Source organism: Pantoea sp. Cy-640 (assembly GCF_011752635.1).
Taxonomy (GTDB): Bacteria; Pseudomonadota; Gammaproteobacteria; order Enterobacterales; family Enterobacteriaceae; genus Pantoea; species Pantoea dispersa.
On record NZ_VWXB01000005.1, the window covers coordinates 171,432 to 282,658 of the forward strand.

General features: G+C 58.1%; 118 protein-coding genes, 1 tRNA gene, 1 other RNA gene and 1 other annotated feature (2 of these 121 cut by a window edge). Of the genes, 58 read left to right on the forward strand and 62 right to left on the reverse strand.

What is annotated here, in order from left to right; translation table 11 throughout:
- The 5 genes from lon to F3J36_RS14500 form a co-directional block, all read left to right on the forward strand.
- A protein-coding gene (gene lon / locus F3J36_RS14480; protein ID WP_059010556.1) for an endopeptidase La crosses the window boundary here: on the forward strand, nt 1-1,007 show its final stretch. The gene continues 1,348 nt to the left of window position 1, outside the view; only the last 1,007 of its 2,355 coding nucleotides appear in the window; its start codon lies beyond the left edge, outside the window; it ends in the stop codon at nt 1,005-1,007.
- Nucleotides 1,008-1,219: 212 nt separating this feature from the next.
- Entirely contained in the window at nt 1,220-1,492 is a 273-nt protein-coding gene (gene hupB, locus F3J36_RS14485) for a nucleoid-associated protein HU-beta (RefSeq protein WP_014606441.1), read from the forward strand.
- Between the two features lie 237 nt (nt 1,493-1,729).
- Entirely contained in the window at nt 1,730-3,598 is a 1,869-nt protein-coding gene (gene ppiD / locus F3J36_RS14490; protein WP_166719922.1) for a peptidylprolyl isomerase, read from the forward strand.
- Nucleotides 3,599-3,737: 139 nt separating this feature from the next.
- Complete coding sequence (locus F3J36_RS14495) at nt 3,738-4,061, forward strand: helix-hairpin-helix domain-containing protein (RefSeq protein WP_021507189.1); 324 nt, start codon at nt 3,738-3,740, stop codon at nt 4,059-4,061.
- 101 nt (nt 4,062-4,162) lie between these two features.
- Nucleotides 4,163-4,570 (forward strand): thioesterase family protein, encoded by a 408-nt coding sequence (locus F3J36_RS14500; protein ID WP_166719923.1) that lies wholly within the window; start codon nt 4,163-4,165, stop codon nt 4,568-4,570.
- 44 nt (nt 4,571-4,614) lie between these two features.
- Here the strand turns inward: F3J36_RS14500 and queC are convergent, their stop codons facing one another.
- Nucleotides 4,615-5,310, reverse strand: a complete 696-nt coding sequence (queC, locus tag F3J36_RS14505) for a 7-cyano-7-deazaguanine synthase QueC (RefSeq protein ID WP_166719924.1) — start codon at nt 5,308-5,310, stop codon at nt 4,615-4,617.
- A 26-nt stretch (nt 5,311-5,336) separates the two neighbouring features.
- Entirely contained in the window at nt 5,337-7,052 is a 1,716-nt protein-coding gene (locus F3J36_RS14510; RefSeq protein ID WP_166719925.1) for an SgrR family transcriptional regulator, read from the reverse strand.
- A gap of 93 nt (nt 7,053-7,145) precedes the next feature.
- Between F3J36_RS14510 and cof the strand changes: the two genes are divergently transcribed.
- Nucleotides 7,146-7,967, forward strand: coding sequence for an HMP-PP phosphatase (gene cof / locus F3J36_RS14515; RefSeq protein ID WP_058757954.1), 822 nt, complete (start codon nt 7,146-7,148; stop codon nt 7,965-7,967).
- A 34-nt stretch (nt 7,968-8,001) separates the two neighbouring features.
- Here the strand turns inward: cof and F3J36_RS14520 are convergent, their stop codons facing one another.
- Nucleotides 8,002-9,036 carry a PLP-dependent cysteine synthase family protein gene (locus F3J36_RS14520; RefSeq protein WP_021507195.1) on the reverse strand — a complete coding sequence of 345 codons (1,035 nt, stop codon included), beginning with the start codon at nt 9,034-9,036 and terminating at the stop codon, nt 8,002-8,004.
- 115 nt (nt 9,037-9,151) lie between these two features.
- Here F3J36_RS14520 and F3J36_RS14525 point away from each other — a divergent pair, with 115 nt between their 5' ends.
- The 5 genes from F3J36_RS14525 to amtB all read left to right on the forward strand — a co-directional run bounded on the left by F3J36_RS14525 (nt 9,152) and on the right by amtB (nt 15,096).
- Entirely contained in the window at nt 9,152-9,613 is a 462-nt protein-coding gene (locus tag F3J36_RS14525) for an Lrp/AsnC family transcriptional regulator (RefSeq protein ID WP_021507196.1), read from the forward strand.
- A 24-nt stretch (nt 9,614-9,637) separates the two neighbouring features.
- A complete protein-coding gene (locus tag F3J36_RS14530) occupies nt 9,638-11,407 on the forward strand; it encodes a SmdA family multidrug ABC transporter permease/ATP-binding protein (protein ID WP_166719926.1) in 1,770 nt (589 codons plus the stop codon).
- The gene (locus F3J36_RS14535) at nt 11,400-13,175 is read left to right on the forward strand and encodes a SmdB family multidrug efflux ABC transporter permease/ATP-binding protein (protein WP_166719927.1); all 1,776 of its coding nucleotides are present in this window, start codon (nt 11,400-11,402) and stop codon (nt 13,173-13,175) included. The genes F3J36_RS14530 and F3J36_RS14535 overlap by 8 nt, the downstream gene beginning before the upstream one ends.
- Before the next feature lie 259 nt (nt 13,176-13,434).
- Entirely contained in the window at nt 13,435-13,773 is a 339-nt protein-coding gene (gene glnK / locus F3J36_RS14540; protein ID WP_007886947.1) for a P-II family nitrogen regulator, read from the forward strand.
- Between the two features lie 33 nt (nt 13,774-13,806).
- Entirely contained in the window at nt 13,807-15,096 is a 1,290-nt protein-coding gene (amtB, locus tag F3J36_RS14545; RefSeq protein WP_058757951.1) for an ammonium transporter AmtB, read from the forward strand.
- A gap of 72 nt (nt 15,097-15,168) precedes the next feature.
- On the opposite strand, the gene tesB is transcribed toward amtB, so the two are convergent.
- Both tesB and F3J36_RS14555 read right to left on the reverse strand, forming a co-directional pair.
- A complete protein-coding gene (gene tesB, locus F3J36_RS14550) occupies nt 15,169-16,032 on the reverse strand; it encodes an acyl-CoA thioesterase II (protein ID WP_088516247.1) in 864 nt (287 codons plus the stop codon).
- A complete protein-coding gene (locus F3J36_RS14555; protein ID WP_125309056.1) occupies nt 16,029-16,220 on the reverse strand; it encodes a hypothetical protein in 192 nt (63 codons plus the stop codon). The genes tesB and F3J36_RS14555 overlap by 4 nt, the downstream gene beginning before the upstream one ends.
- A gap of 15 nt (nt 16,221-16,235) precedes the next feature.
- Here F3J36_RS14555 and F3J36_RS14560 point away from each other — a divergent pair, with 15 nt between their 5' ends.
- A complete protein-coding gene (locus tag F3J36_RS14560) occupies nt 16,236-16,793 on the forward strand; it encodes a YbaY family lipoprotein (protein ID WP_021507201.1) in 558 nt (185 codons plus the stop codon).
- 150 nt (nt 16,794-16,943) lie between these two features.
- Here F3J36_RS14560 and F3J36_RS14565 read toward each other — a convergent pair whose 3' ends face one another.
- Nucleotides 16,944-17,255 (reverse strand): MGMT family protein, encoded by a 312-nt coding sequence (locus F3J36_RS14565; protein ID WP_021507202.1) that lies wholly within the window; start codon nt 17,253-17,255, stop codon nt 16,944-16,946.
- 176 nt (nt 17,256-17,431) lie between these two features.
- Between F3J36_RS14565 and ffs the strand changes: the two genes are divergently transcribed.
- Nucleotides 17,432-17,528: signal recognition particle sRNA small type (gene ffs / locus F3J36_RS14570), an RNA gene on the forward strand.
- Between the two features lie 128 nt (nt 17,529-17,656).
- Here the strand turns inward: ffs and F3J36_RS14575 are convergent.
- From F3J36_RS14575 to F3J36_RS14585, 3 genes are all read right to left on the reverse strand, one after another.
- A complete protein-coding gene (locus F3J36_RS14575) occupies nt 17,657-17,875 on the reverse strand; it encodes an HHA domain-containing protein (RefSeq protein WP_021507203.1) in 219 nt (72 codons plus the stop codon).
- Between the two features lie 24 nt (nt 17,876-17,899).
- Nucleotides 17,900-18,277 carry an Hha toxicity modulator TomB gene (tomB, locus tag F3J36_RS14580; RefSeq protein WP_021313568.1) on the reverse strand — a complete coding sequence of 126 codons (378 nt, stop codon included), beginning with the start codon at nt 18,275-18,277 and terminating at the stop codon, nt 17,900-17,902.
- Nucleotides 18,278-18,422: 145 nt separating this feature from the next.
- Nucleotides 18,423-18,776 carry a hypothetical protein gene (locus F3J36_RS14585; protein ID WP_031279656.1) on the reverse strand — a complete coding sequence of 118 codons (354 nt, stop codon included), beginning with the start codon at nt 18,774-18,776 and terminating at the stop codon, nt 18,423-18,425.
- Nucleotides 18,777-19,103: 327 nt separating this feature from the next.
- Here F3J36_RS14585 and F3J36_RS14590 point away from each other — a divergent pair, with 327 nt between their 5' ends.
- From F3J36_RS14590 to F3J36_RS14600, 3 genes are read left to right on the forward strand one after another with little or no spacing between them, the layout of a single operon-like run.
- On the forward strand, nt 19,104-19,760 hold the full coding sequence (locus F3J36_RS14590; protein WP_021507205.1) for a metal ABC transporter ATP-binding protein: 657 nt from the start codon (nt 19,104-19,106) through the stop codon (nt 19,758-19,760).
- Nucleotides 19,757-20,596, forward strand: a complete 840-nt coding sequence (locus F3J36_RS14595; RefSeq protein WP_166719928.1) for a metal ABC transporter permease — start codon at nt 19,757-19,759, stop codon at nt 20,594-20,596. The genes F3J36_RS14590 and F3J36_RS14595 overlap by 4 nt, the downstream gene beginning before the upstream one ends.
- A gap of 21 nt (nt 20,597-20,617) precedes the next feature.
- A complete protein-coding gene (locus tag F3J36_RS14600) occupies nt 20,618-21,496 on the forward strand; it encodes a metal ABC transporter substrate-binding protein (protein ID WP_058769397.1) in 879 nt (292 codons plus the stop codon).
- Nucleotides 21,497-21,540: 44 nt separating this feature from the next.
- Here the strand turns inward: F3J36_RS14600 and ykgO are convergent, their stop codons facing one another.
- The 4 genes from ykgO to F3J36_RS14620 form a co-directional block, all read right to left on the reverse strand.
- The gene (gene ykgO / locus F3J36_RS14605) at nt 21,541-21,681 is read right to left on the reverse strand and encodes a type B 50S ribosomal protein L36 (RefSeq protein WP_010616859.1); all 141 of its coding nucleotides are present in this window, start codon (nt 21,679-21,681) and stop codon (nt 21,541-21,543) included.
- A gap of 15 nt (nt 21,682-21,696) precedes the next feature.
- On the reverse strand, nt 21,697-21,954 hold the full coding sequence (locus tag F3J36_RS14610; protein WP_021507208.1) for a type B 50S ribosomal protein L31: 258 nt from the start codon (nt 21,952-21,954) through the stop codon (nt 21,697-21,699).
- A 159-nt stretch (nt 21,955-22,113) separates the two neighbouring features.
- Nucleotides 22,114-25,263, reverse strand: a complete 3,150-nt coding sequence (locus tag F3J36_RS14615; protein WP_021507209.1) for a multidrug efflux RND transporter permease subunit AcrB — start codon at nt 25,261-25,263, stop codon at nt 22,114-22,116.
- A gap of 17 nt (nt 25,264-25,280) precedes the next feature.
- On the reverse strand, nt 25,281-26,471 hold the full coding sequence (locus tag F3J36_RS14620) for an efflux RND transporter periplasmic adaptor subunit (RefSeq protein ID WP_058757947.1): 1,191 nt from the start codon (nt 26,469-26,471) through the stop codon (nt 25,281-25,283).
- 142 nt (nt 26,472-26,613) lie between these two features.
- Between F3J36_RS14620 and acrR the strand changes: the two genes are divergently transcribed.
- The gene (gene acrR, locus F3J36_RS14625) at nt 26,614-27,252 is read left to right on the forward strand and encodes a multidrug efflux transporter transcriptional repressor AcrR (RefSeq protein ID WP_031279658.1); all 639 of its coding nucleotides are present in this window, start codon (nt 26,614-26,616) and stop codon (nt 27,250-27,252) included.
- Here acrR and rsmS read toward each other — a convergent pair.
- Genes rsmS through priC form a run of 3 tightly spaced genes read right to left on the reverse strand, consistent with a single transcriptional unit; the run spans nt 27,249 to nt 28,217 of the window.
- Entirely contained in the window at nt 27,249-27,404 is a 156-nt protein-coding gene (gene rsmS / locus F3J36_RS14630; protein WP_021507212.1) for a pleiotropic regulatory protein RsmS, read from the reverse strand. The two genes, acrR and rsmS, sit on opposite strands and share 4 nt — an antisense overlap.
- An 8-nt stretch (nt 27,405-27,412) precedes the next feature.
- The gene (locus F3J36_RS14635) at nt 27,413-27,658 is read right to left on the reverse strand and encodes a GlsB/YeaQ/YmgE family stress response membrane protein (protein ID WP_010616865.1); all 246 of its coding nucleotides are present in this window, start codon (nt 27,656-27,658) and stop codon (nt 27,413-27,415) included.
- Nucleotides 27,659-27,707: 49 nt separating this feature from the next.
- Nucleotides 27,708-28,217, reverse strand: a complete 510-nt coding sequence (gene priC / locus F3J36_RS14640; RefSeq protein WP_021507214.1) for a primosomal replication protein PriC — start codon at nt 28,215-28,217, stop codon at nt 27,708-27,710.
- 58 nt (nt 28,218-28,275) lie between these two features.
- Here priC and F3J36_RS14645 point away from each other — a divergent pair, with 58 nt between their 5' ends.
- The 6 genes from F3J36_RS14645 (at nt 28,276) to htpG (ending at nt 34,547) form a co-directional block, all read left to right on the forward strand.
- Nucleotides 28,276-28,659, forward strand: a complete 384-nt coding sequence (locus F3J36_RS14645; RefSeq protein WP_058775241.1) for a DUF454 family protein — start codon at nt 28,276-28,278, stop codon at nt 28,657-28,659.
- A 150-nt stretch (nt 28,660-28,809) separates the two neighbouring features.
- Nucleotides 28,810-29,361, forward strand: a complete 552-nt coding sequence (gene apt, locus F3J36_RS14650; protein WP_031279659.1) for an adenine phosphoribosyltransferase — start codon at nt 28,810-28,812, stop codon at nt 29,359-29,361.
- 247 nt (nt 29,362-29,608) lie between these two features.
- Entirely contained in the window at nt 29,609-31,588 is a 1,980-nt protein-coding gene (dnaX, locus tag F3J36_RS14655) for a DNA polymerase III subunit gamma/tau (RefSeq protein ID WP_166719929.1), read from the forward strand.
- Nucleotides 30,930-30,991, forward strand: a sequence feature (DnaX frameshifting element). Its footprint overlaps the gene before it by 62 nt.
- Nucleotides 31,589-31,637: 49 nt before the next feature.
- Nucleotides 31,638-31,967: a YbaB/EbfC family nucleoid-associated protein gene (locus F3J36_RS14660; protein ID WP_010616869.1), complete on the forward strand. Its 330-nt coding sequence runs from the start codon at nt 31,638-31,640 to the stop codon at nt 31,965-31,967.
- Complete coding sequence (gene recR, locus F3J36_RS14665; protein ID WP_031279660.1) at nt 31,967-32,572, forward strand: recombination mediator RecR; 606 nt, start codon at nt 31,967-31,969, stop codon at nt 32,570-32,572. Before F3J36_RS14660 ends, recR begins: the two co-directional genes overlap by 1 nt.
- A gap of 106 nt (nt 32,573-32,678) precedes the next feature.
- Nucleotides 32,679-34,547 (forward strand): molecular chaperone HtpG, encoded by a 1,869-nt coding sequence (gene htpG, locus F3J36_RS14670; protein ID WP_185749251.1) that lies wholly within the window; start codon nt 32,679-32,681, stop codon nt 34,545-34,547.
- Nucleotides 34,548-34,611: 64 nt separating this feature from the next.
- On the opposite strand, the gene F3J36_RS14675 is transcribed toward htpG, so the two are convergent.
- Nucleotides 34,612-35,481 (reverse strand): LysR substrate-binding domain-containing protein, encoded by an 870-nt coding sequence (locus F3J36_RS14675; RefSeq protein ID WP_058769402.1) that lies wholly within the window; start codon nt 35,479-35,481, stop codon nt 34,612-34,614.
- 189 nt (nt 35,482-35,670) lie between these two features.
- On the opposite strand from F3J36_RS14675, the gene F3J36_RS14680 reads away from it, so the two are divergent.
- The 4 genes from F3J36_RS14680 (at nt 35,671) to F3J36_RS14695 (ending at nt 39,729) form a co-directional block, all read left to right on the forward strand.
- The gene (locus F3J36_RS14680) at nt 35,671-36,498 is read left to right on the forward strand and encodes a DUF6024 family protein (protein ID WP_031279661.1); all 828 of its coding nucleotides are present in this window, start codon (nt 35,671-35,673) and stop codon (nt 36,496-36,498) included.
- A 151-nt stretch (nt 36,499-36,649) separates the two neighbouring features.
- A complete protein-coding gene (adk, locus tag F3J36_RS14685) occupies nt 36,650-37,294 on the forward strand; it encodes an adenylate kinase (RefSeq protein WP_021507222.1) in 645 nt (214 codons plus the stop codon).
- 115 nt (nt 37,295-37,409) lie between these two features.
- Nucleotides 37,410-38,369: a ferrochelatase gene (hemH, locus tag F3J36_RS14690; RefSeq protein ID WP_021507223.1), complete on the forward strand. Its 960-nt coding sequence runs from the start codon at nt 37,410-37,412 to the stop codon at nt 38,367-38,369.
- Nucleotides 38,370-38,427: 58 nt separating this feature from the next.
- A complete protein-coding gene (locus tag F3J36_RS14695; RefSeq protein WP_166719930.1) occupies nt 38,428-39,729 on the forward strand; it encodes an inosine/guanosine kinase in 1,302 nt (433 codons plus the stop codon).
- 98 nt (nt 39,730-39,827) lie between these two features.
- Here F3J36_RS14695 and ybaL read toward each other — a convergent pair whose 3' ends face one another.
- The gene (ybaL, locus tag F3J36_RS14700) at nt 39,828-41,516 is read right to left on the reverse strand and encodes a YbaL family putative K(+) efflux transporter (protein WP_021508650.1); all 1,689 of its coding nucleotides are present in this window, start codon (nt 41,514-41,516) and stop codon (nt 39,828-39,830) included.
- A 219-nt stretch (nt 41,517-41,735) separates the two neighbouring features.
- Nucleotides 41,736-42,935: an MFS transporter gene (locus tag F3J36_RS14705; protein ID WP_058769404.1), complete on the reverse strand. Its 1,200-nt coding sequence runs from the start codon at nt 42,933-42,935 to the stop codon at nt 41,736-41,738.
- 163 nt (nt 42,936-43,098) lie between these two features.
- Between F3J36_RS14705 and ushA the strand changes: the two genes are divergently transcribed.
- Nucleotides 43,099-44,850: a bifunctional UDP-sugar hydrolase/5'-nucleotidase UshA gene (gene ushA, locus F3J36_RS14710; protein ID WP_166719931.1), complete on the forward strand. Its 1,752-nt coding sequence runs from the start codon at nt 43,099-43,101 to the stop codon at nt 44,848-44,850.
- A gap of 34 nt (nt 44,851-44,884) precedes the next feature.
- Here the strand turns inward: ushA and F3J36_RS14715 are convergent, their stop codons facing one another.
- Entirely contained in the window at nt 44,885-45,316 is a 432-nt protein-coding gene (locus F3J36_RS14715; RefSeq protein WP_166719932.1) for a multidrug/biocide efflux PACE transporter, read from the reverse strand.
- Nucleotides 45,317-45,406: 90 nt separating this feature from the next.
- Here F3J36_RS14715 and F3J36_RS14720 point away from each other — a divergent pair, with 90 nt between their 5' ends.
- The gene (locus F3J36_RS14720; protein WP_166719933.1) at nt 45,407-46,276 is read left to right on the forward strand and encodes a LysR family transcriptional regulator; all 870 of its coding nucleotides are present in this window, start codon (nt 45,407-45,409) and stop codon (nt 46,274-46,276) included.
- Here F3J36_RS14720 and ybaK read toward each other — a convergent pair.
- The 3 genes from ybaK to copA all read right to left on the reverse strand — a co-directional run bounded on the left by ybaK (nt 46,273) and on the right by copA (nt 50,295).
- The gene (gene ybaK / locus F3J36_RS14725) at nt 46,273-46,752 is read right to left on the reverse strand and encodes a Cys-tRNA(Pro)/Cys-tRNA(Cys) deacylase YbaK (RefSeq protein WP_021508645.1); all 480 of its coding nucleotides are present in this window, start codon (nt 46,750-46,752) and stop codon (nt 46,273-46,275) included. The two genes, F3J36_RS14720 and ybaK, sit on opposite strands and share 4 nt — an antisense overlap.
- A 163-nt stretch (nt 46,753-46,915) precedes the next feature.
- Complete coding sequence (locus F3J36_RS14730) at nt 46,916-47,716, reverse strand: TraB/GumN family protein (protein ID WP_166719934.1); 801 nt, start codon at nt 47,714-47,716, stop codon at nt 46,916-46,918.
- Nucleotides 47,717-47,784: 68 nt separating this feature from the next.
- Nucleotides 47,785-50,295, reverse strand: coding sequence for a copper-exporting P-type ATPase CopA (gene copA, locus F3J36_RS14735; protein ID WP_166720001.1), 2,511 nt, complete (start codon nt 50,293-50,295; stop codon nt 47,785-47,787).
- A 95-nt stretch (nt 50,296-50,390) separates the two neighbouring features.
- On the opposite strand from copA, the gene cueR reads away from it, so the two are divergent.
- Entirely contained in the window at nt 50,391-50,807 is a 417-nt protein-coding gene (cueR, locus tag F3J36_RS14740; protein WP_021508642.1) for a Cu(I)-responsive transcriptional regulator, read from the forward strand.
- On the opposite strand, the gene F3J36_RS14745 is transcribed toward cueR, so the two are convergent.
- The 5 genes from F3J36_RS14745 to tesA form a co-directional block, all read right to left on the reverse strand.
- Nucleotides 50,783-51,241 carry an NfeD family protein gene (locus F3J36_RS14745; RefSeq protein WP_132466508.1) on the reverse strand — a complete coding sequence of 153 codons (459 nt, stop codon included), beginning with the start codon at nt 51,239-51,241 and terminating at the stop codon, nt 50,783-50,785. The two genes, cueR and F3J36_RS14745, sit on opposite strands and share 25 nt — an antisense overlap.
- On the reverse strand, nt 51,241-52,155 hold the full coding sequence (locus F3J36_RS14750; protein ID WP_021508640.1) for an SPFH domain-containing protein: 915 nt from the start codon (nt 52,153-52,155) through the stop codon (nt 51,241-51,243). Before F3J36_RS14750 ends, F3J36_RS14745 begins: the two co-directional genes overlap by 1 nt.
- A 64-nt stretch (nt 52,156-52,219) precedes the next feature.
- Entirely contained in the window at nt 52,220-53,074 is an 855-nt protein-coding gene (locus F3J36_RS14755; RefSeq protein WP_021508639.1) for a co-chaperone YbbN, read from the reverse strand.
- Between the two features lie 79 nt (nt 53,075-53,153).
- The gene (locus F3J36_RS14760) at nt 53,154-53,927 is read right to left on the reverse strand and encodes an SDR family oxidoreductase (RefSeq protein ID WP_021508638.1); all 774 of its coding nucleotides are present in this window, start codon (nt 53,925-53,927) and stop codon (nt 53,154-53,156) included.
- A 31-nt stretch (nt 53,928-53,958) separates the two neighbouring features.
- The gene (gene tesA / locus F3J36_RS14765) at nt 53,959-54,585 is read right to left on the reverse strand and encodes a multifunctional acyl-CoA thioesterase I/protease I/lysophospholipase L1 (RefSeq protein WP_021508637.1); all 627 of its coding nucleotides are present in this window, start codon (nt 54,583-54,585) and stop codon (nt 53,959-53,961) included.
- Here tesA and ybbA point away from each other — a divergent pair.
- Both ybbA and ybbP read left to right on the forward strand, forming a co-directional pair.
- Nucleotides 54,553-55,239: a putative ABC transporter ATP-binding protein YbbA gene (gene ybbA, locus F3J36_RS14770; protein WP_166719935.1), complete on the forward strand. Its 687-nt coding sequence runs from the start codon at nt 54,553-54,555 to the stop codon at nt 55,237-55,239. The genes tesA and ybbA overlap by 33 nt on opposite strands.
- The gene (gene ybbP / locus F3J36_RS14775; RefSeq protein WP_166719936.1) at nt 55,236-57,653 is read left to right on the forward strand and encodes a putative ABC transporter permease subunit YbbP; all 2,418 of its coding nucleotides are present in this window, start codon (nt 55,236-55,238) and stop codon (nt 57,651-57,653) included. The genes ybbA and ybbP overlap by 4 nt, the downstream gene beginning before the upstream one ends.
- Before the next feature lie 161 nt (nt 57,654-57,814).
- On the opposite strand, the gene purK is transcribed toward ybbP, so the two are convergent.
- The 4 genes from purK to ppiB form a co-directional block, all read right to left on the reverse strand.
- Nucleotides 57,815-58,879 carry a 5-(carboxyamino)imidazole ribonucleotide synthase gene (gene purK / locus F3J36_RS14780; RefSeq protein ID WP_166719937.1) on the reverse strand — a complete coding sequence of 355 codons (1,065 nt, stop codon included), beginning with the start codon at nt 58,877-58,879 and terminating at the stop codon, nt 57,815-57,817.
- Complete coding sequence (purE, locus tag F3J36_RS14785) at nt 58,876-59,385, reverse strand: 5-(carboxyamino)imidazole ribonucleotide mutase (RefSeq protein ID WP_021508633.1); 510 nt, start codon at nt 59,383-59,385, stop codon at nt 58,876-58,878. The genes purK and purE overlap by 4 nt, the downstream gene beginning before the upstream one ends.
- Nucleotides 59,386-59,518: 133 nt before the next feature.
- Nucleotides 59,519-60,235 (reverse strand): UDP-2,3-diacylglucosamine diphosphatase, encoded by a 717-nt coding sequence (locus F3J36_RS14790; RefSeq protein ID WP_166719938.1) that lies wholly within the window; start codon nt 60,233-60,235, stop codon nt 59,519-59,521.
- The gene (gene ppiB / locus F3J36_RS14795; RefSeq protein ID WP_021508631.1) at nt 60,235-60,729 is read right to left on the reverse strand and encodes a peptidylprolyl isomerase B; all 495 of its coding nucleotides are present in this window, start codon (nt 60,727-60,729) and stop codon (nt 60,235-60,237) included. The genes F3J36_RS14790 and ppiB overlap by 1 nt, the downstream gene beginning before the upstream one ends.
- Nucleotides 60,730-60,947: 218 nt before the next feature.
- Between ppiB and cysS the strand changes: the two genes are divergently transcribed.
- The gene (gene cysS, locus F3J36_RS14800; protein ID WP_166719939.1) at nt 60,948-62,333 is read left to right on the forward strand and encodes a cysteine--tRNA ligase; all 1,386 of its coding nucleotides are present in this window, start codon (nt 60,948-60,950) and stop codon (nt 62,331-62,333) included.
- A 148-nt stretch (nt 62,334-62,481) separates the two neighbouring features.
- Here cysS and ybcJ read toward each other — a convergent pair whose 3' ends face one another.
- Together ybcJ and folD are read right to left on the reverse strand one after the other, a co-directional pair.
- A complete protein-coding gene (gene ybcJ / locus F3J36_RS14805; RefSeq protein ID WP_166719940.1) occupies nt 62,482-62,694 on the reverse strand; it encodes a ribosome-associated protein YbcJ in 213 nt (70 codons plus the stop codon).
- A complete protein-coding gene (folD, locus tag F3J36_RS14810; protein ID WP_058757932.1) occupies nt 62,694-63,560 on the reverse strand; it encodes a bifunctional methylenetetrahydrofolate dehydrogenase/methenyltetrahydrofolate cyclohydrolase FolD in 867 nt (288 codons plus the stop codon). Before folD ends, ybcJ begins: the two co-directional genes overlap by 1 nt.
- A gap of 175 nt (nt 63,561-63,735) precedes the next feature.
- On the opposite strand from folD, the gene F3J36_RS14815 reads away from it, so the two are divergent.
- The 5 genes from F3J36_RS14815 (at nt 63,736) to F3J36_RS14835 (ending at nt 67,255) form a co-directional block, all read left to right on the forward strand.
- Nucleotides 63,736-64,239, forward strand: a complete 504-nt coding sequence (locus F3J36_RS14815) for a DUF1198 family protein (RefSeq protein WP_166719941.1) — start codon at nt 63,736-63,738, stop codon at nt 64,237-64,239.
- 95 nt (nt 64,240-64,334) lie between these two features.
- A tRNA-Arg gene (locus tag F3J36_RS14820) sits at nt 64,335-64,411 on the forward strand.
- A 455-nt stretch (nt 64,412-64,866) separates the two neighbouring features.
- Nucleotides 64,867-66,114 carry a PD-(D/E)XK nuclease family protein gene (locus F3J36_RS14825; RefSeq protein WP_166719942.1) on the forward strand — a complete coding sequence of 416 codons (1,248 nt, stop codon included), beginning with the start codon at nt 64,867-64,869 and terminating at the stop codon, nt 66,112-66,114.
- A 349-nt stretch (nt 66,115-66,463) separates the two neighbouring features.
- The gene (locus tag F3J36_RS14830) at nt 66,464-66,889 is read left to right on the forward strand and encodes a cell envelope integrity TolA C-terminal domain-containing protein (protein ID WP_247653186.1); all 426 of its coding nucleotides are present in this window, start codon (nt 66,464-66,466) and stop codon (nt 66,887-66,889) included.
- A 150-nt stretch (nt 66,890-67,039) separates the two neighbouring features.
- Nucleotides 67,040-67,255, forward strand: coding sequence for a hypothetical protein (locus F3J36_RS14835; protein WP_166719943.1), 216 nt, complete (start codon nt 67,040-67,042; stop codon nt 67,253-67,255).
- Between the two features lie 259 nt (nt 67,256-67,514).
- Here the strand turns inward: F3J36_RS14835 and F3J36_RS14840 are convergent, their stop codons facing one another.
- Together F3J36_RS14840 and F3J36_RS14845 are read right to left on the reverse strand one after the other, a co-directional pair.
- A complete protein-coding gene (locus F3J36_RS14840) occupies nt 67,515-70,748 on the reverse strand; it encodes an autotransporter domain-containing protein (protein WP_166719944.1) in 3,234 nt (1,077 codons plus the stop codon).
- Between the two features lie 390 nt (nt 70,749-71,138).
- Nucleotides 71,139-72,218, reverse strand: a complete 1,080-nt coding sequence (locus tag F3J36_RS14845; protein ID WP_166719945.1) for an NAD(P)/FAD-dependent oxidoreductase — start codon at nt 72,216-72,218, stop codon at nt 71,139-71,141.
- Between the two features lie 76 nt (nt 72,219-72,294).
- Between F3J36_RS14845 and F3J36_RS14850 the strand changes: the two genes are divergently transcribed.
- Together F3J36_RS14850 and F3J36_RS14855 are read left to right on the forward strand one after the other, a co-directional pair.
- A complete protein-coding gene (locus F3J36_RS14850; RefSeq protein WP_058757920.1) occupies nt 72,295-72,750 on the forward strand; it encodes a MarR family winged helix-turn-helix transcriptional regulator in 456 nt (151 codons plus the stop codon).
- A 239-nt stretch (nt 72,751-72,989) separates the two neighbouring features.
- The gene (locus F3J36_RS14855) at nt 72,990-73,730 is read left to right on the forward strand and encodes a BPL-N domain-containing protein (RefSeq protein WP_371742026.1); all 741 of its coding nucleotides are present in this window, start codon (nt 72,990-72,992) and stop codon (nt 73,728-73,730) included.
- Between the two features lie 23 nt (nt 73,731-73,753).
- Here the strand turns inward: F3J36_RS14855 and F3J36_RS14860 are convergent, their stop codons facing one another.
- Complete coding sequence (locus F3J36_RS14860) at nt 73,754-74,329, reverse strand: TetR/AcrR family transcriptional regulator (protein ID WP_166719946.1); 576 nt, start codon at nt 74,327-74,329, stop codon at nt 73,754-73,756.
- 342 nt (nt 74,330-74,671) lie between these two features.
- Between F3J36_RS14860 and F3J36_RS14865 the strand changes: the two genes are divergently transcribed.
- Both F3J36_RS14865 and F3J36_RS14870 read left to right on the forward strand, forming a co-directional pair.
- A complete protein-coding gene (locus F3J36_RS14865; protein ID WP_166719947.1) occupies nt 74,672-76,135 on the forward strand; it encodes a sugar porter family MFS transporter in 1,464 nt (487 codons plus the stop codon).
- A 198-nt stretch (nt 76,136-76,333) separates the two neighbouring features.
- Nucleotides 76,334-76,594, forward strand: a complete 261-nt coding sequence (locus tag F3J36_RS14870; protein ID WP_166720003.1) for a hypothetical protein — start codon at nt 76,334-76,336, stop codon at nt 76,592-76,594.
- A gap of 220 nt (nt 76,595-76,814) precedes the next feature.
- On the opposite strand, the gene F3J36_RS14875 is transcribed toward F3J36_RS14870, so the two are convergent.
- Complete coding sequence (locus F3J36_RS14875) at nt 76,815-77,054, reverse strand: biofilm development regulator YmgB/AriR family protein (RefSeq protein ID WP_058775260.1); 240 nt, start codon at nt 77,052-77,054, stop codon at nt 76,815-76,817.
- A 312-nt stretch (nt 77,055-77,366) separates the two neighbouring features.
- On the opposite strand from F3J36_RS14875, the gene ycgZ reads away from it, so the two are divergent.
- The 3 genes from ycgZ (at nt 77,367) to F3J36_RS14890 (ending at nt 78,379) form a co-directional block, all read left to right on the forward strand.
- The gene (gene ycgZ, locus F3J36_RS14880; RefSeq protein ID WP_021508613.1) at nt 77,367-77,609 is read left to right on the forward strand and encodes a regulatory protein YcgZ; all 243 of its coding nucleotides are present in this window, start codon (nt 77,367-77,369) and stop codon (nt 77,607-77,609) included.
- 99 nt (nt 77,610-77,708) lie between these two features.
- Complete coding sequence (locus F3J36_RS14885) at nt 77,709-77,978, forward strand: hypothetical protein (protein ID WP_058757918.1); 270 nt, start codon at nt 77,709-77,711, stop codon at nt 77,976-77,978.
- A 134-nt stretch (nt 77,979-78,112) separates the two neighbouring features.
- Nucleotides 78,113-78,379, forward strand: a complete 267-nt coding sequence (locus F3J36_RS14890; protein WP_058757917.1) for a biofilm development regulator YmgB/AriR family protein — start codon at nt 78,113-78,115, stop codon at nt 78,377-78,379.
- Between the two features lie 32 nt (nt 78,380-78,411).
- Here the strand turns inward: F3J36_RS14890 and F3J36_RS14895 are convergent, their stop codons facing one another.
- From F3J36_RS14895 to yhfZ, 11 genes are all read right to left on the reverse strand, one after another.
- Nucleotides 78,412-78,609 (reverse strand): hypothetical protein, encoded by a 198-nt coding sequence (locus F3J36_RS14895; RefSeq protein ID WP_021508610.1) that lies wholly within the window; start codon nt 78,607-78,609, stop codon nt 78,412-78,414.
- 80 nt (nt 78,610-78,689) lie between these two features.
- Nucleotides 78,690-78,950, reverse strand: a complete 261-nt coding sequence (locus F3J36_RS14900; RefSeq protein ID WP_021508609.1) for a hypothetical protein — start codon at nt 78,948-78,950, stop codon at nt 78,690-78,692.
- 180 nt (nt 78,951-79,130) lie between these two features.
- A complete protein-coding gene (locus tag F3J36_RS14905; RefSeq protein ID WP_021508608.1) occupies nt 79,131-79,412 on the reverse strand; it encodes a hypothetical protein in 282 nt (93 codons plus the stop codon).
- A 66-nt stretch (nt 79,413-79,478) separates the two neighbouring features.
- Nucleotides 79,479-80,639: a diguanylate phosphodiesterase gene (locus F3J36_RS14910; RefSeq protein WP_166719948.1), complete on the reverse strand. Its 1,161-nt coding sequence runs from the start codon at nt 80,637-80,639 to the stop codon at nt 79,479-79,481.
- A gap of 275 nt (nt 80,640-80,914) precedes the next feature.
- Nucleotides 80,915-82,018 carry an AI-2E family transporter gene (locus F3J36_RS14915; protein WP_166719949.1) on the reverse strand — a complete coding sequence of 368 codons (1,104 nt, stop codon included), beginning with the start codon at nt 82,016-82,018 and terminating at the stop codon, nt 80,915-80,917.
- Between the two features lie 116 nt (nt 82,019-82,134).
- The gene (locus F3J36_RS14920; protein WP_166719950.1) at nt 82,135-83,415 is read right to left on the reverse strand and encodes a YhfT family protein; all 1,281 of its coding nucleotides are present in this window, start codon (nt 83,413-83,415) and stop codon (nt 82,135-82,137) included.
- A gap of 66 nt (nt 83,416-83,481) precedes the next feature.
- On the reverse strand, nt 83,482-83,844 hold the full coding sequence (locus F3J36_RS14925; protein ID WP_166719951.1) for a DUF2620 domain-containing protein: 363 nt from the start codon (nt 83,842-83,844) through the stop codon (nt 83,482-83,484).
- 18 nt (nt 83,845-83,862) lie between these two features.
- A complete protein-coding gene (locus tag F3J36_RS14930; protein WP_166719952.1) occupies nt 83,863-85,110 on the reverse strand; it encodes a phosphopentomutase in 1,248 nt (415 codons plus the stop codon).
- Nucleotides 85,103-86,269, reverse strand: coding sequence for a YhfX family PLP-dependent enzyme (locus F3J36_RS14935; RefSeq protein ID WP_166719953.1), 1,167 nt, complete (start codon nt 86,267-86,269; stop codon nt 85,103-85,105). The genes F3J36_RS14930 and F3J36_RS14935 overlap by 8 nt, the downstream gene beginning before the upstream one ends.
- 51 nt (nt 86,270-86,320) lie before the next feature.
- The gene (locus F3J36_RS14940) at nt 86,321-86,686 is read right to left on the reverse strand and encodes a PRD domain-containing protein (protein WP_166719954.1); all 366 of its coding nucleotides are present in this window, start codon (nt 86,684-86,686) and stop codon (nt 86,321-86,323) included.
- 10 nt (nt 86,687-86,696) lie between these two features.
- Entirely contained in the window at nt 86,697-87,590 is an 894-nt protein-coding gene (gene yhfZ, locus F3J36_RS14945; protein ID WP_166719955.1) for a GntR family transcriptional regulator YhfZ, read from the reverse strand.
- A gap of 202 nt (nt 87,591-87,792) precedes the next feature.
- Between yhfZ and F3J36_RS14950 the strand changes: the two genes are divergently transcribed.
- The 3 genes from F3J36_RS14950 (at nt 87,793) to F3J36_RS14960 (ending at nt 90,210) form a co-directional block, all read left to right on the forward strand.
- Entirely contained in the window at nt 87,793-88,032 is a 240-nt protein-coding gene (locus F3J36_RS14950) for a DUF1272 domain-containing protein (protein WP_166719956.1), read from the forward strand.
- A gap of 779 nt (nt 88,033-88,811) precedes the next feature.
- Nucleotides 88,812-89,273, forward strand: a complete 462-nt coding sequence (locus F3J36_RS14955) for an RcnB family protein (RefSeq protein ID WP_021508605.1) — start codon at nt 88,812-88,814, stop codon at nt 89,271-89,273.
- Nucleotides 89,274-89,382: 109 nt separating this feature from the next.
- Complete coding sequence (locus F3J36_RS14960; RefSeq protein WP_136545641.1) at nt 89,383-90,210, forward strand: Cof-type HAD-IIB family hydrolase; 828 nt, start codon at nt 89,383-89,385, stop codon at nt 90,208-90,210.
- A 34-nt stretch (nt 90,211-90,244) separates the two neighbouring features.
- On the opposite strand, the gene F3J36_RS14965 is transcribed toward F3J36_RS14960, so the two are convergent.
- Complete coding sequence (locus F3J36_RS14965; protein ID WP_166719957.1) at nt 90,245-91,390, reverse strand: iron-containing alcohol dehydrogenase; 1,146 nt, start codon at nt 91,388-91,390, stop codon at nt 90,245-90,247.
- A 277-nt stretch (nt 91,391-91,667) separates the two neighbouring features.
- Here F3J36_RS14965 and gntT point away from each other — a divergent pair, with 277 nt between their 5' ends.
- Nucleotides 91,668-92,984: a gluconate transporter gene (gene gntT / locus F3J36_RS14970; RefSeq protein WP_021508602.1), complete on the forward strand. Its 1,317-nt coding sequence runs from the start codon at nt 91,668-91,670 to the stop codon at nt 92,982-92,984.
- Between the two features lie 33 nt (nt 92,985-93,017).
- Here the strand turns inward: gntT and F3J36_RS14975 are convergent, their stop codons facing one another.
- The 3 genes from F3J36_RS14975 to F3J36_RS14985 all read right to left on the reverse strand — a co-directional run bounded on the left by F3J36_RS14975 (nt 93,018) and on the right by F3J36_RS14985 (nt 95,008).
- Nucleotides 93,018-94,100: a malate/lactate/ureidoglycolate dehydrogenase gene (locus tag F3J36_RS14975; protein ID WP_211725137.1), complete on the reverse strand. Its 1,083-nt coding sequence runs from the start codon at nt 94,098-94,100 to the stop codon at nt 93,018-93,020.
- 102 nt (nt 94,101-94,202) lie between these two features.
- Complete coding sequence (locus F3J36_RS14980; RefSeq protein ID WP_021508600.1) at nt 94,203-94,448, reverse strand: hypothetical protein; 246 nt, start codon at nt 94,446-94,448, stop codon at nt 94,203-94,205.
- Nucleotides 94,449-94,822: 374 nt separating this feature from the next.
- Nucleotides 94,823-95,008, reverse strand: coding sequence for a hypothetical protein (locus F3J36_RS14985; RefSeq protein WP_058775268.1), 186 nt, complete (start codon nt 95,006-95,008; stop codon nt 94,823-94,825).
- A gap of 398 nt (nt 95,009-95,406) precedes the next feature.
- On the opposite strand from F3J36_RS14985, the gene pagP reads away from it, so the two are divergent.
- The 3 genes from pagP (at nt 95,407) to F3J36_RS15000 (ending at nt 97,123) form a co-directional block, all read left to right on the forward strand.
- Nucleotides 95,407-95,979 carry a lipid IV(A) palmitoyltransferase PagP gene (gene pagP, locus F3J36_RS14990; RefSeq protein ID WP_021508599.1) on the forward strand — a complete coding sequence of 191 codons (573 nt, stop codon included), beginning with the start codon at nt 95,407-95,409 and terminating at the stop codon, nt 95,977-95,979.
- A gap of 150 nt (nt 95,980-96,129) precedes the next feature.
- Complete coding sequence (gene cspE / locus F3J36_RS14995; RefSeq protein ID WP_010615627.1) at nt 96,130-96,339, forward strand: transcription antiterminator/RNA stability regulator CspE; 210 nt, start codon at nt 96,130-96,132, stop codon at nt 96,337-96,339.
- Nucleotides 96,340-96,697: 358 nt separating this feature from the next.
- Nucleotides 96,698-97,123, forward strand: a complete 426-nt coding sequence (locus F3J36_RS15000; protein WP_021508597.1) for a GNAT family N-acetyltransferase — start codon at nt 96,698-96,700, stop codon at nt 97,121-97,123.
- Here F3J36_RS15000 and F3J36_RS15005 read toward each other — a convergent pair.
- A complete protein-coding gene (locus F3J36_RS15005) occupies nt 97,107-98,462 on the reverse strand; it encodes an aminotransferase class I/II-fold pyridoxal phosphate-dependent enzyme (protein WP_166719959.1) in 1,356 nt (451 codons plus the stop codon). The genes F3J36_RS15000 and F3J36_RS15005 overlap by 17 nt on opposite strands.
- Nucleotides 98,463-98,598: 136 nt before the next feature.
- Here F3J36_RS15005 and F3J36_RS15010 point away from each other — a divergent pair, with 136 nt between their 5' ends.
- From F3J36_RS15010 to tatE, 6 genes are all read left to right on the forward strand, one after another.
- Nucleotides 98,599-99,558, forward strand: coding sequence for a nitrate ABC transporter substrate-binding protein (locus F3J36_RS15010; RefSeq protein WP_166719960.1), 960 nt, complete (start codon nt 98,599-98,601; stop codon nt 99,556-99,558).
- Nucleotides 99,559-99,560: 2 nt separating this feature from the next.
- Nucleotides 99,561-100,355 (forward strand): deaminated glutathione amidase, encoded by a 795-nt coding sequence (locus F3J36_RS15015; protein WP_059010522.1) that lies wholly within the window; start codon nt 99,561-99,563, stop codon nt 100,353-100,355.
- 22 nt (nt 100,356-100,377) lie between these two features.
- The gene (locus F3J36_RS15020) at nt 100,378-101,265 is read left to right on the forward strand and encodes an ABC transporter substrate-binding protein (RefSeq protein WP_058769431.1); all 888 of its coding nucleotides are present in this window, start codon (nt 100,378-100,380) and stop codon (nt 101,263-101,265) included.
- Nucleotides 101,262-102,221, forward strand: a complete 960-nt coding sequence (locus F3J36_RS15025; protein ID WP_166719961.1) for an amino acid ABC transporter permease — start codon at nt 101,262-101,264, stop codon at nt 102,219-102,221. The genes F3J36_RS15020 and F3J36_RS15025 overlap by 4 nt, the downstream gene beginning before the upstream one ends.
- Nucleotides 102,218-102,988 (forward strand): amino acid ABC transporter ATP-binding protein, encoded by a 771-nt coding sequence (locus F3J36_RS15030; RefSeq protein ID WP_058757904.1) that lies wholly within the window; start codon nt 102,218-102,220, stop codon nt 102,986-102,988. The genes F3J36_RS15025 and F3J36_RS15030 overlap by 4 nt, the downstream gene beginning before the upstream one ends.
- Before the next feature lie 98 nt (nt 102,989-103,086).
- A complete protein-coding gene (gene tatE / locus F3J36_RS15035) occupies nt 103,087-103,290 on the forward strand; it encodes a twin-arginine translocase subunit TatE (RefSeq protein WP_010618871.1) in 204 nt (67 codons plus the stop codon).
- Nucleotides 103,291-103,368: 78 nt separating this feature from the next.
- On the opposite strand, the gene F3J36_RS15040 is transcribed toward tatE, so the two are convergent.
- The 8 genes from F3J36_RS15040 to mrdA form a co-directional block, all read right to left on the reverse strand.
- Nucleotides 103,369-104,409 carry a hypothetical protein gene (locus tag F3J36_RS15040; protein ID WP_166719962.1) on the reverse strand — a complete coding sequence of 347 codons (1,041 nt, stop codon included), beginning with the start codon at nt 104,407-104,409 and terminating at the stop codon, nt 103,369-103,371.
- Nucleotides 104,410-104,567: 158 nt separating this feature from the next.
- Nucleotides 104,568-105,533, reverse strand: coding sequence for a lipoyl synthase (gene lipA / locus F3J36_RS15045; RefSeq protein ID WP_058757902.1), 966 nt, complete (start codon nt 105,531-105,533; stop codon nt 104,568-104,570).
- A gap of 176 nt (nt 105,534-105,709) precedes the next feature.
- A complete protein-coding gene (gene lipB / locus F3J36_RS15050; protein WP_166719963.1) occupies nt 105,710-106,360 on the reverse strand; it encodes a lipoyl(octanoyl) transferase LipB in 651 nt (216 codons plus the stop codon).
- A gap of 69 nt (nt 106,361-106,429) precedes the next feature.
- Entirely contained in the window at nt 106,430-106,693 is a 264-nt protein-coding gene (ybeD, locus tag F3J36_RS15055; RefSeq protein ID WP_010618866.1) for a DUF493 family protein YbeD, read from the reverse strand.
- Between the two features lie 93 nt (nt 106,694-106,786).
- The gene (gene dacA, locus F3J36_RS15060; protein WP_021508587.1) at nt 106,787-107,998 is read right to left on the reverse strand and encodes a D-alanyl-D-alanine carboxypeptidase DacA; all 1,212 of its coding nucleotides are present in this window, start codon (nt 107,996-107,998) and stop codon (nt 106,787-106,789) included.
- A gap of 118 nt (nt 107,999-108,116) precedes the next feature.
- Entirely contained in the window at nt 108,117-109,217 is a 1,101-nt protein-coding gene (rlpA, locus tag F3J36_RS15065) for an endolytic peptidoglycan transglycosylase RlpA (protein ID WP_059010530.1), read from the reverse strand.
- 10 nt (nt 109,218-109,227) lie between these two features.
- The gene (mrdB, locus tag F3J36_RS15070) at nt 109,228-110,340 is read right to left on the reverse strand and encodes a peptidoglycan glycosyltransferase MrdB (protein WP_031279886.1); all 1,113 of its coding nucleotides are present in this window, start codon (nt 110,338-110,340) and stop codon (nt 109,228-109,230) included.
- Nucleotides 110,341-110,348: 8 nt separating this feature from the next.
- A protein-coding gene (mrdA, locus tag F3J36_RS15075) for a peptidoglycan DD-transpeptidase MrdA (protein ID WP_021508584.1) crosses the window boundary here: on the reverse strand, nt 110,349-111,227 show its end. Its footprint extends 1,026 nt past the window's final position; only the last 879 of its 1,905 coding nucleotides appear in the window; the start codon falls outside the window, past its right edge; its stop codon occupies nt 110,349-110,351.

The window sequence follows — 111,227 nt, forward strand, 5'->3', positions numbered from 1 at the left end:
TTGCGTTCAACGATCACTATCTGGAAGTGGATTACGATCTGTCAGATGTGATGTTTGTGGCTACCTCTAACTCCATGAACATTCCGGCTCCGCTGCTGGATCGTATGGAAGTGATTCGTCTCTCCGGCTACACCGAAGATGAGAAGCTCAACATCGCTAAACAGCACCTGCTGCCGAAGCAGATCGAGCGTAATGCGCTGAAAGAGAAAGAGATCAGCGTTGACGATAGCGCCATTATCGGCATTATCCGCTATTACACCCGTGAAGCGGGCGTGCGTAGTCTGGAGCGCGAACTCTCCAAGCTGTGCCGTAAAGCGGTGAAAGCGCTGCTGATGGACAAAGCGAAAAAGAGCATCAAAATCACCGGCGAAAACCTTAAGGATTTCCTGGGTGTGCAGCGCTTTGATTACGGCCGTGCCGACAGCGAAAACCGTGTTGGTCAGGTCACCGGCCTGGCGTGGACCGAAGTGGGCGGCGATCTGCTCACCATCGAAACCGCCTGCGTGCCGGGCAAAGGCAAGCTGACCTACACCGGTTCACTCGGTGAGGTGATGCAGGAGTCAATCCAGGCGGCGCTGACGGTAGTCCGCGCCCGTGCGGAGAAACTCGGCATCAACGGCGACTTCTACGAGAAGCGTGACATCCACGTGCACGTACCGGAAGGGGCGACGCCGAAAGATGGTCCGAGCGCCGGTATCGCGATGTGTACCGCACTGGTCTCCTGTCTGACCGGTAACCCGGTGCGTTCGGACGTGGCGATGACCGGCGAGATCACGCTGCGCGGTCAGGTACTGCCGATTGGTGGCCTGAAAGAGAAACTGCTGGCGGCGCATCGCGGCGGCATCAAAACCGTGCTGATCCCGGACGAAAACAAGCGCGATCTGGAAGAGATTCCACAGAACGTGATTGCCGATCTGTCGATCCATCCGGTGAAGCGTATTGAAGAAGTGCTGAGCCTGGCGCTGGAAAATGCCCCGTACGGGATGCAGGTTGCCACGGCAAAATAGTGATTAGCGACAAAAAGCGCTAAAAAGCGAAGCTGGCAGGCCAAATCGGGCTTGCCAGCTTTTTTTTGTGCCGCTAATTTAGGGGGCTGCTGGATCAACGATTAAGATGAATACCGTTGTTTCAGCTCCACAGGCTTGATATAACTGGCTGCGCGTTCGCACCGGGCGGGAAGCGCGGGTGCGAGTGAATAATAAAAGAGGGGATGAAGAGAGTGAATAAGTCACAGTTGATCGACAAAATTGCTGCAGACGCTGACATTTCTAAAGCGGCAGCGGGACGTGTGTTAGATGCATTCATGGGCTCCGTTTCTGACGCGCTGAAAGGCGGTGACGAAGTGGCACTGGTCGGTTTCGGTACCTTCTCTGTACGCGAGCGTGCTGCCCGCACCGGCCGTAACCCACAAACCGGTAAAGAAATCACCATCCCGGCTGGTAAAGTACCGGGCTTCCGTGCAGGTAAAGCACTGAAAGACGCCGTCAATTAATGACCGCTGACCTGTCCATCGAAGCATTTTCTTCCATGGATTGAGGACGAAAAAGGCGTTCTCATGTAACATACGGGCACATCATTTTTGATGTGCCTTTTTTTATCTTGATGCGCGACTTTAGCCGCTGGCTTCAGTCTCCGCATGGTTGCCAGCTGCCAGCCTGAACCGCAGCTGCACGATGATGACATCGTGTCAGAGCTTTACATCCACACTACAGCGGAGTGTTGTCATACCATGATGGACAATTTACGCGCGGCGTCGAACCATGTCGTGCTCAAGATTATTCTGGGATTGATCATCCTGTCATTCGTACTGACCGGGGTGGGCAACTACCTGATTGGCGGTAATAGCGATTACGCTGCCAAAGTGAACGGCCATGAAATTAGCCGCGGTGAGCTGGAACAGGCGTTTAACAACGAGCGCAACCGTCAGCAGCAGATGCTGGGCGACCAGTTCTCGCAGCTGGCCAGCAACGACGGCTACATGCAGCAGATGCGCCAGCAGGCGCTGTCACAGCTGATCGATCAGGCGCTGCTCGATCAGTACATCAAAGATCTGCACATTGGCATCAGCGACGATCAGGTGAAGCAGGCTATTTTCAATCAGCAGGCTTTCCAGACCAACGGTAAGTTCGACAACGCAAAATACAACGGCCTGATCGCCAGCATGGGCTTCAGTGCCGATCAGTACGCCGAAGCGCTGCGCAAGCAGCTGGCGACGCAGCAGCTGATCAACGCCATCGCCAATACCGACTTCATGCTGAAGGGTGAAACCAGCAAGCTGGTGGATCTGGTCTCGCAGCAGCGCGCGATTCGTCAGGCGGTGATTAACGTTAATGCGCTGGCCGCGAAACAAACTGCCAGCGACGACGAAATCAATCAGTACTACCAGCAGCATCAGAGCAGCTTTATGGCACCTGAGCAGTTCCGCGTCAGCTATATCAAAATGGATGCGGCCAGCCTGCAGGAGAACGCCAGCGAAGCGGATATTCAGAGCTGGTACGATCAGCACAAAGCCGACTATTCACAGCCGCAGCGCAACCGTTACAGCATCATTCAGACCAAAACCGAAGCTGATGCCAACGCGGTGCTGGATGCGCTGAAAAAGGGCGAGGATTTCGCCACGCTGGCGAAGAGCAAATCCATCGACCCAATCTCTGCGCGTAAAGGCGGCGACATGGGCTGGCTGGAGCCGAACACCACGCCGGATGAACTGAAAAACGCCAACCTGACGCAGAAAGGTCAGCTGTCTGGCGTGATCAAGTCCTCAGTAGGTTTCCTGGTGGTGCGTCTGGACGATATCCAGCCAGAGCAGGTTAAACCGCTGGCGGAGGTGCACGATGCGGTGGCGGATAACGTGAAGCAGGAAAAAGCCGTCGACGCCTTCTATAAGATGCAGCAGAAGGTGAGCGAAGCCGCCAGCAACGACAACGAATCCCTGGCGGGCGCCGCACAGGCATCTGGCCTGAAAGTGGTGGAAACGGGCTGGATCACCCGCGATAACGTGCCGGCCGATCTCGATTTCGATGCGGTTAAACAGGCGATCTTCAACGGTGGCCTGACCGGTCAGAACGGCGCGCCGGGCAACAACTCCGACATCATCAGCGTCGATGGCGATCGGGCGTTTGTGTTGCGCATCAGCGAGCACAAACCGGAAGCGGTTAAACCGCTGGATCAGGTCAAAGCGCAGATTGCCGACAGCCTGAAGCATGACAAAGCGACGCAGCAGGCCAAAGCGCAGGCAGACAAACTGCTGACCGAGCTGAAAGCGGGCAAACAGGACGCGCTGCAGGCAGCTGGTCTGACGCTGAGCGCCAGCAAAACCGTCGATCGCAACGCGCAGGATCCGGTGGCTCAGGCCGCATTCAACCTGCCACAGCCAGCGGATAACAAGCCGTCTTGGGGTGTCAGCGAAGATATGCAGGGCAACGTGGTGCTGGTCGCGCTGGATAAGGTCAGCGCGGGCAACATGCCGCAGGCGCAGATCGATGAAATGGTAAAAGGCGTGACGCAAAACAACGCGCAGATTGCCTTTGAAGCGCTGCTGGAAAACCTGCGTAAAGAGGCGAAGATTAAGTACGGCGCCGCCGCACAAAACCAGTAAGCCTCACAAAAAAAGGTAAACTGCTGCAATACCGAAAGGCCGCTTCTGCGGCCTTTTCCATTTCTAATCATCGCCTTTTGAGTGCGTTTCTCGCTTGTGCCACCCTGCAGTGGCTGTCAAACACAAGGAGAAACACAGCATGGTTAAATCAACATTTCGTGCCTTTTGCATCACGCTGGCGCTGGGCGGCGCGCTCTGGACCAGCGGACTGGCGGCGGCGGAAAGCCCCAGTGAAACGCAGGCGACGCAGGTGTCCACGCCGCAGCCAGAACAGGTCAGCATCAATCAGGCCACGGCCGAGCAGCTGGCCGCCGCCATGAACGGTATTGGACTGAAAAAAGCGCAGGCGATTGTCAGCTATCGTGAGCAGTACGGGCCCTTCAGCGCCATCGAGCAGCTGAAAGAAGTGCCGGGTATTGGCAGTGCGCTGGTGGAGCGGAACAGCGCGCGGCTGAAATTGTGAAGCGGCTCGCGACTCTGAAGGATTGCTAAAGCGGCCCATCAGGCTGTGCTATGCTCAACAGGTCCAACCAGTTGTCATTCACAGCCTGAACAGGAGCAATCATGCAAACCACCATCAAAGTGCGCGGCTATCATCTTGACGTCTATCAGCATGTGAACAATGCGCGCTACCTGGAATTTCTGGAAGAGGCGCGCTGGCAGTGGCTGGAAGATGCCGATGCCTTTCACTGGCTGCTGGAGCAGCAGCTGGCATTTGTGGTGGTGAATATCAACATTAACTATCGTCGTCCGGCGGTGCTGGGCGACGTGCTGCACATTGAGAGCGAGGTCTCGCAGCTCAACGGCAAAAGCGGCATTATTTTACAGCGGGTGGTGCTGGCAGGAGACAACACGCTGGTGGCGGATGCGGCGCTGACTTTCGTCTGCATCGATTTGCGCACGCAAAAAACCGTGCCGCTGGAAGGGGAGTTACGTGAACGCCTGGCGGCATTGATGACCGCGACTTCCTGAGCTGGCATGCCCAGAAAGCACGCCAGCCCGCAGCGCGGCCGCAATCAGCGCAGGCCGCTTTTCTGTTTCATCGCCGCCATCACGCTGGCCGCATTGGCCTGGTAATCGGCCAGGCCGCGTGCGCGCAGGTGGCAGGCCGCACACTCACCACAGCCGTCGCCTTTGACGCCGTTGTAGCAGGTTAGCGTCTCAGAGCGGACCAGCGGCAGCTGCTGCCAGTAGTCCGCCAGCGCCCAGGTTTCTGCTTTATTCAGCCACATCAGCGGCGTTTCAAAACGCACGTCGCGCGCCATGCCCAGGCTGACAGCGTTGTTCAGCGCTTTGACAAACTCGTCACGGCAATCCGGGTAGCCGGAAAAATCGGTTTCACACACGCCGGTGATCACCGCTTCGGCTTCCACCTGATAGGCATAAATTGAGGCCAGCGTCAGAAACAGGATGTTACGCCCCGGTACGAAGGTGCTGGGCAGGCCGCTGGCCTGTGGATTGTAGGCCGGCACCGGAATGTTATCGCGCGTCAGGCTGCTGACCGCCAGTTCATTAAGCAGCGTTACGTCCAGCACTTTGTGCGCCCGCGCGCCCAGCTGGTGCGCCAGCTCTGCGGCGACGCTGATCTCTTCGCGATGGCGCTGACCATAATCAAAGGTCACGCAGTGCACTTCATCATACTGCTGCAGCGCCTGAATCAGACAGGTGGTGGAGTCTTGTCCGCCACTGAATACGACAACGGCTCGTTTCATGTTTTCTTCCCCATAAATCAGTGCGCCTATGGTACTGGCTCCGGCGCGGGCTGAACAGCACCGCCTGCGGCAGGCGGCGGGATCCAGGCGCGGGTGAAATCGAACCAGCCCATGCTGTTAAGCTGAATACCTTCGACGCCTGGTGGAGCAAACACCTGGTAGCGATAGTTGAACAGCGGCAGCAAATGGCCGTCGCGCATCAGCTGCTGAAACAGCTGATGAATCGCGGCGCTGCGCAGTGCCGGACTGGCCTGACGGGCGATAGCGTGCAGCGGTGCCTGCAGTACCGCCGGACGCAGCGGTTGCCAGACCGCATCATTTTCCAGCCAGTTCACCAGGGTAAACTGCGGCGCATCACCAATCAGACGGTCGCCCATGATGATGTCGGCGTCACTCAGATCGATGTCGTCGCGCCAGCTTTTGACGTCGTGAAATACGCAGGTGAGGGTACAGCCCTGTGCCGCCAGCAGCGGCACCAGCGCCTGCGCCATGACGTGCAGTTCGATGGGCAGGTGATAATGCAGCGTCAGCGTTGCGGGCAGTGCGCCATCCGGGCGGTGCGGGGCGGGCAGCGGCCAGCCGGGCAGCAACTCTGCGGTTGGCGTAATTAAGCCTTCATCCAGCGGCAGCTGCTTAATGACGCCGCTGTGCTGAATCAGCGCGAGCAGCGTTTTGGCCTGCGCCTGGCTGAAGCGAGCCGAGAAACGCGGCGCCAGATAACAGAAACCGAGACTGATGCTGCGATCCACCGGCCGCAGCGTGTCCAGCTCGTCGGGATCGCCAATGGCGATCTGCACCGGATGGCGACAGCTGGTGCCCAGCCCGCGATCGAACAGCTGCGGCGTAATCCAGTATTCCACCACCTGAATCAGCGGACGCTGATGGTGCCAGCGCGCATGGCTCTCCAGCCGCACCAGCTCGCGGGTAAAGTGCGTCAGGCGCCACGGTCCGCTGCCGATATCGGCATGTTCCGGATGCGGCAGCAGGCAAAACTGATGCGCCAGCCGCTGCGGCAGCCAGTAATCGCTGGTGCGCAGCCGGATACGCAGTGCCAGCGGATGTGGCGCATCGATGTGTTCCACCGCCGCCAGCAGGCGGCCGCCCTGCGGCGTCTGCATGATACGTTGCAGCTGCTGGACCAGCTGTGCCGCCTGCACCGGTTCGTCGTTGTGCCAGCTGAGCAGCGGCCGCAGCCAGAAATACCATTCGCGGCCCTGCGCATCGTGCTGCCAGTGATGTGCCAGATCGCCCTCGACATCATCCGCGTTAAAGCGCGTCAGGCCGGAAAAAATCTGGCGTACCAGATGCTGCTCGGCGCGTCCGGTGAGCTGCAGCGGATCCAGCGCCTCCATCGCGCGATAATAGGGAATGCGCAGCACCGGCGCCTGATTCTGCCACTGGCCGCCCATCAGTGGGCGCAGCATTTTCACCAGCCGTTCAGGCGCGACATCCAGTACCTGCAGCGCCTGTACCGCTTCACCGGCTGCCAGCTGCTGGCTGAGCAATTGCTGACGCAGCTGTTCGGGAGAGAGCAGAAAGCGCAGTTCGCCCTGTTTACCGCGTCCCGCCGCACCGTGCCACTGCAGCCAGCCCGCCTGCTGCCACTGCCGCAGCAGGGTACGCACGTGGCGCTCGCTGCAATAGCAGTGCTGCGCCATGGCCGCAACGCTGATGCGCTGCGCTTCGCCCTGGCTAAGCTGCCACAGGCGCTGAAACTGATTAACCCGATGAAGCTGTCGCATGATTAAACCCGGAACAGTTTTTTGAAAGTATTCACTATTAGTTCCGTAATTACCAGGCGATAGTAAACCCCTCATTCAGACCGGAGAGTTGCTATGGCCCGCCTCGCGGCATTTGATATGGACGGTACACTGCTGCTGCCTACCCACCGTTTAGGTGCGGAGACGCTGCAGAGCCTCAACGCCCTACACCAGCGTGGCGTTACACTGGCGTTTGCCACGGGGCGTCACCTGCTGGATATGCAGGCAGTACGCCAGCAGATCACCTTGCCCGCCTGGCTGATCACCGGTAACGGCACGCGCATTCACGATGTCGAGGGCAGGCAGCTGTACGGCTGTGATTTAGCGCCGTCGGTGGCGGAAGAGGTATTACACAGTCACTGGCAAACCCCCGCGTCGATCCACATCTTCAATGACGAAGGCTGGTTTACCGATAAACCGCTCCCGGGACTGCTGGAAGCGCACGCGATGAGCGGGTTTCACTATCAGCTGCGTGATTTACGCCGCATGCCGGCACATGAAGTCACCAAGATCTGTTTTATCGCGCCGTATGAGATGCTGCTGGCGCTGAAGATTGAACTGCAACAGGCGCTCGGCGATCGCGCCAGCCTGTGCTTCTCCGCCAGGGAGTGCCTGGAAGTTTTACCGGTGGATTGCCACAAAGGCGCCGCGCTGGCGCGGCTGTGCCAGCATCTGTCGCTGTCGCTGGCGGATTGCATGGCATTTGGCGATGCGATGAACGACCGCGAAATGCTGGAGCGCGTCGGGCGTGGTTTTATCATGGGCAACGCCATGCACCAGCTGAAAACCTCGCTGCCCCATTTACCGATTATTGGCCATTGCGAGACACAGGCGGTGTCTCACTACTTAAATCACTGGATGACCACACCACACCTCGATTATTCCCCCGAATGCTGAGGCTTACAGTGAACCGGACAGGATGTCCGGTTTTTTATTGCAGCTCGCGCTGCCACGCCTGAATATCGCCGATCTGCTCAGCGACCCACTGTGGATTGTAATAGGTATCCGGATAGCGCTCGCCGCTGTCACACAGCAGCGTGACCAGCGCGGCGGATTGCCCCTGCGCGCGCAGCCGTTTTGCCACCTGCAGCATGCCCCAGAAATTGGTGCCGGTAGAGGCACCCGGACGCCGGCCGAGAATCTGCTCCAGCCTTAACATGGCCGCCACGGTGGCGCCATCCGGCACTTTCATCATTTCGTCAATCACATCCGGTAAAAACGACGGCTCAACGCGCGGGCGACCAATCCCCTCAATCAGGCTGCCACGCTCGCTGCGCAGCGTACGATCGCGGCTGTGCCAGTAATCGAAAAACACCGAGTGCTGCGGATCGACCACCAGCAGGCGCGTGTCGTGGCCCTGATAGCGGATGTAGCGCCCCAGCGTAGCCGAGGTGCCGCCGGTGCCGGCGCTCATGATCAGGGTGTGTGGCACCGGGAAAGGTTCATGCGCCATCTGGCGGAAAATGCTTTCGGCAATATTGTTGTTGCCGCGCCAGTCGGTAGCGCGTTCGGCATAGGTAAACTGGTCCATAAAATGGCCGTTGAGTTCACGCGCCAGACGCTCGGATTCGCTGTACAGCTGGCACGGATCGGCGACGAAGTGGCACTCCCCGCCGTAAAAGCGGATCAGCTCGATTTTGCGCCGCGCAGTGCTGGCTGGCATCACGGCGATAAACGGCAGGCCGAGCAGACGGGCAAAATAGGCTTCCGACACCGCGGTGCTGCCGGAGGAGGCTTCGATGATCGGCGTGTTTTCTCCAATCCAGCCATTGGCCAGACCATAGAGAAACAGCGAACGCGCCAGGCGATGTTTCAGGCTGCCGCTTGGATGGGTGCTTTCATCCTTAAGATAAAAGCGAATGCCCGGGAAATCGTCCAGCGTAAAACGGATCAGGTGCGTATCAGCGGAGCGCTGAAAGTCGGCGTTAATTTCATTGATAGCGTGGCGAACCCAGGGCGTTTGCATGGTGCGATTCCTGCAGCGAGATTGCGCTCAGTGTAAGGCACTGGCAGGAAAAAGAGGTTGCTAAAAGTTGGTTATAATCGGCAAATAAGAGAAAATTTTTCTCCTGAGGTGGCGAATGCTAGATAAAACTGACCGCACACTGCTGGCGCTGCTGCAAAAAGACTGCACGCTGTCGCTGCAGGCGCTGGCCGATGCGGTGAATCTCACCACCACACCGTGCTGGAAACGCCTGAAAAAGCTGGAAGATGATGGCATTATTCGGGCGCGCGTCGCGTTGCTGGATGGTGAAAAGCTCGGCCTGTCGCTCACCGCCTTTATGCTGATCAAAACCCAGCAGCACAGCAGCGACTGGTTTCAGCAGTTTGTCGCGGTGGTACAGCAGATGCCGGAAGTGATGGCCTTTTACCGCATGGCGGGCGAGTACGACTACCTGCTGCGCATTCAGGTGGCCGATATGAAGAGCTACGACGCGTTTTACAAGCGTCTGGTTAACGGCGTGCCGGGGCTGATTGACGTCACCTCCAGCTTCGCTATGGAAGAGATTAAATACACCACCGCCTTGCCGGTAGCGCCCTGAACGGGCATCACAAGAGATTGTTTTGTGCGATTATTCAGCCAGTTAAGTTGGTATTTTTTGCGCGAGTGGCGGCGCTATCTGGGCGCCATCAGCTTGCTGATTATCATTGCGCTGCTGCAGCTGCTGCCTCCGCATCTGGTCGGCGTGATTGTCGACGGCGTGACCCAGCACAGCCTGACGCGCGGCGAAATTTTTCTGTGGATCGGCGTGATGCTGGTGACCGCAGTGATTGTCTATTTGCTGCGCTACGTCTGGCGCGTGCTACTGTTCGGCGCCTCTTACCAGCTGGCGGTGGAGCTGCGCGAAGATTTTTACCGTCAACTTAGCCGCCAGCATCCGGCGTTTTACCTGCGCCACCGTACCGGCGATCTGATTGCGCGCGCGACCAACGATGTCGATCGCGTGGTGTTTGCCGCGGGTGAAGGGGTGCTGACGCTGGTGGATTCGCTGGTGATGGGGCTGGTCGTGCTGGCGGTAATGAGCGTGCAGATCAGCTGGGAGCTGACGCTGCTGGCGCTGATTCCCATGCCGATTATGGCGCTGGTGATCCAGAAAGACGGCGCGCGCCTGCATCAGCGCTTCAAAGTGGCGCAGGCGGCGTTCTCCAGCCTGAACGATCAAACGCAGGAGAGTCTGACCAGCATCCGCATGATCAAAGCCTTTGGCCTGGAAGATCATCAGTCGAGCCAGTTTGCCGATATCGCCAGCGACACCGGCCGCAAAAATCTGCACGTGGCGCGCGTCGATGCGCGCTTCGATCCCATCATTTATATCGCCGTGGGCTTTTCGAATCTGCTGGCGATTGGCGGTGGCGGCTGGATGGTGTGGCACGGTTCACTGACGCTCGGGCAGCTCACCAGCTTCGTCATGTACTTAGGGCTGATGATTTGGCCGATGCTGGCGCTGGCGTGGATGATTAACATCGTCGAGCGCGGCAGCGCGGCGTGGAGCCGTATTGGTGCGCTGCTGGCGGAAGCGCCTGCGGTTGAGGATGGTCAGCAGCCACTGCCGGCGGAAGCGGGCGTGCTGCAGGTGGCGATCCGCGCCTTCCACTATCCGGCGAGCAGCGCGCCGGTGCTGAGCGACGTGCATTTCCAGTTACAGCCCGGGCAGATGCTTGGGCTGTGCGGGCCTACCGGCTGCGGCAAAAGCACGCTGCTGAGCCTGATTCAGCGCCATTTTGATATCGATCAGGGCGAGATTTGCTATCACGCCATTCCGCTGCCGCAGCTGCGGCTGGACAGCTGGCGCAGCCGGCTGGCGGTGGTCAGTCAGACGCCGTTCCTGTTTTCCGATACCGTTGCGAATAACCTGGCGCTGGGCCGCCCGGAGGCAACGCAGGAAGAGATCGAGCGCGTGGCGCAGATGGCCTGCGTGCACGATGACATTCTGCGTCTGCCGCAGGGTTACGCTACCGAAGTGGGCGAGCGCGGCGTCATGCTTTCTGGCGGGCAGAAACAGCGCATCGCCATTGCGCGTGCGCTGTTGCTCAACGCGGAGATTCTGATCCTCGACGATGCGCTGTCGGCGGTTGATGGCCGTACCGAACATGAAATCCTGCATAACCTGCGCCTGTGGGGCAAAGGGCGCACGCTGATCATTAGCGCGCATCGACTGTCGGCGCTGACCGAAGCCAGCGAGATTCTGGTATTGCAGCAGGGCGCAGTGGCACAGCGCGGCGATCACGATACGCTGGCGGCGCAGCCGGGCTGGTATCGCGATATGTATCGCTATCAGCAGCTGGAAGCCGCACTGGATGAGGACGAGGCAGAACAGGGAGCCGACCATGGCTAAATCGCAACGCTTATGGCCAACGCTGAAACGCCTGCTGGCCTACGGTAAACCGTGGCGCAAATCGCTGTGGCTGGCCGTCGGCATGCTGTGGATCGCTGCCGCTGCCGAAGTCACCGGTCCGGTGCTGGTGAGTTATTTTATCGATAACCTGGTGGCAAAACACCAGATGCCGTGGGGCATCGTGGCCGGGCTGCTGGTGGGCTTTGTGCTGCTGCAGCTGCTGGCAGCGGGCCTGCACTATTTCCAGGCGCTGCTGTTTAACCGCGCGGCGATTGGCGTTGTGCAGCAACTGCGCGTCGACGTGATGAATGCGGCGCTGCGCCAGCCGCTCAGTGCTTTCGACACTCAGCCGGTGGGGCAGATTATTTCGCGCGTCACCAACGACACCGAAGTGATCAAAGATCTTTACGTCACGGTGGTGGCCACTGTGCTGCGCAGCGCTGCGCTGATTGGCGCGATGCTGGTGGCGATGTTTGCACTCGACTGGCGTATGGCGCTGGTGGCGCTGGTGATTTTCCCGCTGGTGTTAACGGTGATGCTGATCTATCAGCGCTACAGCACGCCGATTGCGCGCCGCGTACGTAGCTATCTGGCCGAGATCAATAATGGCTTCAACGAAGTGATTAACGGCATGAGTGTGATCCAGCAGTTTCGCCAGCAGGCGCGCTTTGGCGAGCGCATGGGCGAAGCCAGCCGTTCACACTATCTGGCGCGGATGGAGACGCTGCGGCTGGACGGCTTCCTGCTGCGTCCGCTGCTCAGCCTGTTTTCTGCACTGATTTTGTGCGGTCTGCTAATGCTGTTCAGCTTTGCCACGCCGGGCGTGTTTGAGGTTGGCGTGCTTTACGCCTTTATCACTTACCTTGGCCGCCTTAACGAGCCACTGATCGAGCTCACCACGCAGCAGTCAATGCTGCAGCAGGCGGTGGTGTCGGGCGAGCGTATTTTTGAACTGATGGATGCGGCGCAGCAGGGCTACGGCAGTGACGCTCAGCCGCTGGCTTCCGGGCTTATCACCCTGCGCGATGTCAGCTTTGCCTACCGCGACAACCGCGACGTGCTCAGCCATATCGATCTCGAGGTGCCGGCGCGCGGCTTCGTGGCACTGGTCGGCCACACCGGCAGCGGCAAAAGCACCTTAGCCAATCTGCTGATGGGCTACTATCCGGTGACGCGCGGCAGCATAGAACTGGATGGCCGCCCGCTGCGCCAGTTGACGCACGATGCGCTGCGCGGCAGCGTGGCGATGGTGCAACAGGATCCGGTGGTACTGGCCGATACGCTATTGGCCAACGTGCGCCTTGGACGCGATATCAGCGAAGAGGACGTGTGGCGCGCGCTGGAGAAGGTGCAGCTGGCACCGCTGGCCCGCACGATGCGCGACGGCATTCATACCCGGCTCGGTGAGCAGGGGAACACGCTGTCGGTCGGGCAGAAGCAGCTGCTGGCGCTGGCGCGCGTGCTAGTGTCGCTTCCGCAGATTCTGATCCTCGATGAGGCCACTGCCAATATCGACTCAGGCACCGAGCAGGCGATTCAGCAGGCGCTGCGTACGTTGCGCCAGCACAGCACGCTGGTGGTGATTGCTCACCGTCTTTCCACCATCACCGAAGCGGATCAGATTCTGGTGCTGCACCGTGGTCAGGTAGTCGAACGCGGTACGCACACCGAACTGCTGGCGCAGCAGGGCCGTTACTGGCAGATGTACCAGCTGCAGCAGGCTGGCGATGAACTCGCGGCGGGCATACCCGCAACCGCAGAGGGGTGATTTGCACCTTTTTTGCGCAGATTTATCGGAATGTTCTGTATTGATGCACTCCTTTGAGGCCGCAAGCACCAAAGGAGTGCAGTAAAGTCCCACCTTTCTGTTTTTCCGAATGAAAACCTTGCCCGTTACGCCATACCGGAGCGCGATACTCTGCGCCCGGCAGCCTTAGCGCCCACTTTTGCCATTTGTGGCACAGCCTTTGCTTAACTCTCTGCGTGTCCGCGAAGACTCACCTATTTTTATATCCGGAGGGGAACGTATGAAGCTGGTTACCGTGGTAATCAAACCATTTAAGCTGGAGGACGTGCGTGAAGCCTTATCCTCCATTGGCATTCAGGGCCTGACCGTGACCGAAGTGAAAGGCTTCGGTCGTCAGAAAGGCCATGCAGAACTGTACCGCGGTGCCGAGTACAGCGTTAACTTCCTGCCAAAAGTAAAAATCGATATTGCGATTGCGGACGATCAGCTGGATGAAGTGGTGGATGTGATCAGCAAAGCCGCGTACACCGGCAAAATTGGCGACGGCAAAATTTTCGTCGCGGAACTGCAGCGCGTGATTCGTATTCGTACCGGCGAGACCGACGAAGCAGCACTGTAACTGGGGCTCTGAATTGTGATGGGATGGAAAGAAATGAATAAAGTAATGACTAAGTTGGGCCTCACCAGCCTGGCGCTGTTACCGTCTCTTGCGATGGCAGCTGCGCCTGCCGTAGCGGATAAAGCCGATAACGCGTTTATGATGATTTGTACCGCGCTGGTACTGTTCATGACAATTCCCGGCATTGCCCTGTTTTACGGCGGCCTGATTCGCGGCAAAAACGTGCTGTCGATGCTGACGCAGGTCGCGGTGACGTTCGCGTTAGTGTGCGTACTGTGGATCGTCTACGGCTACTCGCTGGCGTTCAGTGAAGGCAACGCCTTCTTCGGTAACTTCCAGTGGGCGATGCTGAAAAATATCGAGCTGAAAGCGGTGATGGGCAGCTTCTATCAGTACATTCACGTGGCGTTCCAGGCTTCCTTTGCCTGTATCACCGTGGGGCTGATTGTTGGTTCGCTGGCTGAGCGTATTCGCTTCTCCGCGGTACTGATTTTCGTACTGGTGTGGCTGACGCTGGCCTATCTGCCTATCGCACATATGGTGTGGGCTGGCGGCTTCCTGGCACAGGATGGCGCGCTGGACTTCGCTGGCGGTACCGTGGTGCACATCAACGCCGCCGTTGCGGGTCTGGTTGGTGCTTACCTGGTAGGCAAGCGTGCTGGCTTCGGTAAAGAAGCGTTCAAACCGCATAACCTGCCGATGGTGTTTACCGGTACCGCGATTCTGTACGTTGGCTGGTTCGGCTTCAACGCCGGCTCTGCGTCTTCCGCGAACGAAATCGCGGCGCTGGCCTTCCTGAATACCGTGGTGGCCACTGCGGGTGCCGTGCTGTCGTGGGTGTTTGGTGAGTGGGCGCTGCGCGGTAAGCCTTCACTGCTGGGTGCGTCTTCTGGCTTCATCGCCGGTCTGGTTGCCATCACGCCAGCCTGTGGTTATGTCGGCGTCGGCGGCGCACTGATTATCGGTCTGGCCGGTGGCCTGGCAGGTATCTGGGGTGTGACCACGCTGAAGAAATGGCTGCGCGTGGATGACCCGTGCGACGTGTTCGGTGTGCACGGCGTGTGTGGCATCCTCGGTTGTGTCCTGACCGGCGTGTTTGCCTCCTCGTCACTGGGCGGCGTGGGCTACGCAGAAGGCGTGACCATGGGCCATCAGGTTTGGGTTCAGCTGTTCAGCTGTGGCCTGACCATCGTCTGGTCTGGCGTGGTCGCATTCATCGGCTTCAAGCTGGCAGATATGATTGTTGGCCTGCGCGTACCGGAAGAACAGGAACGTGAAGGTCTGGATGTGAACAGCCACGGCGAGAACGCTTACAACCAGTAAGTGCCGGCTGGCAGAAGAGCAGTGCGCTATAACTATAATGATGAGAAAGGGGCGAGATAATCGCCCCTTTTTTTATGCTTCGCGCTGACGCATCACCCCTTCCTGCACCGTCGTCGCCACCAGCGTGCCGTCCTGGCTGAAGAACTCACCGCGCACGAAGCCGCGCGCGCCGGACGCTGAGGTGCTTACCACGCTGTACAGGAGCCACTCCGAGAGATCGAATGGACGGTGGAACCACATGGAGTGGTCAATCGTCGCCACCTGCATATCCGGCTCAAGGAAGCCTTTGCCATGCGGCTGCAGCGCGACCGGCAGAAAGTTGAGATCGGAAGCGTAGCCCAGCAGATATTGATGAATGCGGCGATCGTCCGGCAGCTGGCCATTGGCACGCACCCAGACCTGGCGCAGCGGCTCATCAACGTGGCCTTTCAGCGGATTATGGATCTGCACCGGACGGATATCCAGCGGGCGCTCGGCGAGGAATTTTTCTTTCAGCTTGAGCGGCAGGTGCGCAGCCAGCCGGTGGGCGAGATCCTGCTCGGAGGGCAGGTTATCGGGTCCGGGCACCTGCGGCATGCTGTTCTGATGTTCGAAGCCATCTTCCGGTGCCTGAAAGGAGGCGGTCATGTAGAAGATCGGCTGACCGTTCTGTACGGCGCTGACGCGGCGGGCGCTGAAGCTTTTGCCGTCGCGCAGGGTTTCCACATCGTAAATAATGGCTTTCTGGCTGTCGCCCGGGCGCAGAAAGTAGCTGTGGAACGAGTGGATAATACGGGCTTCCGGCACGGTTTGTTTTGCCGCATACAGCGCCTGTCCCACCACCTGGCCGCCAAACACCTGGCGCAGGCCGAGATCTTCACTCTGGCCGCGAAACAGACCCTCTTCCAGTTTTTCCAGATTCAATAAATTAAGCAGGTTGTGCAGTGCCTGGCTCATAACGGATTCCTCAGTGATGCCAATGGCGTCAGTGTGAAAGATCCGACCAGTTTGCGCAACGCTTTTACCCGGTTTTCAGCAGGATGGCGGGGCTTCAGGCGCAAAGCGGATTTTTGTGCCAGAATTAACAGCAATCGGCGGTGGAAAACCCAGCCAATAAATTTACCGCCGACAATCATAGTGTTCATAAGGAGACGACATCGATGAAACTCTGGCATGTAATTAGCGGTATGACACTGGCGGTGGCAATCACAGGCTGTGCCGATCACAGTAAACCCGTGCCGACGCCAACTTTAGGCGCCAGCGTGGCCGGGCAGCCGTCGGCGATTGCCCAGCCAAACGTAAGCGGTTCCGTCTATATTCGCCAGCGTATTGCGCTGCCGCCGGATGCTGTGCTGACCGTGACGCTGGCCGATGCGTCACTGGCGGACGCGCCGTCCAAAGTGCTGTCACAGCGTGTGGTTCGCACCGAGGGCAAGCAGGCACCGTTCCAGTTTGTGCTGCCCTTTAACCCGGCTGATATCCAGCCGAACGCGCGCATTTTGCTGAGCGCAGCGATCACCATCGACGGCAAGCTGGCGTTTATTACCGATACGGTGAAACCGGTGATTAATCAGGGTGGAACGAAAGCGGAACTGCTGCTGGTACCGGTGACCAATATGGCGATGCCAACCCAGCCGGGCGCTGCTACCACCGTGCCTTCGACGTCGCCAACTCAGGTTACGCCGTCAGCCTCCGTGCCGGCACCAACCAGTCTGTAACACACCCATCGCAGCAGACAGGCTCCCGGGCCCGCTGCCGTGAAGTAAAGCGTCACACGCCAGGGATGGCGTGTGCCGAGCGATCAGGGACGAGACAGCGGCTTTACGTAACGGCTGCGGGCTCGGGGGCCACATTTTGCACCGCTTGCATTAATACTCCCAGCGATACTTCGCCAGTTCAATTTCTCCCGCATCACTCACTTCAATACCTTCGGCTTCCAGCGCATCGCGCTGACGAAAAAGATCATCGCCCTGCAGCGAAATACGACCATGACGATTAATCACGCGGAACCACGGCAGTTTACTGCCTGGCGGCAGGCGCCGCAGCACGCCGCCCACCTGACGTGCGGCACGCGGTGAACCGGCCAGCAGTGCTACATCGCCGTAGGTCGTCACTTTACCGGCAGGAATAGCGGCAACAATTTGCCAGACGCGCTCGGAAAAATTGCTCTGTTCACTCACTGACGCACCTCGTCTGCGGGAAAAGCGCCACTTTAGCATGCGATTGCGGCTATCAGCAGGGTTTTGCCGCCGGCCTGTTCAAGAAACCAACGGTTGCCCGGCCTGCGCTTGCAATTGCCAGGGGCTTCCCCGATAATGCCAGCGCTCTCAACATGAGAGCTCGTCAATGGGGGCCCTGTTGGTTCTCCCGCAACGCTAACTTGTGAACTCGGTCAGGTCCGGAAGGAAGCAGCCGCAGCAGGCGACGCGTGTGCCGGGATGTAGCTGGCAGGGCCTCCACCATTTCTGCCCATGCAAAATCCCTGCGCGCAATGCGGCACAGCACCGTATCGGCACTCCTTTGCCTGCCTGTCATCCGTGGAAATAAAGGTGAGTAACGAAGCGACCTGCGGGGAGAAAACTTAGCGGACGTACTTCCAGACAGATCCGGGCACTTTGTCATAGAGCTTGTTCATGGTCAGCTCGGCCAGACGGTGATCGGCTGCGGAGTAGAATACCGCTAACTCATCATCGGGTAATTCATACTTGTTCTTTTCAATCACCCGTTCAAGGGTGTCAATTGAGCGACAACGACGCAGTCGCATCAAATAGTCTGTTTTGGTTAAGGCTGGGTTGCTCATAAATAAACCGGTCTCACTCTGATGCTAAAAGGAATGGCTGGGTTGCTGGAGATAAGCGCACTCTTCGGCAAACAGATTAAATAAGCGTTTTGCTGAACGTTGCCACCGTTGAAGATCCTGCGTATTGATTCCATAGCTGCTAAACAGCATAAAGGTATCATCAAGATATTCATCGATTTGCGTAATCAGCGCTTCATCTTCAACATGCTTAATTTTGTAATTCATCGTGAAAGAGGCGATATGCTCAATCAAATCGTTGAGCTGTAAATTGCCTGGCGAAGTGGGATCATTAACCCAGCCGTGATGGCTGTCGGTTAGCGTCGCCATACTTTCGTCAAACAGGTTCTCACACAGAAATTTAAGCTGGGCAATATCATGCCGTTTCGGTGAGTATTCGTCCATCTTTTTCCCCTCCATAGCGAGCACAGTTACCGCGACGCGGCGAGATTTGGAAAAGCTACCAGGGAGCGATCACGAATAAAAAGAATTCAGCGACCTTTTAAATATAATCCACAATCATTAGTTTTGCTCACCCAATTACTAAATATTACAATTCGTCGCACGGTGACGGGCGGGTATTGTCTATCACCTCAAACACCAGCGCACCGGGCGTTGTCTGGAACATAACTTCTTCACGTTGGGTAAAGGTTTCATTTAAATCAAGGCAGGGATTAAATAAATCCCACGTGAAATCGTAAAGCATTTTAAATCGTTTGTGGCCGACGGGCTGAATGGAAATAATGGTAAAACTGTCCGGAACTAATTGCGCGTTTTGAGAATACCACTGTAAATCGCCGGCAAGGTCCTGGGCTATTTTGAGAATATTCCCCTGGATAATCTGGCGTAACTTGCCGCAATCATCCTCATTCACGTCAATATCACTATGAATAATAGACTGCATTCTGCATCCCGTAAAAAGCAAGGAGAGTTCTATCATTGGCTTTCAGCCCGGACATTGCAAGCCATTGGTAAACAGAAAGGGCGATTGCTGCGATGGGCGCTGGCTTGATGGCACAAATCGCCCAGGCGTATCGCCGCTGATCAATTTTTGAAACACTTTCGTCCGCGCGTCGCGATGATGCCATCAGGTAGTATATTGTTATGTTATAACATTTTGGTTGCCTATCATGAATCACAGTGGATTACTTCTCTCGCTCGGCGGGCGCCTGCTGGTAGCGCTACTGCTGAGTGGCCTGCTGGCTCTAGCCATCGTCTGGGGCCTGCACCAATGATGCGTTTTCATCGTCTGCAGGGCGGCTATCAGGGCAGGGCGGTGACGCCGGTGGTGAATGGCGAACTGGCGGCCGGCAGCATGACGGCACTGGTCGGGGCCAACGGTACGGGCAAATCAACCTTGCTCAAGACCATTGCCGGACTGCTGCCGCCGGTGGCGGGACGCTGTGAACTGCAGCTGCCGCGAAAAGCGCTGGGCTGGTTGCCGCAGCGCAGCGAGCTGGACACCCGCTTCCCGCTCACCGTCTATGAGCTGGTGGCAATGGGCTGCTGGCCGCGCTGCGGCTGGTTCGGTGGCATCACGCGTGCGCTGAGGCAGGAGATTGATGCCGCGCTGGAGGCGGTGCAGATGCGCGACTTCGCCACTGCGCAGCCCGCGATGCTCTCCGGCGGGCAGCTGCAGCGCGTGCTGTTTGCGCGCCTGATGCTCCAGCGCAGCCAGCTCTGGCTGCTGGACGAACCCTTCAACGGCATTGATACGCCGACGATAACCTTACTGATGTCGATTCTCGAGCAGCAGCAGCGGGCGGGCACCACGCTGCTGGTGGTGCTGCACGACAAGCTGCTGGTGGCGCGCCATTTTCGTGACGTGCTGTCGCTGGATGAGCGCGACAGTGCGCAGCAACCGCGGCTGTGTCGGGTGGCGTCATGACGTTACTCCAGCCGTTTATTGAGTTTGGTTTTATGCGCCGGGCGCTGGTGGCCTGCATGGCGCTGGCGATCAGTGCGACGCCGCTCGGCGTCTTTCTCTCGCTGCGCCGTATGAGCCTGGTGGGCGATGCGCTGTCCCATGCGGTACTGCCGGGCGCCGCCATCGGCTATCTGGTGTCCGGCCTGTCGCTGGTGGCGATGGGCATTGGCGGCCTGATTGCCGGGCTGGCGGTGGCGCTGTTGTCCGGTGCGGTCAGCCGTTACACCCACCTGAAGGAGGATGCCAGCTTTTCCGGCTTCTATCTGGGTTCGCTGGCGCTCGGCGTCACGCTGGTATCACTGCGCGGTTCCAGTGTCGATCTGCTGCACGTGTTGTTCGGCTCGCTGCTGGCGGTGGACAACGGCGCGATTGTGCTGGTTGGCTGCATCGCCGCGTTCACCCTGCTGATGCTGGCCGTGATCTTCCGGCCGCTGGTCATTGATGCCTTTGATCCTGATTTTCTGCGTGCGCAGGGAAAATGGAGCGCACCGCTGGTGCACGGTATTTTCCTCACGCTGGTGGTGCTGAATCTGGTGGCGGGTTTTCAGGTGCTCGGCACGCTGATGTCCGTTGGGCTGATGATGCTGCCCGCCACCAGCGCGCGCTTCTGGAGCCGTCACCTTACGCGCATGCTGGCGATTGCCATGCTGCTGGCGCTGATCGCCGCCTTTATCGGACTGTTGCTCTCCTGGCACTATGCCCTGCCTGCCGGACCGGCGGTGGTACTGAGTGCGGCCGTACTGTTTTTGCTGTCTGTGTTGACAGGACCATGTGGCGGCCTGCTGCGCCGTCGATAATAAGATGACAAGGGGATAAGTATGAAGAAGTTACCGTTGAGTCTGGCGATTGGCGCGATGCTGATTAGCCCGCTGACGCTGGCAAAAACCGTTGATGCCGTAGCCAGTTTTACCGTGCTGGCAGACATCGTTAAACAGGTCGGCGGCGATCACGTTAAGGTGAAATCGCTGGTGGGTCCGGATGGCGATCCGCACACCTTTGAGCCCACGCCGCAGGATAGTCAGGCGCTGGCGCAGGCCGATGTGGTGTTCGTCAGCGGGCTGGGCATGGAAGGCTGGATGGACCGGCTGATTAGCGCGTCCGGCTACAAGGGCACGGTGGTGGTCGCCTCGAACGGCGTCAATACGCGCAAAATGGAGGAGGATGGCAAAACCATCACCGATCCACACGCGTGGAACAGCATGCACAACGGCGTGATCTACGCCACCAACGTGATGAACGCGCTGATCAAAGCCGATCCGGACGATGCCGCCGACATCCGTCACAGCGGTGAACGCTATATTCAGCAGTTGCAGAAGCTGGATAGCTGGGCCAAAAGTGAATTTGCCGGCGTGGCGCAAAGTAAACGCAAGGTACTCACCAGCCATGATGCCTTTGGCTATTTCGGCCAGCGCTACGGTGTGACATTCCTCGCGCCGGTGGGCTTCTCAACCGAAGCGGAAGCCAGCGCCAGCGATGTCGCCGCTATCATCAAACAGCTCCGGGCCGAGCATATCACGACCTACTTTATGGAGAATCAGACCGATCCGCGTCTGGTGAAACAGATCGCCAGTGAAACCGGTGCGCAACCCGGTGGCGAGCTCTATCCGGAAGCGCTGTCAGCGGCCAGCGGGCCGGCGCCTACCTATGAGGCGGCGTTTAAGCACAACGTGGAAACTCTGCTGCACAGCATGAAGTAAAAAAAAGGCCGGGGAGCATCCCGGCCAATTATCACGACACTTTCCTAACGTTTTTTCTTTCTTCCCTGCACCGCCTTAAAGCGCGGGTTGGTTTTGCAAATCACATAAATACGACCTTTACGCCGCACGACTTTGCAATCTTTGTGACGGGTCTTGGCAGACCGCAATGAACTGACAACTTGCATGTGGCTGAACTCCGGTTATTTGCTGCGCGTCAGGAAGCTGCCAAAACGCTTGTTGAAGCGTGCGGCGCTGCCCTCTTTGGCAAACTCTTTCTGTTTACCGGTGTAGTAAACGTGCGACTTCGACGACACATCAAGCGTGACGTACGGCAGCTCTTCACCCTCAAACTGGATGGTACGATCGGTCTGAATCGTTGAGCCGACTTTGAAGTATTCGTCGACGGTGGTGTCGTGGAACACCACAGGACGGTAATGCGGATGAATGTTTGGTTTCATAGTAGCGCTCTCGTGTAATGTTATAATATAACAATATTATGAACCTCACGCCGCAGGATTGCAACCACGCGTCCGGTGCGGGTTTGTCATGGGACGTGCGGGCCGGGGAGTGCGCATTAAAAAAGGCCGCTTGCGCGGCCTTTAAGCAGAGAGAGACTATCAGTGAGGGTGATCGACCGGATGGCCCTGTTCCAGCTCAGACTTGTTCTTGCTGAAACGGCGGCGCACCACCACGAAGAACACCGGCACGAAGAAGATCGCCAGCGCGGTGGCCGTCACCATCCCGCCCATTACGCCGGTACCGACGGCGTTCTGTGCGCCGGAGCCGGCACCGCTGCTGATCGCCAGCGGCAGTACGCCGAGGATGAACGCCAGCGACGTCATCAGAATCGGACGCAGACGCATACGTGAGGCTTCCAGCGTCGACTCGACCAGCCCTTTGCCTTCTTTCTCCATCAAATCCTTGGCGAATTCGACGATCAGGATGGCGTTCTTCGCCGAGAGACCAATGGTGGTCAACAGACCCACCACAAAGTACACGTCGTTACTCAGACCGCGCAGCGTGGTGAAGAGCAGGGCGCCAATCACACCCAGCGGCACCACCAGCATGACCGCGAACGGAATCGACCAGCTCTCATACAGTGCGGCCAGACACAGGAACACCACAATCAGCGAAATGGCGTACAGTGCAGGCGCCTGGTTGCCGGACAGGCGTTCCTGATAGGACATGCCGGTCCAGTCGTAGCCGATACCCGCAGGCAGCTTCGAGGCGAGGCTCTCCATCAGGTTCATGGCATCACCCGAGCTCTTGCCCGGTGCTGCCTGACCCAGGATCTCCATTGATGGCAGACCGTTGTAACGCTCCAGACGCGGTGAACCATACTGCCACTTCGCCGAAGAGAAGGCAGAGAACGGCACCATGGTCCCGGCGCTATTGCGCACGTACCATTTGCTGATGTCATCCGGCAGCATGCGCGAGTCGGCCTGACCCATCACGTACACTTTCTTCACGCGACCACGGTCGATGAAGTCGTTGACGTAAGAACCGCCCCAGGCCGCACCCAGCGTGGTGTTGATGTCAGACAGCGACACACCAAGCGCCTGCGCTTTTTCCTGATCGATAATCAGTTTGTACTGCGGCGTATCTTCCAGCCCGTTCGGACGCACGCCTACCAGCGTATCCGGATGCTGGGCAATCATACCAAACAGCTGGTTACGCGCGGCGGTCAGCTTCTCATGGCCGAGGTTACCCTGATCGATCAGCTGGAAGTCGAAACCGGTGGCGTTACCCAGTTCGATAATGGCCGGCAGGTTGAACGGGAACACCATGGCATCTTTGATCTGACCCAGCGCCTGCATCGCACGTCCGGCAATCGCCGGCACTTTCAGGCTGGCATCACCACGCTCATCCCATGGCTTCAGGCTGACGAAGGCGATACCGGTGTTCTGTCCACGACCGGCGAAGCCAAAGCCGTTAACGGTAAACACCGAATTCACGCTGTCTTTCTCTTTGGTCAGGAAGTAATCCGTAACCTGATCCAGCACCTTCTGCGTACGTTCCTGGGTCGCACCGGCAGGCAGCTGCGCCTGTGCCAGTAACAGCCCCTGATCCTCTTCCGGCAGGAACGAGGTAGGCAGTTTCAGGAACAGGTAAGCCATGCCGACCACAATCAGCAGATAAATCAGCAGATAGCGACCGGTGCTGCGCACAATGTGGCCGACGCTGTCGACGTAATGGTTGGTGCTCTTATCAAACAGGCGGTTAAACCAGCCGAAGAAACCGGTGGTTTTGCCGTGTTCGCCTTTTTTGATGGGCTTCAGCATGGTGGCACACAGCGCTGGCGTCAGAATCAACGCCACCAGCACCGACAGCGCCATCGCCGAAACGATGGTGATCGAGAACTGACGATAAATCACCCCGGTTGAGCCACCGAAGAACGCCATCGGGATAAATACCGCTGACAGCACCAGCGCTATGCCAACCAGCGCGCCCTGGATCTGTTCCATCGAGCGTTTGGTGGCTTCTTTCGGCGGTAATCCTTCTTCCGCCATGACGCGCTCAACGTTTTCCACCACCACGATGGCGTCATCCACCAGCAGGCCGATGGCGAGCACCATGCCGAACATCGTCAGGGTGTTTATCGAGTAGCCAAAGGCACTGATGATGGCAAAGGTGCCCAGCAGCACCACCGGCACGGCGATGGTAGGAATCAGCGTCGCGCGGAAGTTCTGCAGGAACAGATACATTACCAGGAACACCAGCACGATGGCTTCGAACAGCGTTTTCACCACTTCGAAAATGGAGATCTTAACGAATGGCGTGGTGTCGTACGGGTAAACGGTTTTCATGCCGGCCGGGAAGAACGGTTCCAGCTTGGCCAGTTCCGCTTTCACCGCGTCGGCGGTATCCAGCGCGTTGGCGCCGGTCGCCAGTTTGACACCGATACCGGAGGCTGGTTTGCCGTTATAGCGGGCAATGATCTCGTAGTTTTCACCGCCGAGTTCAATCTTCGCGACATCGCGCAGGCGCACCTGTGAGCCGTCCTGATTGACCTTTAGCATGATGTTGCCGAACTCTTCGGTCGAGGTCAGACGCGTCTGGGCAATGATCGAGGCGTTAAGCTGCTGACCTGGCACCGGTGGGGTACCGCCCAGCTGACCGGCGGCCACCTGGGTGTTCTGGGTTTGCAGCGCGCTGATCACATCCACCGGCGTCAGCTGGTAGTTGTTAAGCTTGTGCGGATCGAGCCAGATACGCATCGCATACTGCGCACCAAACACCTGAGTGTCACCGACGCCAGGCGTACGGCTGATCGGATCTTTGATGTTCGACGCTACGTAGTCTGAGATGTCGTTCTGCGTCATGCTGCCATCTTCGCTGACGAAACCGGCCACCATCAGGAAGCTGCTGGAGGATTTTTTCACCTGAATCCCCTGCTGCTGTACTTCCTGCGGCAGCAGTGGCATCGCCAGCTGCAGTTTGTTCTGCACCTGCACCTGAGCAATGTCGGCGTCAGTGCCAGACTGGAAGGTCAGCGTCAGCGTCAGCGTACCAGAAGAGTCACTGCTCGAGGACATATACATCAGCCCGTCGATGCCGTTCATATTCTGTTCGATAACCTGCGTTACCGAATCCTGTAGCGTTTTCGCATCTGCACCCGGATAAGATGCCTGGATTTCAACTGCCGGCGGCGCAACGTTGGGATATTGCTCGATCGGAAGTTTGATAATCGATAGCGCACCCGCCAGCATAATAATGATGGCAAGCACCCAGGCAAAAATGGGGCGATCGATAAAGAACTTAGCCATGTATCAACGGCTCCTGTTTATGACGATGATTTAGCAGACTGAGATTCCGGTGCGGCTTTGGCATCATCTTTGACTTCCTGCGGCGTCACCTGAGCACCCGGTTTAGCACGCTGAATACCGACGGTAATTACGCGATCGCCCTCTTTCAGGCCATCGGTCACCAGCCATTTGTCGCCAAACGCCTGGTTCGCGGTAATCTTACGCACTTCAACTTTATTATCCGCGCCCACTACCATCGCGGTGGCTTCACCGGTTGGCGTGCGGGTTACGCCGGTCTGCGGTACCAGCAGCGCCGTCGGGTTAGTGCCCTCATCCAGACGTGCACGCACGAACATGCCCGGCAGCAAACGATGATCCGGATTCGGGAAAATCGCGCGCAGGGTAATCGAGCCGGTGGTTTCATCCACGGTAACATCAGAGAATTCCAGTGTGCCCGGCTGGCTGTATGCGCTACCGTTCTGCATCAGCAGGGTAACGTTAGCTTTGCCGTCGTTCTGTTTCAGCTGACCAGACTCCAGCTCGCCGCGCAGGCGCAGGAAATCATCGCTGGATTGGGTCACATCGACGTACATCGGGTCGAGTTGCTGCACGGTCGCCAGCGCGGTGGTCTGGCCGTTCGACACCAGCGCACCTTCCGTCACCGAGGATTTACCAATGCGGCCGCTGATTGGCGAGGTCACTTTGGTGTACGCCAGGTTAATGCGGGCGGTTTCCACATTGGCCTGCGCCGCCTGCACGGCTGCGGCGGTCTGCGCGGCGGTGGCCGCGGCGTTATCGTAGTCCTGCTGACTGATATATTTGGTACCCAGCAGTGGCTTGTAACGATTCACCGTCAGTTGGGCAACGCGCGCGTTGGCCTGAGCCTGGGCTAAATCGCCTTTTGCGCTGTCGTATGCGGCCTGATAGGTGGCGGGATCGATCTGGTACAGCGAATCGCCGGCTTTAACATCACTGCCTTCAACAAAATTACGCTTGAGAATGATACCTGACACCTGCGGACGCACTTCAGCCACGCGGAACGCCGAAGTACGGCCTGGCAGTTCGGTGGTGATTTTCAGGGGCTCGTTTTTTAACGTGACAACACCCACTTCCGGGGGCTGCTGCTGGGCGGCTTGCTGGGATTTATTATCATCACATCCTGTTAACAAAAAGCTGCCTGTAAGCATCACGGCGGCCGCCAGAGGCGCTAATCCTCTGTTTTTATTCATAAATAAACCTCTAGTGTCCGATATCAAATGATCAATGGATCACAAACCGTTAAACCCATTGCTGCGTTAAAACACGGGTCGTGCTATGGTACATACATTCACAAATGTATGTAAACTTGCCAGTTTGTAAAAACAGTCCTCTATGGCACGAAAAACCAAAGCGCAAGCACTTGAAACGCGACATCAAATTCTGGATGCCGCTTTAGCTCACTTTTCTGAACACGGTGTGGCCGCCACCTCACTGGCGGATATCGCCGCGGCCGCTGGCGTCACGCGCGGCGCTATCTACTGGCATTTTAAAAATAAAGCCGATCTCTTACAGGAGATCTGGCTGCGCTGCGACGCCGGGCTCGACGATGTGGAACTTGAGTATCAGACAAAATACCCTGGCGATCCACTTTCTGTAATGCGTTCGATGCTGATCTATATCCTTGAAGCCACAGCAAAGGATCCACAAAGACGCGCATTAATGGAGATTATCTTCCATAAATGTGAGTTCGTTGGCGAAATGTCGACGTTAATGGCGATGCAGCAGGGGCTGCTGCAGGCGTGTTATGACCGCATCGAAGAGGTGCTGCGCAGCTGTATCGAGGCCGGGCAGCTCCCGGCCAGCCTCAACACCCGCCAGGCGGCGCTGCTGATGCGCGGCTACATCAGCGGCATGATGGAGAGCTGGTTGTTCAATCCGCAAAGTTTTGATCTGGTGAGTGAAGCGCCGCAGGTGGTCGAGGCCTTTATAGATATGCTGCGCCTGAGCCCGACGCTCGCCGGCACGCGCTAAGCGGTGCGTTCGGCCGCCAGCTTCTGCTCGTAATCGCGCTGGACAATCGCCAGCGCAGCCAGCACCGTGGCCGTGGGTACCTGGTTTTCCTCCAGCAGCTGAATTAAATCGACCGCCAGCTTGATGTCGTCCGGCGCGGTATCCAGCGTCATAGTGTCTCCTAAATACGTAGTTTAGCGGCGACCAGCAGCATCAGCAGAGCACCGGCCAGCGCCACGGCAAAGCCCGTCGGATGCAGCGTACCGAGGTCGCCCGTGGTGAAATACGTGGCGATGTAGCCGCCAATCAGCGCGCCGATCACCGCCAGCACCAGCGTCGGCACCAGTCCGCCGGGACGGCCGGGAAACACCCTCCGCTTTAGCCAGCCGGCAGCCAGGCCAATAATAATCCAGATGATAAGGGTCATGCTTCTCCTCCCGTCAGCGCTGTTTCCAGTATAGAGGAAAGCGAACGGCTTACGGCTGCGCCGCAATCTCCAGTTTATGCAGCGCGGCGCGGCAGCGCGCCAGCCGCTCCTGCAGAATCTCCACCTCGCGCATCAGCTGCTGCTGCACGCTCAGCGTTTCAGCGCGCGCCAGGTGCTGTTCGCGCTGCTGCAGCATGGCCAGCAATCGCGTTTCGTAGCCGCGGTACTCATCACGCTTCGGCTGCAGCGGATCGCGACGCGGCCGTTCACGCACCACGCGCAGTTGCTGGCTACTGCACTCGCGCTGCAGCGCGGCAATCTGGTCCAGCACCTTCTGCGCCAGCCACTGGCGGCGCGACGCATCACTGTCGGACGCCGCGAGCTGCGCCGCATTGTGCTGCAGCTCTTGCAGATAGTCAGCCAGCCGCGTGCCTTTGCAGCGAAACAGCTGCGCGTCAAAGCGCGGCTGACGGCAGCTACCGTCCGGCTGCTGCGCAATCTGCTGGCGCAGCGTGTCAATCATTGCATGCAGACGCTGTTGGGCGGGCAGTTGAGGCATCACTTCGATTCCGTCTGTGTTAACGTAGCGCTGTTGTGACATTTTTCAGGCATCTGGCATGCAGCGCATTTTACTGTTAAGCCTTGGCTGGCTGGCGATTGTGCTGGGCACGCTGGGCATTGTATTACCTTTACTACCGACCACGCCATTCGTGTTGCTGGCCGCCTGGTGTTTTGCCCGCTCGTCGCCACGCTTTCACCACTGGCTGCTGTGGCGCTCGCCGTTTGGCCGCTATCTGCGCCACTGGCAGCAGCATCGCGCCATGCCGCCCGGTGCCAAAAGCCGCGCCATGTTGCTGATTGTCATCACCTTTGCGGTTTCAATCTGGCTGGTGAAGCTGCTGTGGCTGCGCATCCTGCTCGGTGTGATGCTGGCGCTGCTGCTGCTCATGCTGTGGCGCATCCCGGTTGTAGCAGAAAGTGCGAACCCGCACGAACCGTAGCATCAGGGTTGCATTTAGCCGGCTGTTTGCTTAGATTTGGGCATCTTCGTGCGTGGCTTCCCTTTGAGAAACGACTTCGCTTAACCCGGTTTCCGGGTATTGGCGCTGTGGAAGCTGCGCGTTTTAGATATTTTTCCAGGCGTAACCTTTATGACCGCAACTGCGCAGCAGCTTGAACTGATCAAAAACAGCATCAAAAGCATTCCTGACTATCCGAAGCCGGGCATCCTGTTCCGTGACGTCACCAGTCTGATGGAAGATCCGCAGGCGTATGCCGCAGCGATCGCCATTCTGGTGGAGCGTTATCGTAATAAAGGCATCACCAAAGTGGTGGGCACCGAAGCGCGTGGCTTCCTGTTCGGGGCGCCGGTTGCGCTGGGTCTGGGCGTGGGATTTGTGCCGGTGCGCAAGCCGGGCAAACTGCCGCGTGAAACTTTCAGCGAAAGCTACGAACTGGAGTACGGTTCAGACGCGCTGGAATTGCACAAAGACGCCATCAAACCCGGCGATGTGGTGCTGGTAGTGGACGATCTGCTGGCTACCGGCGGCACCCTTGAAGCCACGGTGAAACTGATTCGTCGTGCGGGCGGTGAAGTTAAAGATGCCGCGTTCGTGATCAACCTGTTTGATTTAAGCGGCGAAGCGCGCCTGAACGCGCTGGGTATCGACTGCTACAGCCTGGTCAACTTCCCCGGCCACTAAGGCCATCGCGCCGCCAGCCTTGATGCCCGGCGGCGCCTCTCTTCGCACTCCCTGACAGGCGTATTCCGCCCTGAAGCGCAGCGCGCAACGTATCACGGGTATAGGCATATCCGGCTGTGGCTGTTACACTCCTGTCAAAATAAACAGGGTTTGCGTCACCGCATTTTTCCCCTAAGTCCCACGGCAGAATCGGCGCAACTGAGCGTGCTGCTGTGCCAGGTTAAACAACTCCAGTGATTGAATCCACATGAGCTATCAGGTACTTGCGCGAAAATGGCGTCCCCAGGCTTTCGCCGACGTAGTCGGTCAGGAACATGTGCTGACGGCGCTGGCCAACGGGTTGTCACTGGGACGCATCCATCATGCCTATCTGTTTTCCGGCACGCGCGGCGTGGGGAAAACCTCGATTGCGCGTCTGCTGGCCAAAGGCCTCAACTGCGAAACCGGTATTACGGCCACGCCCTGCGGACAGTGCGATAACTGTCGCGAGATTGAACAGGGGCGCTTTGTCGATCTGATCGAAATCGATGCCGCCTCGCGCACCAAAGTGGAAGACACGCGCGACCTGCTGGATAACGTGCAGTATGCACCCGCGCGCGGGCGCTTTAAGGTCTATCTGATCGATGAAGTGCACATGCTGTCGCGCCACAGCTTTAATGCGCTGCTGAAAACGCTGGAAGAGCCGCCGTCGCATGTGAAATTCCTGCTGGCGACCACCGATCCGCAGAAGCTGCCGGTAACCATTCTGTCGCGCTGCCTGCAGTTCCACCTGAAAGCCCTCGACGTCGAACAGATTCAGCAGCAGCTGGCGCACGTGCTGCAGCAGGAGCAGATTGACGCCGAGCCGCGCGCGCTGCATCTGCTGGCGCGCGCCGCCGACGGCAGTATGCGCGATGCGCTCAGCCTCACCGATCAGGCGATTGCTATGGGGCAGGGCAGCGTCACGCGCGACAGCGTGGCGCAAATGCTGGGCACGCTGGATGATGAACAGCCGCTGGCGCTGATTGAAGCGCTGGTGGAAGGCAACGGCGAACAGGTGATGGCGCTGCTGAATCAGGCCGCATCGCGCGGCGTGGAGTGGGAGGCGCTGCTGGTGGAGATGCTGCGTCTGCTGCACCGTATCGCGATGGTCCAGCTGCTGCCCAGCTCGCTTGGCGAAGATGATGCCAGCCAGGCGCAGCGCCTGCGCGAACTGGCGCGCGTGCTGCCGCCTGCTGACGTTCAGCTCTATTATCAGACGCTGCTGATGGGGCGCAAAGATTTGCCGCTGGCGCCGGATCGCCGGCTGGGCGTGGAAATGACGCTGCTGCGTGCGCTGGCGTTTCATCCGCAGGCCACCATTGCTGAACCGGTGGCGCGCCCGTCGCTGACGCCGCAGGCCGCACCGGCCGTTGCCGCGCCAGCGCCTCAGACTAAAGCCGCACCCGCTGTGGCCGCGCAGCCGCAGATGGCACCGCCGATGGATGAGTCGCCGCCGCCGGCCGATGATTATCCCGATATGGCACCGGCCCCGGAGCACTTGCCCGACGCCACCAGTCAGCTGTTACAGGCGCGGACGCAGCTGCTGCGTCAGGGAGCCGGCAAAGCAAAAAAGAGTGAGCCGGCAGCGCGTTCCGCGCGGCCGGCAAACCCGGCGCTGGAACGTCTGGCAAGCGTCACCGAGCGCGTGCAACAGCGCGCGTCTGAACCGGCGGTAAAAGCGCCGGCGAAACCGGAAGCGTATCGCTGGAAAGCTCAGCAGCAGGAGGAGATTAAGCCGGAGCCGGTGGCGACGCCAAAAGCCTTGCGTTCTGCGCTGGAGCATGAGAAAACGCCAGAGCTGGCGCTCAAACTGGCGGAAGAGGCGCTGCAGCGCGATGCCTGGGCGGCAGAAATCGCCACGCTGACGCTGCCGAAGCTGGTCCAGCAGGTCGCGCTGAACGCGTGGAAAGAGGTGAATGAGCAGGGCGTGACGCTGCATTTGCGCAGCAGCCAGCGTCATCTCAACTCTGCCCCGGCGCGCCAGGCGATTCAGGACGCGCTGAGCCAGGCGGCCGGCCAGACGGTTGAACTGACCATCGTGGAAGACGATAATCCGGCGGTATTGACGCCGCTGGAGTGGCGTCAGGCCATTTATGAAGAGAAACTGGCGCAGGCGCGTCAGTCGATCGAAAGCGATACCCACATTCAGACGCTGCGTCGCTTCTTTGATGCGGACCTGGATGAAGAGAGTATCCGACCCGTATGATCACGCTGTCGCGCAGCGTTGCGCGCAGCCCCAGCAGAGAGAGAAAACTATGTTTGGTAAAGGCGGATTGGGCAACCTGATGAAACAGGCCCAGCAGATGCAGGATAAAATGGCCAAAGTTCAGGAAGAGATCGCCGCACTGGAAGTCACCGGCGAATCAGGGGCTGGCCTGGTCAAAGTGACCATCAACGGTGCGCACAACTGCCGCCGCGTTGAAGTCGATCCCAGCCTGCTGGAAGATGACAAAGAGATGCTGGAAGATCTGATCGCTGCGGCGTTCAACGATGCGGCGCGCCGTATTGATGAAACGCAGAAAGAGAAGATGGCGTCCGTCTCTGCCGGTATGCAGCTGCCGCCTGGCTTCAAGATGCCGTTCTGATGCAAACCAGTCCACTGCTTGAAGCTTTGATGGAGTCGCTGCGCTGTTTGCCGGGCGTTGGCCCGAAATCGGCGCAGCGCATGGCGTTTCATCTGTTGCAGCGCGATCGCAGCGGTGGCATGCGTCTGGCGCAGGCGCTGACCCGCGCCATGGCAGAAATCGGCCACTGTTCCGACTGCCGCACCTTCACCGAGCAGGAGATCTGCACCATCTGCGCCAATCCCCGCCGTCAGCAAAACGGCCAGATTTGCGTGGTGGAGAGCCCGGCGGATATCCACGCCATCGAGCAGACCGGCCAGTTTGGCGGTCGCTACTTTGTGCTGATGGGCCATCTGTCGCCGCTGGACGGCATCGGCCCGCAGGACATTGGCCTGGATCGGCTGGAGCAGCGCCTTGAACGTGAGACGCTGCAGGAGGTAATCCTCGCCACCAACCCCACGGTGGAAGGCGAAGCCACGGCTAACTATATCGCCGAGCTGTGCGGCCAGTATGGCGTCGACGCCAGCCGCATTGCGCACGGGGTTCCGGTCGGCGGTGAACTGGAAATGGTCGACGGCACAACGCTGTCGCACTCGCTTGCCGGACGGCACAAGATTAAATTCTGACCACTTGCCGGTATCCTGCTGCGATACCGGCTTGAAATTCTTCCCACCATCCCCATTTCACTCTCAACAATTGATCAACCCCGATTCTGTTGAGGTAGCAATGACCATGAAAGGACAAGAGACGCGTGGCTTCCAGTCAGAGGTAAAACAACTTCTGCACCTGATGATCCATTCCCTCTATTCAAACAAAGAGATTTTCCTGCGTGAACTGATCTCCAACGCCTCTGATGCGGCTGACAAGCTGCGCTTCCGCGCACTGTCGACGCCGGATCTGTACGAAGGCGATGGCGACCTGCGCGTGCGTATCTCGGTCGACAAGGAAAAACGCACGCTGACGCTGAGCGATAACGGCATCGGTATGCGCCGTGATGAGGTGATTGAAAACCTCGGTACCATCGCGAAATCCGGTACCAAAGCGTTTCTGGAATCGATGGGTTCCGATCAGGCAAAAGACAGCCAGCTGATCGGCCAGTTCGGCGTCGGTTTCTACTCGGCGTTTATCGTCGCTGACAAAGTGACGGTACGCACCCGTGCCGCGGGCGCCAAAGCCGACGAAGGCGTGTTCTGGGAATCCGCCGGCGAAGGCGAGTATACGCTGGCGGAGATTGAGAAAGCCGATCGCGGTACCGAAATTACGCTGCACTTCCGTGAAGGCGAAGATGACTTCCTCGACGCGTGGCGCGTGCGCAACGTGATCAGCAAATATTCCGATCACATCGCGCTGCCGGTGGAGATCGAGACCAAAGACGAAGAGAACGATACCGTCACCTGGGAGAAGATCAACAAAGCCCAGGCGCTGTGGACGCGCAACAAAGGCGAAATCAGCGACGAAGAGTACAACGAGTTCTACAAACACATCGCCCATGATTTCAGCGATCCGGCCATCTGGAGCCACAACCGCGTCGAAGGCAAGCAGGAGTACACCAGCCTGCTGTACATCCCGTCGCGTGCCCCATTTGACATGTGGAACCGCGACAGCAAGCACGGTCTGAAGCTGTACGTGCAGCGTGTCTTTATCATGGATGATGCGGAACAGTTTATGCCCAACTACCTGCGCTTTGTGCGTGGCCTGATAGATTCCAGCGATTTGCCGCTCAACGTCTCCCGTGAGATCCTGCAGGACAGCCGCGTCACGCAGAGCCTGCGCGCCGCGCTGACCAAACGCAGCCTGCAGATGCTGGAAAAACTGGCCAAAGACGACGCAGAGAAATATCAGCAGTTCTGGAAAGAGTTCGGTCTGGTGCTGAAAGAGGGCCCGGCGGAAGATCATGCCAACCAGGAGGCGATTGCTAAACTGCTGCGTTTCGCCACCACCCAGAGCGAAGGCGCGGCGCAGACCGTTTCACTGGAAGATTACGTTAGCCGCATGGTTGAAGGGCAGGAGAAGATTTACTACATCACTGCCGACAGCTATGCCGCCGCGAAAAGCAGCCCGCATCTGGAGCTGTTCCGTAAGAAAGGCATCGAGGTCCTGCTGCTGTCCGATCGTATCGACGAGTGGATGATGAGCTACCTGACGGAGTTCGATGGCAAAGCGTTCCAGTCGGTGAGCAAAGCGGATGAGTCGCTGAGCAAGCTGGCGGACGAAGAGACGGAAGCGCAGAAGGAAGCGGAAAAAGCGCTGGAGCCGTTTGTTGATCGCGTGAAAACCCTGCTGGGCGAGCGCGTCAAAGAGGTGCGCCTGACCCATCGCCTTACCGACACGCCGGCGATTGTCACCACCGACGCCAACGAAATGACCACGCAGATGGCGAAGCTGTTCGCCGCGGCCGGTCAGGATGTGCCGGAAGTGAAGTACATCTTTGAGATCAACCCGGAGCATACGCTGGTGAAACGCGTGGCTGATACGCAGGATGAAGCGCGCTTTGCGGAGTGGGTTGAACTGCTGCTGGATCAGGCGCTGCTGGCCGAGCGCGGCACGCTGGACGATCCTAACCAGTTTATCCGCCGCATGAATCAGTTGCTGACGGCGTAACGCGGTGCGGTAATCGGAACGGTCGGCATGAATGCCGACCTTTTTTTATTTATGCCGCCCTTGCTTACTTCAGCGCTTCATCCCGAAGCCAATCCCGGAACAACGTAATCTCCGCATCGTGCTGGCGTGACCGCTTGGTCATCATCCAGGTGGCACGGTCGGCGCGCACAAACCCCAGCGGCGCAATCAGCGTGCCGTCGTTCAGCTCCTGACGCACCAGCAGGCGCGGCGCCACAATCACGCCCAGCCCGTTTCTCGCGGCCTGAATCGCCAGCGTCAGATTATCGAAATGTTTGCCCAGCCAAAAATTACCGCGCACGCCGCTGATCTTCGCCCATTCGGCCCAGGCCTGCAGGCGGGTATCGGCGTGCAAAAGCGGCAGCGACGCCAGATCCTGCTCGCTGTGAAAACGCGCCGCGTACTGTGGGGCGCACAGCGGGCCAACGTAATCATCGCTGATGAGCGAGGCATCTATGTCGTCGTCCGGCGCCTGTTCATAACTGAGGATCAGCACATCGGTGTGTTCGCTGCGCAGCTGAGCAATCTCGCCCTGCGGCTGAAATTGCACTTCAATATCGGGATAGCGCTGGTAAAAGCTGCTGATGCGCGGAATCAGCCACTGGGATAAAAAACTTGGGGTACAGGCGACGCTCAGATGATTGCGCATCCCGGTGCGAATACTTACGCAGGTGGTAGAGAGTTCGCTAAAGGCTTTCTGGCAGCTCACCAGCAGACGTTCGCCGTGAGAGGTTAAGCGCACGCGCCCGTTAGTGCGGATGAACAGGGGTTTGCCCATCCAGCTCTCCAGCTGGCGAATCTGATGGCTGATGGCGCTGTGGGTGACATGGAGACATTCGGCCGCGACGCTAAAGCTGCAATGCAGCGCCGCCTGATGAAAATAGTGCAGTGCACGTAACGACGGAAGCGCGGTCATACTCATCCCCTGTGTAAAAACCTAACAGGGATTGTCAGTTTATATCATTTTAATGTCCAGCCGCATTAACCTAACCTTTCCTGCTTAATCTGGCGGGTTGACGGACCGGCTTCGCTGTGTACAGCAGCGGCGATGTCCGCTGCCAGCGCCAGCTTCACACAGCAGAATAACCAAGAGAAATGTCACGTGATGACTTCACAACAGGCTACTGCCAGGGCGGCGGCGCGCGATCGGCTGCGCGGCTTGCTGTCCCGTCACTATCGGCTGGAAAATTACGATCTGTTTTTTGCCCCTTCACTGCACATCGCGCGCGTGCTGCTCTCGCAACTGTTTCTGCGCCAGGAGCAGGCGCGCAATCAGACGCGCTACGCCGCGCAATATCCGGTCAGCGAACTCAGCGTGCTGCCGGCCCTGCCGATGATGGCGGGCAATATCGCGCTGGTCGATCACGTCGATATGCAGCAGGGCCGGGTGCGCAATCTCAGTGCCTGCCAGAGCCAGGGCGTGACGCACGCGTCCGGCTCCTTCGCCAGCGTGTTGCATAAACGACTCATCAGCGAGGCGCGACTGTTTGTCACCCAGCTGAATCAGCATGCGATGCTGAGCGACGATCTGGTGCTGATTGCGCTGCGTACTCATGATTTTAGTACGCTGGTGCGCAGCGAACTGCGGCTGTTCGAACAGGGACTGGCGCTGGGTGACGCGCCGGAACGCGCGCTGGAGTGCATGGCGCAGGACGACTGGCAGCCCTTTAACGTTGCCAGTGTTGACAGCCTAACGCTGGATACGCCGTTCACGCTGCAGTCGATTCACCAGCCCGGCCTGCCGTTTGCGCTGCTGCCCTTGCCACCCGGCAGTGCGCTGCCAGCGTTGCCCGCAGATATGCAGCTGCTGCCCGCGCCGCATCGCCTGTTTTTGCCGGTCAGCGTGCGCGGCAACGGCAATAAGCCGCAGAACGTCACCGCTGCGCTAAAAAAACGGCTGCGCGAGGTGCTCAGAGACAGCCGAAATTCTTAAAAACGCGCCTGCTACTGGCGCACCGCGCTAAAGCAGGTCAAAGTAGGCCTTTCAGCGCCCGGGGGCCCGTTGCCTTGTGGTGTGCGGGTCATAATGGTATGTTCTTGGCCTTCTCAGATTGATCAATGCGATTCGCAAGGGGAATTACGCAATGCGTATTATTCTGCTCGGGGCACCGGGCGCAGGTAAGGGCACTCAGGCTCAATTCATCATGGAGAAATACGGTATTCCGCAGATCTCCACGGGCGACATGTTGCGTGCGGCTGTCAAAGCCGGCACCGAATTGGGCCAGCAGGCGAAAGCCATCATGGATGCCGGTAAACTGGTAACGGACGAACTGGTGATTGCGCTGGTTAAAGAGCGTATCGCGCAGGAAGACTGCAAAAACGGCTTCCTGCTCGATGGTTTCCCACGCACCATTCCGCAGGCTGACGCCATGAAAGAGGCGGGCATCAAGGTGGATTACGTGCTCGAGTTCGCCGTACCGGACGAGCTGATTGTCGATCGCATTGTCGGCCGCCGCGTGCATGCGCCGTCAGGCCGCGTTTACCACATCAAATACAATCCGCCAAAAGTGGAAGGTAAAGACGACGTGACCGGCGAAGAGCTGACTACGCGTAAAGACGACCAGGAAGAGACCGTGCGTAAGCGTCTGGTGGAATACCATCAGCTGACCGCGCCGCTGATTGCTTACTACAGCAAAGAAGCTGAAGCCGGTAACACCGAATACCACAAAATCGACGGCACCCGCCAGGTGACCGAAGTGAGTGCACAGCTGGCCGATATCCTCGGCTAAGTGGTGACCAGGGCCGGTTGTCCGGCCCTTTTGCAGCAATTGCTTTCCCCCTCCGCTTTTTCCGCTACAATTTCCCCCGATTCAGAACCATTGTCTGCGACATCAAGGAAATACAATGAGGCAAGATAAGCCTGGGGTTTTACTGGTTAACTTAGGTACACCAGACGCACCGACCACCGCGGCGGTGAAACGCTATCTGAAACAGTTCCTCGGCGATCCGCGCGTGGTGGATACGCCGCGCTGGCTGTGGTGGCCGATTCTCAATTTCATCATTCTGCCGTTCCGCTCGCCGCGCGTCTCTAAGCTGTACGCATCGGTGTGGATGGACGAAGGTTCCCCGCTGATGGTGTTCAGCAAGCGGCAGCGTGCCGCGCTGGCGCAGCGGCTGGATATGCCGGTAGAGCTGGGCATGAGTTACGGCCAGCCGAGCCTTAACGGTGCGGTAGAGCGTCTGCTGGCGCAGGGCGTCACCAAATTCATCGTGCTGCCGCTCTATCCGCAGTTCTCCTGCTCCACGGTGGCGGCAGTGTGGGATGGCCTGGCGGCCAGCTTTAAACCGCTGCGTTCCCTGCCGGAAGTGGCGTTTATCCGCGATTACGCCGAACATCCGGCCTATATCGCCGCGCTGAAGGCCTCGGTGGAGCGCTCGTTTGCCCAACACGGCGAGCCGGATCTGCTGGTGCTCTCTTACCACGGCATTCCGCAGCGCTTCGCCAATGAAGGCGACGACTATCCGCTGCGCTGCAAAGACACCACCGACGCCCTGGCCGCCGCGCTCGGCATTGCGCCGCATAAAATCATGATGACCTTCCAGTCGCGCTTTGGCCGCGAGCCATGGCTGATGCCGTATACGGATGAGACCATGAAAAGCCTGCCGGCCAAAGGGATCAAACATGTGCAGGTGATGAGTCCGGGCTTTGCGGCGGACTGCCTCGAGACGCTGGAGGAGATCAGCGGTGAAAACTGTGAAATCTTCCTGCACGCTGGCGGCGAGAAATTTGAATACATTCCGGCGCTTAATGCGGATGATGAGCACATCGAGATGATGGTGCAGCTGGTACAAGCGCGCCGCTAAGGGTGCGGCAGAGAATGTGATATCATTCTCTGCCTGATTTTCCCTGACGGCAGCTTTCATGAAATTTCCCGGCAAACGCAAATCCAAACACTATTTCCCCGTCAACGCGCGCGATCCGCTGCTGCAGGCTTCCCAGCAGGAGCAGGAAGAGGGCAGCTGGGTGGTGGGTATCGACCAGACGCTGGTGGATATCGAAGCCAAAGTCGATGACGACTTCCTGCAGCGCTATGGTCTGAGCGCCGGTCATTCGCTGGTGATCGACGATGCGACCGCCGAAGCGCTGTACAACGAGCTAATGCGCGAGCAGCTGATCAGCCACCAGTTTGCCGGCGGCACCATCGGTAATACGCTGCACAACTACTCGGTGCTGGCTGATGACCGTTCGGTGCTGCTCGGCGTGATGTGTAACAACATCCAGATTGGCGGTTACGCCTATCGCTACCTGTGCAATACCTCCAGCCGCATGGACCTTAACTTCCTGCAGGGCGTCGATGGCGCCATTGGCCGCTGCTTTACCCTGATCGGCGAGCAGGGCGAGCGCACCTTTGCTATCAGCCCTGGTCTGATGAACCAGCTGCAGGCCGCCAGTATTCCGGAGGAGGTGATTGCCGGTGCGTCGGCGCTGGTGCTGACATCCTACCTGGTGCGCTGTCAGCCGGGCGAACCGATGCCGGACGCGACGCTGCGGGCCATTGAGTTCGCCAAAAAGCACAATGTACCGGTGGTGCTGACGCTCGGTACCAAATATGTGATTCAGGATAACCCGCAGTTCTGGCGCGATTTCCTGCGCGAACACGTCTCGATTGTGGCGATGAATGAAGAGGAAGCGTTCGCGCTGACCGGCGAAGCGGATCCGCTGCTGGCCTCCAACATGGCGCTCGACTGGGTCGATCTGGTGCTGTGCACCGCCGGACCGACCGGGCTGTATATGGCCGGGTTCACCGAAGAGGCGTTTAAGCGCAAAACCAATCATCCGCTGTTGCCGGGGGCGATTGCCGAGTTCAACCAGTTTGAGTTCAGCCGCGCCATGCGTCATCAGGATTGCCAGCAGCCGCTGCGGATCTTCTCGCACATTGCGCCTTACATGGGTGGTCCGGAGAAGATCATGAACACCAACGGTGCCGGTGATGGCGCGCTGGCGGCGCTGCTGCACGATATTACCGCCAACAATTTCCACCGTCAGAAAGTGCCAAACTCCAGCAAACACGCACGCGAATACCTGACCTACTCGTCGCTGGCGCAGGTGTGCAAATATGCCAACCGCGTTAGTTATCAGGTGCTGAACCAGCACTCACCGCGTCTGACGCGCGGGCTGCCGGAGCGGGAAGACAGTTTAGAAGAGTCTTACTGGGACAGGTAATAACGAACCCGTAGCGGCGCAATTTATTGCGCATTCTTCAGCCGTGATATGGCTTTAGTATGCGCAATAAATTGCGCCGCTACGGTGTAATAACGTCTTTAAATCGGGCACTCGCGCACAATCGGGTTTTGCGCGATCTCTTCCTGCAATACATGCAACATACTGTTGGCAATCTCACGCTCGCCCATCACCACGCGATTGGCGCCACGCTCCATGATATAGGCCACTTCGTCGTCGTAATGCGCCCGGGCGATAATCTCAATATCTGCCCGCTTTTCGCGCGCGGCGGTAACAATTTCCCCGGCTTCATAGCCGTTGGGGATGGTCAGCAGCAGCCAGCGCGCGCAGTCAAGACGCGCTAAATCCATGGTATCGACTCGCGCCGCGTTGCCCAGCACGGCTTTGATGCCCTGTTCGCGCAGCGCTTCGACGCGCGGGCGCGAATTCTCCACTACCACCAGCGGCACATCAGCTTCCATCAGCTGCTGTCCCAGCAGGCTGCCGACGCGACCGTAACCCACGATCACCGCATGATTGCAGATATCCACCGGAATCTGCTTCTCTTCTTCAATTGCCTCTTCCAGCGTCTGCTCTTCCATGGTCTCGGTTTTGTCGAGATAACGCTCCAGCACGGTAAACAGAATCGGGTTAAGCATGATGGAGAGAATCGCCGCCGCCAGCACCAGGTTACGGCCTTCATCGCTCAGCATGCCGAGCGAAATCCCCAGTCCGGCGAGGATAAAAGCGAATTCGCCAATCTGCGCCAGGCTGACGGAGATGGTCAGCGCGGTGCGCCGCGAGTGGCCGAGCAGCGTGACCAGCAGCCAGGCGGCAATTGATTTACCCAGCACGATAATGGCCAGCGCACCCAGCACCGCCAGCGGCTGCTCCAGCAGGATCATCGGGTCGAACAGCATGCCGACCGAGACAAAAAACAGCACGGCAAACGCATCGCGCAGCGGCAGCGTGTCGTGTGCCGCCCGGTGGCTGAGCTCTGATTCATTCAGCACCATGCCGGCAAAAAAGGCGCCGAGGGCAAAGGAAACATCAAAGAATTCCACCGCGCCAAACGCGATACCCAGCGCCAGCGCCAGTACCGACAGCGTAAACAGCTCGCGTGAACCGGTGGCGGCGCTTTTGGCCAGAATCCACGGCACCACGCGACGGCCGACCACCATCATCAGCACCATAAAGGCAGCGACTTTGCCGATGGTCAGTAACAGGTCCCACGCCAGCAGCGTCGGGCTGGCATTTCCCTGCTCCAGCATGCCGGCAATGGCCGGCAGCAGCACCAGCGTCAGCACCATCACCAGGTCTTCGACGATCAGCCAGCCGATGGCGATCTGCCCGCGCTGGCTATCAATCAGTTGACGTTCTTCCAGCGCGCGCAGCAGCACCACGGTACTGGCGGTAGAGAGACACAGGCCAAACACCAGGCCGGTCATCCACGACCAGCCCATCGCCCATGACAGACCCATTCCCAGCAGCGTGGCGACCGCGATCTGCGCGATGGCACCGGGAATGGCGATCGACTTTACCGACATCAAATCCTTAAGCGAGAAGTGCAGACCGACGCCGAACATCAGCAGAATAACGCCGAGTTCAGCCAGTTCGGGGGCCAGATTGGTATCCGCGACGAAGCCCGGGGTAAAAGGACCCGCCAGCACGCCGGCCAGCAGATAGCCGACCAGCGGCGAGATGCGCAGGCGATTCGCCAGCATACCAAGGAGAAATGCGAGGACCAGACCTCCGACAATGGTGGTGATCAACGGGGTAGTGTGATGCATGCCTGTCTCCTTGTGTGCAAATGTATCCGCTTGTAACAACCTAGTGTAATGCACAATCGTTCGCCGCGTTTAAAAATTTGAGCGGTGAAAGACGAAAAAATTGAAAAAATGAGACAAAAACGCAGCCGAAGCGCTATTTTCCTCAGTTATCTCAGCATATCGGCAGGATTTATGCAGAATGGAGGGGGGCAGAGAAAAATAGTTGCCCCCCGAAAGGGCTCAGCGCTGCTGCTGATCAGGTAAGAAAGCGGTCAACAGGCCAATAAGTGGCAGCCAGGCGCAGATTTGATACACCCATTCGATACTGGTGTGATCGGCGACCACGCCCAGGACCGCCGCGCCGAGGCCACCCATGCCAAAAGCAAAACCGAAAAACAGCCCGGAAACCATACCGATACGCCCCGGCAGCAGCTCCTGGGCATAGACCAGAATGGCGGAAAACGCCGAGGCCAGGATCAGACCAATAATGACGCTCAGCACGCTGGTCCACATCAGGCTGGCGTGCGGTAACAGCAGGGTAAACGGCGCCACGCCGAGAATCGATCCCCAGATGACATATTTCCGTCCGATTTTATCGCCTATCGGCCCACCGATAATGGTGCCGGCGGCGACCGCGCCGAGAAAGGCAAACAGATGGAACTGCGAGGCCTGCACGGACAGCCCGAATTTGTGCATCAGATAGAAGGTGTAATAGCTGCTCAGGCTGGTGAGATAAAAGTACTTGGAGAATATCAGCAGCAGCAGAATGCCGATGGCCAGCGCCACTTTATTGCGCGGCAGGGGGTTACGCGGCCTGCTGGCAGCGCTGGCCTGCGTGGCGCGCTGCTGGTGGCTGTACCAGCGGCTCACCTGCAGCAGCACAATGATGCCGAGCAGCGCGGCCAGCATGAACCAGCTGAGATGGCCTTTGCCATAGGGCGCGACGATGATGGCGGCCAGCAGCGGCCCGAGTGCGCTGCCAAAGTTACCACCGACCTGAAACAGCGACTGAGCCAGCCCGTGGCGGCCGCCGGAGGCCATGCGCGCCACACGCGACGATTCCGGATGGAACACCGATGAGCCGCAGCCAACCAGCGCTGCGGCCAGCAGCACCTGCGGATAAGTGCTGGCAAAGGTCAGCAACACCAGACCGAACAGGGTAAACCCCATCCCGACCGGCAGTGACCAGGGTTTCGGATATTTGTCGGTGTAATAGCCAATCAGCGGTTGTAATAATGAGGCCGTAACCTGATAGGTCAGCGTAATCAAACCAATTTGCACAAAGCTGAGGCTGAAATCTTTCTGCAGCAGCGGATAGATCGCCAGTAACAGCGATTGCAGCATATCGTTCAGCAGATGCGCGAGACTGATGGCACCAAGAATGCCAAAAGCGGTACGCCCGGTGCGCCGCGTCGGGGTTAACGTCTGTTCACTTGCCATAAAGATCCTGAAGGGGTGGGAATTTCGTTATCAGATTGTTACGTCATGCATGACTGTATTCGCCTTTGGCCTTGAGTTAAAGGGCGAACTGTGCGACACAGAAGGGCGAAAAAGCACATCAGGCGCACCGCCCGGTAAAAAACGCAGAATAAGGAGATCGGCTTTGTTGTTATCACCGCACAGAGGGCGCTGGCTGGCGCTGATTATGCTGCTGTTGCCGCTGCTGGCGCAGGCGTGGCAGCCGGACCGCAGCTATCGCTTCAGCATTTTGCACACCAACGATCATCACGGCCATTTCTGGGCCAACGCGCAGGGCGAATATGGTCTGGCCGCGCAAAAAACGCTGATGGATCAGCAGCGGTATGATGTGCAGGCGAAGGGCGGCGGCGCGCTGATTCTGTCGGCGGGCGACGTCAATACCGGCGTACCGGAATCGGATGTGCTGGACGCCGAGCCGGACATTCGCGGCATGAACCTCATCGGCTATGACGCGATGGCGCTCGGTAACCACGAATTCGACAAACCGCTCAGCGTGCTGCAAAAGCAGCAGAAATGGGCGAAGTTTCCGTTTCTTGCCGCCAACATTTATGCCAAAGGCAGCGATAAGCGCCTGTTTAAGCCGTGGGCGATTTTTAATCGCATGGGGCTGAAAATTGCGGTGATCGGCCTGACCACCACTGACACGCTGCGCATCGCCAATCCGCAAAACGTGGCGCAGATAGAGATTCGCGATCCGGTGAAAGAGACGGAAAAAGCGGTGGCGGAACTGCGCGCCAGCGACAAGCCGGATGTGATTATCGCGCTGACGCACATGGGCCACTACGACGACGGGCAGCATGGCAGCAACGCACCGGGCGATGTGGAGCTGGCGCGCAGCCTGCCGCCGGGCACGGTTAATGTGATCGTCGGCGGGCATTCGCACGATGCGGTGTGCATGGCAAAAGAGAATGTCAGCGTGGCGGATTATCAGCCGGGACAGCCGTGTCAGCCGGATCGCCAGAACGGCGTGTGGATCGTGCAGGCGAAAGAGTGGGGGAAATTTGTCGGTCGCGGCGATTTCACCTTCCGCAATGGTGAGCTGACGCTGGATAACTATCAGCTGATTCCGGTCAACCTTAAGCACAAGGTGAAGAACCTTGATGGCAGCGAAACCTGGCTGCCGTATCAGGAAGCGATAGCGCAGAACGGCGCAATGATGAAGCTGCTGACGCCGTATCAGCTGCGCGCCGGCAAACAGCTGGCGGTCAACGTGGGTCGCAGCGACAGCGTGTTTGATGGCGACCGCAGCAAGGTGCGCTTTGAACAAATGCCGCTGGCTCAGCTGATCCTGCGTGCGCAGATGGCGGCTACTCAGGCCGACTTTGCCGTTATCAGCGGCGGCGGTATTCGCACCTCGCTGGCGCAGGGCGAGATCAGCTGGCGCGATCTGTTGCAGATCCAGCCGTTTGGCAATCAGGTAGTGTCCGTGACGCTGACGGGCAAAGAGCTGCTGAACTACCTGGCGACGGTGGCGAATATCAAAGCCGATTCCGGCGGTTTCGCGCAGTTCAGCAACATCAGCCTGGTGGCCGATGGCAAAAGCGTCAGCGCAGTGAAAATCAATGGCGAGCCGCTGCAGCTGGATAAAACCTATCGCATGGCCACCAACAGCTTTAACGCCAGCGGCGGCGACGGCTACCCGGTGATTGATGGCCATGCTGGTTTCCGCAACAGCGGCCTGCGTGATGCCGAGGTGCTGCGCAACTATGTCAGTCAGCACTCACCGCTGCGCGTCGCCGATTATGCGCCACCGCAGATTGTGCATCTGACACCGCAGCAGGTTGAGGAGCGCGACAAAGCGCTGGAGAAGCAAAAGAAGCGCAGCTATCCGCAGATGATCCTGGCGTGGATCTGGCCGCGCGCGGCGCACGAGTGACAAAACGGGCGGCACTTCAGCCGCCCGTGGTTTTTCAGGCGCGGCAGGATTTCTGACTCATCCAGCGCTGGCGCAGCTTATCCCATGCCCAGTTGTAAGCCATAGTGTAGGGCAGAAAGAACAGAAAGAACGCTACTTCCAGCAGGAAAGCGTCCAGCAGCGAAATGTGCAACATCCACGCGGCAATCGGCAGGCCAATAAGGATAAAACCGCCCTCAAAGCCGAGCGCATGCAGCGCGCGCAGGCCGAGACCGCGCTGGCGCTGCGGCGGACAGAGGCGGTCAAAACCGCTGTTATAAATGATGTTCCACAGCATGGCGACGGTCGACAGCATAATCGCCAGCGCGCCCATCTGAAACAGCGGTTTATCCATGACCCAGGCGGCCAGCGGCGCAACCGTGACGATCGCTAACCCTTCAAAGCCTGCGGCATGACAAAAACGTTCTTTCAGTGAACGGGTACGCATATAAACCTCCTTTTGAGTAACGCCACGCATTTTCTCACTGCACAATGCTAAGATAAAATGATTACCTATCGATAAAAGCGATGGTTCAGCATGAAGTACTCACCAGAATCCCTTGAGGCATTTGTTCAGACCGTCGTCAGCGGCTCGTTTTCTGCAGCGGCGCGTGCGCTGGCAAAAAGTCAGTCCACCATCAGTAGCGCGGTGGCCAATCTCGAAGATGACTTAGGCTTTGCGCTGTTTGACCGCAGCGGTCGCCAGCCGGTGCTAACCGCTCAGGGCCAGCGCGCGCTGGCGCAGGTGCAGCAAATTCTTGCTGCCAGCCAGCGGCTGGATGAACTGGCGGTGCGGCTGTCGCAGGGCGTTGAGCCGCGCCTCAGCCTGGCCATTTCCGACTTCTGGCAGGCCGATCACCATGAAAATCTGCTGACGCGCTTTGAGGCACGCTATCCGGATATCGAGTTTGAATGCATGATTGCGGAAGATGAGGATGTGCTGGATTTACTGCAGGCCGGGCGCGTACACCTTGGCGTGGTGCGCGCCCAGCCGCGTTTGCCGCCGGATCTGGCGGTGGCGCGACTGCAGGTTGAAGCGCAAATGGCGATTTTCCTGCATCAGGATCACCCGCTGGCAGCCCGTTCGCAGGTGAGCGAGGCGCAGCTGGGCGAATTGCGTCAGCTGCGGCTCAATACCTGGGTGGAAACCCGCCAGCCGCTGCCGGCGGGCCGCACCTGGTCGGCCCCAACCTATCTTTTATTGCTGGAGATGGCGGAGCAGGGGTTTGGCTGGAGCGTACTGCCGCGCTGGCTGGTGCAGCAGTTTGGTCATCAGGTCTTGCGCGAGCTGCCGGTACCGGGCTGGCCGCAGCATATTGCGGTGGATGTCATCTGGTCGCGGCGCAATCCGCCGGGCCCGGCCGGGCGCTGGATGATCGACCAGCTGTGCGCGCAGCAGCCTGATTAATCGCGGCGCGCCACGTCAGCCAGCGTGGCATCCAGCAGCCGTGCCAGATCCTGCGCGGCCAGTTCGATATCCAGCCCGCGCTTGCCGCCGGAAATAAAGATGGTCGGGAATTCGCTGGCCTGCTGATCGATCACCGTCGGCAGCCGCTTTTTCTGCCCCAGCGGACTGATGCCACCCACCAGATAGCCGGTGACGCGCTGCGCCAGTTGCGGATCGGCCATGTCGGCTTTCTTCGCCCCCAGCGCTTTGGCGACTTTTTTCAAATCCAGCTGTGAGGAGACCGGCGTCACCGCTACTGCCAGCGCTTTGCCATCACCGTTAAGCGCCACCAGCAGGGTTTTAAACACCTGGCGCGCATCCAGGTTGAGCTTGCGCACCGCCTCGTCACCGAAGTGGGTTTCATGGCTGTCATGCTCATAGGGATGCAGGGTAAAAGCGACCTGTTGTTTTTCCAGCAGTTTTACGGCGGGTGTCATATTCAATCCTTGCTACGAAAATTCTTATCTCGGTTTGCGTGAAAGTACTGGCGAAAATCTGAACTTTGCGCGAAAATTGGCCGGCGCCAGTCACCCTGGCGATAACCAAAATCATAAACAAATTCCTCTTTGACGGGCCGATAGCAATATTGGCCTTCTTTTTTTATGCCTTCAGCAGCTGCGGCAAATTGTCTTCGCCGTACAGATGCAGTGCACCGACCGCCACCACATAGCGCCCGCGCGGCAGCGCCAGCAGCAGCTCGCGCCAGTGCTGATTACGGTTGCGCATCAGGGTATCGTTCAGTTCACTACTGAACGTAGTCGGCAGCGCCACCGGCTGGCTGGCGGGCGGCGCATCCAGCCACCAGCTGATCATGGTTTGCAGCAGTCGCGCGTTGGTGTGCCAGTGTTCCAGCGTATCCAGCAGCAGCGCCAGGCCATCCTGCGGTAGTGATTTCAGCAACGCGATCTGCATTTCCGGCCCTTCCAGCTCAATAATGCGTTTTCCTGCCGCCTGCGCTGCCTGCAGCAGCTGATAGTCAATACCGTACTGCGGTCGCAGCCCCAGCCGCTGCGCCTGCTGCGCCTGCAGCATCAGCGCAATTTGCCAGAACGGCAAGGTATCAAACAGCGCGATGTTCAGTGACAGCTCATCGCACAGCGCTGTCAGCTGCTGCAGCGTCTCTGGCGTCAGCCGCGTTGCCAGCGGCGGATACGCTTCACCCTCACTAAACGGTGAACTGCCGCGGGTAATATCCGCTTCCACCACCAGCGCATCGGCTTTCTGCAGCTGGCGCAGCAAGCCGGCCGGCAGCGGTTGCATATCGCGCGTGCCCATATGAATACTGCCAGCCAGATGCAGACGGCGGTCTCCGAGTCTGATATCCATGGCGGGCCAGCTGTAGCTGGCGGGGAACAGGCTGCTGGCCAGCTGTTGCAGGCGGTGCCACACACTGCGTCTCATGCCGTGTCCTTTTTAAGTCAAAAATCCATGCTAGCGATTTCGCTCAGCGAAAGACAGGGCAGAGGTTGCTATTGCCGCTGCGCCGGTTTAAAGCGCAGCAAACGGTTAGCATTGCTCACCACGGTGATCGACGACAGCGCCATGGCGGCACCGGCGACGATAGGGCTGAGCAGCACGCCGGTAAACGGATAGAGTACGCCGGCAGCAATCGGAATGCCCAGGCTGTTATAGACAAAGGCACCCAGCAGATTCTGCCGCATATTGCGCAGCGTGGCGTTGGCCATCGCCAGCGCGTCGGCCACGCAGTGCAGATCGTTGCGCATCAGCGCCATCGCCGCGGTTTCAACCGCCACATCGCTGCCGCCGCCCATGGCGATCCCCACATCCGCCTGCGCCAGCGCCGGGGCGTCGTTGATGCCGTCGCCCACCATCACCACGCTGCGCCCCTGCTGTTGCAGCTGCGCAATCGCCTGCGCTTTACCGTCCGGCAGCACGCCAGCGATCACCTCATCAATGCCCGCTTCGGCAGCGATGGCTTCGGCAGTGGTCTGATGGTCACCGGTCAGCATGATCAGACGGTAGCCCAACTGATGCAGCCGCTGTAGTGCCGCACGACTCTCCGGACGCAGCTGGTCACGCAGGGCGATCAGGCCCAGCAGCTGCTGCTGATCCGCCAGCAGCACCGGCGTGGCACCCTGCGCAGCGAGTCGCGCGATATCCTGCTGTGCGGCGCGCAGGTCGATGTGCTGCTCTTCCAGCAGCGCCGCATTGCCCAGCAGCAGCGTTCTGTCAGCGACAGTAGCACTCACGCCTTTGCCGCGTATTGTACGAAATTGCGCAACGCGGGCGTCGCTGACGGTCGGTGCGGCGGCGACGATGGCCTTCGCCAGCGGATGCCCCGATCCCAGCTCCAGCTGGGCCGCGGCCTGCAGTACCTGCTGACGATCCCAGTCGCTGTACAGCAGCACCTCGCTGACCTGCGGCGTACCCTGGGTCAGGGTGCCGGTTTTATCAAACACAATGGTGTCGACTTCACTGGCCCGCTGCAGCGCATCGGCATCGCGCACCAGCACGCCCAGCTCGGCAGCGCGGCCGACGCCCGCGATCACCGACATCGGCGTGGCTAAGCCCAGCGCACACGGACAGGCGATAATCAGCACCGTGGTGACAATCACCAGCGTATAGGCCAGCTGCGGCTGCGGTCCGACAAGATACCAGACCGCTCCGCTGAGCAGGGCAATCGCCACCACCACCGGCACAAACACCGCCGAGATGCGATCGGCCAGCCGGCCCATTTCCGGCTTGCTGCTCTGCGCCTGACGCACCAGATTGATAATACGGGCCAGCGTGGTATGGCTGCCGGTGGCGCGGGCGGTGAACTGTAGCGATCCGTCCTGCACCAGCGTCCCGGCATAAATCTTATTGCCAGGACGGCGCGACTGCGGCAGCGCTTCGCCGGTAAGCATCGCTTCATCAAGCCAGGCTTCGCCGCGGCTGACTTCGCCGTCCACCGGTACGCGATCGCCGGTCACCAGCTTCAGCGTCATGCCCGGTGCGATTTCGCTCAGCGGCAGCGGCTTTTCCCCTTCGGCGGTGATCACGCAGGCCTGCGCGGGGGTTAAATCCAGCAGCCGCTCCAGCGCCTGTGAGGCGCGCTGGCGCGCGCGCTGTTCCAGCGCATGGCCGAGGTTAATCAGGCCGATGATCATCACGCTGGCTTCAAAATAAAGATGGCGCGCCTGCGGCGGGAAAAATGCCGGCCACAGCGCGACGCTCATCGAGTAGATCCAGGCCGCACCGGTACCGAGCGCGACCAGCGTGTCCATGGTGGCGGTAGCATGACGCAGGCTGCGCCACGCGCTGCGATAGAAGTGGCCGCCGGCAAGCGCCATCACCGCCAGCGTGACGGCACCGAGCACGCGCCAGAGCGTCTGATTGCTGTCGTTAAGCATCATGTGATCGCCGAGCATGCCCCAGACCATCATCGGCACGCCGACGATCAGCGCCAGCGCCGCCTGCCAGCTAAAGCGGCGCATCGCCTGCTGTGCGCTGACCTGCTGGCGCTCGCGCCGGGTTTGTTCATCTTCGATCACTTCCGCAGAATAACCCGCCTCGTCTACGGCGCTGACCAGCGCTGAGGGTACGGCATCGCCCAGCACCAGCGCGCTGCGCTCACCCAGATTGACGCGCGCCTGGCTCACGCCGGGCACTTTCTGTAACGCCTGCTCGACGCGGCTGACACAGCTGGCGCAGCTCATCCCGCCTATCAGCAGATGGTGCACCGCAAGATTCTCTTCTGCCGGCTGCGACTCCGTTGTCAGCGCCTCCGGCTGCGGCTCCTGAGCTGGCAACGGATCAGGCTTTGGGCTGGACGCCTCATTTTTCAGCGTGGCGTGATAACCAGCCTGCTCAACGGTGGCAATCAGATCGCTGGCGCTGGCTGCGCCGGTGACGCGCGCTTCCTGCTGCGTTACCTCGGCCTGTTCCACATCGCTGCGCTGCTCCAGCGCCTCTTTAACGCGTTTAACACAGTGGCCACAGGACAAGCCGTCCAGAGCCAGTAATTGTGTGTGTGACATCATCAACTCCTCGTTTATCAGGTTTGACTCGCTGCAAGGTTTGCATTAGTTATAAAGCCTAAACCTTCCATTCAGGGGAAGGTCAAGGGGCAGAGATGAACATTAGCGATGTAGCAAAAAAAACCGGGCTGACCAGCAAAGCGATTCGTTTTTACGAACAGAAAGGAGTGGTTACGCCGCCGTTACGCAGTGACAACGGCTATCGCAGTTATGGCGCGCACCACCTGGATGAGCTCAATTTTCTGCGCCAGGCGCGGCAGGTGGGCTTCACACTCGAGGAGTGTCGCGAACTGGTCGCGCTGTTTAATAACCCGGCGCGCCACAGTGCTGATGTTAAAGCGCGCACTCTGCAGAAGGCGGATGAGATCGCGGCGCATATTGAAGAGCTGCACGCGATGCGCGCGCGTTTGCTGGAACTGGCTGCAGCCTGCCCGGGCGATGACGGTGCCGAATGTCCCATCATCAATCACCTGGCGGGCTGCGGTCATCAGGAGGGCGGCAAACGCGGCTGAATCAGCAGCGTGATGCCTGACACGCCGGTCACGATCACCGGCGTGCCCGCTGGCAAATCTTCCTGCGCCTGCACGCGCCAGCTGCTGTCACCAATGCGCACATGACCGACACCGTCTTTTAGCGCGCTGTCTAACGTCAGGTGCTGGCCAATCAGCTGGCTGCCGCGCTGATTGAGCGTATTGGGCTGCTGCGCACTTTCGCGAAAGCGCATCCAGCGATACCAAAGAAATACGCACAGCAGCGTCAGAGCGGCAAACAGCATGCCCTGGCTGGTCCACGAGAACGGAAACAGCCACTCAATGATCCCGACCAGCACCGCCGCCACGCCGCTCCACAGCAGGTAACCGCTGGTGCCGAGCATCTCCGCTGCCAGCAGTAAACCGCCCAGCGTGAGCCAGAACCAGTGCGGATGCGCAATCAGCTCCATCAGCATCACGGTTTGCGCTCCTGACGGCTCTCTTTCAGCAGCTCGCTGATACCGGCCACCGAGCCGAGCAGGCTGCTGGCGTCGAGCGGCATCATCACCACTTTGCTGTTATTCGCTTCGCCAATTTTTTGCAGGGCATCGGTGTATTTCTGCGCCACGAAATAGTTAATCGCCTGGATATCTCCGGCAGAGATGGCTTCTGACACCATTCGCGTGGCGTTGGCCTCGGCTTCGGCCTGACGCTCGCGCGCTTCCGCCTGCAAAAAGGCGGAGGTACGTTCGCCTTCCGCTTTAAGGATTTGCGACTGCTTATCGCCCTCGGCGCGCAGGATGGCCGCCTGGCGTACGCCTTCGGCGGCGAGGATATCGGCACGTTTGGTACGCTCAGCCTTCATCTGCGCGTTCATGGCCGCTATCAGTTCCTGCGGCGGGCGCACGTCGCGGATTTCAATACGGGTAATTTTTACCCCCCACGGATTGGTCGCTTCATCCACAATGTGCAGCAGGCGGGTATTAATGTTATCGCGCTGCGACAGCATCTCATCCAGCTCCATGCCGCCGAGCACGGTGCGGATATTGGTCATGGTGAGGTTGATGATGGCCAGCTCAAGATTGCTGACTTCATAAGCGGCGCGCGCCGAATCCACCACCTGAATAAAGCACACTGCGTCGATGGTGACGTTGGCGTTATCTTTGGAGATGATCTCCTGCGACGGAATATCGAGGACCTGCTCCATCATATTGATCCGGCGACCAATACGATCCATGAACGGCACGACTAAATTCAGACCGGGCGGCAACGTTTTGGTGTAGCGGCCAAAGCGCTCCACCGTCCACTGGTAGCCCTGTGGCACAATTTTGACACCGGCCCACACGGTAACCAGCGCGAGCACGATGATGACGGGAATCACTGTTAACATATAACCTCCTGGCTGTCAGATTGTCGGGCCGAGTCGCTTCGGCCCGTTTACCGCGCGGTACCGGTCAGTACAGCAGCGAGTAGAGCTGGCGACGATAGCGCGAGGCGAGGGCATCGCCGGTGCCGAGGGCCGCCAGAATCTCCTGGAACATTTTGCGCACTTCGCCGTCACCGGCGCTGAGATCGCGCTTCAGAAAACCTAACAACAGCTCCAGCGCTTCTTCATTGCGGCCCACCTGATGCAGCTGTAACGCAAGTTTAGCAGCCAGACCGGCGTTGTCCGGTTCGCTTGCCATCTGCTCCTGCAGCTGCTGGATCTCCGGCGTGTCGGCGGCCTGTTTCAGCAGGTCGATTTGCGAAATCAGGCTCTGATAGCGCGTATCCTGATCCTGCAACGGCACCACAGCCAGCACCGCTTCGGCTTCTTCGCTGCGGTTCAGGGTGATCAGGACTTCTGCCAGCAGAAAACCAATTTCACTGTTCTGATTGCTCAACTGCCAGGCATCTTTAAGCAGCGGCAGCGCATCCAGCGGCTTGCCTTCCTGCATCAGCTGCATCGCCTGCTGCGCCTTTAACTCCTCTTCACGCGGCAGGACTTTCTCCAGCAGCGCGCGAATCGCCTCTTCCGGCTGCGGGCCCTGGAAGCCGTCGACCGGCTGGCCGTTCTGGAACAGGTAGACGGTCGGCAGAGAGCGCAGACCAAACTGCGATGCCACCAGCTGCTCTTTATCGCAATCCAGCTTCGCCAGAATAAACTGGCCGGCGTACTCCTGTGCCAGACGCTCCAGTACCGGCGTCAGCTGCTGGCAGTGCTGGCTGCGCTCCGACCAGAAGTAGAACAGTACCGGCAGCTGCATCGATTGCTCCAGCGTCTGCTGCAGGTTGGATTCGTTGATGTCGATAATCAAAGCGTGTGACATGAATACGTCTCTTGGCAGAAAGTGTGTTGAGGATATGGGGGCAAACGCCCCGGCTTCAAGTTCAATTCCGGCTTGCAGTTTAGTTACTGCGTAAAATGCGATCCAGCATCCAGCCCGGCAGCAGTCGTTTAAGCAGACTCATCGCCCAGGCGACCAGCGTCACCGGATAGCGCAGGCGCGGATGTTTACTCTCCAGCGCATGCCGCAGTTTCGGCAGAATCGCCTCCGGCGGCAGGCTAAAGCGCGCGGCGATACCGGGGTTGCGCACGGGCTTGTCGCGTTCGCCCTGCTGCACGTTTTCGGTAAAGCGGGTGGTAATCGGGCCTGGCTCAATCAGGCTGACGCGCACGCCGCTGTGGCGCACTTCCATGCGCAGCGCATCGCTCCACGCCTCCAGCGCCCATTTACTGGCGGCATAAGCGCCGCGGCCCGGCGTGGAAATCAGGCCGAGCACCGAGCTGGTGTTAATAATCCGCCCGTCGCCGCTATTTTGCAGCGCCGGCAACAGGCGCAGCGTCAGCTGGTGGGTGCCGAAAAAGTTGGTGGAGAATTGCTGCTCCAGCTGCTGACGCGACACGCTGGTCAGCGGACCGTACTGGCCGAAGCCGCCGTTATTGAACAGCCCGTGCAGGCAGTGATCGGTGAGGGCCAGCACGCGATCGGCGGCGGCATCCACGCTGGCCGGATCGTCAAGATCCAGCAGGATGCCGGTGAAGCCGAGCTCATCCATGCGCGCCACATCGTCGGCGCGGCGACAGGCGGCCAGCACGCGATAGCCGCGCGCCAGCAGATCGTTGGCCGCCACCAGACCGATGCCGCTGGAGCAGCCGGTTATTAATACAGACTTTTGCATATCTTTACCTGTCATTGGGCTCGTCGCGGCGTTAATCATGCTTAACTAGCGGAGCCAGTTGCTCAGCCATCAGGTTGGCGATGAACGGCTGCGCATCCGGATTGGGGTGAATACCGTCCTGCTGCATCCACTCCGGCTTCAGATAAACCTGCTCCATAAAGAACGGTACCAGCGGAATATGATACTGCTGCGCGAGGCGCGGATAGAGCGCGCTGAACGCGTCGGTGTAGCGTCGGCCATAATTAGCCGGCAGACGAATTTGCATCAGCAGCGGCTGGGCATTAGCGGCTTTGACCTGATCGATAATTTTACTCAGATCCTGCGCGATGTTTTGCGGCGGGAAGCCGCGCAGCCCATCGTTACCGCCCAATTCGATTAACACCCACTGCGGCTGATGCTGTTTTAATAGGCCCGGCAACCGCGCCAGCCCCTGACCGGCGGTATCACCGCTGATGCTGGCGTTAACCACTTTGGGCTGCTGTTGCCAGGTTTTGTCGAGCAGGCTCGGCCAGGCGGCGGTGGCGGACATGCGATAGCCGGCACTCAGGCTATCGCCGAGAATCAGCAGGGTATCGGCGGCGGCGATGCGCGACACCAGCAGCAGCAATAACAACAGGAAGGAATAATGCCAGCGGAAAACATTGTTGCAGTTCATCATCTTACTAAGTCCGTCGGTCAGGGAGAGCATCAGCTGACCATCCTTACCGGAGTTGAGCTGGTTGTCAAACCAGCCGAGACGCTGGCGCTGATCGGCGAGTCGGGATCCGGGAAATCCACCCTGCTGGGCATTCTCGCCGGACTGGATGATGGCAGCAGCGGCGAAGTGCATCTGCTGGGCCAGCCGCTGCACCAGATGAACGAAGAGCAGCGCGCCGCGTTACGTGCGCGTGAGGTTGGCTTTGTGTTTCAGTCCTTTATGCTGGTGCCCACGCTCAACGCGTTGGAGAACGTGCAGCTTCCGGCACTGCTGCGCGGAGACAGCGATCGCGACAGTCGCGCGCAGGCCACTGAATTACTGACGCAGCTCGGACTGAAAGATCGTCTGCACCATCTGCCGGCCCAGCTCTCCGGCGGCGAACAGCAGCGCGTGGCGCTGGCACGCGCCTTCAGCGGCCGTCCCGGCCTGCTGTTTGCCGATGAGCCGACCGGTAACCTCGATCGCAAAACCGGCGATCGCATCGCCGATCTGCTGTTTTCGCTCAATCGCGATTTCGCTACCACGCTGATTCTGGTGACGCACGATGAGCAGCTGGCGGCACGCTGCGATCGTCGCCTGCGGCTGTGCGACGGCAAGCTGTGGGAGGAAGCATGATCTGGCGCTGGTTCTGGCGCGAGTGGCGTTCGCCCTCGCTGCTGATTGTCTGGCTGGCGCTGACGCTGGCAGTGGCCTGCGTGCTGGCGCTGGGCTCCATCAGCGATCGCATGGAGAAAGGGCTGAGCCAGCAGAGCCGTGATTTTATGGCCGGCGACCGCACGCTGCGCAGCAGTAAACCGGCACCTGATGCGTGGCTGGACAAAGCGCGCGAAGAGGGGCTGGCGGTTAGCCGGCAGCTCAGCTTTATGACCATGACCTTTGCGCAGGAGACACCGCAGCTGGCCGATGTCAAAGCGGTCGATGATGCCTACCCGATGTTCGGCACCCTGCAGACGGATCCGCCCGGCCTGCGTCCGGTGGCCGGAACGGTGCTGGCCGCGCCGCGTCTGCTGGCGCTGCTTAACCTGAAGGTCGGTGACCGCATTGACGTGGGCGATACCACGCTGCGCATTGCCGGCGAAGTGATTCAGGAGCCGGACGGCGGATTCAATCCGTTTCAGACGGCACCGCGTTTGCTGATGAACCTTGCTGACGTGGAGAAAACCGGCGCGATCCAGCCCGGTAGCCGGCTGAGCTGGCGCTATAAGTTTTCCGGCGAGGCGGCACCGCTGGCGCGCTATGATCGCTGGATTCAGCCGCAGTTGCAGGCCGGCGAGCGCTGGATCAGCGTGGAAAATTCCGAGGATGCGCTGGGCCGCTCAATGCAGCGTGCGCAGCAGTTCCTGCTGCTCTCAGCGCTGTTAACCCTGCTGCTGGCGATTGCCGCAGTGGCGGTCGCCATGAGTCATTACTGCCGCAGCCGTTACGATTTGGTGGCAGTGCTGAAAACGCTGGGCGCCACGCGTAAATCGCTGCAGCGGCTGATTATCGGTCAGTGGCTGGCCCTGCTGCTGCTGGCGGCTATCGCCGGCAGTGCGCTGGGGCAGGGCATTGAAGTCGCGCTGCTGATGATGCTTAAACCGGTGCTGCCCGCCGCTTTACCGGCTGCCAGCGTCTGGCCGTGGCTGTGGGCGATTGGTGCGCTGGTGGTGATCTCGCTGCTGGTTGGGTTGCGTCCATACCGTCTGCTGATGGCCACACTGCCGCTGCGCGTGCTGCGTCGTGATGCGGTAGCCTCGCTGTGGCCGCTGCGTATTTATCTGCCGGTGATGGCGCTGGTGGTGGTAGCGCTCCTTGCGCTGCTGATGGGCGGCAGCAAAATGCTGTGGGCGCTGCTGGCTGGCGTGGTGATGCTGGCACTGCTGCTGGCGCTGCTCGGCTGGGGGACGCTCCTGCTGCTGCGCAGACTGGTGGTGCGTAATCTGGCGTTGCGCCTGGCGATCAACCGTCTGCTGCGTCAGCCAGCCATGACGCTCAGCCAGCTGGCGGCATTTTCGCTCTCCTTTATGCTGCTGGCGTTATTGCTGGTGATGCGCGGCGATCTGCTCGATCGCTGGCAGCAGCAATTACCGGCGGATGCGCCCAACTATTTTCTGCTCAATCTGACCCAGCAGCAGGTGCCGCAGGTAGACGAGTTCCTGCGGCAGCATCAGGTTAACGCCGGAACCTTCTATCCGATCGTGCGGGCAAGGCTCACTGAGCTGAACGGCAAGCCGGCCGATCCCAGGCTGGATAACGCGCTGAATCGCGAGCTGAATCTGACGTGGCAGGCGGAGCGTCCGGATCACAATCCGCTGGTGGCCGGCAGCTGGCCGCCGAAAGCCGGTGAAGTCTCGATGGAGGTCGAGCTGGCCGATCGTCTGGGCGTCAGGCTCGGCGACAGGCTGACTTTTAGCGGCGATACGCAGCAGTTCAGCGCGACCATCACCAGTCTGCGCAAGGTCGACTGGGAGAGCCTGCGGCCAAACTTCTTCTTTATCTTCCCGCCGGGCGCGCTCGATCAGCAGCCACAAACCTGGCTGACCAGCTTCCGCATGGCGAACGATCCCGCGCTGCTGGCGCAGCTCAACCGCGCGTTCCCGACGCTGAGCCTGCTGGATGTCGGCAGCATGCTGAAGCAGATTGGACAGGTGCTGGCGCAGGTGAGCCAGGCGCTGGAGATCATGGTGATCCTGGTGACGGTTTGCGGTGTGTTGCTGCTGCTGGCGCAGATCCAGGTCGGCATGCGCCAGCGCCGGCAGGAGCTGGTGGTGTATCGCACGCTCGGGGCCAGCCAGCGTCTGCTGCGCGGTACGCTGTGGTGTGAGTTTGCGCTGCTTGGCGTGGTCGCGGGAATCGCGGCGGCGCTGGGGGCGGAAGCGGCACTGTGGGGGCTTCAGCGCAGGATTTTTGATTTCCCGTGGCAGCCGGACTGGACGCTGTGGCTGGCGCTGCCGCTGTGTGGCGCGGCGCTGCTGTCGCTGTGCGGCGGCTGGCTGGGTGTCCGCTTACTGAAGGGGAAAGCGCTGTTCAGGCGGTTTGACGCTGCCTGATGCCCTCACCCCAGCCCTCTCCCACGGGAGAGGGAGCCGATCGAGCCCGTATGCGTGATTCTGCACTTCAGGACATTAAGGTGAGCGTCAAACGGAAAAATCGCACCTTATAATCCCCTCTCCCTGTGGGAGAGGGCAAGGGTGAGGGGAACACCGCGGAACTACAGCTTCGCCACGGCCCACGCGATGCCGCTCGCATAGGCATCAGGCAGCAGCGGTGCCAGCGCATTGAGTGCGGCGGTGAGGCGTGCCGGATCGCTGTCGGTCAGATTCAGGTGCCCGACCTTGCGTCCGGCGCGGACTTCTTTGTCGTACCAGTGCAGATGCACCAGCGGCTGCTGCAGCCAGTCGGTATTGAGGTCGGTGCCAATCAGGTTGACCATCACCGACGGCGCAAACACCACCGGCTGCGGCAGCGGCAGACCGAGCACCGCACGCAGGTGCAGTTCAAACTGGCTGATTGAGGCGCCATTCTGTGTCCAGTGGCCGCTGTTGTGCACGCGCGGTGCCAGCTCATTGATCAGCAAGCCCTGTGGTGTGACGAAACACTCCATCGCCATCACGCCCACGTACTTCAGCTCATGCATGATCGCGCTCAGCATCGCTTCCGCCTGCTGCTGTTGCGCGGCATCAGCCTGCGGGAAGGCAACGCTGGTGCGCAGAATGCCGTCCTGATGCAGGTTATGCGTCAGCGGATAAAACACCGTGCGGCCATCGTGCCCGCGCGCGCCCACCAGCGAGACTTCACCGCTGAAGTTAATACCCTGCTCAACGATGCACTCGCCGTAGCACTCATCCGGCAGCGTTGCGGTTTCGTCGGCGCGCAGGCGCCACTGACCGCGGCCGTCGTAGCCGCCGGTGCGGCGCTTGACGATCGCCAGCTCGCCCAGCGTGCTAAACACCGCCGGCCACTCGCTTTTATCGGCCAGCAACTGCCACGGCGCGGTTGCCAGGTTGAGCTGATCGAGCAGCTGCTTTTGCGTCAGGCGATCGGCGAGGCGCGGAAAAATATCGCGATTGACGAACGCCGGATGGTTAGCGAGCTCGCGCGTCAGCGCGGTTTCCGGCCAGCGCTCGATTTCCGCGGTGATCACGCTTTGCGCGATCGGCAGTGCCGACGGCTCCGCGTCCAGCCCGACCGGATACACGGCGATGCCCAGCGGTTCGCCGGCCTGGCGCAGCATGCGGCCCAGCTGACCGTTGCCGAGTACGCAAACTGGCTTCATGCGTCCTCCCGCGGATCCGGATTATTCAGCACCTCATCGGTCTGGCTCTGACGCCAGGCGGCCAGGCGTGCAGCCAGATCGCGATCGTGAATCGCCAGGATCTGCGCCGCCAGCAGTGCGGCGTTGGCGGCACCGGCTTTACCGATGGCCAGCGTACCGACTGGAATCCCGCGCGGCATCTGTACGATGGAGTAGAGGCTATCCACGCCGCTCAGTGCTGCGCTCTGTACCGGTACGCCCAGCACCGGCAGCAGGGTTTTCGCCGCCAGCATGCCTGGCAGGTGCGCCGCACCGCCGGCACCGGCGATGATCACCTGAAAACCGTTGTCGGCTGCGCGCTCTGCGAAGCTGAACAGCTTATCTGGCGTACGGTGCGCAGAGACCACTTCAACGTGGAACGGGACATCCAGGCTGTTAAGGATTTCCTCGGCGAACTGCATGGTAGCCCAGTCACTTTTGGAACCCATGACGATGGCAATACGGGCCGGGGCGGCGTTGGATGACATGCGGTCAACTCCTGTGAATAATCAAACGAACCTGGCCGGGCGGGCAGGTAAAGAAGGGCACAGAGAATAGCACGAGACAGCGGCAAGGAAAACGGTTGCGTAGGCGGAAAACCGGCATTTCCGCCGCAAAAACTCAGAAAGGAAATTCGATTAACTGCACGCCCTGTGCGTCCAGCTGAATCATTGATCCGCGCTCATGCCACGCGCCCAGCACCGCGCGTTGCGCTGGCGTGCCGGCGAGCTCGAACTGATGAATCGCCGGACGATGGGTGTGGCCGTGAATCAGGATCGGCACCTGCTGGCGCGTCATCGCCGCGGCTACCGCCTGCGGGTTGACGTCCATGATGCGCAGTGACTTGTGCTGGTTGGCCTGCTTGCTGTCGGCCCGCATCCGCGCAGCGATGCGCATGCGCAGACGCAACGGCAGCGCGAGAAACAGCCGCTGCAGCCAGCGCTGATGCACTTTGGCGCGAAAACGCTGATAACCGTGATCGTCAGTACACAGCGTGTCGCCGTGCATCATCAGCACGCGCTGACCATAGCGCTCCAGCACCTGCTCTTCGGGCAGCAGCGTCATGCCGCTGGCGCGGGCGAACTGTTGACCTAACAGGAAGTCGCGATTGCCGTGAATAAAGAATTTGGGCACCGGCAGGGCACGCAGGGCGTCGGCGATCTGCTGATGCAGCGGATTAGGATCGTCATCGCCAATCCAGGCTTCAAACAGATCGCCAAGGATGTAAAGCGCATCACACTGCTGCGCTTCCCGCTGCAAAAAATGCAGAAAACCGGCAGTGATTGCCGGTTCTTCCTGACACAGATGTAAATCTGCGATAAACAGCGTGCGCGACATTACTCGCTGACGGTCACTTTCTGGATGATCACGTCATCAACCGGCACGTCCTGGTGCATGCCGCTGCGGCCGGTTTTCACTGCTTTGATTTTTTCGACCACGTCCATGCCTTCAACCACTTCAGCAAACACGCAGTAACCCCAGCCCTGCAGGCTTTCGTCACGGAAGTTCAGGAAGTCGTTATCGGCAACGTTGATGAAGAACTGTGCAGTGGCCGAGTGAGGTGCCTGGGTACGCGCCATCGCCAGCGTGCCTTTGGTGTTTTTCAGGCCGTTGTTGGCTTCGTTGCGGATGTCTGCTTTGGTGGCTTTCTGCTTCATGCCCGGCTCGAAACCGCCGCCCTGAATCATGAAACCGTTGATCACGCGGTGAAAAATGGTGTTGTCGTAGAAACCTTCACGGCAGTAGTCCAGGAAGTTCTGTACGGTAGCCGGCGCTTTGTCATCGAAGGTTTTGATTACGATATCGCCATGGTTCGTCTGGAAAGTGACCATTATATTCGTCCTGTGGAGGTTGTCGTCAGTATCAACTGCCGCACCGGCAAGGCGGCGGGGCATTTTTGTAGACGCCTCTTATATCACAATTTCCAATAACGCGTCAGTAAGGCAACGGCAGTTGCGAAGCGAGCGATGCACAAGTCGGAAAAATACGGCACAATGACCGGCTACATCAAGAAGGCGTATCCCGCACACGTAAACAACGGAATCGTTCAATGCTAAAGATCTATAACACCCTGAGTCGCCAGAAAGAGGAATTTAAACCCATTCATGCCGGTGAAATCGGTATGTACGTGTGTGGAATCACGGTTTACGACCTCTGTCATATCGGCCATGGGCGTACCTTTGTGGCATTCGACGTGGTCGCGCGTTACCTGCGTTACGTGGGCTATAAGCTGAAATACGTGCGTAATATCACTGACATCGATGACAAGATCATTAAACGTGCCAACGAAAACGGGGAAAGCATCGAAACGCTGACCAACCGGATGATCGCCGAAATGCACAAAGATTTTGCCGCGCTGGGTATTCTGCCGCCGGATCTCGAGCCGCGCGCCACGCGCCACATCGCGGAGATCATCGAACTGGTCGGCAAGCTGATCGATCGCGGCCATGCCTACGTGGCGGATAACGGCGACGTGATGTTTGATGTGCTGAGCGATAAAGATTACGGCGCGCTGTCGCGTCAGGATCTCGAACAGCTGCAGGCCGGCGCGCGCGTGGAAGTGGCGGAAGTGAAGCGCAACCCGATGGATTTTGTGCTGTGGAAAATGTCCAAAGCCGATGAGCCGGCATGGAGCTCACCGTGGGGCAATGGCCGTCCGGGCTGGCACATTGAGTGTTCGGCGATGAACTGCAAACAGCTTGGCACCCATTTCGACATCCACGGTGGCGGTTCAGACCTGATGTTCCCGCACCATGAGAACGAAGTGGCGCAGTCGACCTGTGCGCACGATGGCCCATACGTGAACTACTGGATGCACTCCGGCATGGTGATGGTTGACCGGGAAAAGATGTCGAAATCGCTCGGCAACTTCTTTACCGTGCGCGATGTGCTGCAGCACTACGATGCGGAAACCGTGCGCTACTTCCTGATGTCCGGCCACTATCGCAGCCAGCTTAACTATGGCGAAGATAACCTGAATCAGGCACGCGCGGCGCTGGAGCGCCTTTACACCGCGCTGCGCCATACCGATGCCAGCGCGACGCCGGCTGGCGGTGAGGCGTTTGAAGCCCGCTTCCGTACCGCCATGGACGATGATTTCAACACGCCGGAAGCTTACTCGGTGTTGTTTGATATGGCGCGTGAAGTCAATCGCCTGAAGGGTGAAGATAAAGCCGCCGCCGATGCGCTGGCCGCGAAACTGCGTCAGCTGGCCGATGTGCTGGGCATTCTGCAGCAGGATCCGGAGCAGTTCCTGCAGAGTGGCGCACAGGTGAATGCCGATGAAGTGGCGGAGATTGAACACTGGGTGAAAACCCGCGCCGATGCGCGCGCCGCGAAAGACTGGGCGCAGGCGGACATCGCACGTGACAAGCTGAACGAGCTGGGCGTTATCGTGGAAGATGGCCCGCAGGGATCAAGCTGGCGCCGTAAATAACAAAAAGGGCGAACTGCGGTTCGCCCTTTTTATACGGCTAACTACAACCCACTGGTTATGGGTAACTAACCTGATGCACTTATCGTAGCGGCGAAATTCATTGCGCAATAAATTGCGCCGCTACAGGTCCGGATTTGCCTGGTAAAAATCAGGCCACAACCGTTACGCGCTGACCGGCAAACTCAACCGTCTGACCGGGAAAAATCTTGCAGCGCTTACGCGTCTCGATGGCACCATCGACGCGCACTTTGCCTTCGTCGATCACCGCTTTGGCCTGCGCGCCGCTCTCCACCCAGCCTTCCAGCTTCAGCAGATCGCACAAATCAACGTGCGCATATTTACCCAGTGAAAAACTCGCCATTATGCCTGCTCCACATCGTGATATTGCTCGCACGCCAGCAGCGTGTTCTCAATCAGCGTGGCGACCGTCATCGGGCCAACGCCGCCTGGTACAGGCGTGATGTAGGCCGCGCGCTCAGAGGCTGACGCAAAATCCACATCGCCGACCACTTTGCCGCTTTCCAGCCGGTTAATACCTACATCAATCACAATCGCACCTGGTTTGATCCAGTCGCCCGGGATAAAGCCCGGCTTACCGACTGCCACTACCAGCAGGTCGGCATGCTCAACGTGATGGCGCAGATCTTTGGTAAAACGGTGCGTGACAGTGGTGGTGCAGCCAGCCAGCAGCAGCTCCATGCTCATCGGACGACCGACGATATTCGATGCGCCAACCACCACGGCGTTCAGGCCGTAGGTATCGATGTTATAGCGCTCCAGCAGCGTCACGATGCCGCGTGGCGTACACGGACGCAGCTTAGGGGCGCGCTGGCACAAACGACCGACGTTATAAGGATGGAAGCCATCAACGTCTTTATCCGGCGTGATGCGCTCCAGCACTTTGACATTATCGATCCCGGCCGGCAGCGGCAGCTGCACCAGAATGCCATCGATAGCGTCGTCATTGTTCAGCTCATCGATCACCTCCAGCAGTTCAGCTTCGCTGGTGCTGGCGGGCAGGTTATAAGCGCGCGACACAAAACCGACCTCTTCGCAGGCGCGGCGTTTGTTAGCGACATAGATCTGCGATGCCGGGTTTTCACCGACCAGCACCACGGCCAGGCCAGGGGCGCGTTTACCGGCAGCGAGACGCTGCTGCACTTTTTCGGCAACCTCAAGGCGCACCTGCTGCGCAATCGTTTTACCGTCAATAATTTTTGCTGCCATCAGAGAGGAAATCCATCTGTAGAGAGTTAAATCGGGGATGGCGCCTATTCTGTCAGAAGCGCGTGCGGCTGTCAGTCACAGATTCGTTTACGCGACCGGTTTCCCGATTTTTCGCCGTGGCGCGCGCCAGGCTTAGCGCGTATTATGCCCGCCAGGCAATGATGTGGAACACGTGATGATTTGGTTGATGCTCGCCACGCTGGCGATAGTGTTTGTTGTGGGATTTCAGCTGCTGACCGCCGGTTCGCGCCACGCCGCGCAGTCGCTCAGCAAGCGGCTGCAGCTGCCGCCGGTGCATGTTGAATCGCTGCTTGCGCAAATGGGCAAAGAGGCGGCAAACGAGTTCACCGATTACATTCGCGGCGACAACGAAGCGCACCTCAATAATGGCGCGGCGGTGCTGCTGATCTGGCAGGTGCTGATTGTTGATGGCAGCGATGAGAACGCACAGCGCTGGCATCACATTCTGACGAAGGCGGGGTTCTCCGCCCTGATTTCACGTCAGCAGCTGTTGCTGGCGCTGGGCTTTCTGCGCCAGCTTGAGCCGGACAGACAGGAGCTGCATGCGTTACGCGAGCAGTATAATGCGCGCTTCACGCCGCAGGGGATTGAACTGGAAGGGGAATCCGCGGAGGTGAGTAATCTGGTCTCGCTGAGCGAGTGGCGTCAGCGTCATTAAGGCGAATTGTTCATTCCCTCGACACTCTGCCGTCCGTTGGCGGCAAAAACGTTGACGCGCCAGCGTGCCGACGTATAATCCGACGCATCTTCTATGCGCCCTTAGCTCAGCTGGATAGAGCACCGGCCTTCTAAGCCGTAGGTCACAGGTTCGAATCCTGTAGGGCGTGCCATTTTCTCCTGTTAAAAGCCTTTTTATTTTACTTTTTCCTTTTAAATCAGAATATAACACTTCTATATGCTCCTTCCTGGTTCAGGGTCATAATCCGATATTACTAACTGAAGGTGGTATCTGATACCAGGGATAGGCCAAATACCCGATACCGCGGTGACATTTTAATTTTTCCGATGTCGCATATACGTAAGAATCCTGACAAGGATGTTTACGAAGACATTGACTTCTCCATCTATTACTTTCAGTAGGGAGCCGCATATCTGACATTTAATCTCCTAAATTAACAGGGGGAAATGAACAACATCATTGTTAAAACTATCAAGGAATGTTGGCTGAAAGATAGATAAAGATTACAATACACCGGCCTCAAAAACAGGCGATCTTTTTCAGTAATTGCTTGCTACATAGTTAAAGTATTTGAAAAGGCTAAATTATCACACAAGGGACTGAATAATGGAAAAGAACGATGAGTGGCGAGATATACGAGAGTTGTTGCGTAGCACTGTGTTAATGCAAGAGGGCTATCATCAAGCAAAGAAGCGTTATGCCAGTAAGATAGCTCCCGATTTTCGTTTGTTACGTTTTTTTAATATTAATGAAAATACGCTTTCTAAATGTTTGGCATTCCTTCTTAGCCCCGATGAAAGCCATGCTCAGGGTGATCTATTTCTCACGAGTTTTTACCAATTAATTGAGAAGCCAGAAACGCTCAAAGCTGACATGAAGGCTCGGACTTCAACTGAATTCACCATTTCTAATAGTCGTAGAATTGACATATTGGTCGCGGATCAAAACGAGTTAACAGGTATTGAAAACAAACCCTGGGCAGCCGACCAAAAAGATCAACTTTATGACTATGCTCACTGGTTAGCAGCGGAAGCGAAGCGACGAGGCAGTGGATGGTCCTTAGTATACCTCTGTAACAACGAAATAAATGAGTTTACTTTTCGCGCTCAGTCACCTGACGAAATAAACAAGCATGTAAAAGCTATCACTTTTTTCCAGTTGGAAAAGTGGCTTTCGCGCTGTGCATTGCACATTGAGGCACCAGCAGTACGATGCTTTGTAGACGCTCTGATAAAATTCATTCGCGAAGATATTAATGGAGAAACAGCTATGGAACTGCAAAATGAACTCACAGAACAACTGGTCGCTTCACCGCAAAATCTTAGCGCAGCTTTTTTAATTGCTCAGAATATGCGTCAGGTAAAAGAACGCCTGTGGAAAGATTTCATCGTATATCTTCGTCAGGAATTATCGCCATTGGGGTTCAAGGTTGATATGAATGATGAGTTGCGCACGGGCAGTAAATACGCAACGTTCTCAGTGTTATTTAAAGAAGGTGATGACTTCAAATTGTGCTGGGAGTTTGAAACCAGCGATTACCGTAATCTGGCTTACGGGATCTGCTCAACTATCGAGCCACACGAGAAGTTGCATAATGATCATTTTCCTGCAATCGCTCAATCGATGAGGCATGTTTTTCCTGAAATCGATGCAAAAATTGAAAGTGAAGGATGGTGGCCCTGGTGGTGCTATGTTGATGCGGGCATGAATGTTCCACGCAATTGGAATATGGAATCAGATGCCTGGGCATTGCTGCTTGAGCGTGGTGAGGGTAGTTTTGCACAATCAATAACCAGTATTGCAAAACGCATACATGACGAAATGGACTTATCATTGCTGAGAACATCTTCCTAACACCTGAGTGAAGAAGAAAATCATACTAAGGACGCTCAGTAACTCACTTACGTATTGGGGATTAAGTCGGGGGCGCAGAGAGATCTTTACTGAATTTATTCTGCAGCCGTCCCGACCTTTCAACAGAAACCTACCCCGCCATGTCAGGCTGGCCAAAACGCGCTGGCCTTATTTCGCAACCTTTGATGGGGTCTGCGAATTGGCTTGAGACGTTACGCTGTTTATTCTCACATCTATAATGCGGTCGGTTGCTGGGTTGTGAGTATTCGCTGCCAATGCGAAAGCAACCCGATAGCAGGCGCGGTTTCCGCAATCTGTCCGGGATGCTATAAATGCATAAATGATCTGCATGGATGCCATGATGAAAAAAACACTCTCACTTATCGCCGTCATGTTATTAGTCGGCTGCCAGTCCCATACTAAACAAACAGCAAGGCAGTCATTCAGGTTTCCAACCGCTTACGAGATAAGAAGCGAGTGCGAATCGCAAACCTCCTCGCATTTAGCAAATAAAGATACCCATCTGTGGCTTTGTCAGGCCGTTTCCGCAATACAGTATCGGTTTTTTGACGCGAATTTATATCACGGTAAGACCTGTGATTTGGTCATTACGCAGCCCTTAGGTCAGCCACCGACAAACGTCACTGCACAGGGCGGAGATGCTGATTTGTGCGCCGTCGCTATCGATGCGGTAAAGCAGGCGATAGATGCCAACACCTTTCCCATGCGGCCTGCGTATCTGAAAGAAAAGATACCGGTGCGTTTTGCGCCCTGACTGACTTTGTCCTGAGCAGACCGTTGCTGCATAAGCGTAACCATCGGTAACAAAGTTCGCCGTTTAACCCCTGTATATCATGCCGTCAGCCCGGCCAGGCTATGCTCAGCATCACTGACATAACACATATCTTTATGGAGATTTACGGCAATGAAAATACAGTGGATTGCGGCCCTGGCAGCGGCAGGCCTTCTTTTAGTGGTTAGCGCCCAGGCAGAGGCAAAAGGGTGCCTGAAAGGCGCCGTCGCTGGCGGCGTGGCAGGTCATCTGGTTCATCATGGCGTTGCCGGTGCGGCAGCGGGCTGCGCGGTGGGCCATCACATGGCCGCCAAAAAACAGAAAGAGGCGGAACAAAAGCAACAGTAAACCGTGGCAGCCGTATTCAGAGCGGGTGATAATCTTTTGCGACTGGCTGAGAGCGATGTCTGATTTAGCACCTGGCCAGAAATAAGTCTTATAAATATGAAAAGCGTCGCGAAGGACGCTTTTTAGGTTTTGCTGTCAGAGGCTGGGCTTTATATCGACAGTGTATGGAACTGAGTAGCTGCAGCTTCCAACAGGTGTCTTCTGCTTTGTGATGAGTCTTTGCCTCATCAGTAAGTTATCCAGCCCCGCAACTCTCCACTCAGAATCCGATATTCACCCGAATCATAATCATCTGATCGCGGGTGCGCTGTGCATCAAGCCCCAGCGTTCCCTGGTAAGCGATTCCGGGCGTGATATTGTGCGGCAGCAGAAAATCAATTGCGGTGCCTGCCGTTAACGTCTGGCGGCTCGGCTCGGTCAGCGGTACTCGCCACGTGTCGTTGCCCGTATCAGCATAACCTACACGAGCGATACCATTGTTGCTGAGTGTCTGCGCATACTCCAAACGGCCCTGCAAGCGCAGCGCGATTTGACCGCTCGTTACCCGATGTTCACCGCGCAGCCCGGCGCCACCAATGATCTGAGAATCCGTTTGCGGGGCATAAGCCAGACTATATGCGCCTGCGCCGGACTCACTGTAACCATCAAGCCATGTGCGGTAATACTGCAGGCGGCCATAAGGTGACAACAGGCTATCTGTGGTTCGCATTTCATAGCCTGAGGTCAGCGAGGCGAAAATCTGCCGTCCGGAGCGGCTGCCGCGAGCTTCACTGGTGGTGCCGGTGATGACGCGTTTGCTATCGAAGTCCATCACGCCATGCCCAAGCAGGCCGTCCACGAAGAACGTCCCTGGATGATAGCTGCCATACAGTGCTGTGCTGAATGCGCGCCCGTTGGTTCGCGTGCCGCTGTCGCCAATGTCGCTGACGTCACGGCCAAAACCAATACCTAATCCTGCCGCGACGGCGGAAGTGAAGCGGTAGTCGGCACCGGTAGACACGCCCACGGTGGTATGACTGAAATGCACGCCGCCGGCTTTATCGCCACCAAAATCAACATAGCCGCCTGTCCAGTAAGACAGGCGCTGTACCTGCCTGCCGGTGGAGAAGGGCAGCGCGGGGAGAGAGGGCTGCACCGGGCGTTGATCATTGAAGGCTTTCTGCTGCCACGCGGTTGCCCACATTTTCTCGTCAGCATCATGCTCTGCCTGAGCCGATGGCAGCGAAAAGCGGATGCCGTTGATGTCCGAAGGGAGTTCGCCGCCGCTGTGTAACTGTTCCAGCCTGTCGCTGAAGTTTCGTAGCTGCGCGCGAGCAAAACTCTGCGCGGCACGATACTGAGCGCTGACCAGACCAATGACATCTGCGTCCTGCGCAGGGTTGGGACGGGCGGTAATAGTCAACGTCACGCTGGCCGGCGGCGTTGTGCCGGCAGGGCTGGTCAGCACATAGCGGAGTGCGACGCTGCCACTGGCCTGTGCGGCTGCAGTGAAAAACAGCTGAAACTCACTTCCCGACGCATGTATTTCCGCTTTGCCGAGACTGCTTTCCGGTTGATCAAGCAGCTGCGCACCGGTAAACGGACCGCCTGTCGCACCGCTGGTCAGGTTCACCATGACCGACTGACCGGCAACGAGCGTGGCGCTGTGGTCAGTGGCCTGAGGCCCGGCAGCCGTCACCGACAGCGTGTAGTTAACCCGCAGGGTACTGCCGGCAGCATCGGTAACCTGAACACTGAACTGGCTATTACCGGCTGCCTGTGGCACACCGCTGAGCTGTCCATCAGCGAACGTCATGCCTGCAGGCAGCGTTCCGCCAGTCAGCCAGCGATAGGGCGCGGTTCCTCCCGTCACGCTGAAAGTCTGTGCGTACATTTTTCCTGCTTCAGCCGGTGGCAGCTGACCACCTGCGGGTTGTAGCTGCAGGACTGACTGCGTAGCTGCCGTGACAGCCAGGGTATAACTGGCCGTGCCGCGGTTACCCAGGCTGTCTGTTGCGGTGATCTGAAAACGATAGTTCCCGGCTGCCTCAGGCGTGCCAGAGAGTTTGCCTGTCGGGCTGTCCAGGCTGATGCCTGCTGGCAGATTAAGCGCGCTGAAGGAATAGGGCGCCGTCCCGCCTGCTGCGGTCACTGTTGTCGTCCAGTCACTGCCGGCGATTGCAGGCTGCAGCGTTCCGCCGGGTGGCGAAAGCGTTAGGACGGACTGCGACACGCTGATTAAAACCTGCGCGCTGGTAGAGGTTCCGCTACTGTTGCTGGCGGTGTAAGTGAGACTGTCGCTTCCCGAGAATCCTGCAGCAGGTTGGTACGTTATGCTGGTGCCGGATACGGTAATGCTGCCGTGTGAAGGTGGAGTAATGATGGTGATGGACGTCGCGACGCCGCCGGAAAGGCTGAGAGGCAGCGTATTGTTGCTGCTGTTGGCGGCGACCGTGGCGGCACTGTTGCTGGCTGAGGGGGCCGCAGCGTTGACAGTCAGCGTGTAGCTGGCGGAGCCGCTGGCCCCGAGGGCGTCCGTCGCGATGACCTGAAAGTGATAATTTCCTGCCGCTGCGGGCGTTCCGGACAGCGTACCGGCGGATGCGTTCAGCGACAGGCCAGGCGGCAAAGCGGTGCTGCTCCAGGTATACGGAGCGGTGCCGCCTGAGGCGGTGAGCGTCTGCGACCAGGCGTTGCCGACCGTCGCGGCGGACAGCGCACCCGATGCCGGTGACAGCGCCAGCGCCGGAGCGCTGACAGTCAGCGCTACGGTAGCATCCGCAGAGGTTCCACCCCCATTTGCGGCATGCCAGACAAAGCTGTCGCTGCCGGAATAACCTGCTGCCGGCGTATACATCACGTCAGTACCTGAAACCGTGGCGCTACCGTGCGCCGGAGGCGTTACGAGAGTTACCGACGTCGCCGTCCCACCGCTGAGCGCCAGCGAAATAGTGTTATTGGTGCTGTTGGCCGCAACGGTTGAGCTGCTGTTTGCCGACGCTGGCGGCGCTTCTGCACGGGTCACGCTGATGCTGTACCCGCGGGTGGTGCCATCCTGCGCGCTCACCACCACGGAAATAGTGTTGCTTCCGACGTTCAGCGCGATGGCCTGCGAGGCCGAACCCGAAGCCACTGATGAGCCATTAACCGTCACCGTGGCATGGCTTTCATTCACCACCGGCGTTACCGTCACCGACGAAACATCGAACGCAACCGTTGCGCTGTAATTGCTGGTCGCGGCACTGAAAGAGGGTGAGAGCGCGCCGGCAGACAATGACAGACCTGACAACGTGGCATCGCTGGATGACGATGTTGCACTGGTACAGTTAAATACGAGGTTACTGATCTGTCCATGCGAGGTGGTAACCCGCACGGCCAGCCCGTTGGCCTCCAGACTGCCGGCCGGCACGGTGATTGTCACGGTGTGGGAAGAGGTTGAGGTTGAATTTGCGGCGTTGTAAGTCTGAGCATTACTCAGGTCAAAACGGGCCACGCTCAGACTGTCGGCGTTCATGGGAGTGCCGCCCGCAGCAGAACCGCTGTCGGTAAAGCTCAGCGTCAACGCGTCGCCAGCGGTAAAGTCCGAGGCTGGATACCTGTTGGCGCTGTAAGACAGAGAGGTGGAACCTGACAGGGCATTGACGGTAGCACAGCCGTTAGATAACGCTGAGGCTGACGGAGTGAAACCCCAAAAAAAAGCAGCCGTTATCAGCCAGGCGTAAATACGCCCGGCGGTTAAAGAAGCATTCATGCGCTACCCAGAGATGATTAATATTTTTATGTTTTTGATGTTACCGGGAAGCGATGATGACAAAAGCGTAATTAAGGGAGTAAAAACCGGCTATCACGCGGGTTAGGCAATAATCCGCGAGTGCGTTGCCTGAACTCATGCTGTCAGATTGGCTCAGGCTTTCTCATCGAACCAGTTCTGAAACCCCGCTATTGCATCAGGCATCATGTTGCGTGCGCGTTCCATAATCAGGGTCTCCGCAGAGCGTAGTCCGTTCTGCGGGTGCGAGGCCTCGCACAGTGCCAGAGCCAGGTCTGAAGCATCAAGCATCGCCAGGTTGACTCCGACGCCAACCGGCGGCATCAGGTGAGCGGCATCGCCAATCAGGGTGATGCCCGGACGCGGTGCCCAGCCAAAATCGGCAGGCAGGCTGTAAATCGGGCGTCTGACATAGTCACCGGTGGCGTTTACCACCAACTGCAGGGAAGCGGCCCAGTCGCGGTAGCTGTCGCGCACCCAGGCGGTGAGGCCGGAGGAGGCTATGTGTTGATCGATGGCATCAGGGGCGCGCTTCATCGCCGCATAGACGCAAATCCTCCCGCCGCCGTTGCGTTGCGTGACCAGCGCCTGCGCACCGCCAAAGCTGAACGCGGTCCCGTTGCCGGCAATGCTGTTGATTTGGTCGGATGGGTGATCTATCCAGCCTTCGAAAAAGGTAATGCCGGTATAAACCGGACGTACCGGCGTCAGGTAACGGCGGACCCGCGACCAGGCACCGTCTGCACCAATCACGATATCGGCTTCGTAGCGCCTGCCGTTTCTGAACACCAGCCCGTGCGCTTTTTGCCGGCCATAGTCAACGTAATGCAATTTGTGATCCCACTGCAGGGCCTGCGGTAACAGGGCGCTCAGCAGCAGGTTTTTCAACTCGCCGCGATCGATCTCCGGTTTATCCATTTCACCTTCCGGCGTGAATCTGTCGACCTCAATGTCTCCGGTAAGGTAATTCAGCATCCGGCTTTCCTGATCCTCATGCCTGGCGATGTTGATGAACTGCTCCAACAGGCCCGCTCTGCGCAGTGCCGCCTGGCCGCTGTCAGCATGCAAATCAAGCGAGCCGCCCTGACTCCGCGCAGCATCCGCCGGCTCATCCTCAAACACCGTTACGTTAAAACCGTGGCGCTGAAGAATTACGGCCGCCGTGAGGCCTGCCGGGCCGCCGCCCACGATAGCGATAGTCAGTTTATCCGACATGTCTGTTCTTCCCCGATGTAAAGCGGATACTGTATAATCACAAAGTTGACATATCAACTACGCGACGGGGTAAATAATGGGCAGCACAGAGATTTCAGACGCAGAGTGGCAGGCATGGCGCGGATATCGCCGGCTTGCTGAAATCATCACCGGACGCATTGTCAGAGAGATCAATGAGGCGACCGGCTTGTCCGGCCCGGATTTCATGATCCTGATGGAAATCAACCGCAGTCCGCAGGGCGTACTGCTGCAGCGTGAGCTGCTGGAATACCTTGAATGGGACAAGTCGCGGCTATCGCACCAGCTTTCACGTATGGCCGCCCGGGATCTGGTACAGCGCAGCCGCGCGACTCGCGCAGGGATTTCAGTCCGCATGACAGAGGCCGGGAGCCAGCTGCTTGCTACAGCGCGGCCGATACATGCCGCGGGCGTGCGGCGGAATTTCCTCGATTTGCTGACGCCGGAAGACATCGAAGGGCTGATCGCCATCACCGGGCGATTACGGCAGTCAGCCAGCGGTTTTATCGAATAATTCCCGGCCGATCAGCTTCAGACACTCCTTCTGCAACCGGCACAATCGCGGCAGCCGTTAACAGGATCATGCGAAAGATTAATTAAAACAGTGGCTTGTGTTTTTTGCGCTGTCAGGCTGTTGACAGCCTCTTTGTGCTGGCCCTAAATTGAGCAGTCGCTCTAATTTTGAGCCTGGTCCTGCCGCTGATGGTGAAAACAATGTTACTGAGAGCCTCCTCCCGTTTCTGGCGTTATCTGATGAAGAACCTTCTGACGTATGCTGCCATTCTGCTTGCCGGCGGGTTAGCCACTGCGAATATGGCCAGTGCTGCCGTCACCCATGTCGCTATCTATCGCGGCGGTGCCGGTTGTCCGGGCTGCTCCGAAATGGTCCGTAAATCGCTGGAACAGAGCGGTCTGCCGCTGGACATCGCGTATGTCGGAGAGCAGGAAAAAATAAAGGTCACGCAGGATAATCTCGCCACTTTTGATGTGTACATCCAGCCCGGAGGTGGGCAGGACATCCCCGGCGCCTTTGCTGCGCTGGGCGACGAAGGGGCTGAGGCCATACGCAAATTTGTCCGCAATGGAAAAAGCTTTCTCGGATTGTGCATGGGCGCGTATCTGGCCGATGAAAACTGGCTGGGGCTGATCCCCTCATCGCTGGACTCTGAAGTCATGCGCAAGGGGACTAACATACCCGACGAGGGCGATTACGTTGTCGATGTTGTCTGGCAGGGGAAAACCGAAAAATTTTATTATCAGGATGGTCCTTACCTGAATGCCGAAGACGCGCACGGCTTCGTCGCTCTGGCGCGCTATGCCAACGGTGATATCGCGCTGGCGAAATATACTTACGGTAAAGGCACGGTACTCCTGAGCGGACCGCATCCGGAAGCGGATGAAAGCTGGATGGCGCCGGAGAAAAACAATCCGGCCTACACCTCAGCCGGCAGCAAGATGGCCAGGCTGTTTAATGATTTAAAGCCAGGGAGGTAAGCGACTATGTGGAAAAATCCCCGCTAGCGACAAAGTTTCTGCAAGGCGGCCATTATCTCAAGAAAAAAATGTGTCCGCTTATCCGCAGAGTAGTTAAGAATAAGCGCGCTTGAGTAACCGTCAATCAGGGCGTGAAGATTACGCGCCACCTCGTCTTTACCTGCTTCGCTGAGGTGGCCAAATGCCTGGCCGGATAAGCCCTGACGGATGATCGCTGTCCACGTCTGCGTGCTGGAGAGCAGCAGCTGCTCAAATTGCTTATCCCTTGCCGCCAGCGGCCACAACTCGAGGTAGATCAACCAGTGAGAAGCCGGCCCGTCTGGCAGGAGATAATCCACCAGCGCACGAAAAAAGGCGTCATGCTGTGAATCATCCCTCTTTTCGCTCTCTACAGAGAAAGCGGCAACGTCCTCATCCAGCATGAAAGCAATCGAGTCCAGCCTCAGCGCATCCCAGTTTTTGAAATAGTGGTAGATATGGCTGCGGGATATGCCCAGCGTATTGGTCAGATCGCGGGTTGAAACATTGTTGAAGCCGCGCTCCCGAAAAAGCTGCAGCGCCGCGAGAATGATATTTTTCTTAACCGTTTCTTTTTTCACGTTCAACCTTAAAAGGCACCGTTGTCCTGAACGTTAATTCAGCAACCTGTCGCCGGAACTGCCTTTCTGCGTTACGCCTCAGCGTGTTTCTCATTTACCAGCCAGCGTACCTTAGCAGAAAATTTTCCCCCTGTCGGGGGCGGGATTGCAGCAGGCCAGCCAGGGGTTGAGCGCAGTGCGAGGGCGCGGCTGCGGCGCTAATATGCGCTGTGCAGTCAGGGCGGTGCAGGATTTTATTCCGTCGCCATCGGGCAAAAATCGTGACCGGCCTCACACTTTCTCGTTTCTGACTATACTCAAACCTCCTTTTTATCCCGTCATTGACCAGGTCTTGAATCACCCATGGACGATAGCAAGCAAAATCCTTCGCAGTCTCAATCAGATGATGGCGGCAGCCTGACGTTTACTGTTCAGCAGCGCCTGTTTTTTGTGGTGTTAGTCGCCACGATGGGCGCGCTGGCGTTTGGCTACGACACCGGCATTATTTCCGGCGCGCTGCCCTACATGACGCTGCCCGCCGCGCAGGGCGGTCTCGATCTCACGCCATTTACTGAAGGGCTGGTGACCTCTGCGCTCACCTTTGGCTCCGCGCTCGGCGCGTTCATCAGCGGTTATGTCTCGGACCGCTTTGGTCGCCGTATCACGTTACGCAGCCTTGCCCTGTTGTTCATTGCCGGGGCGTTAGGCACAACGGTTGCGCCGAATCTGGAAATCATGGTGGTGATGCGCTTTATTCTGGGTTTCGCGGTGGGCGGCGGATCGTCAACGGTTCCGGTCTTTATCGCTGAAATTGCCGGGCCTAAGCGCCGGGCACCGCTGGTCAGCCGCAACGAACTGATGATTGTGTCAGGGCAACTGCTGGCTTATGTCGTCAGCGCCGCCATGAGTTTGTTACTGCACGATCCGGGCATGTGGCGCTATATGCTGTCGCTGGCGATGATCCCCGGCATTCTGCTGTTTATTGGCACCTTTTTTGTCCCGGCCTCACCGCACTGGATGGTGGCGGAAGGGCGCTTTAATGAGGCGCTGCGTATCCTGCGCAAACTGCGGGAAAATCCGCGCGAGATTAAAAAAGAGATGGCAGAGATGCGGCAGAATGCCCGCGAAGCCCGTCAGGGGCCACCCGCGCGCGAACTGTTAAAAGAAAAATGGATTGTGCGTCTGCTGCTGCTGGGCTGCGGCATGGGCATCGTCGCGCAGTTTACCGGCGTCAACGCCTTCATGTATTACACGCCAGTCATTCTGAAAAGCACCGGGCTGGGCACCAGTGCTTCGATTGCGGCTACCATCGGCAACGGGGTGGTATCGGTACTGGCCACCTTTGCCGGTATTAAAGCCATCAGTCATTTCGGCCGGCGCCCGATGCTGATGACCGGGCTGTCGGTGGTGATTGCGATGCAGCTGGCGCTGGGCGCGGTGCTGGTTCTCATGCCACAAAGCCTGACGCAAAGCCTGCTGGCGCTGGCGTGTATTCTGGTGTTCCTGTTCTTTATGCAGATGTGCATTTCCCCGGTTTACTGGCTGCTGATGTCGGAGTTATTTCCGATGAAAGTTCGCGGGGTATTAACCGGTTCAGCGGTAGCGTTTCAGTGGATATGCAACGCCGTGGTGGCGCTGGCGTTTCCGCCTTTGCTGTCGCTGGTGGGTAATAAGGCGTTCTTTATCTTTGCCGCAATCAACGTAGCTTCCCTGGTGTTTATCGCGGTGATGTTGCCGGAAACCCGCGGGAAGTCACTGGAAGAAATTGAATCCCACATGCGCGAGCATTTTGGTGAACCTGCGGATCAAGCCACGTCATCAGGCTGAATCGTCGTCATGCTGCGGCAGGTTGCGCCAGCGCCTGCCGACAGAAACCTTTGTCGCGGCAACCGCCGCGGCATTTTTCATGTTCGTTAAATAAATCCTGTTACAGGCTTCATTTCAGAACTTGCCTGCACCGGTTCGCTCAATAGGGTCTACAGTGTGACGTGAGGTTCTCATCAACGTGAAATGGAGGAAGTAAATTTGTCTATTCAACACGACGGGAAAGGGCACGTCATTATTGGCGAAGCGGCACTAAGCCTGGCTTTGGGCAAAAAGAAGATCAGCGTTAATACGCTTATCGACGAGCTCAGACACATGAAACGCGCTGGCGGCAGCGACACGCGTCTGTCCGCGATTTCACAGGCGATCGGCTGGCTCAGAAGCTTTGATGAGCCTGAGCAGGCCGCGATCCATGTGCCGTACCTGCAGACGCTTGCAGGCCTGAACGACGAGAAGAACTGACGCCATAAGACGTAGTCCGGCTCTGGCCGGAAGACGACAACGTAGATGACCTCATCGGACGCGCGTTAGCGTGTACCGGCCGGAGAAAACTGTCAGGGATGACGTCTTCACCACCATCAAACCTCGTATTAACGATTATTGGCAACGCGGCATGTGGCAACGGATGCGGGTTTAGCGTCTGATGTGCAACGTGCTGAAGGTGAGCGGATGAACCAAACGATCAGCGACCAAACAGCATCGCCAGCAGGGATCGCGCCTGTTCCGCTTCGATGTCATCGTCCGTGTCATTGATGTGCCCGATAAGCTTGAGGCAGATCGCGGTGCGCGTCAGCCGACGTTCCTGACGCAAAATTTCAACGGTGATGCGTCCCAGTAGCGCAATCTGACGGGGATCGGTGACCTGACTGAAGTAACCGGCTAGTCCGGTATTGTGACAAGGCGGCAGCCCGTTGTTTCTCATTTGTCCACCTGCAGCACACGATCATCTTGTAGGGCGCAAAGTAACCGATACGATATCGTCTGTACAGCAACAATCCTCTCCCCGTGTCAGGTAATCAGCGGGTTGTCCAAACCGATACCGTTTTTCCTGCCGCTGAACCCACCCCTTACGCCGATTATTTCAGTACGTAAGCCCCTGAGATTAAGGTGTTAGCATTTTTTGCACAAGAACGTAGCTAATAAAGAAACAGTATTGCTGTACAAGTTTTATTTCTTTGTATAAGTTTACGCACAGAGAGAAGCGACGGTATTTTAACCATTCGAGGGGTTCATCATGCGTCAGAATGTTGCAAAATTTCCAGACAGCGCCAGTGAGATTGCCCGCTATTTCAGCAGAGCGACAGCACCTACTCAGCAGGAAACGCTGGGGCAGATTGTCGTTGAGATCCTGCGCGCAGGAAAAAACCTCAACCGTAAGGCGATCTGCACCAAACTGCTGAGACGCCTTGAGGTCGCGGCAAATTATGAAGAAGAGCGTCATTACCAGACGCTTATTGGCATGCTGTTTGAACGCTGATACAAAAAGGGATAATCGGTGGTACCTGCAGCATGCGCTTTATGACCCGGGAAGGGTCAGCCACTTGTCCGAAAGGGCACAGTCCCGCAGGGGGTGGGCATGCAGAGAAGTCAAATTGAACGTTTAACCGAAATCGTTCTGGGCGAGGCGGTGGTCAGGCTGCTCGATAATAATGAACGAATCAATGTGGCGACCGTTTCAGCCCGGCTCCGGTCAATGGCCGCAGAGGAATTTAATCCCGACCGTCTGGAGGCGATCAGGATCGCCATCAGGGAACTGCAGATGCAGTCAGCAGCACGGGAAATTCGTGAAAAGCCGATGGCTGCTCTGGGCGGGATGTCACAACCCAGGGCTGGTAAAAAGCATTAATGACAGGGACGATACGATCTCGTGATTAACCGGAGTGTGGCAGGACGCCCGGCATAACACGGCCATCTCAGGATGGCCGATTTTTTTGGCGACCACAGTGCTGTCAGCAGCGCCCGGTTTACGGATAACGACACATGCAAACCAATGAACACTCATTCAGCGCTGAAGCGGCCCTTATTCACCATTTTCGCAGCGGCGGTGAGCGCTATGCGGCCGAAGCCGCGGCACTGGATGCCGTGATTCGCGACATCGTCATCCATGGCCAAAAAGTGACGAGCAAAACCATCATCCTGTATCTCATCTCAGAGCTTGAGATGACCACCGATATTGTCAAACTGGATGTACTGCGCAACGTGCTTGAAATCGTGGTCGGCAGAACGCCGGATGATGAAGGGTTCTGAAAAGGTTAGTAAGCCGGAGCAGTAGATTAAGCTTAGTGCATCTGCTTCACAAGCATACTGATGGCGTTTAAACAGGCCTGCCGCAATTCATCTTCGCTTGCCGTTTCGCCAAGATGATGCAGTGCATGGGTAATGTCCTGAAGTGTCAGGTGCTGGTCCGGCTTAAGAAGGCGCGCCACAACCGTTCCAATAACGGCGTAGATATCTTCGGCGGTAGTGTCATCGCTCAAATGACCTCCATCCGTTGGTGGATAAGCATACAGTATAGCAGAAACCACAGCGTCAGGCGCGGCAGATTGTCAGGCAGCGATCAGTGCAGCTTGCCGGAAAAAGAAAAATGCCCGGCAGTGAACGCCTCTTTCTTCACCGCGCTCATCTCCATTTCCCGTCTGACGTCCTCAATGACACGCAGCACAGCACGAATGCGGTCACTGTCTGTTTCGCGGTCAAGCATCGCCTGCAGCCTGTCGTTGAGGGCCGCCCAGCTTATGGCGACGTTATCATCGAGTAACGCCGTTACGGCTTCTCCGATGATGATATCCGCCATTTTATCGTCAAAATTGTTTTTCATCAGTCTGTCCGGCTGCGGTTAGGGCAATGAGCTTACCACAGGAATCTCACCCGGACACATTGAGCACATCAAACTCCGGTAAAAGATGCCGGACGCGGGTTATCGGCGCAATGATCAGCATATTAAGTTGCCGGCGTTGCAAAGAGGATGACATTTGCGTTCGCGCCGGCCATCACGGCGCTACTTTCTGACGGGTTCCGCGGCTTCAGCGCGCCCGCTGACCTCTGAAGCCGCCTGATCCAGACGATAAAGTAAAGTGTCGCCGCGTTCGCAGTAACGCGCCGGCCAGATCATCGCCCCGTTACCGTCCTCCACGTACTTCACACCCAGTCCCTCCACCACAGCCCATGGCTGCGCCAGCGCACTGCGGTACCGAAGTAACTCGCGCGCCATGGAGACCGCCTCCGGTTCGTTCTCCTCCGGATGGCTGGATATAAACTGCAGTCGGGCATCGCTCAGCATTGTCTTCTCCTGTGAGCCTGACGTTTTATCTCTTCAGAGGTTCTGCGTTGTCAGGCTTAACCGCTTTCAGATCGCCTCGCGGCTCTCAGGCCATGCCACGGCGCCGCCCTCAGGCGTAAACAGGCTGCCCTGGAAATCGATGATCCCGGCCGCCTCCAGCCACATCCACTCTTCGGGACGCTCAATGCCGGCCGCAATGACGTTGATTTCCAGCGCCGAACAACAGCGGATGACCGCCTGCATCACCGCCTGCTTCGGGCCGCTACGATGAATATCACGTACAATATTTGCGCCGATACGTACCCGGTCAGGCTGGACGTGCGCCAGTAAAGAGAGACCGGCCGAGCCGTCGCCGAAGTTATCAATTGAAAGGCTGATGCCTGCCTCTTTCAGCTGTCTGACCGCCGTGGAAAAGTCTTCGAGCCGGGAGATGACTTCCGTTTCGCTCACGCCAAGAATGATTTGCTGCGGCACCAGCTCCGCCTGCGCGATGGCGCTGACCAGCTGACTTACCGCATCGGGAAGATAAACCAGCGTCATCGGCAGGATACTGATATACAGCGTCATGCCATCGGGACAGGCCTGGCCGGCTTTATGCAGTGCGTCTGTCACCACGTTGAGGTCATGAGTGTAACGCTCATGTTCCCCGAGTCCGGCGGGTTGCGCGTGCGGAATCGCCTCAATGGCCGTCACTTCACGGCCAAGGGGATCAACCACAGGGCGGAAAGTGACGCCACTGGCCGGCGCGGGAGATTGCCCTTCTGCGGGGATGAACTCCCAGCAATCAGCCGGCGGCACTTCAAAGTAGTTCTCTTTTTCACGCGCTTCGACAAAGGTTCTGAGGAACTGTAGCCCGCGATCGTCATAGGTCAGCTGATATTTCGACGTGCCGCGATCGAGCACCGCCTGCAGCACACTGCCGCTGTGGTGAGTACGCAAATCGAACAGCTCCATGCCAGCATTACCGAAACGCCGCGAAGGAGAGTAGTCGCGCATCAGCTCGACCACATTGTGATGACGCCGGTCGGCACAGATGCGCGCGTAGATTGCCAGAACGCCTTGCTCCGGCCCTTCCAGGATTTGAAAAAAGTGCGTGCCGTTAAACAGCAGGATGCCGGTAACATGATGCTCAGCATTGAGCAGACTCGCTTTTGCCACCATCTCCGGCAGGATATTGACGGGAACATCTTCAGAGATGTGGCTGCGGTAAATTATTGTTGTAAGCATTTTACGCTCCAGATTGTCGCGATTGTCCTCTGACACCTTAGCAGCATGGGTTAAATTGTGAAACGTCCGGGCTGAGCGCTGCCCAGTGGCTGTTTGAGCCCGGTAAAAGGGGGAAGGCGCGAGTCAAAGGTCGGAAAAGGTGCTGACAGCGTTGCGCGCGTGACAGCCTGGCGGCCGCGCTGAAAAGACAAGCGGCGCTTTAAAGCGCCGCTTCGGATGAGCTTGCCAGTGAGCGATAGCGGCCCGTCAGCAGGTCTTTAGCTGTTATATCGCTGCTACTCGCGGGTTTTACCCTCTTCGATAAACTCTTCGTCGATCTCTTCGACGTTTTCCCGGTTGTCGCGGCCGGAGAGCAGATTCCAGCAGGCGATGAACAGGGCAGCGATCAAGGGACCAATCACGAAGCCGTTGATGCCGTACACTTCCATGCCGCCCAGCGTGGCGATCAGGATCAGGTAATCCGGCATTTTGGTATCTTTGCCGACCAGCAGCGGACGCAGGATGTTGTCCACCAGCCCGACCACGATAACGAAGAAGCCCACTAGGAACAGGCCTTTCCACAGCGCACCGGTGGCGAAGAAGAAGATGGCCGCGGGTACCCAGACGATGGCCGAGCCGACTGCCGGAATCAGCGACAGGAACGCCATCAGCGCGCCCCACAGCAGGCTGCCGTCGATGTCGGTGATCCAGAAGGCAAAGCCACCAAGCACCCCCTGAACCACGGCCACCACCACGGTGCCTTTGACCGTCGCGCGCGATACAGCGGCAAATTTCATCAGCAGATGGTGCTTAACATAGGTGGAGAGCGGCAGCGCTTCGAGAATCAGCCCGACCAGCCAGGCGCCGTCTTTCAACAGGAAAAACAGCAGATAAAGCATCACGCCAAAGCCCACGGTGAAGGTGAAGGTCCCTTTACCGATCAGGAACACGCTGCCCGCCATGTATTGTCCGCCCTTCAGCGCAAAGCCGGAGAGTTTTTGCTGAATCTGTGCGGCATTGTTCAGATCGTGATCCGCCAGCCAGGTTTGTGCCCACTCCGGCAGATGCTGCAGCAGCGAGGCAAACACCGTCGGGAACTGCGCGGAATTGGTTTGCAGCTTGGTGTACACCGTATTGATCTCAACCACCAGCGACGAGGTGATGATTGCCAGCGGCGTGAACACGATCAGGCAGATAATCAGTAAGGTCACAAAGGAAGCGAGCCCGTTGCGGTCGCCCATTTTACGCCGCAGCAGTGATTTCAGTGGCGCAAAGATCACCGCCAGAATCGCCGCCCACAAAATGGCGGAGAAATAGGGCGTCAGCACATCAAAAAAGGCGATCGTGACAATCGCCAGAATCACTATAAAGAAACCGATATTTAACCCTTTAACACGCATGCAAAAGCCTCGCAGATAAACGTAGCGAATGAACTATAGAACGGCTTTTGCGGAATGTAATGTTTTTAGCGCAGATGAAGGGCAGGGGAGGCCTTGCTGGCCTCCCGCGAGTGGGCTCACACCACGTGCAGGCCGAGCACGGCGAAAATATTTGCCAGTACGCCAACGATGATCGCTGCAATCGGACCGGCAGCCAGTTTCATCACCGGGCGGCCACTGATTTCATTAAGGATATACAGGCTGACCACCACGAACATGCCGGTGCCGGCCCAGATCTGATTACCGGCGTTGACGCCGCCCACCAGCAGGGCAATTTCCAGGATCTGCGTCATTGAGGTACGGATGTTATCACCGGACATTTTCAGCGCCGGGAAGCGGTTCATCGCCTTACCAATGCGGCTCAGGCTTTTCACTTCGAGCCCCATCGCGCCCGCGCCGAGGATTCCAGCCACCAGCGGATTAGGTGCCAGATAGCCGAGGCCGAGGAACCAGTCGCACCAGCCGTTAGTGCCGTAGACGCCGCTGATCATCGCGGTAGTAATGATCAGCGGCATAAAGGCGATGGCCTGCACGATGGCGACAATCGCGGCTGAAGTCATGTTGCCTTTGCCCACCAGCGCGGCGGCAATCGGCTCGCCCGCCAGCCAGTGATAGTGTGCGGTGATGGCAATCAGCGCCGCCATCGGCATCAGGTAGAAGATATTCTTGCGGATGCGTTTGATGTTGTCGTCAAACAGGCTGTGCTCAATCTCTTCACCGCGCGATTTGTCGCGTGAGGCGAATGCCAGCAGGCAGATCATGCCAACCAGCATGGCAATCCCTTCCGGGCTGAGCGAGATTTCGTTGCCAGCGATGGTTAACGGGTTGATGCGCTCAATTACTACGCGACCGAGAAACGAACAGATGATGGTGATCAGGCCGGCTTTTTTACCGAACTGATAGCCGACCGCAATGGCCGGGAAGGCGACAAAAGCGTAAATAATCGGATCGCCTACCGAAGCCAGTGCATCAAGAAAGTTGACCGGCAAATACGCAAAGCCTTTGATAATGCCATCCAGCGCCACCGTGACCAGCGCACCGTATGCGGTGCCCAGCAGCACCGCCAGTTTGGTGTTATTGAATGACACGCCAATAATGTCGGCGGTTAACAGTACGATATGAATCACAATCACGCCGGTGGCCAGGGTGATGGGCATGGCGAAGCCGGTAATAAAACCGATGCTGATGGCAAAGGAGATACCGGCCAGCTCCTTACGGCTCATGTTGCCGTTCATGAATTCCGGCATGATGGGGCGCAGACCGTCGTGATAGACCGCAATGGAGCGGTTAGCGAGAAAGGTGGCGTAGCCGCCCATCAGCGCAAAAAGTATGATTTTTATCAGATTTATAGAATCCATGGTGTCACCCTGTAAAAGTCGGCTTGGCGCATTAAGCGGCGGCAGCGGGGCGCAGCCGCCGGATTGTTATTGTTGCTGCAGGGCCGTGACGAAAGCTTTAACAGCGTTCTCGGCGCGATCGTTGGTAAAGCCGAAGGCTTTGGTGCCGCCTGCCAGCAGTTCGGCCACTTTTTCCGTACTTGGCTGAGTGATGGCGTTCGCGATGGTGGCGCATTTGTCGCGACCAATCAGCGCATAGGCCATCGCCAGCGCACCGCCAGCGCCGCTCTGACAGGCGCCAAGATAGTAGTCATAGCTGCCGCTTTTCACTTTCATGGCAGCATCCATATCGGTGAAAATATCTGCGCTGAACTGGCCGTTGCCGATGCTCTCCAGGCAGGCTTTGATTTCGTTTTTATTTAACTGTCCGCCAATGGCAATTTTGTACATGGTGGTCACCTGTAATGGTTAAGCTGATTGAATACCGGCTGCATTGAGCGCAGCCAGAAAACCTGCGCCGTTCTGCGGGGCGCGGGCGTGGAAAAATTCGCAGACGGTGGCACCGACATCCGACAAAGTACGGCGGATGCCAAGCGCACAGGGAGGTTGCCCGCGGCGATAGACCAGCAGCGGCACCTGTTCGCGGGTATGTTTGCTGTGACCAACGGTGGGATCGTTGCCGTGGTCAGCCATCACCACCAGACAGTCGCTGGCATCCATTTGCGCCACGATACGCGCCAGTGCGCGATCCACCAGCTGCAGGCGCTCGGCATAGCGCGCGGTATCTTCGGCATGACCGGCGAGATCGGTCTCCTGGATGTTGGTGCAGATGAACGCCGCCTGTGGCCGCTGCATCTCTTCAAGCGTGATGTCGAGAATGGTTTGCGAATCGACCAGGCGCGGATAGTTGCGGCCATGGGGATTGGCCACGATATCCGCCACTTTGCCGACCAGTACGCTGGTAATGCCCTGCTGATACAGCTGGGCGGGCACCTGCACCTCGGCATCCACACCGTAACCGAGGTGCACCACCTCGAAGCCGCGTTGATAAACCCCAGCTTTGGGACTATTGATACCGAAATAGCGTCCCTGTTTACTCTCTGCCGCCGCGAGAATTTGCGCGCTGCTCGCCAGCAGACCGCCATAAGCAATGACCCGGCCCACTTCGACCTGAGCCCGGACGATACGGCCAATCTTTTCCACTTCGCTAAAGGACACAGCGGACAGGTTGGCGCAGATATTAAATACCTGACCCAAATCCGCTTCGAGGTTATCGCCAATCGCCACGGCATCGTTGACCCACAGCAGCGCCAGCTCACCGTCAGGATGACGCGTAACGTGATAGCCGGCACGCAGCAGGGCGGCTTCGACCTTATCGATGACCTTCGAAAACGGCATGCGCAGCGGCGGCAGCGGCAGCGTGCCCATGATCTCCTGGTGGCCCATAAAGGTATCGCCGCCCTCATGCTGCAACTGCGCGACACCGAAGGTGGCCGCCGGGTTGGGGCGCATCACGCTGTGATCACAGTCCGGTGCGGCCAGCTGCAGTGCATTGATCAGTCCCAGCTGTTCCAGCGTGGGCAGCCGCAGTGACGGGAAGGTCTGCAGAATGTGGCCGCAGGTATTCGCGCCGCTGTCCTGCGGGCGCACTTGCGGTACATCCTCCATGGCACCGACGCCGAAGCTGTCGATCACCAGCACTAAAAATTTATCCATGACTGACTCCTGACAGGGCATTGCCGAGGCTGTCGAATAAACCCAGCAGCGTCGGCTGACCGCTGTGCAGCCCGCCAATTAGCGCCACGTCACTGCGCGTGACAAACACCTGGGTACGAAAACACATCACCACCGCGCTGCCCGGTGGCCAGTAACCGGCCAGCGGCAGGGTGTAATCGATGCTGTCACTGTCGACCGGCTGCACCTCGCAGCGTTGCCAGCCCTGATGCCACACCGCAGCGTGCTGCATATGGCTGCGGCGATAGTGTCCGCCGCCGTAGCAGTAGCTGGTGTTCTGATAGTTGTGTGAGATTTCAGAGAGATAGAGCATGGCAATCTTCTCTGCGCCGTCGCCGTGCTGGTTAGACGGCAGCGTTCCGGTCAGCGCATGGCCTGGCTCAGCATGGGTCACCCCCTGAGCGGCCAGCAGCGGTAGCGTCGCGACGCTACTGGCTGATGGCGCATTAACCTGCTCGACCTGAATACCGTGCTGCGTCAGCAGCGCTTTTGCCGCCAGCAGCGTGCGCAGATTCGCGGTGGCTTCGGTCTGCTGTGAGGTGCTGCAAAACGCCATGCACGGAAAGTGCGTCACGCCAGCGACACGAATTCCCGCCAGTCGCTGTAAATGCGCCAGCACGGCCGGTAACTCGGCCAGGCTGAAACCGGCTTCCTGGTTCGGGTAAACCACATCGCCCTGATCGACCACCTTGAGCAGCAGCGGTTGTTCCCACTGCTGGCGTCGGGCGGCGGCGGCAATGCTCTCAGCTTTTTCCAGACTGTAGACGGTGATAACCTGCGGGCGCTGCGCCACGGCAGCCTCGATTAGCTGCTCTGGCAATTGCACCAGATGGCCAACGTGTGCCACCGGCAGACCGTGCTGCCACAGGCGCTGTGCCTCTTTGAAATCCACCGCGACCATTCCGGCAAAACCCTGCTGCAGAATCAGCTGGCTGAGCAGGGGATTACGGCCAAACTGTTTGCTCATCAGATAGAGTTTCAGGCCATGTGCCCGCGCGGTTGCCTCCAGCAGGCGGGCATTGGCCAGCACCTGGTCGACATCAATCACGTAGCTATCCGGGCGGATATCTCCGCGCTGCCAGAAACGTAGCGCGGCTTCCATCAGGGCTGGATTCTGTCTTTCCAGCGCGTTAAGAAACATCAGCAACCCCCGTTATTTTCATTTTTTTGAATATTTAGGCGCATAAAAACGTTACGCCGCGCTTTCCTGTTGTGCCAGCACCAGCCCGTACAGGTTGGCCAGCAGGTAGCCCTGTTCATGCTGCGGTACTTCAAACGCGAACAGGCTGAGCAAATCCTGATGCAGCGCCTGGATTGCGGGATAGCGATCGGATTCAGCAATTTCCGCCAGTACGTCAGTATCCAGTGCCGGGATAACTTCGCCACGACGTGTGCGCATCAGCGCATTCGCCATATGGGTGATCAGCATTTCTCCCTGCGCATGACGAATACGCAGCTGCCAGTGCTGTTCGAGCCGGTTAACCACCGCCAGCATGCCGTGGTAAATCTCCTCATCGATCACCTGCGCGTCGTGCAAAATCTGTAAGCGTATTTCCATGTTGCACCTGTTAATAATTGGGTTCCCTGATGCCGAGCGCGACATCCTGTTGATGGCGCAGCAGCTGTGGAATATCCAGCAGCGACTGCACTAAATGTTGAATGACTTTAGCGTTGTTATGTATGAGTAATACCGCTTCTGAGGCTTTCACCGCGTCGGCGTGGTCAATCGGTTGCTGAATAATGTCTGCCGTTGCTTCATCGGTATGGTTCCACACTGCGGCATCAATCTCGCCGCGCTGCAGCGCCGCCAGTGTCAGGTTATAGGGCAGGGCGACGCGTTCGATGGTCTGGCCGGCAAACACCCGCTCGGTTAGCAGGCGCTGGTCCGGCGAGCGCGGATCAAGCCCGACGCGGCGAATGTCACCCTGACGGCTGGCGCGATACAGCAGCCGATGGCCGGCAACATAACTGCCCGGGCCAAAATTCAGCACCGCTGTCACCTCACCCTGCTGCAGATAACTTTCTGCCGCAAGGTGCGACACCACTGCCATGTCGTACACGCCGTCAATCAGGCAATCGATACGCACTTCTGCACCGCGCATATGCGCAAAATAGAGCGGATAGCCGGCAAACTGCGTTTTGATGGCGCTGGCCAACCCTTCATATAACCGCGTGTAAGGTAGCGGCATGGCACAGAGAATGTTGCCAATATCGGCCTGCTCCAGCAGACGTGGAAAATCCATCTGGCTCAGTACGGTGCCATTGCGTCCGCGACGATCGAGCGTTACACACTGTTCCGCCTCCAGACTTTTTAGCGCGTTTTGCACTACGCCCACCGACAGCGCCAGCTCGCTGGAGAGCACGTCAATGGTTTTCAGCCGGTCACCGGGTTTGAGACCAAACAGATAGCGTGCCAGACTGACCCGCGCTAATCCTTCTTTCTTAATAAACGCTTTGCTCATGCTTAATCTTCAATTTTATGAACATTTAAATCATGTTCCATTCTAACCCGGCCGGCAAGCGGGAAAGAAGCGCAGTGGGAGACGGATCACAAAAGCGCAGCGCGGCAGGATGTCCTGATTTGTCCGCGCGATGTCCGCTCACAGGCTGGCGCGCCGGGGCGGCGGCGGCGATGATAGCCCTGAACCCTGACAGGAGAGTGCCATGCTGGAATTACGTCCTAACTGTGAATGCTGCGATAAAGATCTGCCTCCGGCCTCGCCTGATGCGCGCATCTGCTCGTTTGAGTGCACGTTTTGTGTCGACTGCGCTGAAGGCGTGCTGGCGCAGCGCTGCCCGAACTGTGCGGGTGAACTGGTGCGGCGGCCGATACGTCCGGCGCAGGCGCTGCTGCGCCATCCGGCTGCAACTCAGCGATATCCTGTTTCTTCGCCACCCCGCTAAATTCGCTAGCGCAATCAGATTAACAGCCGACACATAATTATTGTGCGCCAGCTTGCTGGTTATTTAACCTTACGCTTCAGCGCAGTGAAAAATTAGCGTTATATTAATCACGCACATCGATTAATTGCCAGGGCTGCAATAGGGCTCTCGTTATCAATGAAATGTGCCAGCCAGCTAGTTTGCCGGTCGGCTTAAATAGCGGCATAACTAAAAAATGGTATGACTTAATTTTTGACGTTTAAATTCAATGTATTGTGATTTTTTGTCGATATATTATACGGGCTGACTATATTTCATGGCGACAGCTGGTCAGAGCACGGACCTTATTTCCTTTCACGTTATGTACCTTTGGTGGTTATTTTCGCTGCCATGAAAATTTTTACGGTTTTTTCTGAAAATAGAAGTTTTCTGAAAGTATTTTGCCCTGATGAATGTTATTCTTTCCGGGCAATGCTAGTGATGTGGCGTTGTGTGCTTCAGTTTTACCCTCTTTTTAGCAGGGTTTCCCCGCTTTATGCTTTTTATGGAAATAGCATTGTCCGCCCGATCCCCGCGATCGGGTTTTCTTTATTCCCGCTGAATTAACTGCTTATTTCCCTGCCAGCCTTACCGTGCCACGCCACCATAAAGTCTCCACAATCGTTAAGAAAGTGCTAACCTGGCGTAATGTATTGTAAGTCACCGATTTTTAAGAGTTTTGGAAATGCTGTTTTAGCTTTGTTTAGGTAATAGTAAGCCTCAACGGCGCGCAGACTGCCGTTATCCCTGGAGGTAACACCATGAAAAAAACAACACTTACGATTATTGCGTCATTTATTGCATGCAGCACACTGTTTTCCAGCGTCTCCTGGGCCGACGGTCCCGGTGACCCTCGCTGGGACCCGCACGGCGGCGACCGCCATCAGGATCGCGGCCCGGGTCCCGATCATCATGACCGTCGTGACTTTGGCCACGATCGCGGCCCGGGCCCGGATCGTCACGATCACTATGCTGACCACCGTATGCCGGAGGGACATCGTGGCGGCGATCGCTTTGCCTGGCGCGGTCATGATTTTCGCCGTGGTTATCCGGCACCGCCAGAGTTTCGCGGTCCACACTATCGCGTCGACGACTGGCGGGCACGCGGTCTGTATGAGCCGCCGCGCGGCGAGCACTGGGCCTTTATCGACGGAAATTATGTGTTAGTGGCGGCCGCGACCGGCATTATCACCGCCATTTTGCTGAATAACGCATTTAACTAATCCTGCCGCACGGATGGCGACGGCCATCCGTGTTTCTCTCCGCTTTCACCGCTCACCAGGTTATTCTCTGGACAACCCGTTTTTCCTTTCAACGCGTTAAGGAGTCATGATGACCATGGTAAAAATGGTGGCGGTGGATATGGACGGCACCTTTCTCGACGATAAAAAACAGTACAACCGGGCACGTTTTCAGGCCTGCTATCAGGAGATGAAGCGGCGCGGCATCAAATTTGTGGTCGCCAGCGGTAATCAGTATTACCAGCTCAAATCCTTCTTTCCCGACATCGCCAGTGAGATCGCCTTTGTCGCCGAAAATGGCGCGTGGATCCTCGACAGGGATGAGGAGCTGTTCTGCGGCGCGTTCTCGCGCGAGGACGTTAATGCCGTGCTCGATACCCTGCAGCGCGGTAACTATCCCAACCTGAAATACATCCTCTGCGGCCGCAACAGCGCTTATCACTTCAACACCATGGATGAGCAGTGGCTGGTCAAAATGCGTCACTACTGCCATCGCCTCAAGGCGATCGATAGCCTCGCTGACGTGGGCGATGACCGGCTGTTCAAGTTTGCGCTGAATCTGTCCGATGATTATGTCGATATTCTGATGGCTGATATTGAGCGTCTGCATCAGGGCGCGGCGGCGGCGACCTCGAGCGGGCACGGCTCGGTGGATTTGATTGTGCCCGGTTTGCACAAAGCCAACGGTCTGCGCCTGCTGCAGCAGCGCTGGGACATCAGCAGCGATGAGGTGCTGGCGTTTGGCGACGGCGGCAACGATCTGGAGATGCTGGTGCAGTCGCGCTTCAGCTTTGCCATGCAGAATGCGCCGCAGCGGGTCAAAGACGCTGCGCGCTACGGCGCACCGTCCAATAACCAGGAAGGCGTACTGCAGGTGATTGAGCAGATGCTGGCGGGGGAAGGGCCGTTTGCTGGCTGAATAAGCAACGGGCAGCCTGCGCTGCCCGAAAGGCTCAGACGACGCGCCACGCGGCGGTAATCATCTCCGTGAGCGTGGCGGGATCATAATTGACCCAGCCGTTTTTGCTGTTGGCGCGCGCCACAATCCAGTCGACCTCTTCCGCGGCCAGCGTCGGTCCTTCCAGCCAGAACTGCACGATAGCCTGCTGCTGCAGCCAGGCTTTCAGCGCCAGCGCCGGCGGCGCCGTGTCATCGGGCAGCAGGCGTTCAGCCAGCGCCGCCATCAGCCGCTGCTGTTCGGGGTGCGCGCTCTCCGCCAGTACATCCAGGAACGGGAACAGCAGACGACCGCAGACTTCGCCGTGATGGAACGGCTTAATCGCCCCCAACTCGCCGGCAATACCGTGGATCACCCCCAAACCCGCGCTGCTCAGACTGACGCCGCCGAGCCATGATGCCATCATCATCGCTTCACGTGCCGCATCGCCGCGGCTGTCGTCCTGATTGAGGTACGGCCACGCCTGCATGAACAGTTGCAGCCCGTTAAGCGCGTTTTGCTGACTGAACAGGTTGCCCTTGCGTGACAGATAAGCCTCGAACAGGTGGGTAAAGGCATCAATGGCGCAGGTAGCCAGTACGCGATCCGGCGCTCCTTTGAGCAGGTCGGGATCGAGAATTGCCACCTGCGGCACAAACACCGGATGGCGCAGTGAGGCCTTCACCTTAATGTGCTGCTGATCGGTCACCACCGCATTCTGCGTGACCTCGCTGCCGGTGCCGGCGGTGGTAGGAATGGCGATCAGCGGCAGCGTGACCGCCTGTACCGGCGTATCGCCCACTTTCTCGAGGTAGCGAGCGATATTCAGCGGATGCTGCATCATGGCGCCAAAGGCTTTGGCCGCATCCAGCACGCTGCCGCCGCCGATGGCGACAACGCGATCGACGTGGCCACGCCAGCGCGTCACCCAGCCATCGATCTCGTCTGGCGAGGCTTCATGGCTGACAATTTCATAGCCCAGAATGTGATCGTTCAGCGTCGCGCCCAGGCGTGCCCACGCCGGACTGTTGAGAAATGAGCGGCCGCAGAACAGCAGCGTGGGCTGCGGATTCGCCGCCAGCAGCGGGACCAGGCGGTCGATGCTGCCACGGCCAAACAGTGTTTGTTGATTACTGTACAGCTCAATCAGATTCTCACTCACCTGCAGATCCTTATCGGTTGGCATAAAACAGCTAGTGTAACCAAAAGCCACGCCGCTGCCGGGGCAAACATTCTGATAACCCTCCGACAAAAAGTTGATCACCTTCGCAAAACAGAAATTCACCCGCTGCACCAGGTGCTTTCCCGTCAATGTTACCCTTAACATGATACCGGTAACAGAATGTCGCATTCTGAAACATCTGGCACTGATAACCCCTTTGTCCCATTACAACAAACCGCTGCCGGTAATACGCCGAGCGCAAAAGTGGAGAAAAAATATGCCATTACTCTATGTGGCAATTGGCGTGGCGTTACTGCTGCTGCTGATGATTCGCTTCAAACTTAACGGCTTCATCGCCCTGATTCTGGTGGCACTGGCGGTGGGCATGATGCAGGGCATGCCGGTCAATAAAGTGATTGGATCGATCAAAACCGGCGTCGGCGGTACCCTGGGCAGCCTGGCGCTGATCATGGGCTTTGGCGCGATGCTGGGGAAACTGCTGGCCGACTGCGGCGGTGCGCAGCGTATCGCCACCACGCTGATCGAAAAATTCGGCCAGAAGCACATTCAGTGGGCGCTGGTGCTCACCGGCTTCACCGTGGGCTTCGCACTGTTTTATGAAGTCGGGTTCGTGCTGATGCTGCCGCTGGTGTTCAGCATTGCCGCGTCGGCGCGTGTGCCGCTGCTGTATGTCGGCGTGCCGATGGCCGCCGCCTTATCCGTCACGCACGGCTTTCTGCCACCGCATCCGGGCCCGACCGCGATCGCCACGTTATTTAATGCCGACATGGGGAAAACCCTGCTGTACGGTACGCTGCTGGGTATTCCGACGGTGATTCTGGCCGGGCCGGTGTATGCGCGTTTTCTGAAAGGCATTGATAAGCCGATTCCGGAAGGGTTGTGGAACCCAAAAACTTTCAGTGAAGCGGAGATGCCAGGTTTTGGCGTTAGCGTGTGGACGGCGCTGGTGCCGGTAATCCTGATGGCGCTGCGTGCTGTGGCAGAAATGCTGCTGCCGAAAGGCCATGTGCTGCTGCCGTACGCGGAATTTTTTGGCGATCCGATCATGGCGACGCTGATTGCGGTGCTGATTGCCATCTTCACCTTTGGCCTTAACCGTGGCCGCAGCATGGATGAGGTGATGGGCACCATCACTGACTCGATCAAAATCATCGCCATGATGCTGTTGATCATCGGCGGCGGTGGCGCCTTCAAGCAGGTGCTGGTGGACAGCGGCGTGGACAAATACATCGCCGGCATGATGCACGAAACCAACGTCTCGCCAATCTTTATGGCGTGGTCAATTGCGGCGGTGCTGCGTATTGCGCTGGGATCTGCCACCGTCGCGGCGATTACCGCCGGCGGCATTGTGGCACCGCTGATTGCAACCAGCGGCGCCAGCCCGGAGCTGATGGTCATTGCCGTCGGTTCCGGCAGTGTCATCTTCTCGCACGTCAACGATCCAGGCTTCTGGCTGTTCAAGGAGTACTTCAACCTGACCATCGGTGAAACTATTCGCTCGTGGTCGGCGCTGGAAACCATCATCTCGGTGTGCGGTCTGCTGGGCTGTTTGCTGCTGTCCGCTGCGCTGTAACCGGCTGAGGCACCGCGCCTCAGCCCCGGCGGCTTACTGCGCTAAGGCGCGGAAGGCCGCCAGTTCCTCCTCCGGCATGCCAGCCTGGCGTGCCGCTGCGCAAATCTGCTGCCAGCTGTTGCTGTCCAGCGGAATGCCCTCGCGTTCACGTGCTGCCCGATTGCGCGTTTCCCATTCGCCCGGCACCAGAATCTCCGCCTCACCACTTTGCGGTGAACGCCTGACCCACGCGAGAAATTCTTCAGCTTCCTGCTGCATCGCCGGTGCGTCAAACGCGTCAGGGTTCAGGATAATGGTGGTCATGCCGTTGAAGATGGCGTCAGTGCCGGAAAGCAGCGTGGCGTCATGCGTAGTGCGACCGCCGGACAGCGCGCCGCCAAGGATTTCGCACATCGTCGCCAGCGCATAGCCTTTATGCAGGCCGAAGGCGGTCAGCGCGCCATACGGCGACTGATGCATCACGCCCGGATCGGTGGTCGGCTGGCCCTGCGCATCAAGCAAATAGCCCGGCGCGACCGGCTGACCTTTGTTATACGCCACCCGCGTTTTACCAAAGGCGATGCCGCTGGTGGCAAAGTCCAGCAGCAGCGGTTCGCCGTCGCGACGCGGAAACACCGCGCAGAACGGATTGGTGCCGAAGCGGCGATCGCTGCCGTTAAACGGCGCCACCATCGGATCGCCCATCACATTAACGAAGTGAAAGGAGACAAAGCCCGCTGCGGCACACTGCTCCGCCCAGTGACCGATACGGCCAATATGATGCGAATGATGCAGGCCAACCGCCGCAAGGCCAAACCTGTTCGCCCGCTCAATGCCGTGCTGCATGGCCTCGTACGCGGCCACCTGGCCAAAGCCTTTCTGGCCATTAAGGGTGAGGACCGCGCCAGCGTCTTTTTCGATGCTGACGTGCTGATTGAGCTGTAGAAAGCCCTGCGTCAGCGAGGCCATGTAGCTCGGTATCATACCGACGCCGTGGGAGTCATGGCCCGCGAGGTTAGCAGCAACAAGATGGTCAGCCACCAGGCGCGCTTCTTCGGCACTGCTACCGGCATGCAGCCAGATAGCCTGAACAAACTGATGTAAGCGGGAAGGGGAAACACGATGCAGTTCAGTCACGCGGTTAATCTCCTTATGGGGGGGAGAGAGCATCCTGCGCTGAAATGGATAATAACCGCAAGTAAGGGCTGATAAAGGGCCACAACACGTGGCCCAACAAACTCAGTGCGGCTGTTCGAAGCCGGCTTTAACCATCTGTTCACGCAGTGCGCGTGCAATTTCACGGTTCCCACCCGTGATCGGATAAATAACGTTGTTGACGACATCGTCAAGATAATGCTCATCAAACTCTTGCAGGGTGAGCTGCGTACCGCCTTCGTCATTAATTGCAATGCTGCCACGAATGTGACTGCCATGATCCTTTGCCTTGAGGCTGTAACGACCCATGCTGGTATTAATCGTGCTCATATCATCTCCTTGTTACGTAGACATAGCGAACAATTGAGGCCTGCTACAGGCGCTGTAATTTTAGACAATCAGCACGCTACGCGTGCGGCGGGATGGCAACTTAAGCGATAAGCTGCGACCGGGCTCGCAGAAAAAAAGAGCAGGCAACAGTCTCTGACGCAAATGACTGGGATCGCGCTCGCAGCGCCCAGCGAAGCCGGAATAATCATCTATACTGAATGCACGATGCGTTATTTTTCATCCTGAAGGAGCGAACAATGAAAATAATACTGTGGATTATTGCCATCATCTTTATTGTCGGGTTACTGACGATTACTGGTGTGTTTAAACTGATTTTCTGACGCGTTCAGGCACCCGGCGGGTGCCTGAAAACATTATTCAACGTGACGGGCGGCAGAAGCCGGGTGCAGGGATGACAGCGGGATCACATCGCGCAGGCTGATCGGCTTGCCGCACGCGGCGCAACAGGCGCCGTGATGATCGGGATCGTCGACCTTTTCCTTGCCGGGTACTGTATAAAAAAATTTGGCGCAACCGCAGCGGCTGCAACGAATTGTCATCTCAGTTCCTCCTCTCTCCGTCCTGGAGTGATGAGATTTATCTCAATCATCGGGTGAGTTCAATTGATAAATTTTATTAATTTATTCATCAAATCAATTTCTATGGATAAGTTGCTGAATATTAAGTAATCACCCTAAGTAATCATCAACTGAGCAGTGCATTTTCTGCACCTATTACCCTCTGCGTTTTGTTTATTTGCCGTTTCGACTCCGTTCGCGCAGTGAGGTAAAATTAACCAGCTGATTGCCAGCAGAGCCGGGTGCGACTGGCGCCACTGTGGCGCGCGCGCTGTACACGCTCGTGGCATCAGCCATTAACCCACGGCAGCACGGTGCGGCGCGATGTGGCGCTACGCGGTGACTGCCGGATACAGGATGATTTAACAGGAAGCATTGTTGTGAACTGGCGTATTTCTGCAGCCTTTTGCGGCTGTATTTTGACTTCATCGGTCTCTTTTTCGACACCAGCGGCAACCACAGGCGAAGCGATTAAATCGGGCTGGAATACCTTCTCCGATAACGTGGCGCAAACCTGGACACAACCGCAAAATTACGATCTTTACGTCCCGGCTATCACCTGGCACAACCGCTTTACTTACGATGATGAACACATCAAAAAGTACAACGAGCGGCCGTGGGGCGCGGGCGGTGGCGTTTCGCGCTGGGATGAAAAGGGCAACTGGCACGGGCTGTATGCCATGGCGTTTAAAGACTCGTTTAACAAGTGGGAGCCCATCGCCGGCTACGGCTGGGAAGCGACCTGGCGACCGCTGAACGATCAGAATTTCCATCTGGGCGCCGGTTACACCGCGGGCGTGACGGCCAGGGATAACTGGCGATATATCCCGGTTCCGCTGGTATTGCCGCTGGCTTCGATAGGGTATGGCCCGGCAACCTTCCAAATGACTTACATTCCAGGCACTTATAACAACGGCAACGTCTATTTTGCCTGGTTAAGATTTCAGTTTTAATCGCTGAAGATGCGCAGAAAGTGTGAAGGGCATGGAAAAAATCAATATTTATCACTTTTTCATCAATTCGCGCTGGACAAATGTCACTGCAATTGCTGTACTAGATGCCGACACAGTTTAGTGTCCATTTTTCATGTAAAGGTAATATAGATGTCCAAGATCAAAGGTAACGTTAAGTGGTTTAATGAGTCCAAAGGATTCGGTTTCATTACTCCAGAAGATGGCAGCAAAGATGTATTCGTACACTTCTCTGCTATCCAGAGCAACGGCTTCAAAACTCTGGCTGAAGGTCAGCGTGTAGAGTTTGAAATCACCGACGGCGCTAAAGGCCCATCTGCTGCTAACGTTACCGCTCTGTAAGTTAACAGTCAGAATTTTAAAAACCCGCCTGATGGCGGGTTTTTTTTGTGCTTTTTTCAGCCCTGCCACCAGCTAATGGCCCAGGCGATAATCACCAGCGTACTGAGCGACAGCGCCAGCCATTCATTTAAACAGTGCGGTACCAGATTCTTCATGTGCCATGCCTCGCAACTTCATTTATGCCAGCATGGCAAAGCAAGATTAAGCCAGCCTTAAGCCAGCGTGACAGCGGCATGACAAGGCACATTCTGCGGCGTCGTTCACAGATAATTCCCGTAACATACTCATAACAAAGCTTACTTGCAGATTTTTCAGCGGCAACGCTATATAACAGCAGTCAGGGAACGGAGGAGGCAGGATGAACATACGTGAAGCACAGGCCAAAGACAGCTTTGCCCTGAGTGCACTGTTAACCGAGCTGGGTTATCGCGGCACGGAAAAATTTATCAGCGATCGGCTGGCGCAATTGTGCGCCCATCCCGACGAGACGCTGCTGGTGGCGGAACACGGAAACCAGGTGCTGGGATTTCTTTCGCTGCACTTTATTCCGCAGCTGGCATTAGCAGGCGATTTCGCGCGCATCAGCTATTTCTGTATCGCCGAGGGTGAGCGCAGTAAAGGCAGCGGCCAGCAGCTGCTGAACCACGCCGAGCAACTGGCGCGCGCCCGCGGCTGCGACCGCATGGAAGTGCATTGTCACGCCTCGCGACTGAAAGCCAACCAGTTTTATGCGCGTGAAGGCTACGTTGAGTCGCCACGCTATCACATCAAAGATCTGGGCTGATATTAAGCTCGCGTCCACAGGCAATCACTAACGCATCGGCGATGCTGTCGAGCTGATCGGCCGGCAGCCGCGCAATGCTGACGCGAATGAACTGTCCGCTGTTGATGCTGCAGCGTTCGCCAGGCAGCACGGTGATGCCCCGGGCGGCGAGGGTGATCATGGCATACTGCTCTGACGCCACCGGCAGCATCACGCTCAGGCCGTCGCGATCTTCCTGTACCAGCCCGCGCCGCGCCAGTGCGGCCAGCAACTGCTGACGGCGCGCGGCATACGTGGCTTTAGCCTGCTGTATGCGCTGTTGGGTGGGCGCATCGCTCAGCATCCAGGCCACCGCATCCTGCAGAATACGGCTGGTCCAGCTGACCCCGAAGTTACGCCACGACTGCAGCCGTTTCACCAGTTCTGCCGTGCCGGATACCACCGCCAGCCGCAGATCCGGGCCGTAGGCTTTAGAAAAGGAGTGCACGTGCAGCGTACGCTGTGGATAGTGGCGACCGAGACTCCATACCGGCCAGCGCGACAAATCGCCGATGCCGTCATCCTCGACAATCAGGGTGGCACTCTGCGCCAGCACCTGCGCCAGCGCTTCACTGCGCTGCTGGCTGACGCTGTAGCCGGTCGCCGAGTGGTTGCGTGGCTGATAAATGAACATCGCTGGCGCTTTCTGTAAGTGTGTCGCCAGCACCGCAGGCAGCGGTCCCTGCTCATCACCGGGCAGCGGCAGGATCTCGGCACCGATGTTGTCGAGCATATCCAGCAGACGCGTCGCGGTCGGATCTTCAATCACCACCCGATCGCCGGGTGACAGCAGCGTCTGCACAATCAGGTTCATGGCATCAAAGCCGCCATCGGTCGCCAGCCACGCCTCCGCCGGACAGGGCCAGCGCGGCGCAATGGCCGCCTGCAGCTGTGGCGAAATCGCCTCACGCTGATAGCTATTCAGCTGCGGTGACGCCAGCCCGGCCAGCATCGCCGGGCGCAGGTCCGGCAGCAGTGCCGGATCGGGCGCAGCCATCGCCAGCGCGGCTTTGACGTTTTCACCATAGTTGCCAATTTTCTCAAAGCGGACCGGTCGCGGCATCACACTGTTGCCGCACACCCAGATTCCGCTTCGCCCTTTACCCGCCAGCACTTTCTGCTTCTTCAGCTGCGCCCAGGCCGCGGATACCGTGGCCGGACTCACGCCCAGCCGTTCCGCCAAATCGCGCACCGCCGGCATCTGCATGCCCACGGCAATCTGTCCGTCGCGAATCAATGTTGACGCGGCGAGGGTAATGCCTTTTACCGAGGCGTCGTTAATCTGCTGGCTGAGCCACTCTGCATCCACAATTTGCGTCATAAGAAAAAGCTTTGTTCAGTAACAAAGAAATGATTGTTCAGATTAGTATTCGCGTTTTAGACTCAAATTCAAGCACAATTTGCAGAAAAAATGCACAGCGCCAGCGTGGCGGCTGAACAAACGGAGAAGCACAACGATGATCACTATCAGATTGGCGGTGCGCGACTGGGATTACTTCACGCCGCTGGCGCTGGGCGATATTCAGCCACAGGGCTTCAGGCTGGTCATTGACCGCGTAGGCACGCTGGTGGATAACCTGGCCAGCAGTGAATACTACGAAGGCGGTGAGGTGTCGTTCAGCCGCTATGCGCAGGCACGGGCGCGCGGCGACAGCTCACTGCTCGGCCTGCCGCACTTTCTGATGCGTGGCTTTCGCCAGCGCTGCATCATCACCACCACCGCCAGCCCGCTCACCACGCCAGCTCAGCTGAAAGGCAAAAGAATCGGCGTTACCGGCTGGCAGGACTCCGGTAATACCTGGACGCGCACCGTGCTGCGCGAAGCGGGCGTCGATATCAATGACGCCTTCTGGTTTGCCGGACGCCTGACCGCTGATCATCCGATTGTTGACCGGCTGGCGGGATTTGGTCGCCCGGGCCGTATCGAACCGGCGCCGGACGAGCGTCCGCTGATTGAACTGTTGAAAGCCGGCGAGCTGGATGCGGTGTTCACACCGTTTATGCCTGAGGGTTTTTTCCTGAAAGATTCCGGTCTGCGCCAGCTGCAGGCGGATTTCGTCAGTGCTGAGCGCGACTACTTCAACCGCGTCGGCTATGTGCCCGGTATTCATCTGCTGGCGCTGAAGCCGGCGCTGGCGGCGGCGCATCCGTGGCTGCCGCAGGCGCTGAGCGAGGTGATCGATCGCGCGTATCAGCTGTGGATGCGCAAACGCGAGAAGTACGCGGATACCACGCCGTGGCTGCTGGATGATTTGCGACGCACCGCGCAGGAATTGCCTGCCGACTGGAATCAAAACGGATTTACCGCTAACAAAAGGATGATTGCCGACTTCGCCCGTGAGCTGTTTCAGCAGGGCTTAACCACAACGTTGCTCTCGCCGGAGGAGATTTTCCCGGCGGCGGCCAGAGGGGAGTGAAGATGAAAGTAGCCATGGGGCAGTTCGCCGTTAGCCGCGAATGGCAGGAGAACACCGCCATTTGTCGTGGTCTGATGCAGGATGCGCTGGCGGCGGGCGCCGATCTGCTGGTACTGCCGGAAGGCGTGCTGGCGCGCGATATCGCAGATCCCGATCTGGTGTTAAAAGCCGCACAGCCGCTGGACGGGCCGTTTGTCAGTCAGCTGCTGGAAACCAGCAAAGGTAACGCGCTGACCACCATGATGAGCGTGCACGTGCCGACGCAGGATAACAAAGCGCACAACGTGCTGATTGCCCTGCGTAATGGCGAAATCATCGCGCAGTATGTCAAGCTGCATCTGTACGATGCCTTCGCCATGCAGGAGTCGCAGCGGGTTAATCCGGGTGATGCCGTGCCGCCACTGGTTGAGGTGGCCGGCATGAAAGTCGGGCTGATGACCTGCTACGACGTGCGTTTTCCCGAACTGGCGCGCCGGCTGGTGCTGGATGGTGCCGACGTGCTGGTGCTGCCTTCCGCCTGGGTAAAAGGACCGTTGAAGGAGATGCACTGGGAACTGCTGACCAGTGCGCGCGCGCTGGAAAACACCTGCTACATGGTGGCGGTAGGCGAGTGCGGGCCGCGCAACATTGGTAACAGTCTGGTGATCGATCCGCTTGGCGTGGTGATTGCTAAGGCACCAGAGTGCGCTGCACTGGTGTTTGCCGAACTGGATCCGGCCCGCATCGCCTACGCCCGCAGCGTGCTGCCGGTACTGGAAAATCGCCGCTTTGCCCGTCCGGAATTGCAATCACTTTGACCTGCCTGGGGGAAACTGACTGATGAAAATGCTTTTAACCGCCATCGCGCTGGCGACCGGCCTGACGGCGAGCGTCGCCCAGGCTGCGGACGCCATTCCGACGCAAAAAATGGATCAGGCGCTGCACGATCGACTGCCGGCGCAGATCAAGCAGGCTGGCAAAATGATCTCGGTAAACAACGGCTCCTTTCCGCCGTATGAGATCGTTAACGGGCCGCACTCAATGGATGGCGCCTCGGCCGATCTTACCGTGGCGCTCGGCCAGCTGCTGGGCGTGAAAATTGAACACGCGACGGTGAGCGGTCTGTCCGGCGTACTGGCCGGTATTAATTCCGGACGCTATCAGATGGCCATCGGGCCGATAGGTGATTATCCGGATCGCCAGCAAAAGGTGGACTTCATCGACTACGTGCAGGAGTTCGTGGTGTTTGGCGTGCAGAAGGGCAATCCGGCGCACATCAACGGTCTGGCAGATACCTGCGGCAAGCGCATTGCGGTGATGGCGGCCGGTTCGGCGGAGCAGGTGATCCGCAAGCAGTCAGCCGCCTGTGAGGCTGCGGGCAAACCTGCAGTCGTGGTGCAGTCCTTTACCGATCAGCCTTCGTCGATACTGGCGGTGCGCTCGAAGCGTTCGGATGCCTTCTTCTCCTCGCAGGCGCCGCTGACCTATTTCATTGAGCAGGCGCAGGGGCAACTTGAACTGTCTGGTCAGGGGCAGAAAAACGGCTTTGGCGATATCTTTCAGGGCACGGTCGTTCCCAAAGGCTCGCCGCTGGGCGAGGTGGTGCTGGATGCCTACAAAGAACTGTTTGCCAACGGCACCTACGCGGCCATCATGAAAAAGTGGCAGCTGGACGGCAACATGCTGCCGCAGCCGGGACGTAACCTGGCGCAGGAGACGGCAAAATGAGTGCCGTCGGCCCCAACGCGCGCCCCACGGATCAGGGGGACGTGCCGCAGCGCGACGTCGCTTTTGCCCGTAGCGCGCCCGCATATGGACGCTGGGTTAGCTGGATCGTGGTCCTGATGCTGGCAGCGAATGGTCTGTGGCTGGTGGCGACCAATCCCAATTTTGAGTGGCACGTGGTGCTGCAGTGGTTTACCGAAGGCTCGGTGCTGAAAGGGCTGCAGGTGACGCTCGGGCTGACGGTGGTGTCGATGGTGCTGGGCACCCTGCTGGGGCTGCTGCTGGCGGTCTGGCGGCTGTCAGAGAATAAACTGCTGAGCGGCGTGTCGGCGCTCTACATCTGGTTCTTTCGCGGTACGCCGCTGCTGGTGCAGCTGATATTCTGGTACAACCTGTCGACACTGTTTCCCACGCTATCGATCACCGTGCCGTGGACGGACATCACCTTTGCCAGCTGGAATACTAACGATCTGATCACGCCGCTGACTGCCGCCATCGCCGGTCTGGCGCTCAACGAGGCTGCCTATATGGCGGAGATTATCCGTGCCGGCTTGCTGTCGGTCGATCACGGTCAGGTTGAAACCACCCAGGCATTTGGCATGAGCCGCAGCCGCGCGCTGCGGCGCATCATCATTCCACAGGCGATGCGCGCCATTATTCCCCCGACCGGCAACCAGCTGATTAGCATGATCAAAGCCACGTCGCTGGTGAGCGTTATCGCGATGGGCGATCTGCTCTATTCGGTGCAGGCCGTTTACAACCGTACCTTTGAAATCATTCCGATGCTGATGGTGGCGGTGATCTGGTATCTGCTGATTACCTCGATCCTCAACGTCGGCCAGTCAGCCATTGAGCGCTACTACGCGCGCGGCAGCAAACGTACCGTGGTAGTGAACAAACGACGCGCCAGCAGTGACACGGCGCTGGCTGCGGCCCCGCGTTTAAAGGAGGACGTATGAGCGAGATTCAGCCGCTGGTGCGCGCGCGTAATGTGCAAAAGAGCTTCGGTGATAACGCGGTGCTGAAAGGCATCGACCTTGATGTGTTCCCGGGCGAAGTGGTGGTGATTCTCGGACCTTCGGGCTCCGGCAAGTCGACCTTTCTGCGCTGCATTAATCATCTGGAAGAGATGAATGCCGGCTCGATTATGGTGGGCGACGAGCAGATTGGTTACGCGCTAAAGCGCGGCCTGCTGCATCGCCTGTCGGCGCGGAAAATTGCCCATCAGCGGCAGAAAATCGGCATGGTGTTTCAGCAGTTCAATCTCTATCCCCATATGACGGTACTGCAAAACATCATGGAAGCGCCGATTGGCGTGCACAAGTTCCCACGCGATGAGGTGCTGCAACACGCGCGTGAGCTGCTGGCAACGGTCGGATTGAGCGATAAAGCCGACGCCTGGCCGCGGCATCTGTCGGGGGGACAACAGCAGCGCGTGGCGATTGCCCGTGCGCTGGCGATCAAACCGCTGCTGATGCTGTTTGATGAACCGACGTCGGCACTGGATCCGGAACTGGTGGGGGAAGTGCTGGCTACAATGCGAACGTTAGCCAATCGCGGCCTGACCATGATTGTGGTGACGCATGAGATTGGCTTTGCGCGTGAAGCCGCCGATCGCGTGGTGTTCATGGATGGTGGCGTGGTGGTGGAGCAGGGACCGCCAGAGCAGGTGATTGGCAATCCGCAGCATCCACGTACCCAGGCGTTTCTCAGCCGCTTTATCTGACCGTGAGATCTCACTCTGTTACAGATTGCAGTTGAGCGTGGTGAATAACTGCGCGTTAATAGTGCTGTCCGTTTTTCGCGAAGGTTGAAAGGTAAAATATGGAAGGTATCAGTATTGCCAAACTGCTGATCATCGGTGCGCTTATCGTACTGCTTTTTGGCACCAACAAGTTACGTTCACTGGGTGGCGATCTGGGTTCCGCAATCAAGGGCTTTAAAAAAGCCATGAAAGATGATGAATCCACCGCAACCAAAAGCAGTGCCGAAGAAACGCCTGCTGAACGCGTCGGCCATAAAGAGTAATCTCTGCGCTGAACGTCAATAAGTGTAAATATTTATTACGTTAAAAAACCAGACTGCTACAGTCTGGTTTTCGTTTTTTTAGTGCCAGACAATGTGATGTTCCAGCGGTTCATCCCAGCCTGGCAGGTTGCCACCGTGATCGCCGCTGGCGGTCAGTATACTGTCAGCATTGTTCCACTCATCCAGCCATGCTTCGCTGAAGGTCAACGGCAGAATAGCGGGCGCAATATCATCCTGCTGCATCGCCAGTTCCATCAGTGCACAATCAATCGCGCTGAGATCGCTGTCATCAATCGGCGTGATAATGGCGGCAGGCTGCGGCAGTACGGTAATCAACTTATTGTAACGGCTGCTGACATGCCCCTGTTCATCGACGAACTCTGCACTGAAAACATGCTGTGTCGCGCTTAAATCGGCGGGCTGAGCGAACTGCCAGTGACCCTGTTCGTCGCCGGTTACCACCTCGATCAGCACATTATCGATATAAATATGCACCTGAGCGCCCGCCGCCAGCGTGCCGCTAAACATTTTCGGCTCACCGCTGTCATCGTAATCCACCGCATAGTCGGGTTGCTGTATGTCGCGCAGTACAGCCACCTCAGGCAGACTCAGCGGCTGCCGGGCTGGGGGCGTGGAGACAGGCGACGGGTGAGGCGTCTGATGTTCAGCGGCATACCATGCCGCAGGCAGCGTGCCGACCAGCGACAGCGCCGGGCTGAGCGCCGGAACCTCAGGCAGGCTGTGCCAGACGCTCTCGTCGGCGGCCTGCTGCGCTGGCTCCAGCGCTGGCAGCAACGGCGTTTCATCCGGCGTTACGCTGCGCAGTTCGGTGAACGGCAGTGCGGGCGCGGGCGCAGACGCAGGCTGCGCGCTTTGCGGCAGGTGCAGATGAATTTCGTCGTAGCGGTGGTCGATGCTGATGGCGGTTGCAAGAAACGCCAGTTCGCACGACGCATGGGGCGTCACGAACGGATTAGTGATATCCATGGGCGTGGTGCGCGCTTTTAGCGCATCCAGGCTTTCGCCCGACGCGCCGCTTCGCGGTCTACCAGAGGATGGACCTGACACATCCGCCGCCCGCATAAAATCGAGCTCATCGATATGAAAGGATGATTGCATAATCTGACCTTTATGAAAAAAACACTGAGAAAATAAAAAAATAATAAACAGGCTCTTATGGCCTCAGCGGTTAAAGCGACAGATTTGCGGCAGGAATTAAGCGGTTTAAGCAGAATTTTTGCGATTGCGCCGCAGCAGGGCGCAATCGCGGCAGGAGATTACTTCACTTCCAGGCCTTTCGCCTGCATATCAGCGTGATAAGACGAGCGGACGAAGGGACCGCAGGCGGCGTGGGTAAAGCCCATCGCCAGCGCTTCTTCTTTCATCTCATCGAACTCCGCCGGGCTGACGTAACGCTGTACCGGCAGGTGGTGACGGCTTGGCTGCAGGTACTGGCCGAGGGTCAGCATGGTAACACCGTGGCGACGCAAATCGCGCATCACCTCAATGATTTCCGCATTGGTTTCCCCGAGACCGACCATCAGACCGGATTTGGTCGGCACGTCCGGATGCGCTTCTTTGAAACGCTCCAGCAGCTTCAGCGACCACTCGTAGTTGGCGCCCGGACGCACCTGGCGATAGACGCGCGGTACGTTTTCCAGGTTGTGGTTGAACACATCCGGCGGCGTAGCCGTGAGGATCTCCAGCGCGCGATCCATACGTCCGCGGAAGTCTGGTACCAGCGTTTCGATTTTGATGGTCGGGCTTTTTTCACGGATGGCGCTGATGCAGTCAGCAAAGTGCTGTGCACCGCCGTCACGCAGATCGTCGCGGTCCACCGAGGTGATCACCACATAGCGCAGCGCCATGTCGGCGATGGTTTGTGCCAGCTTCAACGGCTCGTTGGCGTCCGGCGCGTTTGGCCGACCGTGTGCCACATCGCAGAACGGACAGCGGCGGGTACAGATGGCACCGAGGATCATAAAGGTGGCGGTGCCGTGGTTAAAGCATTCGGCGAGGTTAGGGCAGGAAGCCTCTTCACACACCGAGTGCAGGCCGTTTTTACGCATCGCCGCTTTGATGCCCTGAATGCGGCTGGAATCCGCAGGCAGCTTGATCTTCATCCACTCCGGCTTACGCAGGATTTCCTGGCGTTCGGTGACCACGGTTTTTACCGGAATCAGCGCCATTTTGTCGGCATCGCGATACTTGACGCCACGTTCCATCTGAATTGGTTTACTCATAAATCTGCAGGTTCCGGTCGGGATTGCGATTTGAAAGCTTCCTCACTCAAACTGAGAACCAGGCTTTCAACTTTATTTGAAAAAATTGCAAAAATTATATCATCTCGCCGGGACAGAAGCAGCCGATAAGCCGTGGCGAAAGTTACAATTTTGTAAATGCGCACGTACGGTCAAGGTCAGCGCGCGGCCTCATCATGCCATTCCGTGTCGCTAAAGCCGGTCAGGCGCGCGAAATGCTGCACCAGGCGCGGTTGCACGTCCGCCGGCGTGACGCCGGGCCGGAAAGCGCTGATCTGCGTCATCTGCATGCCGGCATAGCCACAGGGATTGATGCGCAGGAAGGGCGCCAGATCCATCGCGACATTGAGCGCCAGACCGTGAAACGAGCAGCCTTTGCGGATGCGCAGGCCGAGTGAACAGATTTTCGCATCGCCAACGTATACGCCAGGCGCATCCGCACGCGCACGCGCGCTGATGTCGTAATCAGCCAGCGTAGCGATGACCGTCTCTTCCAGTGCGGTGACCAGATCGCGCACGCCCAGCTTGCGGCGTTTAACGTCAATCAGTACATACATCACCTGCTGGCCCGGGCCGTGATAGGTCACCTGGCCGCCGCGATCGCTCTGTACCACCGGAATATCGCCCGGCACCAGCACATGTTCGGCTTTGCCCGCCTGGCCCTGAGTAAACACCGCAGGGTGTTCCACCAGCCAGAGTTCATCGGCGGTGGCGCTGTCGCGCCGATCGGTAAAGTGATGCATGGCATCGGAGACGGGCTGCCAGTCGCGCTGGCCAAGCTGACGAACAAGAAGCGTATTAGCAGACAAAGCAGAAGTCCGGTAGCGAGTGGAGGGCAGAGTATAACGCTGGCAAAGCTGCCTTTACCAGCGTCAGCATTACAGCACCATGCGTACGATTTCGATGTTGCCCAGCTCTTCGTACAGGGTTTCCACCTGTTCGATGTGGGTGGCGTTAATGGTGATCGACACCGAGTGATAATTGCCTTTGCTGCTGGGCTTAACGTCAGGGCTGTAGTCGCCGGGCGCATGACGCTGCACCACTTCAACCACTTGATCAACCAGCTCCGGTTGCGCCAGGCCCATCACTTTGTAGGTAAAAGGCGTCGGGAATTCGAGCAGTTCATTCAGTTTGGTTTTCATATTAACTCCGGTGCATAAAAAACAGGCTCCCGCCGAAGCGGGAGCAATATAGTAGCTTATCTGGGGACGGATTGGCGATTTTTCAAGCGCGCCTTAGCCGAACCAGTGATGGAACATCAGTTTGATGTAATCGATGATGCGGCTGAAGAAACCGCCTTCCTGCACTTCGTTCAGCACCACCAGCGGACGCTGTTCGATGGTTTTACCATCCAGCTGGAAGTTGATGCTGCCCACGACCTGGTTTTTCTGCAGCGGCGCGTGCAGTTCGGTGTTGTTCAGAACGTAACTGGCCTTGAGGTCTTTCATGCGGCCGCGCGGGATGGTCAGGTAGGCATCTTTTTCCACGCCGAGCTGCACGCGATCGCTGTTGCCAAACCATACCGGCTCAGACGCAAACTCTTTGCCCGCCTTCAGCGGTGCCACGGTTTCGAAGAAGCGGAAGCCCCAGGTCAGCAGCTTTTTACTCTCGGTTTCACGGCCTTTGAAGGTGTGACCGCCCATTACCGCCGAGATCAGACGCATCTGGCCTTCGGTCGCTGACGCCACCAGGTTGTAGCCGGCGGCTTCGGTGTGGCCGGTTTTGATGCCGTCGACGTTCAGGCTGGTATCCCACAGCAGGCCGTTACGGTTCATCTGGCGGATGTTATTAAAGGTGAACTCTTTCTCTCTGTAGACCGCGTACTCATCCGGCACATCGCGAATCAGCGCCTGGCCAATCAGCGCCATGTCACGCGCCGTACTGTACTGACCATCAGCATCAAGACCGTGCACGGTCTGGAAATGGGTATTTTTCAGGCCCAGCGCGCCCACGTAGTTGTTCATCAGGTTAACGAACGCGTCCTGGCTGCCGGCGACGTAATCGGCCATCGCCACGCAGGCGTCGTTACCGGACTGCAGCACGATACCGCGCGTCAGCTGAGAGACCGGTACGCGATCGCCCGGCTTGAGGAACATCAGCGAGGAGCCTTTGAACACCGGATTGCCGGTTGCCCAGGCATCTTTACCGACGGTAACAATGTCATCCTGATGGATTTTGCCCGCTTTGACCGCCTGGCCGATGACGTAGCTGGTCATCATTTTGGTCAGACTGGCCGGGTCGCGGCGCGCGTCCGCGTTCTTTTCCGCCAGCACTTTGCCGGAGTTATAGTCGATCAGCACGTAAGCTTCGGCATCGATGTCCGGCACGCCCGGAATCATGGTTTTCAGATTAACATCATCTGCAAAGGCAACGTGGCTGAGGGAGAGAGCGACCAGTGATCCCACTGTCAGGCGTTTCAGAAAACGAGAAGGTTTCAGCGTATTCATGTTCAGGACTACAGCATCCGTGGGGTTAAGAGTGAAAAAAGTGCCTTACTATAGCAAAGCTGCCATCGTGCGACATCTGGCTTTATGCCTCAGTGTCAGCAGGCAAGGGCACGGCCCGTCACATTGACGGGCGGGCCGTGGTAATAAAGGAGCTGATCTGCGCTTCAGTGCTCAGGCGCTGCTGCAGCGCGGCGGCCTGAGCCCGGCTGCTGAAACCGCCAAGCTGCACGCGATAGACGTTACCATTGGCTTCCACCGCGCCGGGTACACCAAAGCGCTGGCCAAGGCTGTCCGCCATCTGCCGGGCGCGAGCGGCATCATTCAGGGCGCCAACCTGTACCACAAAACCGCTGCCGGCATGGGCACTGGCGTTATGGCTGGCCGGAGCCGGACTCGCTGCCGCAGCCGCAGCCGGTGCGGCAGGGCTGGCGGCAACCGGTGTGGCCGGTGCGCTGCCTTCCAGTACGCCGCTGGCTAACGGCTGCGGTGCGCCGAGAAAGCCGCTGCTCTGCACCGGTGCACCGATGTTGCCGTTGCTCTGCAGTGAACTGTTATCCACCGCGCGGACATCCTGTGCGGCAGGCGCTGGCGCGCTGCTGGCACCGGTCATCACCATGCCGCCGCTCAGGTCAGGGCGCGCCGGCAGCGCATAGCTCTGTTTGGCCACGGTGGTGCCGATGGTGCCCGGGCCGGATACTGAACCGTCCGGCGCTACCTTGATGTAATCCACCCGTACGCGGGTGTTATTGGAAATATTCAGGCGATCGCCCGCGGCGCGCGACAGGTCGATAATCCGGCCCGGCGTGTAAGGGCCGCGATCGTTGACGCGCACCACAATCTGCCGGCCATTGGCCAGGTTGGTGACGCGCACGTAGCTTGGCAGCGGCAGGGTAGGGTGTGCGGCGCTTAACGCGTCCGGATCGTAGGTTTCACCCAGCGCGGTGCGGTTGCCCTGCGCCTCTTCGCCGTACCAGGTTGCCAGACCGACTTCACTATAGTTAGACGGATCTTTAATCACCCGGTAGGTTTTGCCGTTGACGCTGTAGTCCTGGCTGGTAGAGGGATTGATCGGCTCATAGCGCGGCTCCACGCCGGGAATCTCCACCACCGGACCATTATAGGCCGGCTGCGGCGGGGCCGTGTTCGTCTGCTGTTCCGGTGTGGAACAGGCAGCCAGTACCAGTGATGCCAGAGCAACCCCAAGCCAGTCCTTACGCATGTGCAGCCTCTTAAACGCTTTTAGATAACATTTTTCGATGAGTGTGGATCGACATCACGATGCCAAATCCGGCCATTAACACAATCAGCGCCGATCCGCCGTAGCTCACCAGCGGCAGCGGCACGCCAACCACCGGTAAGATACCACTAACCATGCCAATGTTAACGAAAACATACACAAACAGAATCAGCATCAGGCCGCCGGACATCACGCGACCAAAGGTGGTTTGCGCGCGTGCGGCAATTACCAGCCCGCGCATGATCAGCAGCAGATAAAGCACCAGCAGCAGCAGGACGCCCACCAGGCCGAGCTCTTCCGCCAGCACCGCGAAGATAAAGTCGGTGTGACGTTCGGGCAGAAACTCCAGCTGCGACTGGGTGCCGTGCAGCCAGCCTTTGCCGCGCAGGCCGCCGGAGCCGATAGCAATCTTGGACTGAATAATGTGGTAGCCGGCACCGAGCGGATCGCTCTCCGGATCGAGCAGCATCATCACGCGGTCACGCTGATAATCGTGCATCAGGAAGAACCACAGAATTGGGATGAACGCCGCCACCAGCAGCACGGCCACGCCAATCAGCTTCCAGCTCATGCCCGACAGGAACAGCACAAACAGGCCGGAGGCGGCGATCAGAATGGAGGTACCGAGGTCCGGTTGCGCCGCCACCAGCAGCGTCGGCATGAAAATCAGCACCAGCGCGATGCCGGTGTTTTTCAGCGTCGGCGGGCAGACATCGCGGTTGATGAAGCGCGCCACCATCAGCGGCACGGCGATTTTAGCGATTTCCGACGGCTGAAAGCGCACAAAACCGAGATCCAGCCAGCGCTGTGCCCCTTTGCTGATGTGGCCGAAGGCATCGACCGCCACCAGCAAAATCACGCAGACAATGTAGAGGTAGGGCGCCCAGCTTTCATACACGCGCGGTGGCACCTGCGCCATCACCAGCATGATGATGGTGCCCATGGCAATCTGCCCGAGCTTGCGCTCCATCATACCCGGATCCTGGCCGCTGGCGCTCCAGATAACAATGGCGCTGTAGGCCAGCAGGCTGATGATGATCAGCATAAACAGCGGGTCGATATGGATACGCGTCCAGATCGTTCTTTTCTGGGGACTATCGTTCATCGACATCGTTATTCACCTTCGTAGCCGGGCGGCATGGGTGCGGCTTCTGGCAGCACGGTATTGTTGTCGCCCAGCATTATGTGGTCGAGAATCTGGCGCATCACGGTGCCCACCGCCGGGCCGGCACCGCCGTTTTCCAGAATCATGGTGACGGCGACGCGCGGCTTGTCGTACGGCGCGAAGGCGGTCATCAGCTTATGGTCACGCAGCCGTTCGGCAATCTTGTGCGCGTTGTAGGTCTCATTCTCTTTCAGGCCAAACACCTGTGCGGTACCGGATTTCGCCGCAATCTTGTACGGTGCATCGGCAAAGCTTTTATGCGCGGTGCCGTTGGCGCGGTTGGCCACGCCATACATGCCGTCTTTGGCGATCTCCCAGTAGCCGGAATGAATGTCGCCAATCGGCGCATCCGGCGGCTGGCGATACGGCACCATGCTGTTGCCTTCACGGGTGGCGCGCAGCAGGTGTGGCACTTTAATCACGCCGTCGTTAATCAGGATCATCAGCGCTTTGTTCATCTGCACCGGCGTCGCCGTCCAGTAACCCTGGCCGATACCGACCGGAATGGTATCGCCCTGATACCACGGCTTTTTAAAGCGTTTCATCTTCCATTCGCGCGTCGGCATGTTACCGGGGCTCTCCTGCGGCAGGTCGATACCGGTACGGTGGCCGTAGCCGAATTTGGTCATCCACTCCGACAGGCGGTCGATGCCCATGTCATAGGCCACCTGATAGAAAAAGGTATCCGCCGATTCTTCCAGCGATTTGGTGACGTTGAGGCGACCGTGGCCCCACTTTTTCCAGTCGCGGTAGCGTTTTTCCGAGCCCGGCAGCTGCCACCAGCCCGGATCGAACAGGCTGGTATTACGGTTGATCACGCCGGCGCT

Coding starts and splice junctions, on each gene's coding strand:
- ppiD (WP_166719922.1), top strand. CDS start 1,730: ATGATGGACAATTTACGCGCGGCGTCGAACCATGTCGTGCTCAAGATT.
- F3J36_RS14495 (WP_021507189.1), top strand. CDS start 3,738: ATGGTTAAATCAACATTTCGTGCCTTTTGCATCACGCTGGCGCTGGGC.
- F3J36_RS14500 (WP_166719923.1), top strand. CDS start 4,163: ATGCAAACCACCATCAAAGTGCGCGGCTATCATCTTGACGTCTATCAG.
- queC (WP_166719924.1), bottom strand. CDS start 5,310: ATGAAACGAGCCGTTGTCGTATTCAGTGGCGGACAAGACTCCACCACC.
- F3J36_RS14510 (WP_166719925.1), bottom strand. CDS start 7,052: ATGCGACAGCTTCATCGGGTTAATCAGTTTCAGCGCCTGTGGCAGCTT.
- cof (WP_058757954.1), top strand. CDS start 7,146: ATGGCCCGCCTCGCGGCATTTGATATGGACGGTACACTGCTGCTGCCT.
- F3J36_RS14520 (WP_021507195.1), bottom strand. CDS start 9,036: ATGCAAACGCCCTGGGTTCGCCACGCTATCAATGAAATTAACGCCGAC.
- F3J36_RS14525 (WP_021507196.1), top strand. CDS start 9,152: ATGCTAGATAAAACTGACCGCACACTGCTGGCGCTGCTGCAAAAAGAC.
- F3J36_RS14535 (WP_166719927.1), top strand. CDS start 11,400: ATGGCTAAATCGCAACGCTTATGGCCAACGCTGAAACGCCTGCTGGCC.
- glnK (WP_007886947.1), top strand. CDS start 13,435: ATGAAGCTGGTTACCGTGGTAATCAAACCATTTAAGCTGGAGGACGTG.
- amtB (WP_058757951.1), top strand. CDS start 13,807: ATGAATAAAGTAATGACTAAGTTGGGCCTCACCAGCCTGGCGCTGTTA.
- tesB (WP_088516247.1), bottom strand. CDS start 16,032: ATGAGCCAGGCACTGCACAACCTGCTTAATTTATTGAATCTGGAAAAA.
- F3J36_RS14555 (WP_125309056.1), bottom strand. CDS start 16,220: ATGAACACTATGATTGTCGGCGGTAAATTTATTGGCTGGGTTTTCCAC.
- F3J36_RS14560 (WP_021507201.1), top strand. CDS start 16,236: ATGAAACTCTGGCATGTAATTAGCGGTATGACACTGGCGGTGGCAATC.
- F3J36_RS14575 (WP_021507203.1), bottom strand. CDS start 17,875: ATGAGCAACCCAGCCTTAACCAAAACAGACTATTTGATGCGACTGCGT.
- tomB (WP_021313568.1), bottom strand. CDS start 18,277: ATGGACGAATACTCACCGAAACGGCATGATATTGCCCAGCTTAAATTT.
- F3J36_RS14585 (WP_031279656.1), bottom strand. CDS start 18,776: ATGCAGTCTATTATTCATAGTGATATTGACGTGAATGAGGATGATTGC.
- F3J36_RS14590 (WP_021507205.1), top strand. CDS start 19,104: ATGATGCGTTTTCATCGTCTGCAGGGCGGCTATCAGGGCAGGGCGGTG.
- F3J36_RS14595 (WP_166719928.1), top strand. CDS start 19,757: ATGACGTTACTCCAGCCGTTTATTGAGTTTGGTTTTATGCGCCGGGCG.
- F3J36_RS14600 (WP_058769397.1), top strand. CDS start 20,618: ATGAAGAAGTTACCGTTGAGTCTGGCGATTGGCGCGATGCTGATTAGC.
- ykgO (WP_010616859.1), bottom strand. CDS start 21,681: ATGCAAGTTGTCAGTTCATTGCGGTCTGCCAAGACCCGTCACAAAGAT.
- F3J36_RS14610 (WP_021507208.1), bottom strand. CDS start 21,954: ATGAAACCAAACATTCATCCGCATTACCGTCCTGTGGTGTTCCACGAC.
- F3J36_RS14615 (WP_021507209.1), bottom strand. CDS start 25,263: ATGGCTAAGTTCTTTATCGATCGCCCCATTTTTGCCTGGGTGCTTGCC.
- F3J36_RS14620 (WP_058757947.1), bottom strand. CDS start 26,471: ATGAATAAAAACAGAGGATTAGCGCCTCTGGCGGCCGCCGTGATGCTT.
- acrR (WP_031279658.1), top strand. CDS start 26,614: ATGGCACGAAAAACCAAAGCGCAAGCACTTGAAACGCGACATCAAATT.
- rsmS (WP_021507212.1), bottom strand. CDS start 27,404: ATGACGCTGGATACCGCGCCGGACGACATCAAGCTGGCGGTCGATTTA.
- F3J36_RS14635 (WP_010616865.1), bottom strand. CDS start 27,658: ATGACCCTTATCATCTGGATTATTATTGGCCTGGCTGCCGGCTGGCTA.
- priC (WP_021507214.1), bottom strand. CDS start 28,217: ATGCCTCAACTGCCCGCCCAACAGCGTCTGCATGCAATGATTGACACG.
- F3J36_RS14645 (WP_058775241.1), top strand. CDS start 28,276: ATGCAGCGCATTTTACTGTTAAGCCTTGGCTGGCTGGCGATTGTGCTG.
- apt (WP_031279659.1), top strand. CDS start 28,810: ATGACCGCAACTGCGCAGCAGCTTGAACTGATCAAAAACAGCATCAAA.
- dnaX (WP_166719929.1), top strand. CDS start 29,609: ATGAGCTATCAGGTACTTGCGCGAAAATGGCGTCCCCAGGCTTTCGCC.
- F3J36_RS14660 (WP_010616869.1), top strand. CDS start 31,638: ATGTTTGGTAAAGGCGGATTGGGCAACCTGATGAAACAGGCCCAGCAG.
- recR (WP_031279660.1), top strand. CDS start 31,967: ATGCAAACCAGTCCACTGCTTGAAGCTTTGATGGAGTCGCTGCGCTGT.
- htpG (WP_185749251.1), top strand. CDS start 32,679: ATGAAAGGACAAGAGACGCGTGGCTTCCAGTCAGAGGTAAAACAACTT.
- F3J36_RS14675 (WP_058769402.1), bottom strand. CDS start 35,481: ATGACCGCGCTTCCGTCGTTACGTGCACTGCACTATTTTCATCAGGCG.
- F3J36_RS14680 (WP_031279661.1), top strand. CDS start 35,671: ATGACTTCACAACAGGCTACTGCCAGGGCGGCGGCGCGCGATCGGCTG.
- adk (WP_021507222.1), top strand. CDS start 36,650: ATGCGTATTATTCTGCTCGGGGCACCGGGCGCAGGTAAGGGCACTCAG.
- hemH (WP_021507223.1), top strand. CDS start 37,410: ATGAGGCAAGATAAGCCTGGGGTTTTACTGGTTAACTTAGGTACACCA.
- F3J36_RS14695 (WP_166719930.1), top strand. CDS start 38,428: ATGAAATTTCCCGGCAAACGCAAATCCAAACACTATTTCCCCGTCAAC.
- ybaL (WP_021508650.1), bottom strand. CDS start 41,516: ATGCATCACACTACCCCGTTGATCACCACCATTGTCGGAGGTCTGGTC.
- F3J36_RS14705 (WP_058769404.1), bottom strand. CDS start 42,935: ATGGCAAGTGAACAGACGTTAACCCCGACGCGGCGCACCGGGCGTACC.
- F3J36_RS14715 (WP_166719932.1), bottom strand. CDS start 45,316: ATGCGTACCCGTTCACTGAAAGAACGTTTTTGTCATGCCGCAGGCTTT.
- F3J36_RS14720 (WP_166719933.1), top strand. CDS start 45,407: ATGAAGTACTCACCAGAATCCCTTGAGGCATTTGTTCAGACCGTCGTC.
- ybaK (WP_021508645.1), bottom strand. CDS start 46,752: ATGACACCCGCCGTAAAACTGCTGGAAAAACAACAGGTCGCTTTTACC.
- F3J36_RS14730 (WP_166719934.1), bottom strand. CDS start 47,716: ATGAGACGCAGTGTGTGGCACCGCCTGCAACAGCTGGCCAGCAGCCTG.
- copA (WP_166720001.1), bottom strand. CDS start 50,295: ATGTCACACACACAATTACTGGCTCTGGACGGCTTGTCCTGTGGCCAC.
- cueR (WP_021508642.1), top strand. CDS start 50,391: ATGAACATTAGCGATGTAGCAAAAAAAACCGGGCTGACCAGCAAAGCG.
- F3J36_RS14745 (WP_132466508.1), bottom strand. CDS start 51,241: ATGCTGATGGAGCTGATTGCGCATCCGCACTGGTTCTGGCTCACGCTG.
- F3J36_RS14750 (WP_021508640.1), bottom strand. CDS start 52,155: ATGTTAACAGTGATTCCCGTCATCATCGTGCTCGCGCTGGTTACCGTG.
- F3J36_RS14755 (WP_021508639.1), bottom strand. CDS start 53,074: ATGTCACACGCTTTGATTATCGACATCAACGAATCCAACCTGCAGCAG.
- F3J36_RS14760 (WP_021508638.1), bottom strand. CDS start 53,927: ATGCAAAAGTCTGTATTAATAACCGGCTGCTCCAGCGGCATCGGTCTG.
- ybbA (WP_166719935.1), top strand. CDS start 54,553: ATGCCAGCGGAAAACATTGTTGCAGTTCATCATCTTACTAAGTCCGTC.
- tesA (WP_021508637.1), bottom strand. CDS start 54,585: ATGATGAACTGCAACAATGTTTTCCGCTGGCATTATTCCTTCCTGTTG.
- ybbP (WP_166719936.1), top strand. CDS start 55,236: ATGATCTGGCGCTGGTTCTGGCGCGAGTGGCGTTCGCCCTCGCTGCTG.
- purK (WP_166719937.1), bottom strand. CDS start 58,879: ATGAAGCCAGTTTGCGTACTCGGCAACGGTCAGCTGGGCCGCATGCTG.
- purE (WP_021508633.1), bottom strand. CDS start 59,385: ATGTCATCCAACGCCGCCCCGGCCCGTATTGCCATCGTCATGGGTTCC.
- F3J36_RS14790 (WP_166719938.1), bottom strand. CDS start 60,235: ATGTCGCGCACGCTGTTTATCGCAGATTTACATCTGTGTCAGGAAGAA.
- ppiB (WP_021508631.1), bottom strand. CDS start 60,729: ATGGTCACTTTCCAGACGAACCATGGCGATATCGTAATCAAAACCTTC.
- cysS (WP_166719939.1), top strand. CDS start 60,948: ATGCTAAAGATCTATAACACCCTGAGTCGCCAGAAAGAGGAATTTAAA.
- ybcJ (WP_166719940.1), bottom strand. CDS start 62,694: ATGGCGAGTTTTTCACTGGGTAAATATGCGCACGTTGATTTGTGCGAT.
- folD (WP_058757932.1), bottom strand. CDS start 63,560: ATGGCAGCAAAAATTATTGACGGTAAAACGATTGCGCAGCAGGTGCGC.
- F3J36_RS14815 (WP_166719941.1), top strand. CDS start 63,736: ATGATTTGGTTGATGCTCGCCACGCTGGCGATAGTGTTTGTTGTGGGA.
- F3J36_RS14825 (WP_166719942.1), top strand. CDS start 64,867: ATGGAAAAGAACGATGAGTGGCGAGATATACGAGAGTTGTTGCGTAGC.
- F3J36_RS14830 (WP_247653186.1), top strand. CDS start 66,464: ATGGATGCCATGATGAAAAAAACACTCTCACTTATCGCCGTCATGTTA.
- F3J36_RS14835 (WP_166719943.1), top strand. CDS start 67,040: ATGAAAATACAGTGGATTGCGGCCCTGGCAGCGGCAGGCCTTCTTTTA.
- F3J36_RS14840 (WP_166719944.1), bottom strand. CDS start 70,748: ATGAACGCCGACAGTCTGAGCGTGGCCCGTTTTGACCTGAGTAATGCT.
- F3J36_RS14845 (WP_166719945.1), bottom strand. CDS start 72,218: ATGTCGGATAAACTGACTATCGCTATCGTGGGCGGCGGCCCGGCAGGC.
- F3J36_RS14850 (WP_058757920.1), top strand. CDS start 72,295: ATGGGCAGCACAGAGATTTCAGACGCAGAGTGGCAGGCATGGCGCGGA.
- F3J36_RS14855 (WP_371742026.1), top strand. CDS start 72,990: ATGAAGAACCTTCTGACGTATGCTGCCATTCTGCTTGCCGGCGGGTTA.
- F3J36_RS14865 (WP_166719947.1), top strand. CDS start 74,672: ATGGACGATAGCAAGCAAAATCCTTCGCAGTCTCAATCAGATGATGGC.
- F3J36_RS14875 (WP_058775260.1), bottom strand. CDS start 77,054: ATGAGAAACAACGGGCTGCCGCCTTGTCACAATACCGGACTAGCCGGT.
- ycgZ (WP_021508613.1), top strand. CDS start 77,367: ATGCGTCAGAATGTTGCAAAATTTCCAGACAGCGCCAGTGAGATTGCC.
- F3J36_RS14885 (WP_058757918.1), top strand. CDS start 77,709: ATGCAGAGAAGTCAAATTGAACGTTTAACCGAAATCGTTCTGGGCGAG.
- F3J36_RS14890 (WP_058757917.1), top strand. CDS start 78,113: ATGCAAACCAATGAACACTCATTCAGCGCTGAAGCGGCCCTTATTCAC.
- F3J36_RS14900 (WP_021508609.1), bottom strand. CDS start 78,950: ATGAAAAACAATTTTGACGATAAAATGGCGGATATCATCATCGGAGAA.
- F3J36_RS14905 (WP_021508608.1), bottom strand. CDS start 79,412: ATGCTGAGCGATGCCCGACTGCAGTTTATATCCAGCCATCCGGAGGAG.
- F3J36_RS14910 (WP_166719948.1), bottom strand. CDS start 80,639: ATGCTTACAACAATAATTTACCGCAGCCACATCTCTGAAGATGTTCCC.
- F3J36_RS14915 (WP_166719949.1), bottom strand. CDS start 82,018: ATGCGTGTTAAAGGGTTAAATATCGGTTTCTTTATAGTGATTCTGGCG.
- F3J36_RS14920 (WP_166719950.1), bottom strand. CDS start 83,415: ATGGATTCTATAAATCTGATAAAAATCATACTTTTTGCGCTGATGGGC.
- F3J36_RS14925 (WP_166719951.1), bottom strand. CDS start 83,844: ATGTACAAAATTGCCATTGGCGGACAGTTAAATAAAAACGAAATCAAA.
- F3J36_RS14930 (WP_166719952.1), bottom strand. CDS start 85,110: ATGGATAAATTTTTAGTGCTGGTGATCGACAGCTTCGGCGTCGGTGCC.
- F3J36_RS14935 (WP_166719953.1), bottom strand. CDS start 86,269: ATGTTTCTTAACGCGCTGGAAAGACAGAATCCAGCCCTGATGGAAGCC.
- F3J36_RS14940 (WP_166719954.1), bottom strand. CDS start 86,686: ATGGAAATACGCTTACAGATTTTGCACGACGCGCAGGTGATCGATGAG.
- yhfZ (WP_166719955.1), bottom strand. CDS start 87,590: ATGAGCAAAGCGTTTATTAAGAAAGAAGGATTAGCGCGGGTCAGTCTG.
- F3J36_RS14950 (WP_166719956.1), top strand. CDS start 87,793: ATGCTGGAATTACGTCCTAACTGTGAATGCTGCGATAAAGATCTGCCT.
- F3J36_RS14955 (WP_021508605.1), top strand. CDS start 88,812: ATGAAAAAAACAACACTTACGATTATTGCGTCATTTATTGCATGCAGC.
- F3J36_RS14960 (WP_136545641.1), top strand. CDS start 89,383: ATGACCATGGTAAAAATGGTGGCGGTGGATATGGACGGCACCTTTCTC.
- gntT (WP_021508602.1), top strand. CDS start 91,668: ATGCCATTACTCTATGTGGCAATTGGCGTGGCGTTACTGCTGCTGCTG.
- F3J36_RS14980 (WP_021508600.1), bottom strand. CDS start 94,448: ATGAGCACGATTAATACCAGCATGGGTCGTTACAGCCTCAAGGCAAAG.
- F3J36_RS14985 (WP_058775268.1), bottom strand. CDS start 95,008: ATGACAATTCGTTGCAGCCGCTGCGGTTGCGCCAAATTTTTTTATACA.
- cspE (WP_010615627.1), top strand. CDS start 96,130: ATGTCCAAGATCAAAGGTAACGTTAAGTGGTTTAATGAGTCCAAAGGA.
- F3J36_RS15000 (WP_021508597.1), top strand. CDS start 96,698: ATGAACATACGTGAAGCACAGGCCAAAGACAGCTTTGCCCTGAGTGCA.
- F3J36_RS15005 (WP_166719959.1), bottom strand. CDS start 98,462: ATGACGCAAATTGTGGATGCAGAGTGGCTCAGCCAGCAGATTAACGAC.
- F3J36_RS15010 (WP_166719960.1), top strand. CDS start 98,599: ATGATCACTATCAGATTGGCGGTGCGCGACTGGGATTACTTCACGCCG.
- F3J36_RS15015 (WP_059010522.1), top strand. CDS start 99,561: ATGAAAGTAGCCATGGGGCAGTTCGCCGTTAGCCGCGAATGGCAGGAG.
- F3J36_RS15020 (WP_058769431.1), top strand. CDS start 100,378: ATGAAAATGCTTTTAACCGCCATCGCGCTGGCGACCGGCCTGACGGCG.
- F3J36_RS15025 (WP_166719961.1), top strand. CDS start 101,262: ATGAGTGCCGTCGGCCCCAACGCGCGCCCCACGGATCAGGGGGACGTG.
- F3J36_RS15030 (WP_058757904.1), top strand. CDS start 102,218: ATGAGCGAGATTCAGCCGCTGGTGCGCGCGCGTAATGTGCAAAAGAGC.
- tatE (WP_010618871.1), top strand. CDS start 103,087: ATGGAAGGTATCAGTATTGCCAAACTGCTGATCATCGGTGCGCTTATC.
- F3J36_RS15040 (WP_166719962.1), bottom strand. CDS start 104,409: ATGCAATCATCCTTTCATATCGATGAGCTCGATTTTATGCGGGCGGCG.
- lipA (WP_058757902.1), bottom strand. CDS start 105,533: ATGAGTAAACCAATTCAGATGGAACGTGGCGTCAAGTATCGCGATGCC.
- ybeD (WP_010618866.1), bottom strand. CDS start 106,693: ATGAAAACCAAACTGAATGAACTGCTCGAATTCCCGACGCCTTTTACC.
- dacA (WP_021508587.1), bottom strand. CDS start 107,998: ATGAATACGCTGAAACCTTCTCGTTTTCTGAAACGCCTGACAGTGGGA.
- rlpA (WP_059010530.1), bottom strand. CDS start 109,217: ATGCGTAAGGACTGGCTTGGGGTTGCTCTGGCATCACTGGTACTGGCT.
- mrdB (WP_031279886.1), bottom strand. CDS start 110,340: ATGAACGATAGTCCCCAGAAAAGAACGATCTGGACGCGTATCCATATC.